Origin of the sequence: Rahnella sp. WP5 (genome assembly GCF_000745615.1) — a bacterium.
GTDB lineage: Bacteria > Pseudomonadota > Gammaproteobacteria > Enterobacterales > Enterobacteriaceae > Rahnella > Rahnella aceris.
The window spans coordinates 57672-173014 of the sequence record NZ_JQJR01000010.1 but is presented as its reverse complement, the minus strand read 5'-3'; the positions used below and the strand labels follow the sequence as shown (position 1 = coordinate 173014).

Below are 115343 nucleotides of genomic sequence, written 5' to 3'. Positions count from 1 at the left end.
TATCCTCTTAACTGTGCACAAAGTCCTTTTTCTGCGGCGTATTGTTCAGCGAACGTCAGCAGGTCAGGGTCATTTAACGGCTGGCGTGGCGCCAGATAAGGTTGCCCCAGCAGGACATATTTATTGATGCCCAGCGTGTGGTACGGCAAAAAGTGAATGGCTTCGCAGCCGGTTTCATCCGCCGCAAAATCAACGATCTGGCGGATGGATGCCCGGTCAGCATTAAAATCAGGAATTAACGGCACACGGACGATGAGCTTTTGTCCGGCCGCAGCCAGACGACGGAAATTATCCTTCACTCTTTTGGCGGAACCGCCGGTCAATCGGCGGAAAGGTTCATCGGCCACATGCTTGAGATCCGCCAGCAATAAATCCAGCGCCCCCAGCGAAGGCTCAATGTATTTCCACGGCACATGCAGACAACTTTCCACAGCGGTGTGCAGCCCTTCGTGACGGCAACGTTGCAGCAGTGTCAGCGCAATTTGTGGCTGCAGGAAAGGTTCGCCGCCGGAAAGCGTCACACCGCCGCCGGTACGGGTATAAAAAGGTTTATCCCGCAGGATTTGCTGCATCAGGGCGTCAATATCCGCGTCATTTCCACACACACTCAGCGCGCCGGAAGGGCAAACCTGTTCGATCAGACAGAGATCTTCTGCCTGAAATTGTTCATGCCGAACCCCGATGCGCTCATGTTCTATGCTGACAGCATGTGGAAAAGTCTTTGCGCAGTGCTGACATCCTGCGCTGCATAAACGTGAATCGAACAGCACGTCAGGCGCTGCCGAACGACTTTCCGGATTCTGGCACCAGGTACAGCTCAGGGAACAGCCTTTCAGAAAAACCACCGTCCGGATCCCCGGGCCATCATGTGTGGAATAACGCTGCACATTGAAAATCATCTCGACGCTCCCTGGTGCTAAGAATCTTCTTTCGCAATTTAATAACTTTCATTCGAAAGTTATTTTGATGATGATCAACAAACCTTCCGCTTGCTGACGTACACTCTCTGAACTTTGCATTCACTCACAAGTTTCAGGGAGAAAGTTATGGAGCTGTATCTCGATACTGCCGATGTCACTGCGGTAAAACGTTTGTCGCGCATCCTGCCGTTGCAGGGGGTTACTACCAATCCGAGCATCGTGGCGAAAGAAGGTAAATCGCTGTGGGAAGTGCTGCCTGCCTTGCGCGATGCGCTGGGGGGTAACGGTAAATTGTTCGCACAGGTGATTGCTGCCGACGCCGAACAAATGGTTGCAGAAGCGTTGTTGTTGACGCAGCGGGTGTCCGGTTTGGTCGTGAAAGTGCCGGTAACCCGTGAAGGTCTGGCGGCCATTAAAAAGCTGAAGGGCATGAATATCCCGACGCTGGGCACGGCGGTGTATGGCGCAGGTCAGGGATTACTGGCGGCACTGGCGGGGGCGGAATACGTTGCGCCTTATGTGAACCGTCTGGATGCACAGGGCGGTGACGGCATCGCGATGGTCAAAGAGTTGCAGACCTTGCTCAGCCTGCACGCGCCGCAATCGAAGGTGCTGGCCGCCAGTTTCCGAACCCCACGTCAGGCGATGGATTGCCTGCTGGCGGGATGTCAGTCAATCACCTTACCGGTGGATGTGGCCGAACAGTTACTCAATACACCTGCCGTCGAAGCGGCGATTGAAAAGTTTGATACTGACTGGCGTCAGGCGTTCGGCACTTTATCGCTGAGCTGACGTTTTTGCGTGATACCCGGCCCGCACAGGCAACTGTTGCGGGCTTTTTTGTTTTTGTGTGTTAAGCATTTTCGTACAAATAATTCGAAAATGTGATTTCTCTCCGAAATTAAATATTGACGGAGTAAATTATTAAAACTACCGATCTAAAAAATAGAAACATCGTTTCAATTTATGAGTTGAATCACTTTTATCACCCTGAGAAATGGATAACGTAGCGGCATCAGGTAGTCCGTGACTTTTAAATCAGGTGAAAATTATGCACATTAAACGAGCGATAGAAAAAATCCCCGGCGGGATGATGTTGGTGCCTCTCTTCATTGGTGCGCTGTGCCATACCTTCGCGCCTGATTCGGGCAAATATTTTGGTTCCTTCACCAACGGGTTGATGACCGGCACCGTACCTATTCTGGCGGTGTGGTTCTTCTGCATGGGAGCCTCCATCAAACTCAGCGCGACCGGCACGGTGTTGCGTAAATCCGGCACGTTGGTGGTCACCAAAATCGCGGTGGCGTGGATTGTGGCGGCGATAGCATCACGGTTCATGCCGGAAAATGGTGTGGAATTCGGCTTCTTCGCCGGACTTTCCGTGCTGGCACTGGTGGCTGCAATGGACATGACCAACGGCGGCCTGTATGCCTCGGTAATGCAGCAATACGGCACGAAAGAAGAAGCGGGCGCATTTGTGCTGATGTCTCTGGAATCCGGCCCGCTGATGACCATGGTGATCCTCGGCACGGCAGGTATCGCGTCTTTTGAACCGCACGTCTTCGTTGGCGCCGTGTTGCCGTTCCTGGTCGGTTTCAGCCTGGGCAATCTCGACCCGGAACTGCGCGAATTCTTCAGCAAAGCGGTACAAACCCTGATCCCGTTCTTCGCCTTCGCACTCGGTAATACCATCAACCTGAACGTCATCGCACAAACCGGTCTGTTAGGCGTGTTGCTGGGGATGTCGGTTATCGTCATCACCGGTATTCCGCTGATCCTCGCCGACAAATTCATCGGAGGCGGCGATGGTACCGCCGGTCTCGCTGCCTCCAGTTCTGCGGGGGCCGCGGTGGCAACGCCGGTCCTGATTGCTGAAATGGTGCCGCAGTTCAAACCGATTGCCCCGGCTGCAACCGCGCTGGTTGCTACCTCGGTTATCGTCACCTCAATTCTGGTGCCGATCCTGACCGCAATGTGGTCGAGAAGAGTGAAGAACAAAGCAGTGAAAGGCAAAGTGGCGATGGATCCGCCGATGGCGAGTATCAAATAACGCCAGATTTGGACTGCTTCCTCCCCTTCGCAGGGGAGGAAGCAGTCCGGAATTATCCTCACAGTCCTGGCGCTTTCCACATCGATGTTGTCAGTTGCCGGTCCACCAGCCCCAGTTGATCCGCATACACTTCCTGCCAGTTGGCTTTCTGCACCAGATATTTTGCGTGGTTCGCCACATCCGGCTGATATTCCCGTTCCCAGCGCACCAGCGCTTCACCGGTGTCTGCAAGCGACGAATACACGCCTGCCGCGACACCCGCTGCAATCGCACAGCCCAGCGCGGTGGCTTCTTTGACCACCGGCACATTGACCGGAACACCCGTCACATCACTTAAAATCTGACACCATAATTTGCCCTTCGAACCGCCGCCGGAGAACACCAGCGACCTGGCGCGTACACCGGAAAATCGGGCGATCATATCCAGATTACACGCCGATACGATGGCGGCGTTTTCTTCTAACGCGCGGAACAGCACCGGTTTGTTGCATTTTTCCGGGTCGATGGACAGATTGATGAACGACGGGGCGGCGTGATACCAGTTCTTGAAATGCATCGCATCCGAGAATACCGGCGTGACGCCCCAGGCCCCCACAGGCACGCGGGCGGCCATGTCTTCCAGCAAGCTGTAAGCATCCACGCCAAGACGCTGCGCCATGGTTTTCTCTTCGGTACAGAATGCGTCACGGAACCAGCGCATGGTCAGTCCGGTAAAGAAACTGATGGATTCGGCCTGTGCCATACCGGGGATGACGTGCGGATTGACGCGGATATTCATTTCGGGGTCGGTGACCGCTTCCGGCAGGTTGACGATTTGCTGCCAGAATGTGCCGCCAAGGACGGCGGTCTGGCCGGGACGCACCAGACCCAGGCCGAGCGTGCCAAGTTGCGCGTCGCCGCCACCCATGCCGACCAGCGTTCCGGCTTTCAGTCCACAGGCATCGGCCGCGCTGGCCGTGACATAACCGAGGCGTGTACCCGTTTCAGCCACCGGAGAAAGTATATCGGCGCGCAGCCCTGCCATATCCAGCAACTCAGGTCGCCAGTTGCGGGTGGTTAAATCCAGCATGCCGGTGGTACCGGCGTTGGACGGATCCACCGCCAGTTCGCCGCTGAGCATGTAGGCCAGCCAGTCGCTGATCATGGTAATAGTGGCAGCCTGACGGTAAATATCGGGGCGGTGATGGGCCAGCCATAACAGGCGCGGCATGGCGCTGAGGGCCAGTGTCTGACCGGAGCATTCATAGACTTCGCGTTCAAATTCGAAATCGTGGATCTCTTTTAATTCGGAAACTTCACGGCTGGCGCGGGCATCGACGTTGGCGCAGGCCCAGACAGGTTCGCCGGATTTGTCGTACAGCACGATCCCTTCGCGCATGGAACAGGCCGCCACTGCGCGGATCGCAGAAGCGGGGAGATGTGCTTCCTGCAATGCCTGACGAATACACTGACAGGCCAGTTGCCAGTTTTTTTGCAGATCAAATTCCATTGAACCGGGCACATCCGGCACCGCCAGATGGATCCATTCGGCCTGTCCGGTGGCTATCTGCTCGCCTTCGAGATTGAAAATCACCGCGCGGATACTGCCGGTACCAGCATCCAGCGCCATCAGATAGCTGCGGTCGTGGTCAGAGTTCAGGGTAGAGGTCATCGCAATGTTCTCTCGTGCCAGTTTATCGGGCACCGTATACCTGACCGCCACGCCCCTTACACCCTGCGGGTCAGTCGAGCAGCGCCAGCATGGCTCTTGCTGTGCTCTCTTCAGTTACCAGTGCATTAATTCGTTTGCCTTTCAGCGCCGCGACGATGGCTTCAGCTTTCTCGACCCCACCTGCGACGCCTAACACGGTCGGAATGCTGGCCAGTTCGTCCGGCGCGACGGCAATCAGCTCATCGTGGATTGCCATGTTTTCTGCCAGCTCGCCGTTGCGCTGCATAAAGAAACCGAGAATGTCGCCGACCGCGCCTTTGCGGCCAAACAGCAACTGCTCACCTTCGCTGATATAACCGGAGCGCAAAATAGTCGCGTCCTGTTTCTGGTTCAGCGAGCCAATGCCGACGACCGCAATATCTGCCGCGCAGGCGGCCAGCATGACATCGTGTACATTACGTTCCTGACGGAAAATAGCCGCCACGCTGGCTGATGACGCCCGCAGCGGAGCCGGAATAATGCTCACTCCGCAGGCTGCATCAAGCTGACCAATCCCGGTCATATAGGGCCCGACGCCGCCGGAAAGCGTGACCATGCGGATTTGTTGTGAGGAGATGAATCCGCTCAGATGTTGCAACGTACTCATCGCCGTTTCGCCAAAACCCACAGCCAGCAGTTGTTCCGGCCTGAGCAATGTCATCAGCATGTGTGCTGCGCCGACCCCCAGCCGTGTGCTCAGCGAGCCGTCGGCCAGCTGTGGCAGCACGCGGATCTGCTGTAAACCAAAGCGTTCGAGCAGGGTATTTTCCAGCGTCAAACAGCCCTCAAAACGCGAGTTAATTTGTACGCGGATCACTCCTGACTGCCGGCCTTTTTCCAGCAGGCGTGACACTTTCAGCCGCGTCAAACCAAGCCGTTCACCAATTTCATTCTGGGTCAGGCCGTCGTGGTAATAGAACCACGCGGTGCGCGCCAGCAGTTCCTCTTCGCCCATGCTGAATTCCGGATGGTTAGTCAAATCGGAAAGCGTTGTCTTCTCATTCATAGTGAACACTTATCAAAATGTAGATCAATTGTTCGTTAACAAAATGTTGTTAACTGTGATGTGTTTTGCAAATTTCAAATGATTACTGCCTGAATCATAACGCAGAGTATATGAGTTGAACAAACTGTGATCAGCACAAAAGTTTTCCCTGCCACCTCGGTCTAGTTTTATGAACAATGTTAAATGATAAATACATTTGTTCAATTAATGTATCAAGCCAGAGGCCGGTGTATGCAGAGCAGCAAACAGTTATCAGCAGACCTGCAAACCACGAATCTGCTGTTGCAGGTCAGCGGTGTCAGTAAAAGCTTTTCCGGCGTGGCGGTGCTGAAAGACATCGATTTCAGCCTGCAATGCGGAGAAGTCCACGCGCTGCTTGGCGGCAATGGAGCGGGTAAATCGACACTAATGAAAATCATTGCCGGTGTCGAAATAGCCGACAGCGGCACGTTACTGCTCGGCGGCGAGCCTTTACTGGCGCTGTCACCAGCAAAAGCGCATCAGGCGGGGATTTATCTGGTACCGCAGGAGCCGATGCTGTTTCCCAGCCTGACCGTGCGCGAGAACATCCTGTTCCGCCTGCCTGCACATCAGGCCGGCGAAAAAAAATTGCAGCAAACGCTGGCTGATCTGGGGTGCAATTTACCGCTGGGTGCCCTGGCCGGAACCCTTGAAGTGGCCGATCAGCAACTGGTGGAAATCCTGCGCGGGCTGATGCGCGATGCGCGGCTGTTGATCCTTGACGAACCAACTGCCTCGCTGACACCGGCGGAATCCGCCCGCCTGTTTACACAAGTCCGTCATCTCACCGGGCAGGGAGTCGGGGTGGTATTCATCTCGCACAAACTGCCGGAAATACGTGCGATTGCCGACCGGGTCAGTGTGATGCGTGATGGCAAAATTGCGCTCAGCGGCAGGCTCGCCGAACTGGATAACGATGCGCTGATCCGCGCTATCACCCCGCATTCCCAGGACACCGCGCTGCCCGCAGAGCAAAAGTTGTGGCTGGATTTACCCGGCACACGGCGTAACCCGGCAGGCGGCGAACCGGTCTTGCAGGTACAAAACCTGACCGGTGAGGGTTTTATTAATATTTCATTCAGCGCCCGCGCCGGGGAAATCGTCGGGCTGGCAGGCGTGGTGGGGGCAGGGCGCACCGAACTGGCAGAAACCCTGTATGGCCTGCGTGACGCCCGACGTGGTCAGGTGCTTTTGCAGCAACAAGACATCAGCGGCCTGACGACCTTACAGCGGCTGAAAAAAGGGCTGGTGTATTTGCCGGAAGACCGGCAGGCATCCGGCCTGTATCTCGACGCGCCGCTGAGCTGGAACACCACCTCACTCACCTTCAACCGTCAGGGCTGGTGGCTGAACATCAAACGCGAAGCGGCGGTGCTCGAACGCTATCACCGTGCGCTCGGCATTCAATACCGCGACGGGTCACAAACTGCCCGTACGCTTTCCGGCGGTAATCAGCAAAAACTGTTGATCGCCAAATGTCTTGAGGCACAGCCCGCGGTGCTGATTGTCGATGAACCTACGCGCGGCGTGGATGTGTCCGCGCGCGCTGACATTTACCAGTTGCTGCGCGAAGTGGTGCAACAGAACGTGGCGGTGATCCTGATTTCATCTGATCTGGATGAAATTGAAGGACTGGCGGATCGGGTATTCGTTATGCATCAGGGGGAAATGAGCGGCGAATTGCAGGGCAGCGACATCAACGTCAGCAACATTATGCATATCGCATTTGGTAATCATGCCAAAACCCCCGCCACCGGAGGAACCTCATGCTAAAGCGGATACAAAACAATCGTGAACTGACCGCGCTGATGGCGATTATTGCGCTGTTTGCCTTGCTCGGTGCGATGGACCGGCAGTCGTTCAGCTTTCAGACACTGAGCATGATTTTTGGCAGCGCGCAGATCCTGATGCTGCTGGCGATGGGTGCCACCGTGGTGATGCTGACCCGCAACATCGACGTGTCGGTCGGTTCCGTTACCGGCCTGTGCGCCGTGACGCTGGGGGTTTTGCTCAACGGCGGCGTGAACCTGCCGCTGGCCTGTCTGCTGACTCTCGGCACCGGTTTACTGGCCGGAATATTTAACGGTGTGCTGGTCGCCTGGCTGCGTATTCCGGCGATTGTCGCCACGCTCGGTACGCTGGGTTTATACCGCGGGCTGATGCTGCTGATGACTGGCGGCAAATGGATTGAAGGCTTACCGGCCGGGCTGAAATCTCTGTCAGAACCGGTTTTCCTCAATGTCTCCCCGCTCGGCTGGCTGGTGATCGTCTTGCTGGCTGCGATGTTCTGGATGCTGGGTCGCACGGCGTTTGGCCGCAGTTTCTACGCTGTCGGCGACAACTTACAGGGCGCCAGACAACTTGGCGTGGCCGTCAACCGCGTACGTATTCTGGCATTTGGCATTAACGGCATGATGGCCGCCATTGCCGGAATTGTCTTCGCCTCACAAATCGGCTTCGTGCCCAATCAGACCGGCAGCGGGCTGGAGATGAAAGCCATCGCCGCCTGCGTGCTGGGCGGCATCAGCCTGCTCGGCGGCACTGGCTCCATTCTCGGTGCGGTGCTCGGCGCGTATTTCCTGACCCAAATCGACAGCGTACTGGTGCTGCTACGCCTTCCGGCGTGGTGGAACGATTTTATCGCCGGGCTGGTGCTGCTGGCAGTGCTGGTATTTGACGGCAGATTGCGGCAGGCGCTGGAGAAAAACCTGCGGCGGCAGAAGTATTCACGCTTTTTGGCGGCCACGCCGCCGCCTCAGAAGAAACCCGCTGAACGCAAATCTCAGCAACCGAAAAATACAAGCCGCCGGCTAAGTACCGGCAAAAAGAGCGGGGTAGTGTGATGAACAAACTCCAACAATATGGCTGGGAAATCGCGCTGCTGGCGTTGCTGGTCATCGAAATCTTACTGTTCGGTTTCGCCAATCCGCGCATGCTGGACGCCAGTACGCTGCTGTTCAGCACCAGTGATTTCATCACCATCGGGATTGTGGCGTTGCCACTGACACTGGTGATTGTCAGCGGCGGTATCGACATTTCCTTTGGTTCCACCATCGGACTGTGCGCCATCGCGCTCGGTGTACTGTGTCAGGCCGGTGTGCCGCTGGCACTGGCCATTATGCTTACGCTGGCACTGGGCGCGGCCTGTGGTTTGCTCAATGCGGCGCTGATTCTTTATACCGGCGTGAATCCGCTGGTCATCACGCTGGGGACGCTCTACCTGTTCGGCGGCAGCGCCTTACTGCTTTCCGGACTGGCGGGCGCGACGGGTTTTGAGGGTATCGGTAATTTCCCCGATGCGTTCACCAACTTTGCCAATCAGATTGTGCTGGGCCTGCCCATGCCGCTGGTGATCTTCCTGCTGGCGACACTGTTTTTCTGGCTGCTGATGCACCGCAGTCGCACCGGTCGCAACGTCTTCCTCATCGGTCAGAATGCCCGTGTGGCGCGTTATGGTGCATTGCCGGTCAGCCGCACGGTGTTTGCGCTCTACGGCATGACCGGGCTGGCGTCGGCCGTGGCCGCCATTCTGATGACTTCGTATTTCGGCTCGGCGCGCTCTGATCTCGGTAATGCGCTGCTGATGCCCGCTATCACCGCGGTCGTGCTGGGCGGTGCCAATATCTACGGCGGTTCAGGTTCCATTCTCGGCACAGCGCTGGCGACACTGCTGATCGGGTATCTCCAGCAGGGTTTGCAGATGGTTGGCATCTCCAGTCAGGTTTCCAGTGCGCTGTCCGGCGCGCTGCTGATCCTGGTGGTGATTGGCCGCTCTGCCAGCCTCAACCGTGGTCTTATCCGCAGTGTTTTCCAGCGCTATCGCCGGCGCGGGTCTGCGCCTTCTCCTTCCTTGACGTCTTCTCAATAAGCCGGGGTTAATGATGAAAGCCAACACAATGAAAATCTTGTTAATTGCCAGTGCCGTGAGCCTCGCGTGTCTGAGCGCACAGGCGGCTGAACGTATCGCCTTTATCCCAAAACTGGTGGGCGTCGGTTATTTCACCAGCGGCGGCAACGGCGCAATGGCCGCCGGTAAAGCGCTGGGCGCGGACGTGACCTACGACGGCCCGACCGAGCCGAGCGTTTCCGGTCAGGTGCAGATGATCAACAACTTCGTCAATCAGGGATACAACGCGATTGTGGTGGCGGCGGTCTCACCCGACGGCCTGTGTCCGGCGCTTAAACGCGCCATGCAACGCGGCGTGAAAGTGCTGACCTGGGATTCCGATACCAAACCGGAATGCCGCTCGATTTACATCAATCAGGGCACACCACAACAACTGGGTTCGATGCTGGTGGAGATGACCTCCAGCCAGGTGAAAAAAGAGAAAGCGAAAGTGGCGTTCTTCTATTCCAGCCCGACAGTGACCGACCAGAATCAGTGGGTGAAAGAGGCGAAAGCCAAAATCGCCAAAGAGCATCCGGGCTGGGAAATCGTGACCACGCAATACGGTTATAACGATGCCACTAAATCCCTGCAAACCGCCGAAGGGATCCTGAAATCTTATGGCGATCTGGATGCGATTATTGCGCCTGATGCCAACGCATTACCGGCAGCGGCTCAGGCGGCGGAAAACCTCAAACGTACCAACGTGACCATCGTCGGTTTCAGTACGCCAAACGTCATGCGCCCGTATGTCGAACGCGGCACGGTGAAACAGTTCGGTCTGTGGGACGTGGTCAGCCAGGGCAAAATTTCGGTTTATGTCGCCGATCAGTTATTGAAAAAAGGCGCGCTTAACGTGGGTGACAAACTGGATGTGCCGGACGTCGGAACGGTGGAAGTGGTGCCGAACAGCGTGCAGGGCTACCAGTATGAGGCCAAAGGTAACGGCATCGTTTTACTGCCGGAACGCGTGGTCTTCACCAAAGACAACATCGGCAAATACGACTTCTGATCAGTAAGGAGAAAAGAAAATGGCAGATCTGGACGATATCAGAGACGGCAAAAATTTCGGCATCGGCACGCCGCAGGATAATCACGCGTTCTTCCTCAAGGGCAGCGGTCAGCTTGACTGGGGAATGCAGTCGCGGCTGGCGCGGATTTTCAATCCGCAGTCTGGCCGGACGGTGATGCTGGCGTTTGACCACGGTTATTTTCAGGGGCCGACGACCGGCCTTGAACGCATCGACATCAACATTGCGCCTTTGTTTTCGCATACCGACGTGCTGATGTGTACCCGTGGCGTGCTGCGCAGCGTGGTGCCTGCGGCGGTGAACAAACCGGTGGTAATGAGGGCTTCCGGTGGTAACTCGATCCTGACTGAACTCTCTAACGAAACGGTGGCGGTGGCGATTGAAGATGCGCTGCGCCTGAATGTCGCCGCGATGGCAGCGCAGGTGTATATCGGCAGTGAATACGAACATCAGTCGATCAAAAACATTATTCAACTGGTCGATCAGGGGATGCGTTACGGCATGCCGACCATGGCGGTGACAGGCGTCGGCAAAGACATGGCGCGGGATCAGCGTTACTTCTCGCTGGCAACCCGCATTGCCGCTGAAATGGGCGCGAACATTATCAAAACCTACTATGTCGATGAAGGTTTCGAACGCGTCGCGGCGGGATGTCCGGTGCCGATAGTGATTGCCGGCGGTAAAAAACTGCCGGAACGCGAGGCGCTGGAAATGTGCTTCAAAGCCATCGATCAGGGCGCATCCGGTGTGGACATGGGGCGCAACATCTTCCAGTCCGAATCGCCGGTTGCCATGCTGAAAGCGGTGAAAGCGGTGGTGCATGAAAACGCCAGCGTGGCGCATGCTTATGAACTGTTCCTGAGTGAAAAGGGGTGAATCATGGAAGTGACACTGGTCGAAATTAATGTTCAGCCGGAAAAGGTGGATGAGTTCCTGGCGGTATTTCACGCTAACCATTTGGGCGCGGTGAAGGAACCGGGAAATCTCAGATTTGATGTGTTGCAGGACGAGGCGGTACCGACGCGCTTCTTTATCTACGAAGCCTATCAGGATAACGACGCTGTGCTGGCACACAAGAAAACACCGCACTATTTGAAATGCGTCGAGGCGCTGGAGGGGATTATGTCGGAGCCGAGGAAGAAGACGGTGTTTAAAGGGGTATATCCGTAAGGTAAAAACGGGTTTGCTCCACCTTTAGTGAGGACCATAGCGGAGCATTATTAGTCTTGGCTCCTCCCCCTGCGAAGGGGGAGGCTGGGAGGGGGTTTTAGGGGCTAACACTTAGTCAAAGCTGACTTTAACTGTCTGATTTTTCTTTAATACCCCACCCCAACCCTCCCCTTCGCAGGGGAGGGAGCAGTCTTGTATTACATCAACCCCTCAAGCCTCACATATAACTCCCTGAACACTTCACGCCGCTCCGCATACGCAGTATGCCGTTCTGCGTCCGGCTGATGTACTTGATCAAGTGGCAGTTCCGGCAGGAACCGCTCCAGCGGTTGCCCCGGATTCATGGCGATTTGTGCTAAACGTGCAGCACCGAGCGCCGGGCCGACATCGCCGCCGGTGCGGTATTCCAGCGTTTTACCGCTGATGTCGGCCAGCATTTGCCGCCAGTAAGGGCTGCGGGCGCCGCCGCCAATCAGCGTGATGCTGTGCGGTTTCAGACCGGTTGCGTGCAGCACGTCCATTCCGTCTGCCAGAGCAAACCCCACACCTTCAAGTACGGCGCGGGCGATATCAGCCGGGCCATGCTGATGGGTCAGGCCGAACAACACACCTTTGGCATTCGGATTATTATGCGGGGTGCGTTCGCCGGAGAGATACGGCAGGAACCAGACCGGTGAATCTGCAGGCGGGGTCTTTTCTGCCAGACTGATCAGTTCGCCAACCGATGCGGTGCCGGTCAGTTTTGCAGCCCAGTCCAGACAAGAGGCGGCGCTGAGCATGACGGACATCAGATGCCAGGTGTCAGGCAGGGCATGGCAGAAGCTGTGTACCGCCTGTTGCGGATTACTCAGAAAACCGTCGCTTACCGCGAAATACACGCCGGACGTACCCAGAGATAGCATCGCTTGTCCGGTTTTATACAACCCGACACCGACGGCCCCGGCGGCATTATCACCGCCACCGGCAATCACCGGCACGGAATCCATGTTCCAGCGTGAGGCGAGTTCCGGCAACAGGTGTCCGGTAATCTGATTACCTTCGAAAAGCGCGGGCATCTGCTGGCGTGTCAGGCCGGTGGCATGCAGTAATTCGTCATTCCAGTCGCGCTTAGCGACATCCAGCCACAGGGTGCCAGCGGCATCAGACATATCGCTGGCGAACACGCCGGTCATCAGCCAGCGCAGATAATCTTTGGGCAGCAGAACCTTGTCTGTTTTGGCAAACACATCCGGTTCGTTTTCGCGTAGCCAGAGCAACTTCGGTGCAGTAAAACCAGGCATCATCAGGTTGCCGGTGATCTGGCGGGAATTCGGGACGTCCGTTTCCAGTTGCTGACACTGGCTGAAGCTCCGACCATCGTTCCACAAAATGGCCGGACGTAATACCTGCTGCTGTGCGTCCAGCACGGTGGCGCCATGCATCTGACCCGTCAGGCCAATCGCTTTTACGCCCTGCAGAGAGTGTTGTTGTGACAGTACGCAAACCGCACGGTCTGTTGCATCCCACCAGTCGGCAGGATTTTGCTCAGACCACAACGGATGCGGGCGGGAAAGGGTTAACGCCTCACTGTGGCTGGCGACCACCCGACCTTCTTCGCTGAGTAAAATGGCTTTCACGCCAGAGGTGCCAAGATCTATTCCGAGATACATAGTTTTCCCTTATCTGTTAACCCGAATCTGTAACGATTAACGCCCTGCAATTCCGCGCGCAGCGGGCAGGGCGTCAACTTATTTTAGCCGGTTAACCAAACAGATAGCGGTTAACCAGATTCTCCAGACGCTCCTGCTGACCGCTCTGGTGCTGAGGGGCCAGCGCGTTGTGTTGCGCATAGTTGCTCAGGGATTCCAGTGACATTTTGCCTTGCAGGATCTGCTGGCCCAATTCTGTGTTCCAGCCAGCGTAACGTTGGGCAACATGCTTATCCAGTTCACGGCTTTCAATCATACGGGCTGCCACTTTCAGCGCCAGCGCCATGGTGTCCATTCCACCGATATGGCCGTAGAACAGGTCATATTTATCGGTGCTCTGGCGACGAACTTTTGAGTCAAAGTTCAGGCCTCCGGTGGTGAAACCGCCCGCTTTGATGATTTCATACATCACCAACGCATTTTCTTCCACGCTGTTCGGGAACTGATCGGTGTCCCAGCCACACTGCGGGTCGCCACGGTTTGCATCGACGGAACCGAAGATACCCAGAGCAATTGCGTTAGCAATTTCATGGTGGAATGAGTGACCCGCCAGTGTGGCGTGGTTGGCCTCGATATTCACTTTGATCTCTTTTTCCAGGCCAAACTGTTTCAGGAAGCCATAGACGGAAGCAACATCATAATCATATTGATGCTTGGTCGGTTCCTGCGGTTTAGGTTCGATCAGCAGGGTGCCCTGGAAGCCAATTTTGTGTTTGTGCTCAACGACCATCTGCATGAAGCGACCCAGTTGTTCGCGTTCCTGACGAAGATCAGTATTGAGCAGGGTTTCGTAGCCTTCACGGCCGCCCCACAGCACGTAATTTTCGCCCCCCAGTTGTTTGGTGGCATTCATGGCGTGCACAACCTGCGTTGCGGCCCAGGTATAAATTTCTGGATTAGGATTGGTCGCCGCGCCTGCGCCGTAACGTGGATTGGTGAAGCAGTTAGCTGTACCCCACAACAATTTTACACCGCTGGCTTCCTGCTTTTGCGCCAGTACATCAGTCATGATGGCAAAATTATTGACGTATTCTTTAATTGATGTCCCTTCCGGCGATACGTCGACGTCATGGAAGCAATAGTAAGGCACGTTCAGCTTCTGGAAGAATTCGAAAGCGACATCCGCTTTACTTTTAGCCAGCTCCAGCGCGTCACCGGGATGTTGCCACGGGCGGTCAAAGGCGCCCACACCGAACATGTCATTACCATTCCAGCAGAAGGTGTGCCAGTAACAAGCCGCGAAACGCAGATGCTCAGCCATCGTTTTGCCGAGGATCACTTCTTCAGGGTTGTAATGACGGAATGCCAGCGGATTAGTGCTGTTAGCACCTTCGTAGCGAACTGCGTCGAGCTTGTCGAAATATGCGTGCATTGATAACTCCTTGAAAACGGGCCCAGCGGGACTGGGAGGCTGAGGCTCTATCTTCGGAGTTGACGTGACATCCCACAATTACGTTATTTCACACTCAATTTAATAGAATTATTAAGTGTGCGGCAGATCGCATAAATAACCTTTTTTCTTGTCGTTTTTATCCGTCTTCCACGATATCTCGATAATAAAAGTATCTGGCTTGTGCATATTACAATCAAACTATGATCCCCATCATAATTCCTAAAATAAACAAAAAATCGTAATGCAGTGATTAAAATCTGCAATTGCCGATTAATTACCCAGCGACAACAATCCTTGTGTCATTGCTGTACGCACTTCTCTGTATCTGCCTCTACTTATTCTTATAAAAGGTCTGACATGATGAAAATGAATAAAGTAATTCTTTCTGCCTGTGCCGCATTAGTGCTTTTTAGCCAGTCAGGGTTAGCGAAAGAAATTAAAATTGGTATGGCTATTGATGACTTACGTTTAGAGCGCTGGCAAAAAGACCGTGATATTTTTGTGGCTAAAGCCAAAACGCTCGGCGCGGATGTTTTTGTGCAATCCGCAAACGGCAATGAAGAAACACAAATGGCGCAGATTGAAAATATGATCAACCGTGGCGTCGATGTGCTGGTCATCATCCCGTATAACGGCGAAGTGCTCAGCAACGTGATCGCCGAAGCGAAGCAGGAAGGCATCAAGGTGCTGGCCTATGACCGCATGATTAACAACGCGGACATTGATTTTTATATCTCTTTCGACAATGAAAAGGTCGGGGAGCTGCAGGCACAAAGCCTGGTTGAGCGTGTGCCGCAGGGGAATTATTTCCTGATGGGCGGCTCGCCGGTGGATAACAACGCCAAGCTGTTCCGCGCAGGACAAATGAAAGTGCTGAACCCGCTTATCAAAGACGGGAAGATTAAAGTTGTGGGAGATCAGTGGGCCGATGGCTGGTTGCCGGAAAACGCCCTGAAAATTATGGAAAATGCCCTGACGGCCAACAACAACAAAATTGATGCCGTGGTGGCGTCTAACGATGCGACGGCCGGTGGTGCAGTACAGGCTCTGTCAGCACAAGGGCTGGCAGGGAAAGTGGCGATCTCGGGTCAGGATGCCGATCTTGCGGCGATCAAACGTATCGAAGCCGGTACTCAAACGATGACCGTTTATAAACCGATTACCAAACTGGCCAATGACGCTGCCGAAATCGCGGTGCAGTTAGGCAAAGGGGAAACCCCGAAATCCAATGCCACATTAAATAATGGCAAAAAAGACGTGCCGTCTTATTTATTAACACCGATTCCGGTGGATAAAAATAATATTGAAAGCACCGTGGTGGCCGACGGATTCCACAAAAAATCAGACCTTTAATTTTTCAATATTTTCTATAGAAACAACACTTCCCCCCGGAAGTGTTGTTTCTGCTGGAGGTGAAAGTGCCAGAACAATATGAAAAATTACCGTTGCTGGATATGCGCAATATCACCAAGCGGTTTGGTGCAGTAAAAGCCGTTGATAATATTAGTCTGACGTTATCTGCGGGTGAAGTGCTATCGCTGTGTGGCGAAAATGGATCGGGTAAATCCACGTTAATGAAAGTGTTGTGCGGTATTTATCCGCAAGGAACGTTTGAAGGTGAAATTTATTTTTCAGGAGAACGTCTTACTGCGAAAGGTATCCGTGATACCGAGCAAAAAGGGATCGCCATTATTCATCAGGAACTTGCGCTGGTTAAGCAACTGAGTGTTCTGGAAAACATGTTTCTGGGTAATGAATGGGGCAGTTATGGGCTGCTGGATACCGACAAAATGTATCTGCGTTGTCAGCGCATGCTGGCGCAGGTCAAACTCAATATTGACCCGCATACGCTGGTCGGGGAACTGGGGCTCGGGCAGCGGCAACTGGTTGAAATTGCCAAAGCGCTGAACAAGCAGGTCCGTTTGCTGGTGCTGGACGAACCGACGGCATCATTGACCGAAAGTGAAACCGCGATTTTGCTCGATATCATTCGTGACCTGCGCCATCACGACATCGCCTGTATTTATATTTCCCACAAACTCAATGAAGTCAAAGCCATATCGGACAAACTGTGCGTGATCCGCGATGGTCGTCATATCGCCACCTGCAATGCCGCCGGAACGTCGGAGAAAGAAATTATCGCCATGATGGTGGGGCGTGAACTGACGGAACTCTTTCCGCCGCGTGAACGCCAGATCGGTAAGGAAATATTAAGGGTGGAAAATCTTACTGCCTGGCATCCGGTTAACCGGCATATCAAACGGGTGGATAACGCCGGTTTTACGTTGCGTGAGGGCGAGGTGCTGGGTGTCGCCGGACTGGTGGGGGCCGGAAGAACCGAAATGATGGAGTGTTTATTTGGTGTTTATCCGGGACGCTGGTCTGGCGATATCTGGCTGCAAGGCGAGAAAGTGCAGATCACCGGTTGCCGCGATGCCATGCGGCGCGGGCTGGCGATGGTGCCTGAAGACCGTAAACGTGACGGCATCGTGCCGGTTATGGCCGTTGGCAGCAACATTACACTGGCGGCGTTAAGCCAGTTCAGCGCTGGCGGTGTTCTGCGCGAAGCCGAAGAACAGCACAGCATCAGTGAGTCAGTGAAACAACTCAAAATCAAAACCTCTTCTCCCGAACTGGCTATCGGGCGTCTCAGCGGTGGCAATCAGCAAAAAGCCATTCTGGCACGGTGCCTGCTGCTAAAACCTAAAATCCTCATTCTTGATGAACCGACGCGCGGGATCGACGTCGGGGCAAAACATGAAATCTACAAACTGATCGGCCAGCTGGCGGCGCAGGGCATGGCAATTATCGTCATCTCATCAGAGTTACCCGAAGTGCTGGGACTCAGCGACCGCGTGGTAGTCATGCATCTCGGACAGGTCAAAGCCTGTCTGGATAACAATAATTTAAGTCAGGAACAGGTCATGGAAGCCGCATTGAGGAGTGAATCTTATGTCTAAATTTCCCCAACCAGGAACCCCGTCTGCGCCTGCAACTCAGGGTGGGGCCGACGCGTTATTTTCGATGCAGAAACTGAAGAGTATTAACCTGCAGGTGTTCGTCATGCTGGCGGCCATTGCGGTGATTATTGTCTTCTTTAGCGTCACCACTGACGGCGCGTATATCAGCGCACGTAACGTGTCTAACCTGCTGCGTCAGACCGCCATCACCGGTATTCTGGCTGTAGGCATGGTCTTTGTGATCATCTCAGCGGAGATCGACTTGTCCGTCGGTTCCATGATGGGATTATTGGGTGGTGCGGCGGCGATTTTCGATGTCTGGCTCGGCTGGCCTTTGCCGCTCACCATTGTGGTGACCCTGGCATTAGGGCTGCTGTTGGGCGCATGGAATGGCTGGTGGGTAGCATATCGTAAAGTCCCGTCATTCATTGTCACACTGGCCGGAATGCTGGCGTTTCGCGGCATCCTGATTGGTATCACCAGCGGCACCACGGTGTCACCGACGACACCTGCAATGTCGTTAATAGGTCAGAGTTATCTGCCGGATTCTTTCGGTTTTGGTATTGGTGCGATTGCGCTGGCCCTGTTTATTGGCTGGCAGTGGCGCAGGCGCAAACAGCGGGCGGTGCTGGGTTTGCCGCTGACCGCGGCAAAAAGTGATGTGACCCGTCAGGCACTCACTGCGGTTATCGCGCTGGGCGCTATTTACCTGCTCAACGATTATCGCGGCGTGCCAACGCCGGTGTTGATTCTGGTGGCGCTGATGTTGGGTGGCATGTTTATGGCCTCCCGCACCGCATTTGGCCGTCGTATTTACGCTATTGGCGGCAACATTGAAGCGGCGCGGTTATCCGGTGTTAATGTCGAGCGCAGCAAGCTGGCGGTGTTTGCGATAAACGGTCTGATGGTAGCGATTGCCGGTCTGATCCTCAGTTCGCGGTTGGGGGCAGGTTCGCCTTCGGCGGGGAATATCGCGGAACTGGATGCCATTGCAGCCTGCGTTATTGGCGGAACGAGCCTGGCGGGTGGCGTCGGCAGCGTGGCCGGTGCGGTTATGGGGGCTTTCATTATGGCCTCGCTGGATAACGGCATGAGCATGCTGGATGTACCAACGTTCTGGCAGTACATCGTTAAAGGCGGGATTTTACTGCTGGCGGTCTGGATGGATTCGGCGACCAAACGACGTGCATAAAGTCAGCAGAGATGGCAGTGATGACGGGCGGTCACTTAGGAAAGTCTGAGCAACCTCACAAATTCACTAAGCTAAATCTACGTAAGCCATGGCGTTGTGCTATTGACCAACCCAATCAGCCTCATTCATGAGTACAAATGAATGAGGCTTTAGTCTATGAGAAAACCGGTGAGAGACAGGCATGTTTGAAAAACGTTATCGGATCACGTTGTTATTTAACGCCAACAAAGTCTATGACCGTCAGGTCGTCGAAGGCGTGGGTGAATACCTTCAGGCCTCACAAAGCGACTGGGATATCTTCATTGAGGAGGATTTCCGCTGTCGCATAGACAACATTAAAGACTGGCTTGGTGATGGTGTGATCGCCGATTTTGATGACCGTGAAATTGAAACGTTGCTTGAAGGCCTCAATGTGCCGATTGTCGGGGTGGGCGGGTCTTATCATCAGGAAGAAGATTATCCGCCGGTGCATTATATCGCTACCGACAACTACGCACTGGTTGAAGCGGCCTTTATGCACCTGAAAGAGAAGGGGATTAACCGCTTCGCGTTTTACGGTTTGCCTGATGCCGGGGGAAAGCGCTGGGCGCAGGAACGCGAGCACGCGTTCAGAAAACTGGTGTCTGCTGAACAGTATCAGGGTGTGGTCTATCAGGGGATGGAGACCGCACCGGAAAACTGGCAACACGCTCAGAACCGGCTGGCGGACTGGATCCAGACACTGCCGCAGCAAACTGGCATTATTGCGGTTACCGACGCCCGCGCACGTCATCTGTTGCAGGTGTGCGAGCACCTGAATATTCCTGTACCAGAAAAGCTTAGCGTCATTGGTATCGATAATGAGGAACTGACGCGCTACCTGTCGCGTGTTGCCTTGTCATCCGTGGTACAGGGCACGCGCCAGATGGGCTATCGCGCCGCGAAACTTCTGCATCAGTTGCTGGATCAGCGTGATTTACCGTTACAGCGTATTCTGGTGCCGCCGGTAAAAGTGGTAGAACGCCGCTCAACGGATTTCCGATCACTGCGTGATCCGGCCGTCATTCAGGCGATGCATTACATCCGTTACCATGCCTGCAAAGGGATTAAGGTTGAACAGGTTCTCGATGCCATCGGCATGTCGCGTTCTAATCTTGAGAAACGGTTTAAGGATGAAACCGGACAGACGATTCACGGCGTGATCCACGAAGAAAAACTCGACCGCGCCCGCAACCTGCTGGCCGCTACCTCGATTTCCATCAATGAGATCTCGCAGATGTGCGGATATCCGTCGCTGCAATATTTCTATTCGGTATTCAAAAAAGGCTATGAAATGACCCCTAAAGAGTACCGCAGCATTCATGGCGATAGCGTGTATCAGGATGTCTGAAAGCCGCATAAAAAAATGCCCCGTTCAGTGACGAACGGGGCATGAATACATTGATACCAGAGAATAAATTACAGTGTTATCACCACCGGGCCTGCACCGGCAGCCGGGGTCAGCAATATCCCCAGCGCCTCTTCTTTCTGCGCAGCACCGCTCACTTCCCTGACCGATTTCTGATTGCGCAGGCACAGTGTCCAGCCTGATGCCTGGCCTTCCCGGGTTACTGTAATTACGCCATCCCGCCGTTCGGCTTTCAGGGTGAAGACGGTTCTCCCGCTCAGATCGGTGATCACGCTTTCTGCCACCGCGCCGTCTTCCAGCTCGAACAGATGGAATTCAGGCTGCTGGCTGTAATCATAATCCGGCTTCTGATTATTACTGCCAAGCGCCAGCAAGGTATTCGGACGAACATACAACGGCAGGCTGTCGAAGCCATGCTGCTGACGATGCCAGCGCGAGCCTTCGGCCACGTCGTTGCTCAGAAGGTGCGTCCAGCGGCCTTCTGGCAGATAGAAATTGACATCGCCTTCTTCGCTGAAAACGGGGGCGACCAGCAGATCATCACCAAGCATATATTGGCGATCAAGATAATCGCATGCCGGATCGTCAGGGAACTCCAGCATCATGGCGCGCATCACCGGTGTTCCGTGGCTGGCAGCCTGGGCTGAAGCGGGGTAGAGATACGGCATCAGGCGGCATTTTAGCTGCGTGAACTGGCGCACCACATCGCAGGCTTCATCGTCATACACCCACGGCACCCGATAGGATTTGCTGCCATGCAGGCGGCTGTGGCTTGAGAGCAGGCCGAATGCGCACCAGCGTTTGTAGATGTGCGCCGGTGCAGTATTTTCGAAACCGCCAATGTCGTGGCTCCAGAAACCAAAGCCGGATAATCCGATGGATAACCCGCCACGCAGGCTTTCAGCCATCGACTCGTAAGTGGCGTAGCAGTCACCGCCCCAGTGAACCGGGAATTGCTGCGCACCTACCGAGGCGGAACGGGCGAACAGCACGGCTTCGTTTGCGCCGAGTTTATCCTGCAACGTTTCATATACCAGTTTGTTGTACACAAACGCGTAATGATTATGCATTTTTTGCGGGTCACTGCCGTCGTGCCAGACGACGTCGGTCGGGATACGTTCGCCGAAGTCGGTTTTGAAGCAATCGACGCCCATATCCACCAGACGTTTCAGATGGCCCGCGTACCATTCAGCGGCCTGCGGATGAGTGAAATCCACGATGCCCATGCCAGCCTGCCATTTATCCCACTGCCAGACACGGCCGTCAGGGCGTTTGAGCAGATAACCTTTTTCTTTACCTTCACGGAAAAGCGGCGATTTCTGGCCGATGTAGGGGTTGATCCACACACAAATTTTCAGACCGCGCGCTTTCAGGCGCTGCAACATACCCTGCGGATCAGGGAAAGTTTGCGGATCCCATTCAAAATCACACCACTGGAAAGCCTTCATCCAAAAGCAGTCGAAGTGGAAAACATGCAGTGGCAATTCACGTTCCGCCATGCCGTCAATAAAGCTGTTGACGGTCGCTTCATCATAGTTGGTGGTAAACGAGGTGGTCAGCCACAGGCCAAACGACCAGGCGGGTGGCAGTGCAGGGCGGCCGGTCAGACGGGTATAACGGTCGAGCACTTTTTTCGGCGTCGGGCCATCGATAACGAAATACTCGAGATATTCGCCTTCCACGCTGAACTGCACTTTGGAGACTTTTTCTGAGCCGACTTCAAAAGACACACATTCCGGATGATTCACCAGCACGCCGTAGCCGCGGTTCGTCAGGTAGAACGGAATGTTTTTGTAAGACTGCTCAGTGCTGGTGCCGCCATCGCGGTTCCAGGTTTCGACAGTCTGACCATTTTTGACCAGCGCGGTGAAACGCTCACCCAGACCGTAAACCGTTTCGCCAACGCCCAGATCCAGGCGTTCCATCATGTAGGTTTTATGCGAGTTTGTGTCCTGAACATAGCCGTTAGATTTCGCGACACTGCCGGTGATCCGGCGGCCATGGCGCAGGAAGTCCAGCGTCCAGTTATTACCTTTGGTGACGCGAACACTCAGATCACCGCTGTGCAGCGCGGCGAATTCATCGTTGTCTTCAAAGCGCAGTTCGGGGGTGTCGGTTTGCATTAACGGATAATGCGGGCCTTTATCCATTTCGCCATCAAAATGGGTAATACGTACACCCATCACGCCGGTCTGCGGCGAGAAGAAACGCAGCGTAAAAAGTGGCGAGTCCAGTTGGCTGGCGCGTTCCGAGGCATCTTTCGGCGCAGCATAAATCACCATCTCATTACCGGAGCGTTGTACTTCAAACACCTGAAGCGGGTGCGTGAGTGACAATCCTTCCTGGATCAACCAGTTACCATCACTGATCTTCATAATGTCTCTTCCTTTTAAACTTCATCCAATTTATTTCATAAATTCTTGCTGATTGCGGCGGATGCCTTGTGCGACTTCATCAAGAATGCGGCGCAGCAGCGGGGTGCGAAGAATGTAATAGCGTTTACAGATGATGGCGCTCAACAGGTAGCAAACTGCCGGAACCAGGGTGAACAGCGCGATAATGCTGGTCATGGTGGCTGCATTTTGGGTGGCGGCACCGGACTGATAACCGGCACCGGCCAGCATCCAGCCGATCATCGCGCCGGCCAGGGCCAGACCGAGTTTCAGAACAAACAGGGTACCGGCGAAGCTGATACCGGTCAGGCGTTTGCCGTCGTTCCATTCGCCGTAATCTACGGTGTCGGACATCATCACCCACTGAATTGGCGTGACCAACTGATGCAGAACGCCGATAACGAAGATGAAGATAAACATCAGCACGCTGCCGTTCACCGGCAGGAAGAACATGCCGAGGCTCAGAACCGCCAGAATGGCGTTGGTCCACCAGAAAACACTGACCTTACATTTCCAGTCGGTCAGCGGTTTTGCCAGCGCACTGCCTAACAGGTTACCGACGGAATAGACGCCAAGGAACCAGGCGAACAGCACCGGATTGCCGAGAATGTACGTCACGTAATACATCATGGCGCCGCCGCGAACCGCGACCGCAATGATGTTGAGGATGGTCAGGAGGCCGACAATACGCCACTGGTCGTTGTGCCAGATATCACGCAAATCTTCGCGCATGGTGCCGGTCGGTTTGCCCGGATCGATACGTTCTTTGGTGGTGGCAAAACAAATCGCCAGCATCACGGCCGCGACAATCGCCAGCACCGCAATCCCGCCCTGATAACCGAGCGCCTGATTTTCTCCGCCGATCAGTTTAACCAGCGGCATCATCAGCACGGTACTTAACATGCCGCCAGCAGTGGCCAGCACGAAGCGGTACGATTGCAGTGAAATACGTTGCGTCGGGTTAGAGGTAATCACACCGCCGAGGGCGCAGTAAGGAATGTTGACCACGGTATACATCAGCGTCAGCAGGGTATAAGTGATAGCGGCGTAAATCATTTTGCCGTTCATGCTCAGCTCTGGCGTTGTGTAAGTGAATACGCAGACGATGCCGAAAGGAATGGCGCCGAACAGCACATAAGGGCGGAATTTCCCCCAGCGCGTTCGGGTGCGGTCTGCCAGTAATCCCATGCAGGGGTCTGAGATCGCGTCCAGTGCGCGGGCCAGCAGGAACATCGTACCGACATAACCCGCAGGAATGCCGAAAATATCGGTATAGAAAAACATCATGTAGAGCATGACGTTATCGAAAATGATATGACTGGCGGCGTCGCCTAATCCGTATCCAATCTTTTCCTTGACCGAAAGGATTTCTGTACTCATTGCTTCAATGTCCATATGAAAAGGGTGAGTACGTTTTTAACGGTTGGCGGGTGCCTGAGGCTATTGAGATTTTTGTTTCTGAAATTATGTTTCTTTATTTCTGTGATCGCACAGTGCAAACGGAGGAAAGTTGAGCGGGAAAAGTGTGGGGGAAGTGCCTGATACGGGGCGGATACATGCGGAAAAAACCTCCCGTTTCCGGGAGGCTCAGATGTTTATTTTTTATATTTTGCTTCCAGCGTCGCAAACCACGGTGCGGTGAAATCTTCAGATTTACCCCAGCCAGGAATGATTTTGCTCAGACCGGTCACGTTGATGCCGTCCGGTTGGCTGAGAAGCAGAGATTGCGGAATGGTCTGTGCCGGGAATTCATAGGTTGCAGGCGTTTTCTCACCGGCAATTTTAAGCGCCACAATTCGCAGGTTAACCGCGCCAATCAGCTGTGTATCCACTGCAGCGGTCATCTGCCACGGGCTGCCTTTTTCGCGCATCAGTTGTAAATCCTGATTCGATACATCAATGCTGTAGAGTTTGATCTCGGTACGGCCATTTTCTTTCAGTGCTTTATACGCGCCCTGACTGAAGGCGTCCCATGCGCCCCAGATGGCATCAATCTGACCTTTCGGGTATTTCGCGAGGATTGCACCGACTTTGTTAGCTGTATCGCCCTGCACGTCAGAAGACACTGCGCCGATCGATTCCAGCTGATGAATGCCCGGATTCTCTTTCAAAATAGCTTCGTAGGTTTTCTGGCGGCGTTCCATTGGCGGGAAACCGGCCACCCACAGTTTGACGATATTAGCCTTACCGTTGAAGTCTTTCACCAGCTGACCGACAGACGCTTTCGCCAGTGAGGCATCGTCCTGACGGGTGACGGTCACGCCTGGAATGTTTTCCGGCACCTCGGTATCAAATGCGGAAACCGCAATACCTGCTGCCGCAATGCGTTTTGCCAGCGCTTCGGAATACGGGCCGCGTCCCTGGGACAGGATAATGCCGTCGTATTTCTGGCTGATGGCCTGATTCACGAAATCCTGAAATTTGGCGTCATCGCCATTACTCAGAAAGGTATCCACTTTAAAGCCAAGTGCGCGGCCTTGTTTAATGGCACCGGCCAGGAACTGCGTGGTGTTATCGTCGGAGCCAAGATTACGGATAACTGCGATGCGCACGGGACCGTTGTGCTGGGCGATAGCCGCCGGAACGGGCGCAGGTGTTTCACCGGCAGCGAAGGCCGGTACAGTGGAAAACAGGCTTAATGCCAGCAGGGATGCGGATATTTTTTTCATTATTGAACAGCTCCGTCGGACGCGATGTTTTTTCTGGTATTTTTTTTGGTAAATCCGGGAAGGCAATGCGGCTTTCCAGATTGAGGATGTACAGAAGTCTGTCTGTCTGGACGTCTATTCTGTCGAAGCAGTTTACCGGTATGTTACGAAAGAAGGAATGCTTTGTTGTTATTATATTTAACAGTGTTGTTATTCCTGTGGGTTATAGCGGATGCGCAGCCTCTGAGCAAAATCAGGCACATGGCCTAAACTGAATTTTTGTCTGCGATTTTTATATTGATCGTTCATTCCTCTAATACAGCCTCCGGGAGAAGCCTTATGCCATTTTCTTTCCGCGACACCTTATTGCCTGCTTTTGCGCTGGTCATGTTAACCACCAACGTCTCTGCTGCGCCGAAATCCCCCGTCCCGCCGCCACTTGTCAGTGCGCAGGTCACTGAACTGGCAAAAGGGCTGGATCACTCGTGGTCACTGGCTTTTTTGCCTGATAATCAAGGGGCGCTGATTACCGAACGCAGCGGGCAACTGCGACTTTGGAAGCAGGACGTTGGATTATCCGCACCGCTGAAAGGTGTACCGGCCGTGTGGGTCGCCGGGCAGGCCGGTTTATGGGATGTCCGTTTGTCGCCAGATTTTGCCAGTAACCGCCGGGTGTATCTCACCTTTGCGCAGCCGGGTGAAAAAGGTGAACCGCATGCTGCGCTGGGCTATGGCACGTTGACGGCGGACAATAAAACCCTGGCGAATTTTAAGGTTATTTTCGTACAGCAACCGGCGTTGCAAAGCGGCATTAATCTCGGCGGGCGCATCGCCTTCGATCAGAAGGGAAATATTTTCCTGACGACCGGTGACAATAATCAGCGCATCAACGCCCAGCATCTGAATCAGTTGCAGGGCAAGATTTTGCGTCTGACACCGGAAGGCGGCGTGCCGCAGGATAATCCATTTGTTCAGGACAAAAGTGCGAAGCCGGAAATCTGGACTTTCGGCAACCGTAATCCGCAGGGACTGGCAGTTAATCCGTGGAGCGGGGTGTTGTGGGAAACCGAACACGGTCCGCGCGGCGGCGATGAAGTGAATCTGCTGAAAGCGGGTAAAAACTACGGCTGGCCGCTGGCAACCTTCGGGATTAACTATTCCGGGCAGCCGATCCCCGAAGCCAAAGGCACCACATTAGCGGGGGCGGAAGATCCGATTTATTACTGGGAAGTTTCACCGGCATTAAGCGGCATGGCGTTCTATAACGTGCAAAAATTCCCGCAATGGAAAAACTCGCTGTTTATCGGTGCGCTGGCAGGAGAATCGCTGATCCGCCTGACGCTCGACGGCGAAAAAGTCACGCATGAAGAGCGTTTACTCAGTGACCGTAAGGAACGGATCCGCGAAGTGCAGGTGGGTGCAGACGGATTTGTGTATGTGCTGACCGACGATCGCGACGGCAAGTTGCTGAAGGTGGCACCGCAGGGTTAAGTCCTGAAGGGTTAACTCAATAAAAAGGCGGGCTATTTCAGCCCGCCTCAGTTTCACTCAGCGCAATCAGCGTTGCGTTCTTTGCGCCTTGAACAGGGCCCAGACGCTGAGCAACCCGACCATCATCAGGTAGTAGCCCGGTGCCAGACTGCTGCCGGTGGCGGAAATCAGCAATGTACAGATGAATGGCGCGAAGCCACCAAACACGGTTACGGCGACGTTGTAGCTGATCGCCATCCCGCTGGCGCGGGTGGTGATCGGGAACAGGTCAGCCATCATCGACGGCACGGTGGAGAAATACACCGATTTCAGCAGTGCCAGCCAGCTTATCAGCAACAACAAGGACATCGCTGAAGTGTGTTGCAGCATCAGCCAGAACGCCGGATACACGGTCAGCAACAGCAGAATAAGCGATCCCCACATCAGCGGCAGACGGCCAATTTTCTCCGCCCACAGGCCCATAACGGGCGTCACTACCGTCAGGATAATCCCGGCTGCCAGTGTGGCGCTGAACCCCGCCGAAGCAGGCAGATGCAGTGTTTTGGTGGCGTATGTCGGTACGTAGTTCAGCATATAGTTGATGGCAGTAGACACCACCATCAGGCCAATCGCGGTAAAGAACAGACCTTTTTGCGCACGCACGATTTCTTTCAGTGGCGACGCGGTTTTCTCGGCCTTGCTGAAACTTTCTGATTCCCGGATATGACGGCGGATGTATAAACCGACCGGCCCGATCAGCAGCCCGAAGATAAACGGAATACGCCATCCCCAGTCCTGCAGTTGTGTTTCACTCAGCACTGCCGATAAACCCAGCCCGAATGCCGATGCCAGCAGCGTACTCGCACCCTGTGTCGCGAACTGCCAGCTGGCGATAAACGCTTTGCGTTCCGGGAAGTGTTCGACCAGAAAGGCCGTCGAACTGCCGAATTCACCGCCTGCCGAGAAGCCCTGAATCAGACGAGCTGCCAGGATTAACAACGGAGCCGCCATACCGATGGTTCCGTAAGACGGCGTTATAACGATAATCAGGCCGCCGATCATCATCAGGCTGATGGACAGCAACAGTGAGGCTTTGCGTCCGTGTTTGTCTGCATACGCACCCAGCACAACCGCGCCGAGCGGGCGGATCAGGAATGACACGCCGAAACTGCCAAACGTCAGTAACAGGGAAACGGTCGGATCGGATGTCGGAAAATAGGCGTGAGCAATGTAGCTGGCGAAAAAACCGTAAATCGCGATATCAAACCATTCCAGCGCGTTACCGATACAGGTCGCAAAGAGGGTTTTCATCAGGCTTGGCTTTTCTGTCGCGTTGCCGGTTGTATGGGATGACGCCGTTAACTGGCTCATTTGGCACCTCCGGCGTGATCAATATGCTGAGCGAGCAGGGCGGTACCATGCTCGCCGAAATCCCATAACAGACGGGTCATGATCGCCAGCCCCTCACGGGCGACGGAAATCAACATGTGCTCGTTGACGCCATGCTGACCGCAGGCCGGATACGAATGCGGAACCCACAACGTCGGCAGGCCGAGAATATCGGCAAAAACGTCATTGGGCAGTGAACCGCCGAGGTTCGGTAGCAGCGCCGGTTTTTTGCCGGTAGTTTGCTGCATGATGTTCAGCGCCCAGCCGACCAGCGGGTCGGTCGGGTCGAAACGGGTGGCCGGTGAACCGCGCATAAATTCCACTTCAACCTGTGGGAAACCCTGTGCATCAAGATGGTCACGCACGTGTTTCGCCAGGTTTTGCCAGTCAGTGCCGACCACAAACCGTAGCTGACACACTGCCGTGGCGTTGCCGGGAATCGCGTTCATCGGGCGCTGCGGGTTACCGGTCAGGAATGACAGCACTTCCAGCGTATTCCAGGCATACAAACGCTCGGCTGGCGTCAGACCGGCTTCTCCCCAGTCCGGGTCGATCTGCGGATCACTTTCGCCGCCACCGACGTCAACATCACGGAGAATGTCTCGCACTGCCTCACTGATTGCAGGCGGTTTAAGCGCTTCCACTTGTAGCTGCCCCTGCTGACTGACCAGCGAGGCCAGCGCATTGGCCAGCTGAATGCCGGGATTGGTCAGCAGACCGCCCCAGTTGCCGGAGTGATAGGCGTTGTCGCGGGCATTGATGGTCAGACGGAAATTGACCGCACCCCGCGAGCCGAGGAACAGCGTCGGGCGCACAGCACTCAGGCGCGGGCCGTCGGAGGCCAGGAAAATGTCGGCGCTGAGTTGGTCGTGATAATCGCGGCACAGTTCGGCCAGCCCCGGCGAGCTGATTTCTTCACCCATTTCGAACAACAGTTTGCAGTTAAAGCCGAGACGGCCACCACGTGCTTTGAAGATTTGTTCCAGCGCCGCAATATTAACGCTGTGCTGGCCTTTGTTGTCGGCGCTGCCGCGTCCGTACCAGCGGTCACCTTCTTCTTTCAGCGTCCATGGCGACAAATCACTGCGCCAGTTTTCATCGTCGCCGAACACCACGTCGCCGTGGCCATAGCTCAATATGGTGGGCAATTCGCTGTCTTCAATGCGTGTAGCAATCAGGAAAGGACGGTTGGCAGCATGAGGATTTTCCACGCTGAGCAGGCTGAAACCCATCGCTGAAAGTGCCGGTTTAATCTCTTCATCGAGATAACGCGCCAGTTCAGCGTCGCGCTGATTGCTCTGGCTTTCGGTGGCAATAGCCACCCTGCGTGCCAGTGTTCTTTTGTATTCACCCTGATCGAACCAGGCTAATGCCTGTTCAACGATATTTTCCGCTGTCATGAATAACCTGCTTTTTAATGTTTTGAGGATTTATTGTTGGTTTTTTTAGCAGTTTCACTCTACGCGCGGCGCAAGCGTTGCCACAATAATAATAATTGCAACTTAGCGTTGCTTTTATTGTAATGCTTGTCTGCACAGTTATGAGGCAATACGGCCATGCAAAGTACGGAAATTCGCTACTTCCTGGTAGTGGCAAACACCGGTTCGCTGAGTGCGGCGAGTAAGCAATTATTTGTCGCAGTGTCTGCCATCAGTCGCCAGATCCAGCGCCTCGAAGAACGTATCGGTGCGCCGCTTTTTGAGCGTCATGCCCGCGGCATGGTGCTGAACGATGCCGGACAAATTCTGGAAAACCATGTGCGCAAAAGCATGATGGACATGGAACACGCCATTGCAGAAATCCAGGGGTTGAACGCGGTACGCCGCACGGTGATCCGCATGGCCTGCACCGACGGGCTGGCGTTTGATTTGCTGCCGCAGCTGTTTTCACAGTTCCGGCTGAACAATCCGGGTGTGATGTTTTATCTCAACGTCGGCACGGCGGTTGAAGTGTCGGAGATGATCCACAACGGCGAAGTGGAACTGGCGTTGCAGTTCAGTCTGGTGGCGGAGCGCGGTGTGGATATTCTGGCGTCTTTTCCCGCGCCGGTGCGCATGGTGATGCGTCCGGATCATCCGCTGGCGGAATCTGAGGTGCAGCTGACGGATTTGCACCCGTACCCGCTGGCGATGAACGAGCAGGGCAGCACCATCCGCCAGTTGTTTGATTTGTCCTGCCGGATGAGCGGCATTTTTCTTGAGCCTGCGGTGAGTTGTAACCGTTTCTCGACGTTGTACGATTTTATGGTGCAGACACCGGGCGCGATTGCGGCATGCAGCCATTTTTCCATTATGTACAAAGCGCGCCGCGACAATTTGCGGGTGAAACCGGTGAATATTGAACAACTGAGTCAGCGTACGTTGCAGTTGCAGTCACCGGCAGGCAAGCGGCGTCCGGCGGCACTGAGTCAGTTCATCGATTTTATTCGTGATGAACTGACGCGTGAAAACGAGAATTTTATTCGTGATTTCCGGCTGTAGCCGTCAGCATGCGTCTTGTTGCCGATGCGCATAGCGTGACCAGTGCAGGTTGTGCCAGCCTTTTGCAGCAGCGAATTTTTGCAGAGGTTCGCTGGCATTAATGACCGTAGCGACATCGGCAAACTCCAGCAAAGGCTGATCATAAAGCGTATGGCTGTAGGCGAATATTTGCTGATAGAACGTCGGCTCGCGATTCTCCAGCCACAGTTTTAAGCGCTCAAGACGCCCCTCATGAAAGGTCAGTTTACCTTCGACCCTACCGCTGAAACGCTGGTTAACGATGCCGGCTTGCAGCCCGAGTCCGGCATTCGCACCCAGGCGTCGGGCGACCGGCATGACCAGATGGTCGCCTGATGCGGAGATAATCAGGATTTCATCCCCGCGCATACGGTGCCAGTCGAGCCGTTCACGCGCCTGCGGATAAACCCGTGGCATGATATCCCGATGGATAAACCGCTGGACCCAGTTCGCCACGGTGGCACAGTTCAGGCCGCTCATGGGCTGTAACGTCTGAGAAAGATAGCGGCGGTAACGGTCGGTGGTTTGCGGGCAAATAACACCGCTGGCCGGAGTATTGTGCTGATGAACGGCATTCAGCCGGTAATGACTGAGTTCATCGCGGGGGGCGTAACCCTGCGAAACCAGCCAGTGCAACCACAGATTGTGGCTGTCATCGCAAATCAGCGTGTGGTCGAGTTCAAATATTGCGAGATCCATGGGGCGGATTCCCTCATCTGAAAGCCTTCATTCAGCGTAGCGCAATTTCAAATATTGAGTGTTTTGTGAACGATATTGTCACGCGATCTTCATCAGGCGTGAAAGCGAGTCCACAGGCTTATCAGCAGCCATGCCGCCAGTGACCAGCAGACCACGGCACCAAACAGAGCGTAGGGGAGTTTCATCGAGCCGATGAAGAAATACAGAGAAATCAGATACACCATGTAAGGGATAACGGCCCACAGTCCGAAAATAATGGTGGTGCGCAGGGCTTCAATGCTGCGTTCGGTGCCGACGATATAATGGGCAATCAGCGCAAAAGTGGGGAACAGCGGAACCAGTCCGGCAATGTAATAATTGCGGGTTTTAGACAACACGCCGATCAGAATCACAACCAGTGCGCCAATCAGCGCTTTTACCACCAGACCTGTCATTGATGCCCCTGCGCCTGTTCACCCGCATTGATTTCTGTGGTGAATAAGCCCTTTATTGTTATAGGTATTTTGTATGTGATTTACAGACAAACTGCCCCAGCCGGATGGAATGGTCAAGTGCTTACTGCTGTTTTTATCGTCAGTTGAATCTGCGCAAGCAGCGGAAAACTCTACTATTCTTAAGATCTTTACACTATTTAGGTTTATTCCCGACCCGGAAAGCAGTAGGTTTTACCTCTGACAGAGTTGCACAATCTGATTGAAAGATAAGATAAATTTCAGTTACCCGGACAAAAGCGCTGATACCTATGACAATTTCTTCCCAATTCAAACGGACTTTCATTTACGCGCTGGGCGGTGGAGTATTGCTGCTGGCGCTGCCTGCCGCTCAGGCGGATAACGCCCCGGTCGCGCCGCAGATTAACGCGAAATCCTGGGTACTTATGGATTACAACAGCGGGAAGATCCTGACGGAATCTAATCCCGATGCGCGTCTTGACCCTGCCAGCCTGAGTAAAATCATGGTCAGCTATGTGGTCGGGCAGGCGATCAAATCCGGCAAAATCAAATCAGATGATCTGGTTTCCGTCGGTAATGACGCCTGGGCGACCGGCAATCCGGTGCTGCGCGGCTCCTCGCTGATGTTCCTCAAACCGGGTGATCGCGTGCCGGTTTCTGAGCTTAACAAAGGTATTGTGATCCAGTCAGGTAACGACGCCAGTATTGCGCTGGCGGATTTTGTGGCGGGCAGCCAGGATTCATTCGTCAACCTGATGAATCGCTATGCCGAACAGCTGAAACTGCAAAACACCCATTTCAAAACCGTTCACGGGCTGGATGCTGACGGGCAATATACCTCCGCTACCGACATGGCCCTGCTGTCGCAGGCGCTGATCCGCGATACGCCGGATGAATATGCGCTGCACAAAGAAAAAGAATTCACCTTCAATCACATCAAGCAGATTAACCGCAACCGCCTGTTGTGGAGCTCTAACCTGAACGTTGACGGCATCAAAACCGGTTACACGTCGGGCGCGGGCTACAATCTGGTTTCTTCCGCCAGCGATTCCACCGGCATGCGTTTAATCGCTGTGGTGATGGGTGCGCCAAGTGACAGGATCCGTTTTAATGAAAGCGAAAGCCTGTTGACCTGGGGTTTCCGTTTCTATGAAACGCTCACGCCAATTAAGGCGGGTGATGCCTTTACCAGCCAGCGCGTCTGGTTTGGTGAGGAGAAAATGGTGCCACTCGGCGTGGCTGAAAATGCCTCGCTGACCATGCCTAAAGGCCAACTGAAGAATCTCAAGGCCAGTTTCAATCTGACCAGTCCGCAGCTTGAAGCTCCGCTGGCGAAAAATCAGGTAGTGGGTACAGTAGATTTCAGTCTGGACGGCAAGGTCATCGAACAGCGTCCTCTGGTGGCGTTGCAGGAAGTGAAAGAAACCGGTTTTATTGGCCGTATCTGGGACTTCGTGATGATGAAGATCAGTGGATTGTGGGGCAGTATTTTCGGCAAATGATAATCTGCTGACATAAAAAACGAGGCTCAGGTGGCCTCGTTTTTTTATGCTTTGAATAACGGAGCAGGGGATCAGTGCTGAACCCAACCTTTCTTGATCGGGAAAGCAAAACCGAAACGGTAAACCTTGCACATCAGGGCATTAATCGGTTCGCCGAACAAGTTCCACACCAGTTGCGCGAACAGGCACCCCAGCATACCTACCAGGAAGCCGCCCAGCATATCCAGCGGCCAGTGCACGCCAAGGTAAACGCGTGACCAGGCGATCGACAAGGCGGTTACCATCAGTAAAGCACCTGACCAGATACGGTGCCAGAACAGGAAGGCCAGCGCGAAGGTGAAACTGACTGTACCGTGATCACTCGGGAAGGAATCATCCGGTGAATGATGCAGGAAGTTATAACCAAAACCTTCCACAAAAGGACGGGCATGAGGGAACAACATGGAAAACGTTTTAGCCGTCGTCATCGCAAAAAGAAGCGCAATGGCTGTCTTACTGATCATTTCGCGTTGCTTATCGATACGCTCCTGATGGCCCCACAGCCACAGGCCGATAATCAGCAGCGGGACAATCATAATCAGGTCATTAGCCAGAAAAGTGGCCAGCTGAATCAGCGCTTTCGGCGAATCCGGTGTGGCGTTAATCCATAGAAAAATCAAATGATTTAGTTGCTCCATAATACTACCCTCATTTATACAGGCCAAAATAGCCATCAAAAGAATCCGGTAACTTGCTGACAGGATGAAAAAATTTCAGATACGTTAATTTGTGCCGCCCGGCAGGTAAAGGGGTCTGGTCTGAATATCCGCATTCATTGAATAACGGTATAGTTTCACGATGAAATAGAGTGTAAAGAGAAGAACTTAAGGAAGCCTTAAGCGGGTGGTCATACCCCCTGATCGGGGGACAGACAAAGTCTGAATACGGTAACGAGTGATTTCACAGGAGAGTGTCAGAATGGAGATTCGTGAGGCTGACATCGGCGATTTAAGCCTGTTGCAGCGCCTGGGGCGGGAGACCTATCGCCATTATTTTGGTAGTTTATGGCAAAGCGGGGACGAACTGAATGCTTTCCTGGAGGAGGATTTTGGTGATGAGGCGCTAGCCCTGAGCCTGGAAAGTCCGGATTGCTGCTGGCTGGTTGCGCAGGATAACGGTGAGGCGGTCGGTTTCGCCAGACTGAATTTTAATACGCCGCTGGACGTTGCAGAAGGTCAGGGGGCGAAGTTATGCAAACTGTACTTCACCCCGCAGAACCGTTCGCGTGGTCTGGGATCTGAAGTTTTTGCCTTCGCCGAACGTGTGGCAAGAGCGCGTAACCAGCCCGTTCTCTGGCTTGATGTGTTGCAAAGTAATTTGCCTGCCATCGGATTTTATCAGCGTCAGGGGATGCATCTGGCGGCTGAGACGACATATGTCACCGCCACCCAAACCACCCGGTTGTGGATCATGAAAAAGGATATCAATGATTAAATTACGCCTCGGCGGTCTGTTTATCACACTGGAAGCAGGGGAGGATATTCCTTATGCGCCGGAATTTTGTGAACATTATACCTACCTTCTCCACCCGGTTGACGGTGGCTATGAGATTTTGCGCTACGATGCTTATTCCGGCTGGCATAGACGTCCTGACCAGCTTTTTGAAGATGGCCATCAGGCATTTGTATTTGCCTATCAGGCGTACGAAAAGGAATGGAATCAGACCGACGGGCGTTTAGGCGGTAAAGGCCAGCGCCTCGAACGGATTATGTAATAACCTGTTCTTGCGAATAGTCATCTACAGCCCCTATTTCAGGGGCTTTTTGTTGTCCTTAATGCAACCTTATTTTCGAAAAATACAAAATATGGCAGAGAACAGGCTGAATTCAGTGAATTATGTTTTCATGCCATAGTATCGAGATGAAATTATTATAGGATTTAAATATCACTGTGAGAATGATATGAAATCACTCTTGGTCAAATAATGCCATAACTGTATGTTTTTAATTGTCTTATTATTGTGCTTCGGGTGGTTTTAAACTTAAACAAACACCAAACGAAAGGTATTTCAAAATTTTTCTGGTTGCAACGAAACTTACCCTCGTTTATTTTTACGCCCATCTGTCCGGCCCGAAGGAGAAATATAAATTCATGGTGGCGGATAATAAAATCGCCGGACGGAAATTTAAACATTTTATAAATAATCTAGGATATTGATGATGAAATTACGCGCGCTTTCTCTGGTAATTCCCGCACTGATGATGGCCGGCACTGCTGGCGCTGCCGAAATTTATAATAAAGACGGTAATAAACTCGATCTGTTCGGTAAAGTCGACGGCCTGCATTATTTCTCCAGCGATGACAGCGCTGACGGTGACCAGTCATATATGCGTTTAGGTTTCCGTGGTGAGACTCAAATCAATAATGAACTGACCGGTTACGGTGAGTGGGAATATCAGGCTTCCCTGAATACTGCAGAAAGTGAAGATGCAAACAATTTCACCCGCGTAGGTTTTGCCGGTCTGAAATTCGGTCAGTGGGGCTCACTGGATTACGGTCGTAACTACGGCGTGATGTATGACGTGGCAGCATGGACGGATGTTTTGCCTGAGTTCGGTGGCGATACCTACGGCGCGGACAACTTCATGTTCCAGCGTGCGAACGGTGTACTGACATACCGCAACAAAGATTTCTTCGGCGTGGTCGATGGCCTGGATGTGGCGGTGCAGTATCAGGGCAAAAATGGCAGTGCGACTGAATCTAACAATGGCCGCGATGTCCTGGCGCAGAATGGTGACGGCTACGGCATGTCCCTGACATATGATCTGGGCGAAGGTTTCAGCGCAGCAGCAGCGATGATGGCGTCTGACCGTACCAGCGAACAAAATGGCCGTAACAATCCGGCAATCATTGGTAACGGTGATAAGGCAACGGCTTACAGCGGCGGCCTGAAATACGACGCAAACAATATCTATCTGGCAGCGATGTACACCCAGAGCTACAACGCCAACCGTTTCGGTAAAGCGGGCAGCACGGCTTACGGTTACGCGGATAAAGCACAAAACTTTGAAGCCGTTGCACAGTACCAGTTCGATTTTGGTCTGCGTCCTTCGATTGCGTATGTGCAATCCCATGCCCGAAATGTTCCGGGTTACAGCAACCAGAACCTGACTAAATATGTTGATGTAGGCGCGTCATACTTCTTCAACAAAAACATGCTCACCTACGTTGATTATAAAATCAATCTGATGGATGACACCCGCCTGACCCGCGACGCCGGCATCAATACCGATGACATTGTAGCCGTCGGTCTGGTTTATCAGTTCTGATAAGCCGGCGCGCTCCTGTTAGTTTCAGGAACCGCGTGCCATGTGTCTGATTCCCCTGCCAGTTGGCAGGGGATGACTCACTGATTTTTCCTTCTTTCCTCATCCTTCCCACTCAGGCATCATGGCGCAACATTCAATGCATTACTGCTGATGAGGCCAGGATGACCGACTACGCCACCCCTAATCTTCCTTCCCGTAATTTCGAAGAAACCCAGTGCTTTTATGGCAGCTTTGGATTCATCACCACTTACGTTGATGACGGCTGGCTGATCATGACCCGCGGAACCCTTACGCTGGAATTCTTCCTGCACACGGATCTCGACCCGCTCACCAGTTGGTTCAGCTGCTGCCTGCGCGTCGATGACGCCGATGCACTTTTTGATGCGTTTATGGCGGCAGGAATCGGGCAGGATAAAAAATCCCATCCGTGCATTCATCTGCCAAAAATGCAGCCATTCGGGCTGAGAATGGGCGCAATGATCGATATCGACGGCACGCTGGTGCGGGTGATTGAGAATGAGAAATAAGCGCTGAAACACGTTCAGATACTCTTCAACTCACGTTAAATTTTCGCTATGTTATTGAAGTGAATATGATTGAGGAGATGAAAACGTGATAGTTAGAACATGGCACGGATGCGTACCCGTAAAACATGCAGCAGGATTTGCTGAACATCTGCAACTGACGGGCGTCCAGCATTCTCAGGGTATCGAAGGCAATTTAGGCGCTTTGGTCAAAAGCGTTTCGCAAGGGGACTGGGAGCATTTTTTCCTGGCAACCTACTGGCGGGATATCGAAGCGGTAAAAGCCTTTGCCGGTGATGACTATCATGTTGCCGTGACCTATCAGGACGATGAACAGTTTGAACTACTGTCTGATCCTTATGTGTTTCAGCATGAGGTTGAGGGTGTGGTGGGGTTGTAGAAGGTTGTTTACAAAGCAGAAAAGAAAAAACCCGGCAATCTTGAACCTAATAAGGCGGGATTGACGGGCTCTCCAAATTTGGGGACTTCAAAGAAAAGCAGTGGCACTAATTAAGACTCTGGCTAACTTTAAAAGTTCGTGCGAGGGGGCAAAAATTTAAAAAAATATTGATTTTTTTTTGCCCCATTACACTTCAATGAGTTACGTCATGCACCGGGCCAGATGATGACGATAAGCGTACCGGCGAGCGTCAGTAATACGTTAGCAATGGCATAGGTTCCTGCATAACCGAGTGCCGGAATGTTACTGCGTGCCGTGTCGCTGATGATTTCCATCGCCGGAGCGCAGGTTCGTGCACCCATGATGGCTCCGAACAGCAAAGCGCGGTTCATGCGTAAAACATATGCCCCGAAGATGAAGCAAATCACCACCGGCACCAGGCTGACAATCAGGCCGGAAAGCAGCATCTGGCCGCCTATTGCGCCGAGACCATTATTGATACCCGCACCGGCACTGAGGCCGACGCCCGCCATAAACACCATCAGGCCAAACTCTTTCACCATGTTTAGCGCGCCCTGCGGGATATAACCGAAAGTAGGGTGGTTGGCTCGCAGGAAGCCGAGCATGATCCCGGCGAACAGCAGTCCGGCGGCGTTACCGATGCCAAAACTGAAGTTTTTGAACTGGAAAGTGATGAGGCCGATCATCAGGCCGACAATAAAGAAGGCGCAGAAGGCCAGCAAATCCGTGAGCTGACTGTGTACGGAGATAAACCCGATACGCTCCGCCACGCTTTTCACCCGTTTTGCGTCGCCGCTGACCTGCAACACATCGCCTTTATTCAGCACGATACTGTCATCGATAGGCATTTCAATCTGACTGCGGATCACGCGGTTGAGGAAACAGCCCTGATCGGTGAGATTCAGTTGACTCAGACGCTTGCCGACCGCGTGGTTATTCTTGACCACCACTTCTTCGGTCACGATACGCATGTCGAGCAGGTCGCGGTCAAACACTTCCTTACCGTTACGGAAACTCGGGTCGAGGCGTGAATGTGCGTCCGGATAACCGACCAGTGAGATCTCATCGCCCACCTGCAATACGGCGTCGCCGTCCGGTGTCGCCAGGATGCCATTACGGCGGATTCGCTCTATATAGCAGCCAGTCTGACGATAGATCCCCAGTTCACGCAGGTTTTTGCCATCAGCCCAGGCCACCAGCTCCTGTCCCACGCGATAGGCGCGGATCACCGGCAGATACACTTTTCGTTTACTGTCGGTATCCAGGCCACGCTCGCGCGCGATCTGCTGGGCGCTGGTAGGCAAATCCTGATGTTGCAGCTTCGGCAGATAACGTGCGCCGAAAATCAGGCTCACCAGACCGATGAGATAGGTCAGGGCGTAGCCCAGGCTCAGGTTATCCAGTTCAGGCCCGAGCATCTTGTTACCGCCCATGGTATTACGCAGCGTGTCTCCGGCGCCGACCAGAACCGGGGTTGAGGTCATTGAACCCGCGAGCATCCCGGCGGTGAGGCCGATGTCCCAGCCGAACAAACGTCCGAGTCCGAGTGCCAGTAACATGGCGCTGCCGACCATCACCAGTGCCAGCATGAAATAATTTTTGCCGTCACGGAAGAAAATGGAAAAAAAGTTTGGCCCGGCTTCGACGCCTACACAGAAAATAAACAACATAAAGCCGAGGTTGAGCGCTTCAGTATTAATACTGAAATGCTGCTGACCCAAAAGCAGCGAAACCACTAATACGCCGATAGAATTTCCGAGCTGAACGGAACCCAGGCGAATTTTCCCCAGGCACAGACCGAGTGCCAAAACCACAAATAATAACAGGATGTAATTCCCGTTTAACAAACTAGCGACGTTTATATTCACAAGGATAACTTATTGTTTACCAACAAATTCTTGATATAGGAGAATGTAAAGGATAAATTCAGAAACAGAAAATTCCTACTCAGGATCGCGCGGTCTGTTTCAGCCCGGCGGGGTGGAAAATTGGGTTTCGGGCGTCATTTTAGTCACAGAACGCCAGTTCAGCCAGAGAAATGCCCGTATAAATCTTCTGAAAGCTTTTTTTGTGTTTCGCGGGAGTGCGGAACGCTCTGGGGAAATGAGCCAGAAGGCTCTGACAGGTAACAAAGAACGCATTTTATGCAGAGAACCTGTGAAATCTCGCCAACTTTAAGGAGGAAGTAAAATGGCAATTTGGCGAAAAGTGGTAGCCCCATTAATTTGTTGCACAATGTTCTTAATTATTTTTCTTATGTTAAAGAATGGCTGGATTATTGTTAGAAATATCGCGCCAGGCCCGGAATATGGCCTGTTATTATTTTTAATTCCCGGCGTGGTGACGTCGCTGATTTCCCGCGATTCGGCGATATTTTCGTCCTTTGTCGGCGGGCTGGTTTCCATCCCTGTGTGCTTTTTATTGCGCATGGCCTTTTATCCACGCGTTCGTCCGCTGATGCAGGAACTGGCCTATGCCACCAGTGCCATATTTTGGTGTGTTCTGGGCGCTATGCTGGTTCATTTGCTGGTCATTGCTTACCGGCAGTTCAGGCAACACTGACATGTCATGAGGTAGAAGCCATAAAAAAGGCGCTCACTGAGCGCCTTTTGGCTGTGTATATCTTTATTTTATCGCGGATCAGTTGCTGAACAGCGCCAGATGCTCTTTGGCATAGGCTTCGAAATCAGTGCAACCGCCAATGTGTTTCTGATCGAGGAAAATCTGCGGAACGGTTTCTACCGGTTTACCCACGGTTTTTTCCAGGTCGGCTTTAGTGATGCCTTCCGCGTGAATATCGATGTAGCGGAAGTTGAAATCATCACGTTCTTCAGTCAGTTTTTCAGCCAACTCTTTAGCGCGTACGCAATAAGGACAGCCAGGGCGCCCAAAAATTACTGCAAACATGGAGACTCCTTTGTTAATGCCAACAAGATAAATGAAAGGGGAATGTCTGTTTTTGTTAACCACATCACCTTTTTGATGTCGCTACTATGCCTGTTACAAACCATAAAAAAAAGCAGGAATTACCTGTCAGTCCGATACCTTTGACCTATCTGAATGAACCGGCACTCTTTTTCAGACACAGCACATTGTTACAGCTACAGGTGCCGGAATCCTTGCAAACGGTGCTCACAGCATGAATGATTGGGGCAACTTTTTTATTTATCCTTATCGCTCAGGAATTTTTTAATGACGCCGACCATCGATCTTCTGCGCTCACACCGCTCCATCCGTGCTTTTACCGATCAACCGGTCCCGGACGAGCAACGTGAAGCCATTATTGCCGCCGCTCAGGCTGCTTCGACTTCGAGCTTTCTGCAATGTTATTCGATTATCCGCGTGACCGATCCTGTGCTGCGGGAGACGCTGGTGCAGTACACCGGTGGTCAGAAATATGTCGCCAGCGCCGCTGAATTTTGGGTTTTCTGTGCTGATTTCAATCGTAATTTACAGATCAACCCTCAAGCCGAGCTGGGTCTGGCCGAGCAGTTGTTACTCGGTTGTGTGGACACCGCGCTGATGGCGCAAAATGCCATGACGGCGGCGGAGTCACTGGGGCTGGGCGGTGTGTTTATCGGCGGTATCCGTAATCAGGTGGAAGACGTAGTGAATCTGCTGAAACTGCCTAAATTTGTGATGCCTTTGTTTGGTTTATGTATCGGAACCCCCGCGCAGGATCATCAGGTCAAGCCGCGTATGCCGCAGTCTCTGCTGGTGCATGAAAACAGCTATCAGCCGTTAGATAAAGAGCAACTGGCAGAATATGACGACGCGCTATCGGCGTATTATCTGCAACGCGACAGCAATGCGCGACGCGATACCTGGAGTGATTTGATTATTCGTACCCTTAAAAAGGAACAACGTCCGTTTATGCTGGACGTATTGCACAAGCAAGGTTGGGCAACACGCTAAACGGCGACGGAGTGTTGGATGAAAATTGCAATTCTTTCCCGTGACGGGTCGTTGTATTCGTGTAAACGCCTGAAGGAAGCGGCTGAAGCACGCGGACATGAGATCGACATTATCGATCCGCTGTCCTGCTACATGAATATCAATCCTGCTGCGCCCAGCGTGCACTATCGCGGGCATCAGCTGGATAAGTACCATGCGGTGATCCCACGAATTGGCTCCGCGATTACCTTCTATGGCACAGCGGTGCTGCGTCAGTTTGAAATGCTGGGCAGTTTCCCGCTGAATGAATCGGTGGCGATCACCCGGGCGCGCGATAAATTGCGTTCCATGCAGATTCTGGCGCGTGAAGGCATTGATCTGCCGACGACCGGTTTTGCTAATGCGCCGGATGACACCGCCGATTTGATTGCGCTGGTCGGTGGTGCGCCGCTGGTGGTGAAGCTGGTTGAAGGAACACAGGGGATTGGTGTGGTGCTGGCAGAAACCCGTCAGGCGGCAGAAAGTGTCATTGACGCATTTCGCGGCCTGAACGCGCATATTCTGGTACAGGAATATATCCGCGAAGCAGAAGGGCGCGACATTCGTTGTCTGGTGGTGGGGAAAAAAGTGGTCGGAGCGATTGAGCGTCAGGCCAAACCGGGTGATTTCCGCTCGAACCTGCATCGCGGCGGGACGGCCACCAATGTCAAAATTACGCCGCAGGAGAAAGACATTGCGGTTAAAGCCGCGCAGACTCTGGGGCTGGACGTCGCCGGGGTCGATATTTTACGTTCAAACCGCGGGCCGCTGGTGATGGAAGTTAATGCCTCGCCGGGGCTCGAAGGGATTGAAGCCACCACCGGTCTGGATATCGCCGGTATGATGATTGACTATATCGAACAAAGAGCGCGGCCGGGATTCCGTCTGAAATCCGGTGGCTAATTCTTATTCCCGTGCGTTAAATGTCCATCAATCCGGTAATGATCGTAGCGCTGACCGGCAATATTCCGTAAGCTATGACCCCTTCGTAATGCCGCTGGCGTTACGAAGGGTTTGTTTTTTTCGTTGTGTTGAACTCGTGAGGCATTCTATGGATTCGCTCATCGTCCCTGATTTAGCGCTGCTGCGGCGCTGGCTGGATCAGCTGGGCATCTCTTTTTTCGAGTGTGATTCCTGTCAGGCTCTCCATTTGCCGCATATGCAGAATTTTGACGGCATTTTTGATGCCAAACTCGATATTGTAGATAATGTGATTTTGTTTTCTGCACTGGCCGAAGTCAAACCGACGGCGTTGATCCCGCTGGTGGCCGATCTGAGCTCGATTAATGCCAGTTCACTGACCATTAAAGCGTTCGTGGATATTCAGGACGACAATTTGCCGAAACTGATTGTTTGCCAGTCACTGACGATTGCAGTGGGTGTGACGGAAGAGCAGTTTGCTTTCTTCCTGCAACAGGCTGAGGAGCAGATGTCGATGATTATTCTCGAAGCGCACGCCAATGACCTGCTTTTCCTTGGCGAGGAAGAAGAAGGCATGCCGGTCACTTCTGTGAATCTGCCTTTACTGCATTAATTTTCCATTTCCGGACATTCATTTCCCCCCTCTGAAGATCCTTTCCTGCGAGCCGTGCTTATTGCGGCTCCGCTGCCTTTATCCGCTTTCGCCATAAGTTATGCTGCATTTGTGTGGTTGTTGCCAGATATTTCACTTTGTTAAAAGGCAAAATGCCAGACGGTATAGACTAAATCTGCATAATTAATCGATAAACGCCGGTTTTGTCTCAGGAGGCTGGTACACAAGGGTTGCAGGCGCTATGCTTCTGACTCTGCATCAAGCGTGATTACGTCGTAAAACCAAACGGTTAATTCGCAGGCAGCGTATGCGTCAACGTTGAATGCCTATGCATATTCCATGGGTGTCGGTTGGCAGTTGTGTGAAAGGTTTTGTATCCGTCTCAATGATACAAATTCGATTTATATTCCCTGTCTTGGAGGTAGTAACGGATGTTCACCCTGCGTAAAAAGTGGTTATCGGGTGTTGTCGCCGGCCTGGTTATGGCTGCGTCCGTCACAGCGTCTGCGGATGAAAAAACGCTGCATATCTATAACTGGTCCGATTATATCGCACCAAATACCGTGCCTGATTTCCAGAAGGAAACCGGCATTAAAGTGGTTTACGACGTGTTTGATTCCAATGAAGTGCTGGAAGGCAAACTCATGGCAGGCAGCACCGGCTTCGATCTGGTGGTACCGTCGGCCAGCTTCCTCGAACGTCAGCTGGCGGCTGGTGTGTTCCAGCCTCTGGATAAGAGCAAACTGCCAAACTACAAAAATATGGATCCTGAGCTGCTGAAGATGGTGGCGCAACATGATCCGGGCAACAAATACGCGATCCCTTATCTTTGGGCGACCACCGGTATCGGCTATAACGTCGATAAAGTGAAAGCCGTACTGGGTAAAGATGCCCCGGTAGACAGCTGGGATCTGGTGCTCAAGCCTGAAAACCTCGAGAAACTGAAAAGCTGCGGCGTTTCATTCCTCGATGCCCCTGCGGAAATCTACGCAACAGTCCTGAATTATCTGCATCTGGATCCGAACAGCACCAAAGCATCAGATTACACCGGTGCAGCCAACGATCTGCTGCTGAAACTGCGTCCGAACATCCGTTATTTCCACTCTTCTCAGTACATTAACGATCTGGCGAACGGCGACATTTGTGTGGCAATCGGCTGGGCTGGTGATGTGATGCAGGCGGGTAACCGCGCGAAAGAAGCGAAAAACGGTGTGAACGTGGCGTACAGCATTCCCAAAGAAGGGGCGCTGGCCTTCTTCGACGTGTTTGCTATCCCGGCGGATGCTAAAAATCTCGATGAAGCCTATCAGTTCCTCAATTACCTGATGGAACCAAAAGTTATCGCGCAAATCAGTAACACCGTTTACTACGCCAGCGGAAACAAAGCCGCGACACCACTGGTTAACGAAGATGTGCGTAACAACCCGGGCATTTATCCACCGGCCGATGTTCAGGCGAAACTCTTCACCCTGAAAGTTCAGGATCCGAAGATTGACCGCGTGATCACCCGTTCGTGGACCAAGGTTAAAACCGGCAAATAATACTCTTCATCCTTCAGGCTGCCTCTGCGTTGGCTGCGCGAACGCGCCCCGGTCACTGACGTGTGTCAGCTCCCGGGGACTTGCTCACTTGCCGCCTTGATGGCAACCAGAATGATTTTGAGTATCGTTGACGCGGCTCCGCTTATTGATGGCGGGGCCGCTGACGTTTTGCTTCCGGCTGTATTTTGGGCATACCGATCAGGCACTTTCCCCCCTGACTGTTATGCTTATTTGAACTGCTTTATTCTGATACCGGAGATTTCTCTGAGTGAACGACGCTATCCCCCGCCCCCAGCCTAAGACCCAGAAAGGTTTCACCCCTTTGCTGGAAATCCGCAATCTGACCAAATCTTTTGATGGCCAGGCCGCCGTCGATGATGTGAGCCTGACCATTTATAAAGGCGAGATTTTCGCACTGCTCGGCGCGTCCGGCTGTGGGAAATCAACCCTGTTGCGTATGCTGGCCGGTTTTGAGCCGCCCACGCAGGGCCAAATCGTACTGGATGGCGTAGACCTTTCGCAGGTGCCGCCGTATCAGCGTCCCATCAACATGATGTTCCAGTCTTACGCCTTGTTCCCGCACATGACCGTTGAGCAAAACATCGCGTTCGGCCTCAAGCAGGACAAGCTGCCGTCAGCGGAAATCAAAAGCCGCGTGGCGGAAATGCTGACGCTGGTGCATATGCAGGAATTCGCCAAACGTAAGCCGCACCAGCTTTCCGGCGGTCAGCGTCAGCGTGTGGCGTTAGCGCGCAGCCTGGCGAAAAGACCAAAACTGCTGCTGCTCGATGAGCCGATGGGGGCGCTGGATAAAAAGCTGCGCGACCGTATGCAACTGGAAGTGGTGGATATTCTTGAGCGCGTCGGTGCGACCTGCGTGATGGTGACACACGATCAGGAAGAGGCGATGACCATGGCGGGGCGTATTGCCATCATGAACCGCGGTAAATTCGTGCAAATCGGCGAGCCGGAAGAAATTTATGAACACCCGACCAGCCGTTTCAGCGCCGAATTTATCGGCTCCGTGAATATATTTGAAGGTGTGCTGAAAGAGCGTCTGGACGATGCGCTGCTGCTGACCTCGCCGGGTCTGAGGCATCCGCTGAAAGTCGATCCGGATGTGTCTGTGGTTGACGGCGTGCCGGTGTATGTTGCGCTGCGTCCGGAAAAAATCATGTTGTGTGAAGACGTGCCGCAGGATGGCTGCAACTTCGCGGTCGGTGAGGTGGTCAATATCGCCTATCTTGGCGACCTGTCGATTTACCACGTCAGGCTGCACAGCGGGCAGATGATTACGGCGCAGTTGCAGAACGGTCACCGTTTCCGCAAAGGTATGCCAACCTGGGGCGACGAAGTGCGCCTGTGCTGGGAAGCCGACAGCTGTGTCGTGCTGACTGTTTAAAGGGGGATGAAAATGTCTGTAATCTCCGAAACCCCGGCCAGCAAACCTCCGGGCGGATTTAAAGCCTTCACCGGTCGTCTGCAACAGCGGCATGGCCGCAAGCTGGTGATCCTGCTGCCGCTGGTCTGGTTCCTGCTGCTGTTTTTACTGCCATTTCTGATTGTTTTCAAAATCAGTTTCGCTGAAATGGCGCGGGCCATTCCGCCGTATACCGATCTGGTTACCTGGTCAGACGGCATGCTGGATATTGCACTCAACATCGCCAACTACATCGGCCTGACCCAGGATCCGCTGTATATCGATGCGTATTTGCAATCGCTACAAGTGGCGGCGATTTCCACGCTGCTTTGCCTGCTGATTGGGTATCCGCTGGCGTGGGCGGTGGCACACAGCCGCACCTCGACGCGCAACATCCTGCTGTTGCTGGTGATCCTGCCATCGTGGACGTCATTCCTGATCCGCGTTTATGCCTGGATGGGCATTCTTAAAGACAACGGTGTACTGAATAACGTACTGATCTGGCTGCATGTTATCGACCAGCCTCTGGTGATTTTGCACACCAATCTGGCCGTGTATATCGGCATCGTGTATTCGTATCTGCCGTTTATGGTGCTGCCGATTTACACCGCGCTGACCCGCATGGATTACTCACTGGTGGAAGCGGCGCAGGATCTCGGTGCGCGTCCGATGAAAACCTTCTTCAAAGTGATTATGCCGCTGACCAAGGGCGGGATTATCGCCGGTTCGATGCTGGTCTTTATCCCGGCGGTGGGGGAGTACGTGATACCGGAACTGCTCGGCGGGCCGGACAGTAATATGATTGGCCGTGTCCTGTGGCAGGAATTCTTCAATAACCGCGACTGGCCGGTAGCCTCGGCGGTGGCAGTGGTCATGTTGTTGCTGCTGATCATGCCTATCCTGTGGTTCCAGAAATACCAAAACAAAGAGCTGGGAGATAAAGAATGAATCAGTTACCGGTTGTCCGTTCGCCGTGGCGAATTCTTATTCTGGTGCTCGGCTTTACGTTTTTGTACGCCCCGATGTTGATGCTGGTTATTTACTCATTCAACAGCTCGAAGCTGGTAACGGTCTGGGCTGGCTGGTCTACCCGCTGGTATACTCAGCTTTTCCATGATTCGGCGATGATCAATGCTGTCGGCATGAGCCTGTCGATCGCTACCGCTGCCGCCACCATGGCAGTGGTGGTCGGTACACTGGCCGCCGTGGTGATGGTGCGTTTCAGGCGTTTTCGCGGTTCAACCGGTTTTGCGTTTATGCTGACTGCGCCGCTGGTCATGCCTGATGTCATCACCGGTCTGGCGTTACTGCTGCTGTTTGTGGCGATGGGGCACACTTTTGGCTGGCCGGCTGAACGTGGCATGTTCACTATCTGGCTGGCGCACGTGACGTTTTGTAGTGCGTATGTCGCGGTCGTGGTCTCGGCGCGTTTGCGTGAACTGGACCGTTCCATCGAAGAAGCGGCAATGGATTTAGGCGCACCGCCACTGAAAGTGTTCTTTATTATTACGCTGCCGATGATCTTGCCTGCGCTGATTTCGGGCTGGTTGCTGGCGTTTACGCTGTCGCTCGACGATCTGGTGATCGCCAGTTTCGTCGCCGGGCCGGGCGCGACCACGTTACCGATGCTGGTTTTTGCCAGCGTGCGTATGGGTGTCAACCCTGAAATCAACGCACTGGCGACGCTGATCCTGCTGGTGGTGGGCATCATCGGCATGATTGCCTGGTGGTTTATGTCGCGTGTCGAGAAACAACGGCGCAAAGAAATTCAGCGCGCTCAACGTGCTTAAATTTTAAGATAATTTTCAGGGCGGATGTATTCCGCCCTGAACGTAAATGGAGAGCCCAAACGGATTTATGAAACTGGCATTTATCCCTGTTCCCGTCATGATCGGTGCGTCGGCGATTGTCGCGACGCGCTTGCTCGAATTCATATTATTGTTTGATGCTATGGGCTTTTCAGGGCTGATGAGCTTTATTGAAGTCAGTGCAGAGTCCTGGCTGAACTGTTTCATCATGCTGGCCAGTTTGCTGATCGTGTTGACCGAATGCCGTGCCGCGTACGCCATGATGCGTGGCCGCCGCTGGGGGCGCCGGGCATTCATCGGTTGTCAGGTGATCGTGGTCGGTTACATGCTGCTGGCGTCATTTGACTGGTTCGGCCCGCGTATCTTTCGCTTTAACGTCGAAACACAGGGCGAATTTCTCTATGCGCTGCTGATGCAAAAAATTCCCGATATGCTGGTGCTGCTACTGTTGTATGTGCCTGCCAGCAGCCGCAGATACTTTTCCCGCCGCAAATAGCCTCGATGTAAGTGAGTCTTTCCCGCCGCGCAGTGATAAACTGCGCGCCAGTTTTTTACTGCATCTGATGACCGGAAATTTTTCATGCATTGCGCACTTTACACCGCCGGAACCTGCCGTTCCTGCCAGTGGCTCGACAAACCTTATTTACAACAGTTAGCCGACAAGCAGCGGGATCTCAGCGATTTGCTGTCAGATTTGCCGGTGGATGAATGGTGTGAACCGGTTACCGGCCCTGAAAGTGCGTTTCGTAATAAAGCCAAAATGGTGGTCAGCGGCAGCGTGGAACGCCCTTTACTTGGGATGTTGCACCGCGACGGCACGCCGGTCGATTTGTGTGAGTGCCCGTTGTATCCGGCCAGTTTCCCTGCGGTATTTTCAGTTCTCAAAATCTTTATTGCCCGCGCGGGCCTGACCCCTTACAACGTTGCGCGCAAACGCGGCGAGCTGAAATTCCTGTTACTGACTGAAAGCCAGAAAGATGGCGGCATGATGCTGCGCTTTGTGTTGCGTTCAGACGCCAAACTGGCGCAACTGCGTGCGGCACTGCCGTGGTTGCAACAGCAGTTGCCACAGTTGAAAGTGATTTCCGCCAACATCCAGCCGGTGCATATGGCGATCCTCGAAGGTGACACTGAAATTCCACTGACGGATGTTCAGCGGCTGGAAGAAGATTTTAACCATGTCCCCCTGTTTATCCGCCCGCAAAGCTTCTTCCAGACCAATCCGGTGGTGGCTGAAAAGCTTTACGCCACGGCGCGTGACTGGGTGAGGGCGCGAGGGGATATCCGAAGTATGTGGGATCTGTTCTGTGGCGTGGGCGGCTTTGGTCTGCATTGTGCAACACCGCAGATGAAACTGACCGGTATCGAAATCAGCGCGGAAGCCATTGCCTGTGCGAAAGAATCGGCGGTGCGTCTGGGGCTGCAAAACGTTGAGTTTCAGGCGCTCGATTCCACCGGTTTTGCGACCGGCAAAGGCGAGGTGCCGGATCTGGTGCTGGTGAATCCGCCGCGTCGTGGCATCGGCAAAGCGTTGTGCGAATATCTCAGCCACATGGCGCCGGATAGGATTCTCTATTCAAGCTGTAACGCCCAAACTATGGCGCAGGATCTGGCATTACTGCCGGACTATCACATTCTGCGTGTCCGGCTTTTCGACATGTTCCCGCATACCGCGCATTACGAAGTGATGGCGCTGCTGGTGCGGCGTTAAACCATTCAGTCAGCCGCCAGCTGATTCATGATCAACACAATCTTATCCAGAATTTCACTGAACAGATGCTCGCTGAACGGGGCGAGCATCGGCATCATCAGGCTGATCGCCAGAATCCCAATGCTGAGGGTCAGCGGAAAACCGATGACGAAAACGGAAAGCTGTGGCGTCACGCGGTTTAACAGGCCCAGCGCCATGTTGAGCGTCAGCAGCAATGTCACGATTGGCAGAGCCAGCATCATCCCGCCGCTGAATACAATGCTGCCCGCTTTGGCGACGGCCATAAAACCTTCGGCATTCACCGGATTATGGCTGATGGGCAGGGTATGAAAACTGTCGGCCAGCAGGGAAATCAGCCACAGATGCGCGTTGAAACTCAGGAACAACAACACCGCCAGCAGGTTTAAAAACTGTGCCAGCAGCGGGGTATTGAGACGGTTGCTTGGATCATAAAACGTCGCAAAGGAAATCCCCATCTGCAAACCCATAATTTCACCGGCCATACGGATGGCGGCAAAGGCCAGTTGCATGGTGATACCCAGCGCGGTGCCAATCATAATCTGCTGCATTGCCAGCCACAGTGCAGGCGTGGAGAAGATCGGCGTGTCCACCGGTGGCAGGGAAGGCGCAATCAGGAAGGTAATCATCATCCCAAGACCGAGTTTTACCCGGTTAGGGACTGACTTTTCACTGGTGATCGGCGCGGTGCTGATCAGCGCCAGAATTCGCAGCAGGGGCCAGAAATACATGCTCAGCCATCCGGCTAACTGGGTGCTGTCGAAGGAAACCATAGATTAACCGATGATGTAAGGCAGGTTGGTAAACAACGTGCGCATGTAATCGAGCAGCAGATTCAGCATCCACGGCCCGGCGATCACGATAGTCGCCACAACGGCCAGAATTTTAGGAATGAAGGACAGCGTTTGTTCGTTGATTTGTGTCGCCGCCTGCAACAGGCTGACGATAAGCCCGGTCACCAGCGCGGCCAGCAACAAAGGCGCAGCAACGGCCAGCGCCACTTTCATTGCCTCATTGCCCAGTGCCATTACCGATTCAGGAGTCATAAGATTCTCGTAAAAGAAGACGGGCGACTCCCTCCCCTGCGAAGGGGAGGGTTGGGGTGGGGTATGAATAGCAGCTCAGAATTTCAAGTTGCCTGTAAAACCCCCTCCCGGCCTCCCCCTTCGCAGGGGGAGGAGCAAAAAACGCCCAACAATTTTAGCGTTTTGAATTAACTGTAAAAACTCTGCGCCAGCGATCCGAGCAGCAGTTGCCAGCCATCGACCAGCACGAACAACATCAGCTTGAACGGCAGTGAGATGGTGGCGGGTGGCACCATCATCATCCCCAGCGCCATCAGTACGCTGGCGACCACCAGGTCGATAATCATGAACGGTATGAATACGGTGAAGCCAATCTGGAAAGCGGTTTTCAGTTCGCTGGTGACGTAAGCCGGTAACAAAATACGCATCGGCACGGCTTCCGGGCCTGCAAGAGGCGGGATGTTGGCCAGACGCGCATACAAAGCCAGATCGCTTTCGCGGGTCTGGCGCAGCATAAACTGGCGTAACGGCTGAGCGCCTTTGTCCATTGCTTCCTGCATGGTGATCTTGTTTTCGCTGAAGGGCTGATAAGCATCGCTGTAAATTTTGTCGAATACCGGTGCCATCACGAAGAAGGTCAGAAACAGGCCAAGGCCGAGCAGCACCTGGTTTGGCGGCGCGGAAGGTGTACCCAGTGCATTTCGCAGTAAACCCAGCACGATAATGATGCGGGTAAAACTGGTACACATCAGCAGCATCGCAGGTAACAGGGTCAGTGTGGTGATAAACACCAGCGTCTGAATCGGCAGCGACCAGTTTTGTGTCCCGTTAGACATCTGCTGGCTGATGATCCCCGGTAACTGTGCAAAAGCTGCCGGGCTGGCAAGCAATAGCAGCGGCAGACACAGGTGAGTGACCAGGCGAACAGGGCGCTGACGGGCAGCGGTAAGGGCGGATTTCAACAAGGTCATGCCTGCTTTCCCGGACGTTTCAACATTTTCTGCATCAGCTGACGGAAATCAGCGGGTGGGTGATTGGGATTGCCTGAGTCTGGCGTCTGTTCAACCGGAGGCGCGCTCAGCGTATGCAGCGGGGTGATGTTTTGCGCCGTCACGCCCAGCACCAGCCAGGTATTGTCGACTTCCACGATCACCACTTTTTCACTGCGACCGACCTGTACACTGGCGGTCACTTTCAGCAGTTTGTTATTTTTAGACTGTGGCGCGAAACCGGCACGCTTAACCACCCAGCCGATAAACAGGATCAGTAGCAGGATGCCGCCGAGTACAGTACTGACTTGTGTCAGTACAGAACTGGCAGGCATCGCCTGAGGTGATGCCTGGGTGGTGGCGTGATTGACCGGGCCGGAAATGTACGGAGAATCCGTCGCGGCATTCTGGCTCATCAGCGGCTCAGGCGACGCATACGTTCGGACGGGGTGATGATGTCAGTGATACGCACGCCGTATTTATCGGCGACCACCACCACTTCACCCTGAGCAATCAGATAACCGTTGATCAGGATATCCAGCGGTTCACCGGCCAGACCGTCGAGCGACACCACGGAACCCTGCGACAGACGCAGCAGTTCTTTGATGGTCATTTTAGTGCGACCTAATTCCACGGTCAGTTTCACCGGAATATCGAGGATCATGTCGATATCTTGCAAACTGCCTGTTCCGTCCTGGGCACCCAGCGCGGCGAAAACACCGTCAGTTGACGCTTTCGCGCCGCCCGCAGACTGTTGTTCGTTAAACGCATCAGCCCATAAATCGTCAACGTTATCCGATCCGGCGTCAGACGGTTTATTGGTGTCACTCATGGGGCTGTTCCTCATCTAGAGAATTTAAAATTGGGTTGATCAAATGTTCAACGCGCAGGGCGTATTGTTCGTTTAAGGTGCCATATTGGCTGGTCAGCACAGGCACGCCATCGACGTGAGCGATCAGGCGGTCCGGCTTCTCAATCGGCAGTACATCGCCCGGTTTCAGTTTCAGGATCTGCGACAGGCGCAGCGGGATTTCGACGAAATTCGCCACCAGTTCGAGCTCAGACTGCTGAACCTGATGCACCAGGTTTTCACGCCACTGACTTTCTTCATTACGTGAGTTTTCGACCGGCGGATTGGTCAGTAACTCGCGTAAAGGTTCGATCATGCTGAACGGAATACAGATGTTGAAATCACCGCTCAGCGCACCGATTTCCACATGGAACGGCGTGGTCACCACGATGTCGTTCGGGGAAGAGGTGATGTTAGTGAATTTGATCTGCAATTCGGCACGCACATATTCAACGCTCAGCTTGTAAACGCCGCTCCAGGCATCTTCGTAGGCATCCAGTGCCAGCCTGAGCATGCGCTTAATCACGCGCTGTTCGGTGTGAGTAAATTCGCGGCCCTCCACTTTGGTCGGGAAACGACCATCGCCCCCGAACAGGTTATCCACTGCGATAAACACCAGGCTCGGTGCGAACACAAACAGCGCCGTGCCGCGCAGAGGTTTCAGGTGGATAAGGTTCAGGTTGGTGGGCACCGGTAAGTTGCGTGCGAAATCGTGGTAGGGCTGGATTTTGATCGCCCCTACGGTGATGTCCGGGCTACGGCGCAACAGGTTGAACAAACCCATACGGAAATGACGGGCAAAACGCTCGTTAATGATTTCCAGAGCCTGCAACCGCTCGCGCACAACGCGACGCTGCGTCGTGGGGTCAAAAGGTTTTACACCGTCATCAGACGCGGCAGTCTTTGCTGCAGCCGCCGTGTTGCTTGCATTATCACTGTCACTGTCACCATTGAGCAGCGCGTCGATCTCGGCCTGTGAAAGTATGCTGTCGCCCATAATTTGTTTATCGCAGTATGAAAGCAGTGAAAAGCACGTCGTTGATCACCTGAGGAGGCTGACCTTTGACCAGTGGCGCGTCCAGAACCTGTTTGATGTCCTGAACCAGCTGTTGTTTACCCGCTTCGCTGGCTAACTCCGTCGACTTCTGACGGGAGAGCAGCAACAGCAGGCGGCTGCGAACTTCAGGCAGGTATTCATTAAGCGTAGCGCGATTTTTTTCGTCCGGCAGACGCAGGGTCAGCCCGACATACAGCACGCGGTCAGGATCGTTATCCGCCGTTTGCAGGTTAACGGTGAAGGTATCCAGTGCCAGGAAAATCGGTGCCGCAGGCGGTTCGTTCTTTTTCACTTCAGTCGTCTGTGTTCCATTTCCGGATTGTTGCTTGTGCAACATCCACCAGGCGTAACCGGCCGCACCACAGGCTCCGATGGCAATCAGTAACAGCAGAATGATCATTAACGGCCGCTTTTTTTTACGCGACGCCGAGAGAGCAGAGTCAGACATGGATGAGGCGATTTCCTGTAAGTATGAGCCGTCTGGCGCGAGAAGCACCACACTGCTGAGTCAATTCTGAAAACGATTATCCCGCTTATCCCGTTGTTCAATAGTCAGAATAGGCGGGGTAAATAAGGTCAGCTCTGCCGTTTGAATTAAGGACGAACTGACCGTCAGCAATTATCTGAAACAATTCTGCGAACTTTTACGCAAACTCCTACGCAAAAATGTCCACGCTGTTGTTGCCGCTGACCCGTGATGCGAGGGAGGCCGGAACCGGCAAGGCATCGCTGGCAGAGGTAGTGCTGCCGGAGCTGAACGCCGCCCAACTGGCGGCATTACCTTGCTGCGAACCGGACTGACTTTGCTGCTGGGCTTGCTGCCACTGCGAACTGTCACTGCCGACGCTGCTCTGACCCAGGCTGATGCCGTTGTCTGCCAGCGCGGTTTTAAGCTCCGGCATGGCGGCTTCAATTGCCGAGCGCACGCCGCTGTGACCGGACACAAAGTGGAGCTGTGCCTGATTGTTTTCAATCTTCATGCTGATCTGGATAGAACCCAGATCAGCCGGATGCAGACGAAGTTCCGCGGTCTGTTGCCCCTGACGGTTGAACATCATCACCTGCTGACCCAGCTGTTGCTGCCATTCCGGTGTACCGAGCTGTGCATTAAGCAGCGGCGTTGTTGGCGCGGTCACGGCGCTGGTCATGGTTGGCGTGCTGGAAACCGGCGCGGAAGAGACAGCAACGGCGGCGGTGTTGAGCTGATTCAGTGCCTGCGTGCCGTTATCGGCAGCGCGGCTGTCATTTTGCTGCAGAGCCGCGGCATTGCCGGCTGCTGCGCTCATTGACGCCAGCGCGCTGCTAAAATCAGGTGTGTTACTGGTGGCCGCTTTACTGCTGGCGGCATGTTGTGCGGAGCCCGACGCGGTATTGCCTGAGGCGGCTGCCGCTGCTTTCGGATCGGTGTCCGTTACTGCGGCGGTTTTGCCATCAGCCGTCAGTAAGGAAGAGGCGGTCAGACCGGCGAGCAGTGAACTCTGCTTATCGGTTGTGGTGGGCTCGCTGCTGACGGTTTGCGTGGCGACGGTGGTAGCGGTTTGAATCTGCTGAGCCGGTTGCTGCTGCGCCGCAAGTTGCGCGAGCAATGACTGAACAGAAAGGTCAGCACCGGCGTCAGTGCTGTCTTTATCTTTATCGCTCAGGGCGGCATCTTTGACCGGGACGGAGCCCGTGCCTTTCAGATTGCCGGTCGGCAATATCTGAATCGCGGCGATCATTTTGCTCAGATCACTTTCATCCAGCATCAGGCTGCCGTCTTCTTCACCAGAAGTCACTGCCTGCGTCAGGGTTGTTTTATCGACGACCACCCCTTTGGCAGAGATTTGCTGGCCGAGTTTGGCTAACGTACTGGTGATTTTCGGATCCACTTTTTCGCCGAGCTGGGCTTCAAGCTGGCTGGCGAAATCCGCCGGGCTGGTAGCGCCCGGCTCGGTGATCGCACTGACGTCCGTTGCCGGTGACGTACTAACAGAGGCACTGCCGGTCGCCGCGCTCGCGGTGGTCTTCGCCGTGGTAACGGCTGCAGGCAAAATATTCAGATTCATGGTTGTTTCTTCCTGTGTGCGCTGCGCTGGGCGAACTCATCGTTCTGCTTTTGATCAATCTTATTTTCCAGAGAACGTTGCTGCTCACTGGCGCGGGTTTGCAACGTCTGGTACGCATTGAGCCGTTGCTGCTTGTCCTGCCACTGGTTAACCGCCATATTCAGCCGCTGATCCCATTGTTGTAGCTGTTTGCGGTGCTGCTCAATCGCCACTTCCAGTGTGCCGATAAACTGTTGGTAGTTTTGCCAGGTATTCGCGGCAATCCCGTCGGTCATGGTGGAATTGAGTTTTTCCCGGTATTCACGCTGATAATTGAGCAGCATGGTGAGCTGCTCGTCAGCCTGACGTTGCGATTGTCGGATTTGGCCCAAATGACTGGTCGCCTGATCCAGCGCTTTTTGCGCCAGCGAGCAAAGTGTGATTAACGGCGATGAACTTTCCATTTATGCCTCGCTTATCTTGGTTTAGCCCGGGAACAACATGTTCAGTTCCAGACAGGCGTCTTCATATGTGCTGCGTTCCATGATGTCCTGTTGCAGGAAGTTCTCCATCTGCGGATACAGCTTGATAGCGCGATCGAGCATCGGATCGCTGCCTGCGGCGTATGCACCGACGCTGATCAGGTCACGGTTGCGCTGGTAGCTGGACAACAATTGTTTGAAATTACGAACGCGCCCGTACTGGGCGTCGTCAATAAGCGAGGTCATGGCACGGCTGATCGACGCTTCAATATCGATTGCCGGATAATGGCCGGATTCCGCCAGACGGCGCGACAGCACCACATGGCCGTCAAGAATGGCGCGGGCGGAGTCAGCAATCGGATCCTGCTGGTCATCCCCTTCGGTTAGTACGGTATAAAACGCGGTAATCGAGCCGCCGCCACTGATGCCGTTACCCGCGCGTTCAACCAGCGCAGGCAGTTTTGCAAACACGGAAGGTGGGTAGCCTTTGGTGGCCGGTGGTTCGCCGATCGCCAGGGCGATTTCACGCTGCGCCATGGCATAACGGGTCAGGGAATCCATAATCAGCAATACGTGCTGACCGCGGTCGCGGAAGTCTTCGGCGATACGCGTGGCGTAAGCGGCACCCTGCATACGTAAAAGAGGAGAGACGTCAGCCGGTGCTGCGATAACCACAGAACGGGCACGACCTTCGTCGCCCAAAATGTTCTCAATAAAGTCTTTGACTTCACGGCCACGTTCACCAATCAGTCCGACCACGATCACGTCGGCTTTGGTGTAGCGCGCCATCATGCCGAGCAGGACGGATTTCCCGACACCTGAACCGGCGAAAAGCCCCATACGCTGTCCGCGACCCACGGTCAGCAGGGCGTTAATGGCGCGGACGCCGACATCCAGCACATCGGTGATCGGGGTACGTTGCAGCGGGTTAAACGGCGGCGTGATAAGCGCCGCGCGATAGCCGGTGTCCGGCGGCGGTAATCCATCCAGTGGCTTGGCGCTGCCATCTAACACACGGCCGAGCAATTGCGTACCGAGCGGCAGTTGTTTACCTGCGGTCTGGCCGTCGGCGGCAATACGGGCATACACCCGCGCGCCCGGCAAAATGCCTTCCACTTCTTCCAGTGGCATCAGGAACAGGCTCTGACCGTTGAAGCCGACCACTTCGCTTTCGACTTCCTGCACGACCGGCCCGTCATGGCGCTCAATCAGGCAGGTTGCACCCAGCGGTAACTGCAAACCGGTGGCTTCCAGTACCAGACCGGTTGCCCGCGTCAGACGGCCATAACGACGGACTGACGGCGTGCGCGCCATGCGTTTTTCCGCGTCATCCAGCGTTTTCAGCAAACGGCTCAGTCGGGCGGTCATCAGAGATCTCCCGGTGCGGCGAGACGGCACAGTTCATGCCAGCGGGTGGCCAGCGAAGCGTCCATATCGCCATCTTCAGCACTGACTTTACAGCCGCCGCTGTGGATCTGGCTGTCGGCCAGCAGTCGCCAGCCGTTCATGCTCAGGCTGGCTCCCAGTTGCAGTTCCACACGCTCGAAATCTGCCGGGTTAACGCGCAGTTGCGGTTTGCCCTTGAACATCGGTTCCTGCTGGATAAGTTGTTGGATCTGATTAAGCAGGGCGGAACCGTCACAAATCGGCGCCTGACCAATAATCTGTTTGGCGGCAGTCAGCGCCATTTGCATCAGACGGGAAGCAATGACGCTGTCCAGCGCATCCAGTGTTTGCTGGAAGTCAGAAACCATATGCTGCCAGTGTTCAGTCAGAACCGCCTGCTGTTGCTGACCTTCCTGCAAACCCTGCTGCTGCCCGGCTTCCAGACCTTGCTGGAAACCGGCGGCGTAACCTTGTTTCTGTCCGGCTTCGAGACCCTGCTGGAAACCCTGTTGTTCGGCGTGACGCTGAAGATTGAGCAATTCATTCTGGTCTACCTGAACTTTTGGCAGACCGTCGTCTTGCTCTGGCTCGCTGCCGGCCAGCAAAGGTTCATCGGGCGTGGTAAAGACGGGCATTCTGAGGTCGCCCGGTCTCCACCGCTGCCATGGCAAAGCATTGATGCGCTCAGCATGACGTTCTTCCGCCGTTTTCTTTTCCGGTGCCGGTTTGTCAGACTCTGGTGAGTCAGTATTAGGAGCATCAGACATAAGAATCCTCGCCGCCGCCAACCATCATTTCGCCGGACTCTGCCAGGCGGCGAACCGTCTGCAGAATTGCTTTTTGTTCGTTCTCGACCAGCGACATACGCATCGGTCCGCGGTTTGCCAGATCGTCGCGCAGGATATCTGCTGCACGTTGCGACATGTTGCGCAGGAATTTGTCGCGCAATGGCTGTTCCGCCCCTTTCAGTGCAACCAGTAACGATTCGCCTTCGACTTCCTGCAACAGGCGCTGGATACTGCGGTCGTCCACATCCACCAGGTTTTCGAACAGGAACATCTCGTCGATAATTTTCTGCGCCAGTTCGCCGTCGTAACCGCGAACGGCTTCGATAACCGCTTCTTCCTGCTGAGTTTTCATCAGGTTGATAATTTCTGCCGCAGTACGAACACCGCCCATCTTCGAACGTTTGAGGTTCTGGCCGTCGAGCAGGTTGTTCAGCACTTCGGTCAGTTCCGCCAGCGCCGCTGGCTGGACACCGCCGAAGGTCGCGATACGCAGCATGACATCGTTGCGCAAACGCTCGTCGAACAGCGCCAGAATATCGGCAGCCTGACCACGTTTGAGGTGAACGAGGATGGTGGCGATAATCTGCGGATGTTCGTCGCGGATAAGATCGGCTGCCATCAGCGGTTCCATGAAGTTCAGTGTTTCCATGCCGCTGGTGGTTTCGCGCGATTCCAGAATGTCTTCCAGCAGGCTTGACGCACGCTCCTCGCCCAGCGCTTTGGTCAGTACCGCACGCAGATATTCGCTGGTATTGACGCTCAGTGCGGCGTACTGCTCGGATTCGTCCTCGAACTCGTTCAGCACTTCCGCCAGTTGCTTGTTAGAAATTTGATGGATATTCGCCATCGCGCCACTGATTTGCTGCACTTCGCGAGGGGAGAGGTGTTTGAACACCTCCACCGCGCGGTCTTCACCCAGCGTGATCATCAAAATGGCGCTTTTTTCGGTTCCGGTCATAGTCATGGTTGTTCGGTACTCATCCATTGGCGGATAACCAGGGCGACGATACGAGGATCTTTATCGGCCAGCTCCTGCACACGTTGGGTCTGAACTTCAACACTGACACGCTGTTGTGAACGTTTACGTTTTTCCAGCTCGTCATTGCTGAGTTTGACCGGTTTACTGCCTTCAGGCTGTGGCATGGTGGCGGCAAGCGCGGCTGCGGCTGCGGCATCTTTCTCTGCCTGCTGTTTGCGCAGCATCGGACGAACCATCTTGCGCCACAGCAGCCAGGCCACAATCAGCACCAGTAACCAGCGACCTGCATTGAGTAACTGATCGAAGAACGCCTGTTGTTTCCAGAACGGCAGCTCGCCGGAATCGTCAGCCGCTTCGTTGAACGGTGTATTCACCACGTTCAGCGTATCGCCACGTTCCTGAGAGAAGCCCATCGCTTCGCGTACCAGATCATCAATTTTCTTCAACTGATCGTCAGTCAGCGGCTTCGCTTTGCCATCCGGTCCGACCTGGTAGTTAACGACAACCGCCGCAGACAGACGCTGAACGGCGCCAGCGCTGTGCTGGGTATGTGTGATGGTGCGGTCAACTTCATAGTTGGTGGTTTCATCACGACGACGGTTGGACGGCACATTGGCATTCGCGGTGGTGGCTGCATTTTGCGCATTATTGCCGGTCTGATTTTGTGTGCCATTTGCATTGTTTGCCGCTGGCGGGGTCGTCACCGGTGCCGTCGCTGCCGGGGCAGGCTGGTTGCTCAGTGCACCCGGCACGCCGCCGACCGATGACGCGCCAATCTGGTCGCTGGTGCTTAACTGACGTGACCGCACAGCCGCTTTATCGGCTGAACCATTTGGCTGATAGTTTTCATCTGTCTGTTCACGGCTGGCGTAATCAATCTGTGCGGTGATTTGCGCATGCACGTTACCGTTGCCGACCACCGGTTGCAGAATGGACTCGATACGACGTTGCAGACGGCCTTCCACTTCATTGGCATATTTCAGCTGGGAAGCATTCAGGTCACGCCCGTTGTTATCAGATTGCGTCAGCAGATGACCGCTCTGATCCACCACGGTAACGTTCGCAGGCGGTAAGCCGGAAACACTGCTCGACACCATATAAACGATGGCGTTGATCTGGCCATCATCCAGCGCACGCCCCGGCTGTAAATTCAGGGTCACAGAGGCGGAAGGATTTTTTTGTTCGCGGACAAATAAGGAAGGCTTAGGAATGGCTAAATGGACGCGGGCGCTGCTGACCGGGCCCAGCGTTTCGATGGTACGTGAGAGTTCACCTTCCAGCGCACGCTGATAGTTGATCTGCTCGCTAAACTGGCTGATGCCGAATTTTTCCTGATCCATTAATTCAAAACCAACCGCGCCGCCTTTAGGTAAACCGGCAGCCGCCAGTTTCAGACGCGTTTCATACACTTTGTCGGCAGGGATCAGCAACGCACCGCCGTTATCAGAAAACTGATAAGGAATGTTCATTTGGGTCAGCTGAGTGACGATGGCGCCGCCATCCTGGTCACCGAGATTACTGAAGAGCACCTTATAAGTAGGCTGCTTAGCCCACAGCATCATGACAACAACAATAGCCACGGCTGCCGCAGCAGCGATGGCGATAGGAACTTTTGGGTTGGCGCGCAGGCGATTAAGCAACGCAGTAAAACCGCTTGGAGGGGTTTCTGCGCCGGCTATTGCGGAACTCATACAAGATCCCTATTTAGCTGTTGAATGGTGGTGTTCATGTTGTCTCTTAACAAAACAGACTCCCAAGTGCGCAATCGTTGAAGCGTGACATTTTTCAGTCCTCCATACAGGCAGGCCTATTTTCTAGGTGAGCCATTATTTGCCGCTTAACGCAAAGTTAATGGCCCGATAAGCCATGGTTTTTAGGTTCAATTACCGCGTTTAGGAAAAAACTGATGTGATAGGGTGTCATTCCATGAAAGAAGCCATTTGTTCACCGACACCCCGATAACCGGAGAAAGCATGTCAATTCAAGGCATTGAGAGCGTTTTACAGCAGATGCAGGCCACGGCTATTCAGGCCGGTGCCGCACCAAAGACCGATACCGCATCAGAGGCCGGTTTTGCCAGCGAATTAAAAGCGGCATTAGGCAAGATCAGCGAGACCCAGAACAACGCAAAACTGGAATCTGAAAAGCTGGAGATGGGGGTTCCCGGTGTCAGTCTGAACGACGTGATGGTCGATCTGCAAAAATCCTCGATTTCATTGCAGCTTGGGGTCCAGGTAAGAAATAAACTGGTAGCAGCGTATCAGGATGTGATGAACATGTCGGTGTAGGGGGGAATCTGGCAGATAAAGCGGGTGCAGGGGTGAGCAATAAGTTTGCCCTGTTATCACCTCCATTTAACACAATGAAAATATTATTTGCTAACTGGTTAATTTGTATTAATAACTGCTAATTATTTCTTCTTCCTATTTCACTTAATAAATAACATCAGAAACACATCCGTGTTTTACGCTTAAGGCGTATTTTTACCGTTGTTATTCGCATCATAGCTTTTAATTAGCTTGTTAATCATCATGCGAGTTATTTCACCCGGATTTTTACAATCTGACACCATTGATTTTAATTTGTATTAAGTTTGGTGTTCGGATATTTATTGCCCGGTAATTCTTATGAAGCCTGTAGATTCATGCGCAGGCAGGGGAAAATGATTAATAATCATTATCAGCATCCTTCGCGGCTGACCGGAGTATCAGCCAGATCAACAACCCGATGACCGCCAGAACGATGAGTACAATAAAAAGAATTTTCATCAGTACACCATGCTTAAATTTTCCGCCATGCTCTCTCAGATTGACATAAACTGACAATCTATTTCGGCGTGAAGTAAGCGTAATTATTGCTTCAAAACGTTACGTTATAAAAAGTTTAATTTAAGAGATGAAAAAGACAATGAAATTAACACCGCTCATGATTGAAAATGACCGGACGGGATGCCGCCCGGCGGGGTTGTGAATCACTCAATAATCGTTTCGGATATCATCTATTGATGAGCTGATAAAGAACCATGCCGCAATACCTGTGACCATCGCAATACTTAACATTATGTTCATGGCTCCAGTCCTTCACGTCAGTAGGGTGAGTTGCATCTTTACGGAGCATCTGATCGAATTGTTACAGGAAGTCAGTTATGGGGGAATTTTGGCCACTTTATTTACTTTCCTCCTGTTACTATTATCGACCTTAACGGGCAGTTACTTGAGGTTGCAGAGGGAATAAATCAGCGTTGTGAATGGGATAACCGGCGAGTTGTAACGGAGAACTGTAAGTTTCAGAAAAAATGTTACCGGTGTCACAAAATTGTCCTTTGCATGGGCAGGTTTATTTGCCAGAATCGCAAAAAAAAACGCTTCACCTGCATAAAGCACCTGCACAAAATGATAATCCGTCCCCCTCGTCACTGGTTCTTGCGTTTGTTCGCCTGGCATGGTTCTGTCCTGCCCAGTATTCTGTTCCGTCTGAGTCTCAATTTACTGATGTCACTTGCCGCCATTCTCACTCTTCCCTGGTATGAGACCCTTGGCGTGAAACTGACACTCGCGCCTTTCAGCCTGCTCGGTGTTTCTATTGCGATCTTCCTCGGCTTTCGTAACAGCGTCGCGTACGCACGTTATATTGAGGCGCGGCAATTATGGGGTGGTTTGCTGATTGCCTGCCGGACATTACAAAGTCAGGTGATGGCTGTGTGTCCGGGAGAGGCGCAGCGCGTGACTGCGTTGCTGCTGGCGTTCTGTTTCAGCCTCAAGCACCAGTTGCGTCACAGTGATCCGCGTCCGGATCTTCAGCGTTTGCTGGGTGACGATGCGGAAGATATTCTGTCGCGCCGTGCGCCGACAAATATGGTTCAGCTGCGGTTGTCACAATGGCTGGCTGAACGACGCCGCAGCGGTGAACTGTCGGATATTGTCTATACCCATATGGATTCCACGCTGTTACAGCTTTCACAAGTCGTCGGTGGGTGTGAACGCATCGTTAGCATGCCGATTCCGTTTGCGTACGGTCTGTTGCTGCACAGGACGGTATATCTGTTCTGTAGTTTGTTGCCGTTTGCACTGGTGGTGGATTTGCACTACATGACGTTGCTGGTGTCAGGTTTTATTTCTTATAGTTTTTTGTCGCTTGATACGCTGGCGGAAGAGCTGGAAATGCCTTTTGGTCTGGCCAATAACCATCTGCCGCTGGATGCTATGTGCACCAACGTAGAGATTAACCTGCGTGAGATGAACAACCAGACACAACTGCCGGATACCCCGATGCCGGATCCGCGCTTCCGTCTGACGTAGATGTGATCGTGCGCACGAATTGGCTAATTATTAATCAGTGCAATGGCAAAATTCTTAATGTTCATGAAGCTGTCATAATTTAGAAACAAAAGTGAAATAGGATGTAGGAGCTAAAACAATCCCTTCCGATATCACGAGGTCGTTATGTCAGTTATTCAGGCCAAATCATTGCACGAAGCTGAAGATCTGCTTAATTCCGGTATGGTGAAAAAAGTCGAGCTGGCTTTTAATATTAACAGTGATGAGTTTTTCAAACTTGCGCTGGAATGTGGTGACCGTGGTGCGAAAATTACCAAGGGTAAAAATTTCTTTATCATCACACTTAAAAAATGGGTTATCCCGTCGAATGACCAGACTGCAACAAAAAGCAACGTTCTGATGTAATTGCTTTTTGCATCTCCATAACCCTGTCATAAGACAGCGTTATGGAGGTATTTATTGCCGCTTCTGCCGTTTCCCGTGCATTACCTCATCGCTTTCACCATATAAACACTCAGCGGATCCGGGGACAACGCATAGTCGCCAAACGCTTCTGTCCGGCAATAACCCAGTTTTTCATACAGCGTGATGGCTTTTTCCTGAAACACACCCGTTTCCAGAAACAGGTCTTTGTACCCCAACGCTTTCAGTTTCTTTTCCATTGCGGCAATCAGTAATGAGGCAATGCCCTGACCGCGATACAGCGGACTCACGTAAACACGTTTCATTTCCGCGAGGCCGTGTTTTGTGATAAACAGACAGGCGCAACCGGCCCAGTCATCATCAACCCTCGCCATAAAACACGTGATCTCGCCTTCATCAAGCTCAGTGATGTTAATTCCCTGAAACGATTCCGGCGGGTAGAGCGGATATTGATAGGCATCCAGCTCAGCAATCAGTCGTGTCAGATGCGGATGAGTCGCATCGGTTTCAAAAATCTGGGCACTCACAGCGCAGGCTCTCAATGTAACAAAGTGGATTTATATTTTTAACTTAAATCACCCCGAAAACAAGGGACTGGCAGGCAGAAGTGTGGCGGAAAACCGCCTTTGCGTAAGAAGAGTGTAAAATTTAATTATGTTCCTGATACGTCTGTCAGAGTTATCCGATTTTAAGTGCCTCCGCTTCATTTTATACATGTTCTTTATTTCTTTTATGTAACATTCATCCCGAGTGATTAATGTATGCGATGAAATAACCTGGAGTGATTAATGATTTGCGTGTTATCGCGCTGGGGGAAAGGAAGTATATTATAAGAGGTTGATTGAAAGGATAAAATTATGGCTGTCTATCCTGTTGGCGTTTTTGTCACGCTTACTTTTACACCAGGTTTATTTGAAATTGTCGCTGTTCTTGATGAGGTTAAACCAGTGCAATATCAGGTCATTAACGTTGAAACGGGCAATGTGATCAGGGTGAATGAACACTTTATCCGCGGCATCGTGAAGCCTTAGTGATTTGTATTAAATGACGATGAACTCAGGAGGCCGGGCAATACTGTTTGCCCGGCCTTTCGTTTTTAGTCCGGCATCAGGTTGTTAAAATCCTCTTCATACAGGCTGCGGCATTCTTCCATAAACTCCGGGTATCCCAGTTCTGAGGTCTGAACTTCACGGCCAAGTCGCTTTTCCAAATCTTCGTGAAACCACTCAAATTCGCCATGCAGGATGCCGGTAAATCCGGTCAGTATGATGCATTGCTGTGGCGTCAGTTTTTTCACAGGGGTTCCTCATGATTTTCGGGGGGGCAAAAGACGGTTACGCCAGCTCTTGCGCAATATAAATGTTGAAAGAGAGAAGTGCTTCACGCCGGTATCCGGCAGGACGCGGCAATATATTCTATCCTCTAATTAATTCCACTGGAAAACAAGGAGTCACATATGGATCAGGATCTGTTTGAACAGGCGCCGCTGCCGCTGCTTACCCGGTTTGAGATTGGTGACAGGGTCAAGTTGCTGACGTTTCCGGTAGGCGTGCATCCGGCCAGCTATCAGCTTGATGTGGCGATCACCAGAATTCATGATGGTGAATTTGAAGGTGAAATTGTGCGCATTGCGCCACTTGGCCGTCTGGGGCATCACGAGGCGCATTTTACGGTGGGCGGGCATGTTGAATTTTTCGCCCGCAACATTCAGGGGATGGCGGCCTGAAAGTCAGGTGGCTCCTGAAAACAAAACCCCGCGTTAATGGCGGGGTTTATGGCTTTCAAAAAACAATTTTTACATCAGGGGTTTCACGTGCTTGGTGAGCGCCTGGGTGGTTAATTCGTCGGCTTTAATTTTCGAACAATTTCCACAATAGCCCACAAGATACCAGTTCCCGTCTGCGCCTTTTTCCGGATTAACTTTGTAGCGTTCGTTACGTTTACCGTAAAACTCGCGTTCCGCGTTCTGTGCTGCGTCTTCCCAAAAGCACAACGAAAACTGATGTTGTTTATCAACATGCCGTTGTCCGTTGCGGCTTCCGCCAACCAGTAAATAATGATATTCAGACATGCATCCTCCTTTTCCCAATACGGGCAATTATCCTGACAACAAGTGTAAAACTCGTTTCACCTGGAAAAGCTCATCCGAAAGACTGCAAAAACTTCAAAGGGCGTGCTGAAGACAACCCGTCGCACAATTCTTATTCCTCTAAAATTATAGAGCACGATCTTACTTGGGTATGGAAAAGCGGGAAAAATGTGACCATTATCACTTTTTATTTTTTAACGAGTGTGATGCGCCTCTTACAACAAATTCATCTGTTGTGCGTTGTCCGGTGTGTCTGAGATTTTTTTGTTAGATTTTCGTTCTTTAGCGACCGGAGCAGGGCGCTGCATTTCCTGATGAAGCCAGTGCAAAATCACCGTCACGGCATAGTGCTGCTGTGCGGGTGTCATAGCCGTATGTGCGGGGATGTGATGCCACTTTTCCAGACAGCCGCGACAGCAGGTGGCCGTTGCGTGCTGGGCAATGAATACCGGGTGACCGCGCATCGGCGTCTGTTTTCCATCCTGTTCTGGCTCTGCCGGGGCAAGGCGCTTAGCAATGAAATCCGCCGCGTGCTGGCTGACCGTCTCCGGCCCTTTATCCTGGCAATACCGGTACTCTTTGGCACCGAGATGGAAACGCTGACGGAAAGGTGAAGCGGCCAGGCGCTTAAAAACATGATCGATGGAAAACATAATCTGGATGTCCGGGTCAATTCTAGGCGCAGAAATAGCGGCGTTAATCACATCATCAGTCGCCATCAGCGGCTGCCAGACCATGTTAGTCTGGCCTGACTATTCCACTCCCGCAGGAACCTGCAATGGCAGAAAAACATGTTATAGATTTGGTCATGTCGGTCAACAAGCAAGCTGAAGAAACTGCCATGCAACAGATGATGCTGCGAAACTTTATCATTGTGATGTGTCGCAGTATGACCGACGAACAAAAGAATCAGGTGAGATGGCAGATGCGCCAGATCCACCAGGTGTCGGATGCTGAACACCGCAACGGCGATACCGACATGCTGGAAAAAACACGGCGGGATGTTGAAATTATGCTGGAGCTGATCAATTAGGTTTCATCTGATGCCCGTTTCATTTCTCATGCGCTATCGTTAACACAATGATAACCAAAGGGAGAGTAAGATGGGATTCTGGAGAGTATTGATCACAATTCTTGTGCCGCCATTGGGCGTATTGATTGGCAACGGTTTCGGCGGTGCGTTTCTGCTGAACATTATCCTGACACTTTGCGGTTACCTGCCGGGTTTAATCCACGGATTTTGGGTGCAGACTCGCAAATAACACATTGTCTTGCAATAACACCACATTGTCTTGCAATAACGCATTGTCTCGCAATAACACTGTCTTGCCGTTATCTGAACCCGGTCAGCAGGCCGGGTTCAGGATATTAAGAGGACATTCAGTGCAGGCAAACTCAGAACAGGGAGAAGAGAAGGACGACCGGCAGACTCATCGGCCAGGTAAATCCGATAATGCCGGAAGTTAACAGTCTTATTTTTATCGTATCGCGGCTCACCAGCAAAGTGAACAGCACCGCAATGCCCAATCCGCCCCAGTAAATTGTTTTAATCACTTCCCACCAAACGTGCACAACTCACTCCTGACCATGAATAAAATAACGGCGTGTATGATATTCCGTTAACATCTGGTAATCAAATATTGTGTGATGTTACTCAAGGTTTTGTATTGTGTCTGTTTGGCGCGAGTTGTTATATGTTGTCGATTGTGAGCAGCGCAGGGGTAGAAAGGGGGCGTAAATGACCACGGATGGCGGTAGGGGCGAATCCAAAACGTTTCCGGAAACGCTCGGCAAAACGCGAGCCGCTTTCATAACCTACCTGATGTGCAATATGTGAAATGGCCAGATCGGTGCATTGCAACAACCGCAGCGCGTGGGTCATGCGTACATCGATCATCAGATTTCGCAGCACACAATTTTCGCCCGCAAGACGTCTGCGCAACATCACTTCATTCATCATCAGCTTTTCTGCCACTTCGGCGGCGGTAAATGATTTATGCAGATTATTGACTAATAATTCACGTACGTTATCTGTCACGCTTTCACTGTGCTGTACGGAATACCGCACACCCAGTTGCGACAGCCAGAGTAACTGTTCGAGCATGCGGTGGCGGGTTATCGGTGCGGGCAGACCATGATGCCAGAGAATGGCTGAATGAGTGTCGGTAAAACTTTGTTTGAACGCACCGGGGATGTGCGGAATGACTTGCAGGGTATTAACAGCAAGAAGTGGCGGGCTGAAGCCGGTTGCGTGCAGGCCTGCATCACTGAGTAACTGATGATCCCATGCCATGATGGCGCAGCTGAAAGGGCCATTTCCGGATAAATGGTGAGTCATGCTCAACGTTTGTCCACTGTTAAGCACCAGCATTTCGCCTGCCTGCAGTGTGACTTGCTGTGCCTGATCCGTAATTGAGAGGCTTCCGTTCTGAATGAGAACCAATTGTGGCTTATCAATATAAACATCATGAATAAAAAGTTCACTATGCTGAATAAGCAGAGAAATGGTTCCTATCCCTGGAGTCACTTTTATTTTACGAACCATGATGATGATGCCCGAAAATGACGACGGCAACCTGTAGTGTGCTGCCTGATAAATAATTCCCGCTTTGCTAATACAAACAGGCTGCCGGTTAATATGTGTAAGTTATGGGAGCAGACAGAGAGAACTAGCCCTGGCAGCCAGGCGCTCTCTGCCTCTGAAACCTTATTTTTGCACAAGAAATATTGGAAAGAAAACAAACAAATATTTAATAATTATTGGCGATCGCCGAAGGCAATCGAACGGAGGTCAATTTTTCCGTAAGTCGTATTCACTTGTTGTTGTCGGGACGACTGACCAATCAGCTCGGTGAGTTTATTCATCCGGGCTTGTAACAATGTTTTAATCGTATTTTCGTTATCAAGAATAATGCGCAAATAGCGGCGGACATCATTCTGAATCATTACCGATGTCTGTTCAGACATCGGTAACCGGGTCGTGGCTTCGACTGCTTTGACGTAACTGACTTCGAGCTCAACCAGCTCATCCCATTTCTCTTCTCTCGCCAGCCGCAACATCTGCTCGCTTAAAGACAGGATCAGTTGATATTCATTAACCAGATACTGATGTTGATCCATTATATTGGTCCTGCGACGGGTGGTAGTTTGGGCCGATTTGCCGCCAGGCATCGGCGATATTTTCAAGCAAGGTCAGCACCTCAGCGATGGCCTCTTGATCGTTGTGTAAATTTGCATGCAATAAACGACGGACCATATAGGAATAAAGCGCTTCGAGGTTATCCACTAATTCAGGATCGCCTTTTTCACGACTTAATCCGGCTTTCAGTCCGCTGTCGATAATGTTAATTGCCATAGACAGTGATTTGCCTTTTTCGGCAATGCTGCCCTGCTGGATAAAAATACGAGCACGGATCAGGGCGCTGCGCGCCCCGTCGAATAACATCGTCACCAGCTGATACGGAGTGGCGCTCATGACGCCACTTTCAAGGCCTACCTGTGCGTAGGCCTGAGTTCCTTTTGCATTATACATATTCAGTTTCCTTACTAGCTTGAACTTGATGAGGACATAGCTTCGAACTGCTGCGTCAGATAATCCGCTGTGCTGTTGAGCTTCTGGATCGAGACATCAAGTGCCGTGAATTGCGTTTTATAACGGGCGATGGTGTCGTTAATGCTGGTGTTCACCTTGTTGTACTGCTCGGTGAGGCTTTTCAGCGTGGTGTTCACGGCTGTCTGGGCATTAGCAATCGTACCGGTGCTGGTGTTCAGGAACCCGCTGTTCAGGTTGCTGATGTTGGTCATCACGCCGGTGGTTTTGCCGTCACCTACCATCATGGTCTGCACAGCATTCGGGTTACTGGTTAACGCCGCACTCAGCTTGGTGCTGTCAACTTCCAGCTTACCGGTGTCCGGGTCAGTGGTAATACCGATACTCTGCAATGAACTTACTGAACCAGAACCCGAGACGCCGGTGATCGCTGACTTCAGACGTGTCTGGATGGTACGCAGTGCGCTGTCACCCAGTAATGCACCGTTGGTACTGTCAGCCGTATCGGTGTTCGTCGCGGTGGCTGTGAACTTGGTCAGGCTGGAGAACGTATCCTGCAACTTGTTGTACGCATCAACAAAAGTCTGGATAGCGGTGGAGGCTGTAGAGGTATCTTTCGCCACTGTCAGCGTTGCAGCAGTGGTGGTGGTACCGGTCAGATTTAACGTAATCCCGTCCTGCGCATCACTGATGGTGTTGCTTTGACGTTCCAGATCGATGCCATTAAAGGTCAGCTTGGCATTGCCTGCTGTGGCATTTTCGGTCATCGCACCGGTGCCGGTGGATGAGTTATATCCGATAATATTATTCAGCTGGTCATCACCGGTGACGCTGACGGTCATTTCTGAATTGGTACCGGTATTGTTCGCGCTCAGTACCAGCTTGTAGCTGCTGTCATCCACTTTGACGATACTGGCCGTGACACCGCCACCGGCTTTATTGATCGCATCACGAACGCCGGTCAGTGAAGTCTGATCATCGGTTAGTTTGATGCTCAGTGGTTTACTGCCGTCGCCCTGGCTGATGGTCAGGGTACGGGTATTATCAGTGGTCGTGGCGCCCAGTGCGGTTTTATTGCTCGACTGCGTGGCAGAAACCAAAGACTGCGCAGAGGCCAGCTGTGTCACGGAAACGGAATATTTACCCGCCGCGGCGCCGGTGCCGGTTGTCACACTGAACGCAGACGTGTTGCTCGACGAAGCCGTGGTCGCCCCGTAAGTATTGGTCGATGACAATGCGGTCGCAGCGTCAGAAAAAGTTTGTAATGCGCTTTGGAGCGTGCCATAGGCCGTCAGTTTGGCGCTATAGCTGGTTTGTGCCGCAGTGATCGGGGTTAAACGTTTTTTTTCTGCAGTCGTCAGGTTATCCAGCAGGTCTGAAAGTTGTAAACCTGAACCGATACCTAATGAAGAGATAGTGCCTGAAGTGGCCATAATTATCCTTTACAGTTTGATTGCCCTGAGTACGTGAATTTACAGTCGCCTTCGCTTCGTTCGTTCACCGGTTTTCCTGACGGATGTCAGGTAACGGGTTCACTCCCTCGCCGCTTACTGCAACTCCAATGACTTTAGGTATAAAAGAGTCTTTAAGCCCTATCGGCACGACGGAGAAAAAGTTTAATAGATCACAACAAAAAGTAATGGCGTGAATAGGCGGTATAAGGAAGGGTAATTCTCAAAGTAAGAAAACCGGATTTTTTGAGAAATAATTCTAAAGGTTACCGCAGTACCGCCGATACAAGTTTGGACGGTGATGAACGCCGTGGGCAATAAGCCCGAACCCTTAACCAGATTTGAAGGAATACACTCATGGCTCAAGTTATCAATACCAACACGCTGTCTCTGATGACTCAGAACAACCTGAACAAATCCCAGTCCGCTCTGAGCACCGCTATCGAGCGTCTGTCCTCCGGTCTGCGTATCAACAGCGCAAAAGACGATGCTGCTGGTCAGGCGATTGCTAACCGCTTCACTTCTAACATCAACGGTCTGACTCAGGCTTCACGTAACGCCAACGACGGTATCTCTGTTGCGCAGACCACTGAAGGTTCACTGAGCGAAATCAACAACAACTTACAACGTATTCGTGAGCTGTCTGTTCAGGCTGCTAACGGCACCAACTCCGATTCCGACCTGACCTCAATCCAGGACGAAATCACTTCCCGTCTGTCTGAAATCGACCGTGTATCTGGTCAGACTCAGTTCAACGGCGTGAACGTACTGGCCTCTAACCAGACCATGAAAATCCAGGTTGGCGCTAACGATGGTCAGACTATCGACATCGACCTGCAGAAAATCGACTCTACCACTCTGGGTCTGAACGGTTTCTCAGTAGCAAGCAACGCACTGAAAACCAGCGATGCAATCACTCAGGTTGGCGCAAGCGGCTCCCTGAAAAACGTTGACCTGTCTGCAGCGGCAACTTCTCTGGGCCTGGACGCAAGCAAACTGTCTCTGAAAAACGTTCAGACAGCAGCTGGCGCAGCGACTGCAACTTACGTTGTTTCTGATGGTACCAGCAACTACGCTGCATCTGTAGATGACGCAACTGGCGCTGTAACACTGAACACCACTGACGTTTCTTACACTGACACTGACAACGGTGTTACTGCAGGTACTCAGACTGGCAAACTGGTTAAAGTTGGCGCAGACGCCACTGGCGCAGCAGTAGGTTACGTTACCGTTCAGGGTAAAGACTACAAAACTGCAGCTGGCGCTATCGTTGACGGCGGCGCTACCGGTACTGCGAACGTTGCAAGCACCATCGGCGACATCGCCAGTGCTGCTAACACCAACGCTTACACTGGCGTTGCGACTTCTGATCCACTGAAAGCAATCGACGCTGCTATCGCTAAAGTTGACACCTTCCGTTCTTCACTGGGTGCGGTTCAGAACCGTTTCGATTCTGCCATCACCAACCTGGACAACACCACGACTAACCTGTCTTCTGCACAGAGCCGTATTCAGGATGCTGACTACGCAACAGAAGTTTCAGCAATGTCTAAAGCACAGATCCTGCAGCAGGCTGGTACTTCAGTATTGTCTAAAGCTAACCAGGTTCCTCAGTCTGTACTGTCCCTGCTGCAATAATTGTCTTAGTCGACAAATTACGCAGTTCGGTTACAAACAGAACAAACCCCGCTCCGGCGGGGTTTTTTTTAACTAAAATTTACCATTCTTAAGGATTAATGCGGGGCATTCGCTGGTATAATTTAAGATAATCTTTATGTTGTGATTGTTTTTTAGTCAATCGTTTACGGTGTTACCGGCGGACGTCTGCAAACAGAATCTGCGAGACATAATCAAAATAACCGCGTTTTTCAGGCCTTATTCAGCCGATTGATTAGCGATTATCACTGGCACAATGATACTGACCCTAAATTTGCCAGGTTACGACAGTGAGCGATCTGTATACCGCCGACGGCGTGATAGACAAAAATTCTTTGTGGCAGCGCTATGTTCCGCTTGTGCGCCATGAAGCCCTGCGTTTGCAGGTGCGGCTTCCCGCCAGCGTAGAGCTTGATGATCTACTGCAAGCGGGCGGGATCGGCCTGTTAAATGCGGTTGAGCGTTTTGATGCGATGCAGGGGACGGCGTTTACGACGTATGCCGTTCAGCGTATTCGCGGCGCCATGCTCGATGAGTTGCGTAGCCGCGACTGGGTGCCGCGTAGTGTCAGACGTAATGCGCGTGAAGTGTCCCAGGCGATGCATAGCGCAGAACAGAAATTAGGGCGACCGCCGAGTGAAGGAGAGGTGGCGCAGGTGCTGGATATTCCCATTGAGGAATACCGGCAGATATTAATGGATACGAACAGTAGCCAGTTGTTTTCTTATGACGAATGGCGCGAAGAGCACGGCGATACTGCCGAGGCATTGATGGAAGGGCACGAAGAGGCCAACCCGTTACATCATCTGTTGGAGGGTAATTTACGCCACCGGGTGATGGAAGCTATCGATGCGTTACCTGAACGGGAGAAGTTGGTACTTACGCTTTACTACCAGGAAGAGTTGAATTTAAAAGAGATCGGGGCGGTGCTGGACGTCGGGGAATCCCGTGTAAGCCAGCTCCACAGTCAGGCGATTAAGCGTTTGCGAACACGCCTGGCCAACGACCACTGATCCGCTTTTTCCTGGCCGGTTATACATTTTATATCCCTTATCAGGAATAAATTTATGCCAGCGGGAATCAAAACAAGGCCTTTAAGCCGTTATCTTAAAGATTTTAAACACAGTCAGACTCATTGCTCACAGTGTGCAAAAGAACTCGACAGGATGGCACTGGTGTTTCGCGGGCAAATCATCAATAAAGAGGCCATCGCCAAGATGGACCAGCCTATTGATGATGACGTGTGGCACAACCTGTCGCAGGAACTGACCGCACTGTGTCGTTTTTGCAGTGAGATAAGCTGTAACAGCCATTCGTCCTATTTTGACATTATGGCGTTTAAGCAATATCTGTTTGAGCAGACTGAGATGAATCACAGCACGGTGCGCGAGTATGTTGTCCGCCTCCGCCGTCTGGATGAAATCCTCTCTGCAAACAACTATCCTCTGGATAAACTTTCAGGGGACAGTATCCACCAGCGGATCATCAATGATTTGCCGGTGGCGGGTCATGACAACTACCGTATTGCCCTGCGCAAATACGACCAGTATCTGGCCTGGCAGAAATCCGCGTAATCGGATCTCAGACAGACTGACACGCAATGCACAAACAGGCTCCTCCGGGAGCCTGTTTTTTTGTCTTGAATCTGTCCGCAGTTTCTATAAATTCTTTATATACTTACTCAATAACCTGTCTCTAAACTCAAACCAACTTCGACTATAACGACTTCGTGCGGCACCGTGCTGTGCGTCAGGGGAACATCGTGCCTGCTAAAATTTCTTTGCTTAAAACCCGGCTGGAAGCCTTCGATCGGATCGATTTACTGGGCAGCGCCACGCCGCTGGAAAAACTGCATCGTCTTTCCGAATACGCCGGACGTGACATTTACATTAAACGCGATGACATCACGCCGCTGGCGATGGGCGGTAACAAGCTGCGCAAACTGGAATATCTGGCCGCTGCTGCGCTGGCAGAAGGCGCGGATACGCTGGTGACCGCTGGCGCCATTCAGTCAAACCATGTACGCCAGACCGCCGCCGTGGCCGCCAAACTGGGCCTGAAATGCGTTGCGTTGCTGGAAAACCCGATCGGCACCACAGAAGTCAATTATCTGAGCAACGGCAACCGTCTGCTGCTGGATCTGTTCAATGTGGAAGTGGTGATGTGCGATGCGCTTGATGACCCGATGGCGCAGCTTGCAGAACAAGCCGAACGTCTTGAAGCACAAGGTTTTCGTCCCTATGTCGTGCCGGTTGGCGGTTCCAATGCGCTTGGTGCACTCGGCTACGTGCAGTGCGCGCTGGAAATCGCCGAGCAGTCTTCGGCCAGTTTTGTGGATTTCAGTGCCGTGGTGGTGGCATCGGGCAGCGCCGGTACGCACGCTGGTCTGGCCGTCGCTTTGCAACATTTAATGCCAGACACGCAGCTGATTGGTGTAACAGTGTCGCGCAGTGCCGATGCCCAGCGTCCCAAAGTTGAAACCATCGCCCGGGAAGTGACAACACAATTACAACTGGGTGAGAAAACGCCGTCAATTACCTTGTGGGACGAATATTTTGCGCCACGCTACGGTGAGCCAAATGAAGCCGGAACCGCCGCCGTGAAATTGCTGGCGGAGCAGGAGGCCATGCTGCTGGATCCGGTGTATACCGGCAAAGCGATGGCCGGATTGCTCGACGGTATAGCGCGTGGTTTGTTCCCGGATGAAGGCCCGATCCTGTTCATTCACACCGGCGGTGCACCGGCACTGTTTGCGTATCATCCGCAGGTTTAATACTCTAAAATCCGCTTATGCTTTTTTGAGCTAAGATTATAGAATTATATTCCTGATAACTGACGCGGCGGGTGCTACTGTGCGCAAATTCGTAGGGGATATAGCGTTCTATAACTAACTATAACTGAGGTGAATATGGGTTTTTCTACACTGCGTCGTCGTTTACTTCTGGGTGCTGTTGCGGTCACGCTGACAGCAGGCATGGTCAGCAATACTTTTGCTGACGAAGGGTTACTGAAGAAAGTCAAAGATCGCGGCACCTTGATTGTCGGGCTGGAAGGGACTTACCCTCCGTTCAGTTTCCAGGGTGAAGACGGCAAACTGACCGGCTTTGAAGTCGAGTTCGCCGATGCACTGGCGCAGCACATGGGCGTTAAAGCGAAACTGCAACCGACCAAATGGGACGGCATGCTGGCTTCGCTGGAATCCAAACGTATTGATGTGGTGATCAATCAGGTGACCATTTCGCCTGAGCGTGAGAAAAAATATGACTTCTCTACCCCATACACCGTTTCCGGTATTCAGGCGCTGACTAAAAAAGGTCAGGAAGGCACCATCACTAAACCTGAAGATCTGAAAGGCAAAAAAGTCGGCGTAGGTCTGGGCAGTAACTACGAGCAATGGTTGCGCGAGAATGTGCAGGGCGTGGACATCCGTACTTATGATGATGACCCGACTAAATATCAGGATCTGCGCGTAGGCCGTATCAACGCCATTCTGGTTGACCGTCTGGCAGCACTGGATCTGGTGAAGAAAACCGGTGATACCTTAGCCGTTGCAGGCGCACCGTTCTCCCGTCTGGAATCTGGCGTGGCCATTCGCAAAGACAACCCGGAGCTGCTGGCTGCTATCAACAAAGCGATTGCTGAAATGCAGAAAGATGGCTCGCTCGCCAAAATCTCTGAAAAGTGGTTTGGTGCTGACGTCACAAAATAATACCCGTAAAACCGGAGCGTCAGACTGGCGCTCCGGCTCATTACGAACTGATCCATAAGGTTCTTATCGGATGCAAGAAAGTATTCAACTGGTGCTGGATTCAGCACCATTTTTATTGAAAGGAACACTGTTTACGCTCCAGCTCAGTCTGGGCGGAATGGTGTTCGGTCTTATCCTGGGCTTCGTGCTGGCGCTGATGCGCCTTTCGCATTTCTGGCCGCTGTCATGGTTATCGCGTTTTTACGTCTCCGTTTTCCGTGGCACGCCGCTGATCGCCCAATTGTTTATGATCTACTACGGACTGCCACAGTTTGGCATCGAGCTGGATCCTATCCCGGCAGCCATGATTGGCCTGTCGCTCAATACCGCAGCCTACACCTCCGAAACCCTGCGTGCGGCGATTTCGTCCATCGAAAAAGGGCAGTGGGAAGCGGCGGCCAGTATTGGTATGAATCCGTGGCAGACCATGCGCCGCGTGATTTTGCCGCAGGCCGCCCGCACTGCGCTGCCACCGCTCGGTAACAGCTTTATCGGCCTGGTAAAAGATACCTCGCTGGCTGCGACCATCCAGGTGCCGGAACTGTTCCGTCAGGCACAGCTTGTGACGTCGCGCACGCTGGAAGTGTTCACCATGTATCTGGCCGCATCGGTTATCTACTGGGTGCTGGCGACCGTTTTATCCTTCCTGCAAAACCGTCTGGAAGACCGCGTTAACCGTCAGGATCAGGAGCCTTCATGAGTACCATTGACGTAAAGCAACTGACAAAAAAATTCCACGGACAGACGGTGTTGCACGGTATCGATTTACAGGTCAACGCCGGCGAAGTGGTAGCGATTATCGGGCCAAGCGGCTCAGGTAAAACCACCTTGCTGCGCAGCATTAACCTTCTGGAAGAGCCGGACGGCGGCACCATAAAAGTCGGCAATATCGAAATTGATGCCAGTAAGCCGCTCAGTAAACAGAAGAATAACGTTCGTGAGCTGCGCAAGCAGGTGGGGTTTGTTTTCCAGAACTTCAACCTGTTCCCGCACCGTTCAGTCCTGGAAAATATCATCGAAGGACCGGTGATTGTGAAGGGCGAGTCAAAAGAAAAAGCCATCGCCACAGCACGTCAGCTCCTGGAAAAGGTCGGGTTAAGCGGCAAAGAAAATGCCTATCCGCGACGTCTCTCCGGTGGCCAGCAACAACGCGTTGCCATCGCCCGCGCACTGGCGATGAGCCCGGAAGTGATTTTGTTTGATGAACCGACCTCCGCGCTCGACCCGGAACTGGTGGGTGAAGTGCTCAACACTATCCGCGCACTGGCACTTGAGCACCGCACCATGGTGATTGTGACCCACGAAATGAGTTTCGCCCGTGACGTGGCAGACCGCGCTATTTTTATGGATCAGGGGAAAATCGTGGAGCAGGGGCCAGCGAAAGAGCTGTTTTCGAATCCGCAACATGCCAGGACGAAACAGTTCCTGGAGAAGTTCCTGGCCCACTGAAATCAAAACCGTGGGCGTCGGCCCACACCGACTTGGGGGGCGGCTTATCGCCGCCGTCCCCCAAGCCCCCCCCGGCTCTTTCACTGCGCGCTTCGCTGGAGGCTATGTTTCAGCGAACGAGGTGACAGCCGCAAAATCCCGCCGCTGCGCGGTGCCCTGCACTCGGGTTACAACCCGCGCAAAAAGACTCGCGGTTTTTCACCTCTCGTTACGGCAGGATTTTGGAACCGGCCTCCGGCTTTTAGTTCGCAACCTCACTCATTTTGATATCAAAACCGATTGGTTTTGAATTTAAGATCGTGCGGGCGATAGCGGGGAGTTTAAAACGTGGAGATTCCAAAGAGGGCTCGTCATAGCCCTCTTTGGTCGGTTTCGGCGCGAAAGGCCGCGTCATTACCGTTATTGAGAAACCGAAACTGTCTCGATCCAGCCTTCACTGCAACTGAAATCCAAAAAGTTTCCTCAGGCTTTTTAAAAGCCGCCCACTTGCAGCGGCTCTCCTGCAACACCTGCTTTATCCGATCGTCATCAGACTCGCATTTCCCCCGGCGGCTGCCGTATTCACACTCAGTGAACGTTCATGCAACAGGCGTTCCAGCAGAATATTATCCTCGCCGCGCGCAAAGCCCTGTACCGATATAATGGCGCCCGGACGCTGCGCAATGGTCTGACAAAGTTCGCGCAACTGATCCGCATCACCGTGATAAATCACTGCATCAAATACCTGCGCATCGTTCTGCCAGTCTTTGGCGAAATCGACTCGCGCCTGCACCGCTTTTGGCAGGATGTTGAACAAATCACGTTGCAATGGCGCTTCCGGCCAGAGAATGCGGCAACCTGTCGCGGTGACAGCGGCAAGCTGGGTCAGGGCATCTTCCTGATTATCCGCCAGTGCCAGAACGCGCTCACGCGGTAACAGTGCGTAAGTGTTACGCTCGCCGGTTGGTCCCGGCAGTGTGCGCAAGGTGCCGCCCTGACTGGTTTGGGCGAAACGTTCGCAAACTGCGACAAACTCCTCACGGTGTTTCTGCTCCGTTGCCCATTGTTGCAGCGCCCGGTGCGGTGCCAGCAAGGCTTCGCGCACGGAGGTATCGAGCGGCAGTTCGCGATCCTGACGTAACAGGGTTTGCTGTACGGCGTCTTGCGGACGGCTGCTCAGCAGACGATAAAGATACAGCGGGCCACCGGCTTTCGGACCGGTGCCGGACAAGCCTTCGCCGCCAAAAGGTTGCACACCCACGACAGCACCCACCATATTGCGGTTCACGTACATATTGCCGACGTGTGCCTGCTGCGTAACGCGATGGATAGTCTCATCGATGCGGGTATGAATACCCAGCGTCAGGCCATAACCGGCGGCATTAATCTGACCGATCAGCTTATCCAGATCCTGGCGGGCATAACGCACCACGTGCAGCACCGGCCCGAAGATTTCTTTCTTCATCTCATCGAAGCTTTCCAGCTCGATCAGCGTCGGTTTAACAAAGGTACCGCGGCTCCATTCCTGCTGGTCAGCCGTAAATTCCTGCGCAGCCTGATACACAGTACGGCCTTTGGTGCGCATCGCATCGATGTGTTTTTCGATACCGGCTTTGGCTTCGGCGTCGATCACCGGCCCGATATCCGTAGACAAGCGCTCCGGATTGCCCATCCGGCATTCCGCCATCGCACCGCGCAGCATTTGCAGCGTGTGGTCGGCGACGTCGTCCTGAATACACAGCACGCGCAGGGCGGAGCAGCGCTGACCGGCGCTGTCGAAAGCCGACGCGACCACATCCGTCACTACCTGTTCGGTCAGCGCGGAAGAATCGACAATCATGGCGTTCAGCCCGCCGGTTTCGGCGATAAGCGGCGTCGGACGCCCCTGCAGATCCAGACGACCGGCGATGTTGCGTTGCAGAATACCCGCGACATCCGTCGAACCGGTAAACAGCACGCCGCGTACACGTTCGTCATTGACCAGTTGCGAACCGACCGTTTCACCCCGGCCCGGCAGCAACTGTAATACGCCTGCCGGAACTCCGGCTTCATGCAGAATGCTGACGGCCAGCGCAGCGACCAGTGGCGTTTGTTCAGCGGGTTTTGCCAGCACGCTGTTCCCGGCGGCCAGCGCGGCAGCAATCTGACCGGTAAAGATCGCCAGCGGGAAGTTCCACGGGCTGATACAGACCACCGGCCCCAGCGGACGGTGCGTGTCATTGGCGAAATCTTCGCGGATCTGCCCGGCGTAGTAATGCAGGAAATCCACCGCTTCACGCACTTCGGCGATGGCGTTATTAAAGGTTTTTCCCGCCTCGCGCACCAGCACGCCAAGCAGGTTTTGCAACTGCGCTTCCATCAGTTCTGCACCCCGTTGCAGAATTGCGGCACGTTCTTCGGGAGGCGTCGCAAACCAGATTGACCCGGCAGCGGTTGAGGCATCCAGCGCGCGGCTGATTTCAGCTTCTGTCGCTTCGCGAACATACCCGACAATATCGGTATTTTCAGACGGGTTGATCACCGGCAGAAATTCGCCGTCGTCCGTTTGCGCATCAATTATCGGCTGCGCTTTGACCGGGTGGCTGGCGCTTTGCAGCAGGGCGCTGGAAAGGGAGGCCAGACGGTGCTCGCTGGACATATCCAGACCGGCAGAATTCACACGTTTGTCGCCATAAAGATTGCGCGGCAGGGCGATTCGCGGATGGGGTAACCCGACCTGACCTTCGCTGGCGGCCAGCGCTTCGACCGCCAGAACCGGATCGGCAACCAGTTCATCGATCGGTAGCGTGGCATCGGCAATACGGTTAACAAAGGAGGTATTCGCGCCGTTTTCCAGCAGACGACGTACCAGGTACGCCAACAGTGTTTCGTGTGTACCGACCGGGGCATAAATGCGGCACGGGCGGTTCAGTTTGCCGTCAGAAATTTTCCCCACCACCTGCTCGTACAGCGGTTCACCCATACCGTGCAGGCACTGGAATTCGTACTGACCGGGATAATAGTTATTACCGGCCAGTTGATAAATCGCCGCCACGGTGTGGGCGTTATGCGTCGCGAACTGCGGATAAATCAGGTTCGGCACGGCCAGCAGTTTACGGGCGCAGGCCAGATAGGAGACATCGGTGTAAACCTTGCGGGTATAAACCGGATAATCTTCCAGACCGTCCATTTGTGCGCGCTTAATTTCGCTGTCCCAGTACGCACCTTTCACCAGACGAACCATCAGACGGCGGCGGCTGCGCTGAGCCAGACTGGTCAGGTAATCAATCACCATCGGGCAGCGTTTCTGATACGCCTGAATCACGAAGCCGATGCCGTTCCAGCCCGCCAGTTCCGGTTCGAAGCAGAGTTTTTCCAGCAAATCGAGAGAGATTTCCAGGCGGTCAGCTTCTTCGGCATCGATGTTGATACCGATGTCGTAACTGCGTGCCAGCAAGGTCAGTGAAAGCAGGCGCGGATACAACTCTTCCATTACACGCTCATATTGCGCACGGCTGTAACGCGGATGCAGGGCGGAAAGCTTGATGGAAATGCCGGGGCCTTCATAAATGCCGCGACCATTGGAGGCTTTGCCGATGGCATTGATCGCCTGCTGATAGGACTGCAAATAGGCCTGCGCGTCTTTCGCGGTGAGCGCGGCTTCACCCAGCATGTCGTAGGAATAGCGGAAACCTTTTTCTTCATGTTTGCGGGCATTGGCCAGCGCTTCGGCGATGGTTTCGCCGGTCACGAATTGCTCTCCCATCAGGCGCATTGCCATGTCCACACCTTTACGGATTAGCGGTTCGCCGCTTTTGCCGATAATGCGGTTCAGCGATTTTGACAGACTCGCTTCATTATGCGTCGCCACCAGCTTGCCGGTGAACAGCAAACCCCAGGTCGCGGCGTTAACGAACAGCGACGGGCTGCGGCCCAGATGCGAATGCCAGTTACCGTTGCTGATTTTGTCGCGGATTAACGCATCGCGGGTCGGTTTGTCGGGAATACGCAGCAGCGCTTCCGCCAGACACATCAGCGCCACGCCTTCCTGAGAAGACAGAGAGAACTCCTGCAGCAGGCTTTGCACCATACCGGCGCGGCCGTTTGCACTCTTTTGGTTCCTGAGTCTGGTGGCAATGTCAGCAGCCAGTTTCAGCGCAGCATCATTGAGCGGGGCAGGCAAACGCGCCTGTTCAAGCAGCATCGACACGGCTTCAGGTTCAGGGCGGCGATAGGCGGCAGTGATGGCAGAACGGCTGACTGACTGTGGCAGGATCTGCTCGGCGAAATCTAGGAACGGCTGATGGGCTTCCTGAACCAGTTGCACAGCGACATCTTCCATACCTTCAGGCGCAGCGCCATTCAGCGCCGGAATTTCCGGCAGTGTATCGCCATTTTCCAGTCGTTCCAGATAGGAAAATATCGCTTGTTTGATCAGCCAGTGCGGCGTGCGATCAATTTTGTGAGCCGCTTCTTTCAGCCTGTCGCGTGTACCTTCATCCAGCTTCACGCCCATCGTCGTCATACCCATGCGCAAACACTCCATATAAAAAATTTCAGGTGAATTCGTTATTTTATGCTGAGCAATATCTTCTATGTTGCAACCTTGTGCAACCCTGTTAATGCATGAAGTATGCCTGTTGTGATTTGTCTGGCATTTTTAACAATAAAATAACGGCATGGATCTTGCCTGCATTCTCCTGACGGGAATGTCAAAGGTTGCATCAGGTGCAACTTTTGTCAGTGCAAAGTACAACCGGTATTGCGGATAACTGTGATGGAGCGTGAATTTTGTGTATTTGAAATGTTAAAAATATTGAAAAGTGGATCAGGCTAAACCAGTATCCGGCCCGACAGTAATTTTGAACAAAAACCACACAGAGTCAGTGACTACGTAAAAAATATGGAGAGTCTTGCTGCAACCTTACAGGGTTTCAGCCATCATCTCGCCCCGGCAGGTTTTTAGCGGCACTTCTGGTGGAGTGCTTCAGGACAGACAGCTGCCGGACAACATCGCAAAAAATAAGAAGTGGAGAATGGAATGACAATGAACACACCGATGCTGGTGACGTTTTGTGTTTATATTTTCGGGATGATTTTTATTGGGCTCATCGCGTATCTACGAACCAAAAACTTTGATGATTATATTCTGGGCGGACGCAGTTTAGGCAGCGTGGTGACGGCGCTTTCAGCCGGTGCTTCTGACATGAGCGGCTGGCTGTTAATGGGATTACCGGGGGCGATTTTTATTTCCGGGATTTCGGAAAGCTGGATCGCCATTGGCCTGACCATCGGCGCGTACCTGAACTGGAAACTGGTGGCAGGGCGGCTGCGTGTGCACACTGAAGCCAACAATAATGCGCTGACACTGCCGGATTACTTTACCCATCGTTTTGAAGATTCCAGCAAGCTGCTGCGCATTATCTCCGCGATTGTGATTTTGGTGTTCTTCACCATTTATTGTGCCTCCGGCATCGTGGCCGGTGCACGTCTGTTTGAAAGCACCTTCGGCATGACGTACCAGACTGCACTTTGGGCTGGTGCGGCGGCGACCATCATTTATACCTTTATCGGCGGTTTTCTGGCAGTCAGCTGGACTGATACCGTGCAGGCCAGCCTGATGATTTTCGCGCTGATCCTGACACCGGTTATCGTCATCCTCGCAGTTGGCGGTATTGATACCTCGATGATGGTAATCAATGCCAAAAACCCTGAATACACCGATATGTTCAAGGGCATGAATCTGGTGGCGATTTTGTCATTGCTGGGCTGGGGGCTGGGCTATTTTGGTCAGCCGCATATTCTGGCGCGCTTCATGGCGGCCGATTCTCACCGAACTATCCGCAGCGCGCGCCGTATCAGCATGACATGGATGATTTTGTGTCTGGCGGGCACCATTGCCGTAGGATTCTTCGGGATTGCTTACTTCAGCAATAATCCGGGCGAAGCGGGCAACGTGACGCAAAACGGTGAGCGCGTGTTCATCGAACTGACGAAAATTCTGTTTAATCCCTGGATTGCCGGTATTTTGCTGTCCGCTATTCTGGCGGCGGTGATGAGTACCCTGAGCTGTCAGTTGCTGGTGTGTTCAAGCGCCATTACCGAAGATTTGTATAAAGCCTTCCTGCGCAAAGACGCAAGCCAGCGCGAACTGGTGTGGGTAGGGCGTGCGATGGTGCTGGTTGTCGCGCTGGTCGCGATTGCGCTGGCCGCCAATCCGGAAAACCGTGTTCTCGGTTTAGTCAGTTATGCATGGGCCGGTTTTGGCGCAGCATTCGGCCCGGTGATCCTGATTTCCGTGATGTGGAAACGTATGACACGTAACGGTGCACTGGCAGGCATGATCGTCGGTGCCGTGACAGTGATCCTGTGGAAACAATACGGCTGGGCCGAACTGTATGAAATCATTCCCGGTTTTATTTTCGCGTCACTGGCTATCTGGATTGTCAGCCTGGCGGGGCGTAAACCTTCCGCCGCCGTGGAACAGCGCTTCACTGTTGCGGAAGCGGAATATAATACTATTTAACGGTATTTTACTTTTATGACACTCAGACCGGGGGCATTCAGCCCCCGGTTTTCAGCATTTTCCGCCGGATAAACCCCCTGACCTGATTTTTCCTGTCTATTTACCGATCACGCTTCAAAAAAAGGATCGGTTACCTCTTGTATTTCTTTTGGCAAGAATGATAATCACTATCGTTTCTTTTTACTTTTCTTTACAGAGACCTTACACATTCTGTTGTTCGTCAGAATTCAGGGCTCGGGAGCTCGTCATGTTCGTTCCGTTTCTCATTATGTTTCGCGAAGGGCTGGAAGCTGCACTGATCGTCAGCCTGATTGCCAGCTATCTCAAACGGACGCAACGCGGGCAGTGGCTCGGTGTGGTCTGGATTGGCGTTTTCATCGCTGCCGCACTCTGTCTGGCGCTCGGTCTTTTCATCAATGCCACGACCGGTGAGTTTCCACAAAAACAGCAGGAGCTGTTTGAAGGTATTGTCGCCGTCGTTGCGGTGTGCATCCTGACTTACATGGTGTTCTGGATGCGCAAAGTGTCGCGTTCTATCAAAGTGCATCTGGAAGGGGCGATTGATCATGCGCTGAATTCCGGCCGCGGTCAGGGCTGGGCACTGGTCGCGATGGTGTTTTTTGCGGTAGCGCGTGAAGGTCTGGAATCGGTGTTTTTCCTGCTGGCGGCCTTCCAGCAGGACGTCGGCATCGAAGCGCCGATCGGCGCAGTGCTCGGGCTTGGCGCGGCCATCGTGCTGGGTTTCCTGATTTACTACGGCGGGGTGAAGCTGCATCTGGCGAAGTTCTTCAAATGGACCAGCCTGTTCATTCTGTTTGTCGCCGCCGGGCTGGCTGCGGGGGCTATTCGCGCTTTCCACGAAGCCGGATTGTGGAACCGTATGCAGGATATTGCTTTTGATCTGAGCGGCACATTATCCACGCACTCTTTATTCGGCACGTTGCTGGAAGGGATGTTTGGCTATCAGGAAGCCCCGACGGTCAGTGAGGTCGCGGTGTACTTCCTGTATCTGATCCCTGCGCTGTTCCTGTTCTTTATGCCACAAGGTAAATCGCCTGTGGCCGCGCCGGCCTCTGCCGGGCAAAAAACACGACGTTGATCCTTAAACCTTTCCATCATCTTGCCTTTGTCACGGAGTTGTACATGACACATTTTCGCCGTAAAGCTTTACAGATTGCACTGTTATCCCTGCCGGCTTTTGCGCTGAGCGCCAACGTGCTGGCTGCTGATGTTCGTCAGGTCAAAATTGCTGTTAACGACAAACAATGTGAACCGATGGCGCTGACCGTGCCCGCCGGTAAAACCCAGTTTGTTATCCATAACAACAGTCAGAAAAACCTGGAATGGGAAATTTTGAAAGGCGTGATGGTGGTGGAAGAACGTGAAAACGTGGCACCGGGTTTCACGCAGAAAATGACGGCTAACCTTGAACCGGGCGAATACGACATGACCTGTGGCTTGCTGAGCAATCCGAAAGGCAAACTGACTGTCACCGCCGAGGGGACAGCCGCTTCCGGTAAGCCTGACGCCATGGCGCTGGTTGGCCCGATTGCAGAATACAAAGTCTATGTGACGCAGCAGGTCGCTGAACTGGTGGCGCATACCAAAGCCTTTACCGACGCAGTGAAGAAGGGTGATCTGGCGAAGGCACAATCCCTTTACGCGTCAACCCGTGTTTACTATGAGCGCATCGAACCGATTGCCGAACTGTTCTCTGATCTGGACGGCAGCATCGACGCCCGTGAAGATGATTTCGAGAAAAAAGCCGAAGATCCTAACTTCACCGGTTTCCACCGTCTGGAGAAAATCCTCTTCGCGGACAAAACCACCAAAGGCACCGACCCCTTTGCTGACAAGCTTTATACCGATACCGTTGATTTGCAAAAACGTATCGCAGACCTGACTTTCCCGCCTAGCAAAGTGGTCGGCGGCGCGGCGGGCCTGATTGAAGAAGTGGCCGCCAGTAAAATCAGCGGCGAAGAAGACCGTTACAGCCGCACTGACCTGTGGGATTTCCGTGCCAACCTTGATGGCGCACAAAAAATCGTCAATCTGCTGCGTCCGTTACTGGTCAAAGCCGATAAACCGTTGCTGGATAAAATCGACGCTAACTTCAAAACCGTCGATGCGCTGCTGGATAAATACAAAACCAAAGACGGTTACGAGAATTATGAAAAACTGTCTGATGCAGACCGTAACGCAATGAAAGGGCCGATCACCACGCTGGCAGAAGACTTGTCCAAACTGCGCGGTGTGCTTGGTTTAGATTAAACTCCTCCCCCTGCGAGGGGGAGGCTGGGAGGGGGTTTAGCAGACCATACACTGGCTGAAGCACGCTTCAACTTTTGTTTTTGACCGTAATACCCCACCCCAACCCTCCCCTTCGCAGGGGAGGGAGCTTTTAAATTCCCGAGGCATAGCAATGAGTCACAAAAACGATAATCAGAACGACGTTTCTTCTTCCCGCCGCAGTTTACTGAAAGGTGTGGGATTGTTAGGCGGGGCATTTGCCCTGGGCGGTGCTGTCACGGCGCAGGCTGAGAAAACACCCGGCGCAAAAAAAGAGTACACGCCAGGCACGGTTTCCCCGGACGAACGCTGGGGCAGGCAACCTTATTACGGCGAGCATCAGGCAGGGATTTTAACGCCACAACAGGCGTCGATGATGCTGGTTTCCTTTGACGTGCTGGCCACCAACAAAGCCGATCTGGAGCGTCTTTTCCGTCTCCTTGATTCACGGTTTGCCTTCCTGACCAAGGGTGGCACCGCACCTTCAATGGATCCGAAATTCCCGCCGATGGATTCCGGCGTAATGGGTGCAGAAATCTACCCGGATAACCTGACCATGACGCTGTCGGTGGGGGATTCCCTGTTCGATGAGCGCTTTGGATTAGCGCCGCATAAGCCGCTGAAATTGCAGCGCATGACGCGTTTCCCGAATGATTCACTGGATGCCACACTTTGTCACGGTGACCTGTCACTGCAAATCTGTGCCAACAACAACGATACGGTGGTGCATGCGTTGCGTGACATCATCAAGTACACACCGGATTTACTCAGCGTGCGCTGGCGTCGTGACGGCTTTATTTCGTCCCACGCAGCGCGCAGTCAGGGCAAAGAAACGCCGATTAACCTGCTGGGCTTTAAAGACGGCACGGCGAATCCTGACTCGAAAGACACACCACTGATGGATAAAACCGTCTGGGTCACCGCAGGTCAGGGCGAACCAGCGTGGACGCTTGGCGGCAGTTATCAGGCCACACGTCTGATCCCGTTCAAGGTGGAATCCTGGGACCGTACGCCGTTGCAGGAGCAGCAGTCTATTTTCGGGCGTAACAAAGCCACCGGCGCACCTTTGGGGATGGAAAAGGAGCACGATGTGCCGGATTACGAAAAAGACCCGGAAGGTAAGACCATCCGCCTTGATTCGCATATCCGTCTGGCGAATCCGCGTACCAAAGCCACCGATGAAAACCTGATGCTGCGCCGTGGCTACAGCTATTCGCTTGGCGTGACCCATTCCGGGCAACTGGAAATGGGGCTGATTTTTGTCTGTTATCAGCATGACCTGGAAAAAGGTTTCCTGACCGTGCAGAAACGCCTGAATGGCGAAGCGCTTGAAGAGTATATCCGTCCGAATGGCGGCGGCTTTTTCTTCACGCTGCCGGGGAATAAAGATGAAAGCCACTATCTCGGCCAATCGTTAATCGAAGCGTAATTTAATGCCTCCCCCTGCGAAGGGGGAGAAGCTCAATCCAGAAATCCTTTTTACGCTTCGTTACGCAATTCACCGCCTGTTAATACTCCGCTGCATCCCAAAAAATCTCAGCAATGTCATGATGATAAATCGTCAAACTGATTTATTACGATGCCTGCTCCGAGACTGTTATGACCATCAACCATGCCCGCAGAAAATTACTGATCTTTGGCATCGGACTTTCCCTGACGGCACCACGCCTGTATGCCGCCCAAAAAGCCGTGCGCATTACCATGACATCAGACGCCAGTCAGATTCACCTGGCGTTACCGGCGGCGGATAAATACAGCCGGGTGTTTATGCTCAGTGCGCCGGAAAGAGTGGTGATTGATATGCCGATGGCGTCATTTCCACCGGAACTGGAGCATGCGCTGACGGTGGTCAGGCAGAAATTTTCGTGGATAAAAGAGGGGAGGATTGCTCACTTCAGCCCGCAAGTGGCGCGCATTGTGTTGCAGGTGAACGGTAAACCGCAGATTACGCGCAGCACGGAAAACGGTGTGCTGAACGTGACGATATCCGGAGAAAGCCCTGACGCCGCGATTTTGCCCGTCACCACCGCTGCACCTCGGGCAAAGAAACCGCTGCTGGTGATGATTGATCCGGGGCATGGCGGAAAGGATCCGGGCGCGATCGGCAACGAAGGCACGTATGAAAAACACGTGGTGTTGCACATCGCCAAACGACTGCAAACCTTGCTTGATCAACAGCACGGTATTCAGGCGGTGCTGACGCGCCAGGATGACGTATTTATTCCGCTGTATCACCGCGTCAGCCTGGCGCATCAGCATGAGGCAGATCTGTTTATCTCAATTCATGCCGACGGTTTTACCAACGATCAGGTCTCCGGTGCGTCGGTTTTCGCGCTGTCTGAACACGGCGCGGGCAGTGCGATGGCGCGCTATTTGTCGCAAAGCGAAAACAGCGCAGATGTGTTGTATGACAACGATTTTAAAACCGACGATCAATACCTTAAAGAAACGCTGTTTGATCTCGACCAGCACGAAACCATTCATCGCAGCCTGAATTTTGGCCATCATCTGGCGACAACTATTAGTAAAGTGCATCACATGCACAGTCCGCATCCTGAACAGGCGGGATTTGCGGTACTGAAATCCCCGCGCATTCCTTCCGCGCTGGTGGAGACATCCTTCATCACCAATAAACAGGAAGAAAAATTACTGGGTGAGCCGGTGTTTCAGGAGAAAATGGCGCATGCGCTGGCGGAAGGCATTAACAGTTACTTCATCAATGAAAAGAAAAATAATCTGCTGGGCTGAGAGAAATTCAGCACGATTAAAGAGGATCTGAAAAAGATCCTCATGATCCTATTGACGTCAGCCACAAACTTTTTTACATTTTGGTAACGCAAATGTTTCAGCTGTCATTATACTGACATTTATAAGCGGTAGTTTTCACGAGGTGTACGGCAGGTGCCGTTAATAACACTGCGGGGAGCGCGAATGGTAAAGTCCATGTTTGGGCTGTTGATCGAAAATAACACACTTCTCTCATTCACTCGTTGTTGTCGCTTAAATGCAAACGAGGGCCAGGCTTCCGACTCTCTAATATTTCAACCTTTACTTTCAACTTTTTCCTACCGCTTGCTGCAAAAAATATCATCCACTCAACCTCAACCCTGTTCTTTAACTGACCCCGTAAATGTTTACCAAAATGATGTGAATATCACTGGCTTTTATTCTGGAATTTTCATTGTATGGGTCAGCGGTTTGTCATTATTGACACTTTTGACAATGCCTCCTCGTGAACAGAAAACAACCAAAAGACTTTCCGTTAATCCCTTTGGTTTCTTTTCCTCTTCACGTTATTCATTGGCTCCACTTGGTCTAAAAGGAGACCAAAACCTCATTTGTTAGTGAAACATAACCGTGCGGGCATTATGCCTTAGCGTTAAGTGAATCAAACTGTAAGGTGCCACTATGGGAAGACAGAAAGCAGTGATCAAAGCTCGTCGTGAAGCAAAACGTGTTATTCGTAGTGATTCACGTAGTCACCGCCAGCGCGAGGAAGAATCTGTGACGTCATTAGTACAGATGGGCGGTTTGGAATCGATCGGCATGGCTCGCGACTCCCGCGATACGTCCGTCATCGAAGCGCGTACTGAAGCTCAAGGTCATTACTTATCAGCCATAGAGAATAAGCAGTTAATTTTTGCCACCGGTGAAGCCGGTTGCGGCAAAACATTTATCAGCGCTGCGAAAGCGGCAGAGGCATTAATTCACAAAGAAATCGACAGGATTATTGTGACGCGCCCGGTATTGCAAGCCGATGAAGATCTCGGTTTCCTGCCCGGTGATATTTCTGAGAAGTTCGCGCCTTATTTCCGTCCGGTCTACGACATTCTGTTACGTCGTCTGGGTTCATCATTCCTGCAATATTGTTTGCGACCGGAAATAGGGAAGGTTGAAATTGCGCCATTCGCTTATATGCGCGGGCGTACTTTCGAAAATGCGGTGGTTATTCTGGACGAAGCGCAGAATGTCACGGCCAGCCAGATGAAAATGTTCCTGACCCGTCTCGGTGAAAATGTGACGGTGATTGTTAACGGTGATATTACCCAGTGCGATTTACCACGCGGCGTAGTATCGGGGCTCAGCGATGCAATGTCTCGCTTCGAAGAAGACGAGATGATTGGCATCATTGAATTTGGCAAAGAGGACTGCGTGCGTTCAGAGCTGTGTAAACGCACTCTCCACGCCTACTCTTAATTCTCCCATTCCTCCCATGAAAAAGGCCGCTCAGTTGAGCGGCCTTTCTTTTTATCGTTCTTCATTCAATCAAAATCATTTGGGTTGTATCAGGGCGGCAACCCGAAGGATGAAGATTTAAAGCATAATTAGCATCATGTAGGCGCAGAAGAGGGCCAGATGCGCAGTACCGTTTAATACATTGGTACGGCCGGTGGAGAATGAAATCTGGCACAAGATCAGCACCGCCAGCATCACCACAATATTCGCCGGATCCAGGCCGAAAATCAGATCCTGACCTGTCAGGGTGGCGATGACGGTCACCGCAGGAACGGTCAGTGAAATCGTCGCCAGCACGGAGCCGAAGAACAAATTCATGGCGCGCTGTACCTGATTTTTCAGTACCGCTTTCAGTGCGCCCAGACCTTCCGGTGAAAGGATCAGTAACGCGACCAGGAAGCCGGTGAACTGCGCAGGAGCATTCAGTTCGGTCAGCAGGCTTTCCAGCGGATTGGCGTTGAACTTGGTCACTGCGATAACCAGCACCAGATGGACAATCAGCCAGAGCGTATGCGTCAGGTTACTTTTCAGAGACGGTTTTCCGTGTCCGTCTTCTTCGCCTTCATCTTCATGCTCGTAGATAAACAGGCTCTGATGGGTTTTGGTCTGGATAAGCAAAAATACGCCGTACATGGCGGCTGAAATCATCGCGACAAACAACGCCTGTAGCGTCGAGAAATTGCCCGCCGGCAACGCGGCAGGCAGCACCAGCACAATCACCGCCAGCGGGAATATCGCCATCAGGTACTGTTTGATCCCACCGAGATTCACATATTGTGTCGCAAATTTGCGCCCGCCCAACAGCAGGGCAACGCCTACCAGACCGGCGGTAACAATCATGATGATCGAGAACAACGTGTCACGCATCAGCGCGGGGGCGGCGTCGCCGGTCGCCATCAGGGCCGAAATCAGGCTGACTTCGAGGATGACCACTGAAAGGCTGAGGATCAACGACCCGTAAGGTTCGCCAAGACGATGTGCCAGTACGTCGGCATGACGCACCACGCTGAAGGCGCTGGCGAGGATACCGACCAGCGCGATTAAATTGATACCGACAACCGAGGCAAAGTTACTGCTGTTGCCCCAGAGGATGAGAACGATAAGTGCAGCGATGGGAAAAACCAGGGAGTATTCCTGATGGCGGGTTTTGATTTTTGGATGTTCCTGTGAAGACACCATGATGATTATTCTCCTTATAAACGCTCACGTAATAACAACCGCCTGTCTGTCAGTTGTCAGAAAAATGCCTGGCAGCATAAAGGTCTAACCTGTTAAGTATAGTAGATAAATTAATCTATTAACAGGATAAAGTCATTGTTAATGCATAAAAAATGACATATCAATTGTTTATCAGGGAATAATCTGAATTAACCAGCAATAAACACCCTAATAATTCGTTTTGTTAAAATATTAAGTCATTTAAAAACAATGTATTATATCGCTATTGTAGTAATATGGCGATTATGCGTCAGTTTATGTAAATCATCAGGATACCCACACAATTTAATGGAGGAAATGTGCAGTCAGCGGCCCGATAACGAGAATAATCTGGCAGCGTCCTTTGAGGGTAGCAGCTAGACTTTATCCTGTGCGCAGACGCCGCACATAAAAAATATCAATGCGATGAACGCTATGAAAAAGGAGACGACTATGCCTTATCAGAACCGCTCAGCGTTGCCTGAATCCGTGCGCAATGTGCTTCCTGCCCATGCGCAGGATATCTATAAGGAAGCGTTTAACAGCGCCTGGGATGAGTATAAAAAACCTAAAGACCGGCAGGGCGATGACTCGCGTGAGGAAGCAGCGCATAAAGTTGCCTGGGCCGCTGTGAAACATGGGTATAAAAAAGGAGATGACGATAAGTGGCATCCTAAGAAGTCCTGATATGAATGGCAGGTGAGGGCGATCCCGCGCCTGCCAGAAGGTCTGCCCGGCCTCCTGGTTCCCGCTGTTTTTGTTTTATTCCCTCCCTAAATATCAACATTCATGCAATGTTCATAAAATAATCACTTTATTTTCGTTTTGTGATCGCTCTCAACCTTGATTGCAACGAAAGAAACGAATAAGGTTTCATTCAGCAGGGGTATACGAAACTTCCTAATAAATTTGCCCCGCGGCCTGAAGCTCAGGCGAAAACTGTCCGATAGCGTTATTAAATGAAACTCACGATAACGGAGAACACAGCGTTAACAGCATGGCATGTTCAAAAGTAAGTCGTACCGAAGGGGGAATGAATGTTAACTCGAGATTTCCTGCGTAACGCAGATTGCAAAACAGCATTCGGCAGCATTGATGAGTCGATGCTACTGACCCCTGAACAGCGCGCAGCCTCTCTGAGCTGCACGCTGGCGCGTCGCCCCGACAACAGCCCGGTCTGGATTTTTGGTTACGGTTCACTGATGTGGAACCCGGTTTTTGACTCGGAAGAGGCGCGACCCGCCACATTGCACGGTTATCATCGTGCCTTCTGTTTACGCCTGACCTCCGGGCGTGGCACTCATGCGCAACCTGGCCGCATGCTGGCGCTGCGGGATGGCGGAAAAACCACCGGTCTGGCGTTCCGTCTGCCGGAAGACACACTTCTCGATGAACTCGAATTGCTGTGGAAGCGTGAAATGCTGACCGGCTGTTATCGTCCGACCTGGTGCGAACTGAATCTCGACGATGGCCGCAAGGTGACGGCGCTGGTGTTCATTATGGATCCCTCGCACCCGCAATATGAGGCCGATACCGATTATCAGGTTATCGCGCCACTGATTGCGCAGGCCAGCGGCCCGCTCGGAACCAATGCACAATATCTGTTTGCCCTGGAAAAAGAGCTGAACAACTACGGCATGCGTGATGACTGCATGAGTGAACTGGTCAAACAGGTACGAATGCTGTTGTCCGTTTCTCCCGGTTTTGATGTGCCGGGGCTGAGCTAAGACCCGCATCTCCGGGCTGTGCGTGTCCTTCCGTGCAGCCCGCTTCCCTTAACACCCCCCTGGTTTACGTGCTATTCATTCCCACATCCCTTCAGCGGGTATTTCCCTGTGGTTTGTACAGTAACAATCCCCCGCCAGACCGCATTCCGACGCTTTAATAACCAATCAGATAACGTTATGCAAAATTCGCATAACGATAGTATTTATCAGACTTTCTGGTAGGTTGAAGAAACTTTACACTCAACAAAACTTTAGCAATTTCGCTACTTTGGAGAGTCTGACCTGATGAAAGCTTTATTACCGTCCGTCCTGTTTACGGCTATTGCGGCTACTTTCTCTGCGCAGGCTGCCACGCCGCCGGATACTTTGGTTATCGCGCAATCCATTGATGACACCTCCAGTTTTGATCCGGCGCAGGGCTTCGAACTGACCACGGTTCAGGCTTTCAATAATATTTATCAGCGTCTGGTGCAGTCTGACCCGAACAACCCGATCGATTTAAAACCGACGCTGGCGGCCTCCTGGGAAACAGGCAAAGATAACCGCAGCCTGACCTTCACGTTGTCTCCGAAAGCCACCTTTGCCAGCGGCAATCCGCTGACAGCCGATGATGTGATTTTCTCGTTATCGCGTGTGGTGAAGCTGAATCTCGAACCTTCGTTCATTCTGACGCAACTGGGCTGGACCGATAAAAATGTCGATACCTTCCTGACTAAAATCGATGACCAGCACGTGAAAGTCAGCTGGACCGCCGATGTCAGCCCGTCATTCGTGTTGAGCCTGCTGTCGGCGCCGGTATCTTCTATCGTTGACAGCAAACTGGTGAAAGCTAACGCCACTGCTGACGACCTGGGTCATCAGTGGCTGAGCAACCATTCTGCCGGTTCCGGCCCGTATCAGATCCGCAACTACATTCCGCATGAAGTGGTGATTTTGTCTGCGAATCCGACTTCGCCGGAAGGCGCGCCGAAGCTGAAAACCATTCTGATCAAAAACGTCCCGGATCCTGCCGCACGCCGCTTGCTGATCGAGCAGGGGGATGCCGATATGGCGCGTAATCTCGGTTCTGACCAGATGGCCGCACTCGCCGGCAAAAAAGGCGTTAAGCCTCTGGCGATCCCGTATGCCTCGCTGTACTTCATGCAGTTCAACGCCAAAGCTTCTCCGGCGTTGGGTAATCCTGCGTTCTGGGAAGCGGCCCGTTACCTGTTCGATTACAACCACATTGCGCACGACCTGATGAAAGATCAGTTCCAGGTGCATCAGGCCTTCCTGCCGGAAGGTTATCTGGGCGCGCTGAATGACACGCCATACACCTATGATCCGGCGAAAGCCAAAGCGATTCTGGCAAAAGCCGGGCTGACCAACGTCAGCTTCACGCTGTCTACCGCCAATCAGCCGCCGTATCTGGACATCGCCCAGGCGTTGCAGGCCAGCTTCGCGCAGGGCGGCGTAACGGTGAAACTGGATCCGGGTTTAAGCTCGCAGATCTCCACCAAAGTGAAATCACACAATTACGATGCGTATATGTCTTCGTGGGGACCGGATTACTTTGACCCGAACACTAACGCTTCGGCGTTTGCTTTCAACCCGGAAGATGGCAGCAAAACGCTGGCATGGCGGGCGAACTGGTCCATTCCGGCGCTCAATAAACTGACGCTGGCCGCGATTGCGGAACCGGATCAGGCCAAACGCGTGGCGGATTACCGTCAGTTGCAACTGGAAGTACAGAAAAACTCACCGTTCGTGATTGGCCTGCAAGCGAAAAGCCTGATTGCCGTACGCGACAACATCAAAGGTTACGTGCAGGGCATCAACCCTGACATGGTCTTCTACAGCAAGGTCACCAAGTAATGACAGACAGTTCAACACCCGCCGGATTCGTCCGGCAGGGTTGGCGCTGGTCAGGCCGTTTGCTGACTGGCGTGATTTCGCTGGCGCTGACATTGCTCGGCCTGCTGGCGTTTACTTTTACGCTTTCCCATCTCGCCCCGATTGACCCGACATTGCAGGTGGCGGGCGATCACGCCAGCGAAGCCACCTATGCGCAGGTGCGCCGCGATTTAGGTCTCGATCAGTCGGTGCCGGTGCAGTTTGTCCGTTATCTGGAAAGTCTGGCGCACGGCGATATGGGTATCTCCCGCATCACCGCGCAGCCGGTCGCCAGCGATTTGATGCGCACCTTCCCGGCAACGGTCGAACTGGCGACCTGTGCGATCCTGCTTGGCGGCACACTCGGCATTCTGCTGGCGCTGCTGGCGGTGTGGAAACCGGGAAGCTGGCTGGATAACGTTGCGAGAATGGTGTCGCTGCTCGGTTATTCTGTACCGATTTTCTGGCTGAGCCTGCTCGGCCTTTTGCTGTTTTACGCGGTACTGCACTGGGCGGGCGGGCCGGGACGGCTTGATGACCTGTATATGTACACCATGACGCCGCGCACCGGTTTTGTGCTGATTGATACCTGGCTTTCCGGCGACCGTGAAATGTTCTACAACGCCATCAGCCACTTATGGTTGCCGGTAACGGTGCTGGCGATGTTGTCGATGGCGGGCATTACGCGCCTTCTGCGTGCGTCGATGCTCGGCGAAATGAACAAAGAATATGTGATTCTGGCGCGCTCGAAAGGCGCGGGCAGGGTACGTGTATTGCTGTGTCACGTTTTCCCGAATGTGCTCGGCACGCTGATCACCGTGCTGACGCTTTCCTACGCCAGCCTGCTGGAAGGGGCGGTGCTGACGGAAACGGTATTTGCCTGGCCGGGCGTTGGACGTTATCTGACCACCGCGCTGTTCGCCGCGGATACCCCTGCAATTCTTGGCGCTACGCTGCTGATCGGCACCTGTTTTGTGCTGCTTAATGCGCTGGCTGACGCCCTTACTTATCTGCTCGATCCGCGAACCCGGTAGTTTCTATGACTCAAATGATCCCTGAACAACCCACGCAGGTTGAGGCCGAAGCCGAAACCTCCGTCTGGAAACCGGCCCGGCGCATCACCACGTTTTCCGTGGGGCTGGTGCTGGTCGCTATTCTGGTACTGACCGCGCTGCTCGCACCGTGGCTGGCGCCGTTTGACCCGAACATTCAACACATCGAGCTGCGTCTGCTGCCGCCATCGGAAACCCACTGGCTGGGCACCGACGGTTTTGGCCGTGATTTGCTCTCGCGTGTGGTGTATGGCGCGCGCCCGACGCTGTTGCTGGTGTCACTGATCCTGGTACTGACCATTCCGGTTGGCCTGCTGATCGGTATCAGCGCCGGTTACATCGGTGGCTGGTATGAACGCATTGTGATGCGACTGACCGATATTGTGATGTCCCTGCCCAGTCTGGTCATGGCGCTGGCGCTGGTGGCTATTCTCGGCCCCGGCCTGATGAACGGTGCACTGGCTCTGGCTTTCACCAGCTGGCCGCCGTTTGCACGACAGGCGAGGGCCGAGACACTGGCACTTCGCCGCAGCGATTATCTGGCGGCGGCACGGATGCAGGGCATCGGCGGGTTGCGACTGATGTTCGGCCACATTTTGCCGCTGTGCCTGCCCAGCGCCGTGGTGCGGGCGGCGCTCAGCCTCGGCGGCATCATTCTGGCCTCTGCCGGTCTGGGCTTTCTCGGCATGGGCATTCAGCCACCGACGGCTGAATGGGGCTCGATGGTTGCCGAAGGCAGCAAAGTCATTTTCGATCAGTGGTGGGTCGCCGCTGCACCGGGCGGGGCGATTCTTTTCGCCAGCCTGGCTTTCAATCTGCTGGGCGATGGCCTGCGTGACAAAATGGATCCACGACATGGCAACTGACTTTTTATATAAAGACAAATCAAATAGCGACCAACTGGTCGCGAAAGATATGACCATTTACCTGCCGGGTGAACGTCCGCTGGAACTGGTGAAATCCCTGTCATTCAGTGTCGGACAGGAACGTGTGGCGCTGGTCGGCGAGTCCGGATCTGGCAAATCCCTGACCGCCCGCGCGCTGATGGGGTTGCTGCCACATCCGTGCAAGCTGCGTGCGTCACAGCTGACGCTGGGTGATAACGATCTGACCACACTCAAAGAACGTGAGTGGAGCACGCTTCGCGGTAACCGCGTATCGATGGTCATGCAGGATCCGAAACATGCGCTGAATCCGACGCAAAAAATCGGCAAACAGGTGGAAGAACCGCTGCGTCTGCACACCCGTCTTGGCCGCAAGGAGCGTCAGGAAAAGGTCACCGAGATGCTGAATGCGGTCGGTCTGCCGAATCCGGCTTTCCTGCAACAACAGTATCCGCATCAACTTTCCGGCGGGATGGGGCAGCGCGTGATGCTGGCGATTGCACTGATCAACGACCCGCAATGGCTGATTGCCGACGAACCCACTTCCGCGCTGGATTTCGACATGCGTGAGCAGGTTCTGGGGCTGATTGAGCGTTTAGTCGAACAGCGAAATATGGGGCTGATCCTCATCAGCCACGACCTGCAACAGGTCGCCCGCTATTGTGAACGTGTGCTGGTGATGTACAAAGGCGAACTGCTCGATGAGCTTGCAGCCGATCAGCTGGCGAACGCTACACATCCTTATACGCATACACTCTGGTCATGCCGTCCGAGCAAATTTACCCACGGTGAACGCCTGCCGGTGCTGGATCGCGCGCTGCTGGCCTCTTTAAAACAGGAGCCGCGCCATGAGTGAGATTATCGCTGAACTGCATCAGCTGAGCGTGTCGCATCGTCAGGGTTACGAAACCCGCACGGTGGTACATAACGTCAACCTGACTATCAACAAACGCGAATGCTTCGGGCTGGTCGGGCCGTCCGGTTGCGGTAAATCCTCGCTGCTGTGGGTGCTGGCGGGCCTGAACGGACACTGGGACGGCAGCCTGACGTTGCTTGATCATCAGGTGAAACCCGGTAAACCTTTTACCGGTAGCCTGCGCCGCGACGTGCAGATGGTTTTTCAGGACCCTTATGCCTCGCTGCACCCGAAACACAAGCTGCTGCGCACGCTGGCAGAGCCGCTGAAAATCCTCAAAGAGCAGGATATTGAACAGAAAATTGCCGAAGGTTTTCGCCAGGTCGGGCTGGATCCGGCGCTGATGAACCGCTATCCGCATCAGCTTTCCGGTGGCCAGCGTCAGCGCGTGGCAATTGTCCGCGCACTCCTGCTCAAACCGAAACTGCTGCTGCTTGATGAACCGACGTCTGCCCTCGATATGTCTGTACAGGCGGAAATTCTCAATTTACTCAACGACCTGAAAGCCAGCAGCGACCTGACCATGATTCTGGTCAGCCACGATGCGGATGTGATTGACCATATGTGTGATCGTGCGGTGCATATGGCGAAGGGTTACGTCTTGATGTAGTCCTTCCCCTTCGCAGGGGAGGGAACTGGAAAATGCTTAATCTAATTTATTAAATAACAAAGCTTTATTTCATTGTTCGGGCCTTGCCGCTGCACCTCTACACTCGGAAAAACTGTCTTTTCACCTGTGGAGATCGACCTCAATGAAAGTACGTGTTCCTTCCCTGTTATTTCTGCTCATGATGGCGGCAACCCGTGTGGATGCGGCGACACCTGCGGATACGCTGGTGGTAGCCGGTTCGCTCGAAGGTATTATCAGCCTGGATCCGGCGGAGAGTTTTGAAACCGTCAGTTCCGGCAATCTGGTTAACCTGTATCAGCAACTGGTGGTTTCAAACCGTCAGCATCCCGATCAACTCGACCCGGACGCCGCCGCCAGCTGGCAGCCAGGGCCTGATGCGCACAGCCTGATTTTCACCCTTAAGCCGGGGCAGAAGTTTGCCAGCGGCAATCCGCTGACCGCTGACGACGTGATTTATTCCTTTAGTCGCGTGGTCAAACTCAATAAAAGCCCGTCGTTTATTCTCGGCGAACTGGGCTGGACACCAGAAAATGTCGACGGCAATCTGAAAAAACTGTCGGACGATAAAGTGCAACTGAGCTGGCCTGCGGATATCGGCAGTGGTCTGGTGCTGAGCATTTTATCCGCGCCGGTGGCAGGCATTGTTGACAGCAAGCTGTTGAAAGAACATGTCGATCAGAACGATTTCGGCAACAGCTGGCTGCGTTCACGTTCAGCAGGCAGCGGTGCCTTTGAAGTGCGTAACTATGTGCCTCACGAAGCGCTAATCTTCAAACGTAACCCGAATGCCAAACCGCTGGCGAAGCTGGAAAACGTCCTCTTTAAAAATGTCGGTGATCCTTCTACCCGCCGTCTGCTGGTACTTAATGGTGATGCTGACGTGGCATACGATTTAGGCGCGGATCAGTTCAGCTCGCTGCAAAAAGAAAAGGGTGTACATGTCGCCCAGTTCCCGGCGGCGAAAGTGTTCTATCTGGCGTTTAACGTCGGCGATACCACCCAACCGGCGCTGGCGAATCCCGCACTCTGGGAGGCTGCCCGCTGGCTGGTAGATTACCAGGGTATTTCAACTGATCTGCTCAAAGGCCAGTACGGCATTCATCAGACTTTCCTGCCGGACGGTTTAGCCGGAGCCATTGACGATCAGCCGTTCAAATACGACGTCGCGAAAGCCAAAGCCATTCTCAGCAAAGGCGGCATTGCACCGGGGACTAAAATCGATTTAATCGTGATTAACCAGCCACCTTATTCCGATATCGCGCAGGCGTTGCAGGCCAGCTTTGCCAAAGCCGATATCAATTTAGTGGTGCATCCGCTGGTGGAAAGCGATGTGCTGACCCGCATGCGCGCGCATAAATTCCAGTCGATCTTCACTTACTGGGGTGCGGATTACCTCGACCCGAACACCAACGCCAGTACCTTTGCCTATAACGTGCCGAACGGCCCGAAAACACTGGCGCAGCGTATTCAGTGGGTGATCCCGGAAATCAGCAAACAAACCCGCGCAGCGGCGGCGGAATCTGACCCGACCAAACGCAAGGCGCTGTATGCAGATTTGCAGCGTGAATTGCAGAAAAACTCACCCTTTGTGGTGGCGTTGCAAAGCAAGTTGCTGGTGGCCATCCGCGATAACGTGAAAGGTGCGAGCCAGAATGTGGCGGGGAGCCAGTTGTATCTGGATACCGTGAGTAAGGAATAAGAGGGGCTTTATCATCCCTTCTTCTCAAGTCATGACCCCGGGCCACCGGACTCGGGGTCGCTCCTGTCAGCAGGGTCTTGATTGCGCCATTGAGGCTTGTCTGCTGCAGGATTTTCATGACTTTTTCATAAAATCTTTCAGATGGGCGACTTTGTTAATGTCATCCATCAGGCGCGGGTTATTGCGCACTTCCCAAATATCGACATTGGTTTGCAGGTTTAACCAAAACTCGACAGAGGTCTCAAATGTCTTTGCCAGCCGGAAGGCAATATCAACGGTCAGTTTGCGGTTGTTATTCACCAGCGCGCTGATGGTATTGCGGTGAACATTCAGCATGTCGGCGAGATCGTTGATCCGCAGGCCTGCAGGCTCGAGAAATTCGTAAAGTAAAATATCACCAACAGTAGCGGGTTTACGTGTGGTCACAGCCATACGATGTTCCTTCTGGTATGTCTTCATTAACATCAAAGCGAATATGCTCATAATTACCGGTAACTCCTGTAACCGTGGGGATCTAAATACAGGCCATGTGCTTTTCCTTCCCGCCAGTAAAAAATCAGACGGTACTGCTCATTCACCCTGATCGATGAAAATCCCTTTAACGGGGGGGCCAGATCTTCATAGCGATTGCCCGGGGGCCAGAGTAAATCGCGATAATCCATTGCGGCATTGATCATATCCAGCTTCCTTTCCAGAGCAGTTGCCAGCGTCCAGGGTATTTTGCGATGGGGAGTGGCGAAGTGGAAAAAGTCTTCCAGCCATTGATCGCGGAAACTGCTTATCCTGAGCATATCGTTCATGAGATGAACCCATCCTGATTTTTAAGGTGGGGCACCGAAGCCTTGTTGCACTGTGCTTCGGTGCATAAATTAACAGAGTCTTTTGCCGTTGTATAGGGGTTGTTCTCCCGGGAACGAACGTGACTTTAATGCTTCATGCATTTAGCGAAAGCGGTTGTTTAGGATTTTGCAGGATGTTTTCCAGAGAATTTGCATCGTCCGACAGAGGGGACTGAATAAGTGCGGCAAAGCGCGCAGAATGTTTACGCTGCATTGGCAGCGTAGTGACCGCGCTTTTTCACCGTGGCGGCGGCACAGGCGGGGGACAACAATTTTCGATTTTAAGCCACGTCCCGGGTTGCGTCGGGCTGATGAGCATGATAATGATTTCCATCGGTATTCTGCCTGTCACTGTTTTCGACCACTGAGATCTTATGAGCCTGAAAGCTTTCAACCCTGACGTCCTGCAAAAGAGTGATCTGATTAACCTGCTGATCGCCATTCCCGCCGGGATTATTGCCGCGCTGGTGACAATCGCTTTTCGCGGGGCGATTTCGGGTATTAACGGCCTGATGTTCACCGATGGCAGCGACATCACCAAAGCTTTCAATGAATATCCCAAAATTGTCTGGCCGCTGATCACCACAGCCGGCGGCGTCATTGCCGGTTTTATCCTGATCCTGGCGCTGCGCTACGAAAACAAGCACGGCAAAATGCCGGATTATCTGGATGTTATCGATCAGCGTCTGCCGGGCATTCCGGTGGTCAGTACCGTGCTGCGCGGCCTGTCGTCGCTTGCCAGTATTGCCAGCGGTGGTTCAATCGGTCGCGAAGGGGCAATGGTGCAGTTATCCGCACTGAGCGGCAGTCTGCTCGGGCGTTTTTCGCGTTTCAAAGGTGTACATCAGTCAGATATTATCGCCATGGCCGCCGCGGGCGGACTGGCGGCGGTGTATCATGCCCCGTTTGCCGGCGCGCTGTTTGTGGCGGAAATCGCCTTTGGTGTGACCGCAGTTCAGCGCCTGATCCCGTTGTTTATCTCGGCGTCGGTCGCGGTGCTTACTGTCCGTTCTCTGACCGATTACGCGCCACTGTATCTGTATTCTTCCGCCTCTTTCAGCCCGTCTTTCGGCGCGATTTTCACCGTGCTGATTATCGGCATGGCGACGGGGATTCTCGGGCCGCTATTCATCTCATCAATCGATAAAGTCCGTCAGTGGATGAAACCCATCTCGCATCCCGCGCTGCGCCTGGGGCTCGGCGGGCTGGGCGTCGGACTGGTGGCAATGATTTCGCCGCTGGTGCTGGGTAACGGTTTTGAGGTGATTGATTTAATCCTCAATAACGGCGATTTACAGACGTCGTTACTGGTGCTGCTGATCCTGAAAATTGTCGCCACAGCGATCACCATCGGGTCCGGTGCGGTCGGCGGGTTGTTTACGCCGTCGTTACTGATTGGTGCGGCGGGCGGGGCGCTGGTGTGTACTTTCCTGCAATGGCTGGGGTTCGATCCCGGTCCGGTCGGTTTATATGCCGCGATCGGCATGAGCGCATTGCTGGCGGCGACCAGTCATGCGCCGCTGATGTCGATCATGATGGCGTTTGAAATGACCCTCAACAGTTCGCTGCTGTTCCCGCTGATGCTGGCGACGGCGATTTCTTATGTCGTGGCCTCACGCCTGAAAGTCGGTGGCACGTATCCGGTGCTGACACGTCATAATGCCCGGTTCGCGGCGAAAAATGCCTTTGAATACAGTACGGTGGCGTCACTGATTTCGCCATGTTCGAAAATGTATGTTGATGCCTCGCTGTCTGAAGTGGTCAGCGAAGGGCTGAAACAGCGCACGCGATATGTGTACGTGGTGGACAGGGAGGAACGTTTTCTCGGCGTGGTGCCGACCAATGTGGTGGCAGCAGGGCTTATCGATGGCAGCGTGAAATCCGGCAGCCCGATTGGCCCGTTTATCGAGCAGGAATTCACGACGATTTTCCAGCAGGCCAGTTACGAACAGGCGTGGGCGATGTTCAGCAATTCGCCGCTTGAACGTTTACCGGTGCTGGAAAACGCTGAATCCCGCCGTCTGCTGGGGGTGATCACCAAAGCCTCGCTGCTGAATAAAGCCAAAGATTTCCTGTAGTTGTTGTGCGGGTAGCGGCCATCAGCCGTCGTCGCGATGCCTTAATGCATACCAGCCCGCCAGCAGGGTAAACACGCCGACAATCATCACCAGCAAAATAAAACCGTGATGGTTGCTGGCGAGCGGAATGCCCCCGACGTTCATGCCAAAGAAACCGGCCACAATATTGATCGGCAGCGCCAGCACGGTGATCACGGTCAGCACATACAGCGTGCGGTTGCTTTGCTCCATCTGGCGTGAGGTGATTTCTTCCTGCAATAACCGGATGCGTTCGGTCAGCGCGATAAGGTCATTGAGCACCACAGAAAATTCCTCGGCAAACTGCCGTAAATCCTGGACCACAGCGGGAGCTATCCAGGTAGGAGGGCGGTTCAGCAGGCGGAAAAGCGCAGTCGGTTCCGGTGCCAGTAAACGCTGAAACCGCAGCAGCATCCGGCGCAGACGCCCCAGATCGGCGCGGTTCTTTTTCACGTGATGGCTCAGGAGTCGCTCTTCGATGGTGTCCACGTACTGATTGGCCCGACGCACAATGTGTTCCAGTAAATCTTCCTGTTCTTCTAAAAGATGCACCAGCAGCGCGGTGGGCGTGCTGATGTTCAGGTGCTCCAGTCGTTTGAATAATTGCTCGATCAGCCTGACCGGTTTATGGCGTGCCGTGACCACCAGTTGCTGATGGCAACTGAGCCACAGCGTCGAAGCTTCATCACTGGTTTCATCCGGGCGAAAAATCACATCGTTGAGCACCGCCAGCAGCGTGTCATCGAGCCGTTCAATGCGCGTGCTGCGCGAGCCTTCGCGGATTTCCTCGAAAAACACCTCGCCGACGCCAAAATGCTTTTTCAGCCATTTTTCTGACATGGCATGATTGAGATTGACGTGGATCCAGACGAATCCTTTGTCGTGGCAAATCTGCTGCCAGGCTTCCTGAACCTGTTGTGAAGAAACACGCTCGGCAGGGCGGTTTGGACGAAAAACGAAGCCGTAAATCATTCCGGTGACTTCATCGTTGAAATTGAGTACGGCGGGTTTTTCTGTCGGCATGTCGGATTTCTGGTGACCAAAGCAGGTGGCACCATTACGCCAGACATCGGCGTAAATACAATAACCTCCCGTCTAATTTCACAATACTGTCACATTCAAACAGCCTTACCCCCAATTTTCCGTCAGATGACGTCACTCCCTCCTTTTTGTTTTATTTACGAAATTATGGCCAATAAATCATAAGCTTAACTCCGTTTAAATTTGTACCTCTTTGGGAGTATCTGGCGTTATGTAAATAAATACATGACGCAAAGGCGTTGATCGCAATCAAGTAGAAGGCTCCCGCGCGTGCATACCCTGAGCCCATATTGAGCAATGTAGTTGTATTCCCCGCCATTCACATAATGACAAAGCGCAAATAAGCCTTTGCACAGGAGAGTTCCGGATGAGCAAGTTTCTTGACCGGTTTCGCTATTTCAAACAGCTAGCTGAACCTTTTGCTGACGGCCACGGCCAGACGCTGAATACCAATCGCGACTGGGAAGATGGTTACCGCAGCCGCTGGCAGCATGACAAAGTGGTCCGTTCCACGCATGGTGTGAACTGCACCGGTTCATGTAGCTGGAAGATTTACGTCAAAAACGGTCTGGTGACCTGGGAAACTCAGCAAACTGATTATCCGCGCACCCGTCCGGACTTGCCAAACCACGAACCGCGCGGCTGTCCGCGTGGTGCCAGTTATTCCTGGTATCTCTACAGTGCTAACCGCCTGAAATATCCGCTGATGCGCAAAAAGCTGATCCAGTTATGGCGCGAGGCCAAACTGAATTACAGCGATCCGGTCGATGCCTGGGGCTCGATTGTGAATCAACCGGAAAAAGCCAAAGAATACAAAGCGGCACGCGGTCGCGGTGGTTTTGTGCGTTCAAGCTGGCAGGAAGTGAATGAGCTGATCGCCGCCTCCAACGTGTATACCGCCAAAACCTTCGGCCCGGACCGTATTATCGGTTTCTCGCCAATTCCGGCGATGTCGATGGTGTCTTACGCTTCCGGCGCGCGTTATCTTTCTTTGATCGGCGGCGTTTGTCTGAGTTTCTACGACTGGTATTGCGATTTGCCACCGGCTTCTCCGCAGACGTGGGGCGAGCAGACGGATGTCCCTGAATCCGCTGACTGGTACAACTCTTCATATATTATCGCCTGGGGCTCTAACGTTCCGCAGACCCGTACGCCGGATGCCCACTTCTTTACCGAAGTGCGTTACAAAGGCACCAAAACCGTCGCGATTACGCCGGATTACGCTGAAATCGCCAAGATTTGTGACCAGTGGCTGGCACCGAAACAAGGTACCGACAGCGCGCTGGCGCTGGCAATGGGCCATGTGATCCTCAAATCCTTCCACATCGACAATCCAAGTCAGTATTTCACTGACTACGTGCGCCGTTACACCGATATGCCGATGCTGGTGATGCTTGAACCGCGTGAAGACGGTTCTTATGCGGCAGGGCGTATGTTGCGTGCCTCTGATCTGGTGGACAATCTTGGTCAGGAAAATAACCCGCAGTGGAAAACCATCGCCTTCGACGAAAACACCGGCGAACTGGTCTCGCCGTTGGGTTCGATCGGTTACCGCTGGGGTGAAAAAGGCAAGTGGAATCTGGAATCCCGCGAGGGGCAAGACGGTAAAGACGTCAGCCTGAAGCTGAGCCTGCTTGATGATCATGATGAGGTCGTGAATGTTGGCTATCCGTATTTTGGCGGCGCGGTCAGTGAGCATTTCAACAGCGTGGCGCTGGATGAAATTCTGATGCACAAATTGCCGGTCAAACGCCTGCAACTGGCAGATGGCAGTACCGGTCTGGTGGCCAGTGTTTACGACCTGACACTGGCGAACTACGGCATTGAGCGCGGTCTGAATGACGAAAACTGCGCGCAAGGCTATGACGAAATCAAAGCCTACACGCCAGCCTGGGCGGAAAAAATCACGGGTGTTTCTCAGCAAAACATCGGGCGCATCGCGCACGAATTTGCCGATAACGCCAACAAAACCCATGGCCGTTCGATGATTATCGTCGGTGCCGGGATGAACCACTGGTATCACCTCGACATGAACTACCGCGGCCTGATCAACATGCTGATCTTCTGCGGTTGCGTCGGTCAGAGTGGTGGTGGCTGGGCACACTATGTCGGGCAGGAAAAACTGCGTCCGCAAACCGGCTGGCAGCCGCTGGCGTTTGGTCTGGACTGGCAGCGTCCACCCCGCCAGATGAACAGCACCTCGTTCTTCTATAACCATTCCAGCCAGTGGCGTTACGAAACCGTCGCGCCGCAGGAGTTGTTGTCGCCGCTGGCGGATAAATCCAAATTCACCGGCAGCATGATCGACTACAACGTGCGCGCCGAGCGTATGGGCTGGCTGCCGTCTGCGCCGCAGCTCAACGTTAACCCGCTGCACATTGCACAACAGGCAAAGGCCGCCGGTTTATCGCCGGCAGATTTCACCGTGGCAGCCCTGAAAGACGGCAGCGTGCGTTTCGCGGCTGAACAGCCGGACAATCCGCAAAACTTCCCGCGCAACCTGTTCATCTGGCGCTCCAATCTGCTGGGTTCTTCCGGTAAAGGCCACGAGTACATGCTGAAGTATCTGCTGGGCACTGAACACGGTATTCAGGGTGATGATTTAGGCATTCAGGGCGGCGTGATGCCGGAAGAAGTCGAATGGCAGGCGCAGGGCGGCGAAGGCAAACTGGATCTGGTGGTGACGCTTGATTTCCGTATGTCCAGCACCTGTCTGTATTCCGACATCGTGCTGCCAACCGCCACCTGGTACGAAAAAGACGACATGAATACCTCGGATATGCATCCGTTTATTCATCCGCTGTCCGCGGCTGTTGATCCGGCCTGGGATTCAAAAAGTGACTGGGAAATCTACAAAGGTATCGCCAAAGAATTCTCCCGCGTATGCGTCGGCCATCTGGGTGTCGAAACCGATATGGTGACGTTGCCTATCCAGCATGATTCCGCCGCTGAACTGGCGCAGCCGTTTGGTGTGGAAGACTGGAAAAAAGGTGAATGTGAGCTGATCCCGGGGCGCACCGCCCCGCATCTGATGGCCGTTGAACGCGATTATCCGAACACCTATGAGCGTTTCACTTCCGTCGGTCCGTTGCTGGAAAAACTCGGTAACGGCGGTAAAGGCATTAGCTGGAATACCGACAGCGAAGTCGATTTGCTGAAAAAACTGAACTACACCAAAGCGGATGGCGCGGCGAAAGGCCAGCCGATGATCAACACCGCGATTGATGCGGCAGAAGTCATCCTGACGCTGGCGCCGGAAACCAACGGTCAGGTGGCGGTGAAAGCCTGGGCTGCGCTGAGCCAGAATACCGGCCGCGACCACACGCATCTGGCGCTGAATAAAGAAGACGAGAAAATCCGCTTCCGCGATATTCAGGCGCAGCCGCGCAAAATTATCTCCAGCCCGACATGGTCTGGTCTGGAAGATGAACACGTTTCTTACAACGCCTGTTACACCAACGTGCACGAGTTGATTCCATGGCGCACGCTGTCCGGCCGTCAGCAGATTTATCAGGATCACGCGTGGATGCGCGCCTTCGGTGAAAGCCTGCTGGTGTACCGTCCGCCAATCGACACCCGCGCGGCGCAACCGTTGCTGAATGCGAAGCCGAACGGTAATCCGGAAATGGCACTGAACTTCCTGACGCCGCACCAGAAATGGGGTATTCACTCCACCTACAGCGACAACCTGCTGATGCTGACCTTAGGTCGCGGCGGTCCGATTGTCTGGCTGAGTGAAGACGATGCGACAAAACTGGGTATCGAGGACAACGACTGGATCGAAGCGTTTAACGCCAACGGCTCACTGAGCGCCCGTGCGGTGGTCAGCCAGCGTGTACCGGCGGGGATGACCATGATGTATCACGCACAGGAACGCATCGTGAATATTCCGGGATCCGAAATCAGCCAGCAGCGCGGTGGTATTCACAACTCCGTCACCCGTGTTTGCCCGAAACCGACTCACATGATCGGCGGTTACGCGCAACTGGCCTACGGCTTCAACTACTACGGCACGGTCGGTTCTAACCGCGATGAATTTGTGATTGTGCGCAAAATGAACCGCATCGACTGGTTAGACGATGAAGGCAATGACTACGTGCAGGACGCCGTGCAACAGGAGAAAGCCAAATGAAAATTCGTTCACAAGTCGGCATGGTGCTGAATCTCGACAAATGCATTGGCTGCCACACCTGTTCCGTAACCTGTAAAAACGTCTGGACCAGCCGCGAAGGGATGGAATACGCGTGGTTCAATAACGTGGAAACCAAACCGGGTCTGGGTTATCCGCACGACTGGGAAAACCAGGAAAAATGGAAGGGCGGCTGGATCCGCAAAATCAACGGCAAACTGCAGCCGCGTATGGGCAACAAAGCCAACCTGCTGCATAAAATCTTCGCCAACCCGCACATGCCGGAAATCGATGATTATTACGAACCGTTTGATTTTGATTATCAGCATCTGCACACCGCGAAAGACGGTAAACATCAGCCAGTGGCGCGTCCGCGCTCGCTGCTGACCGGCAAACGCATGAAGAAAATTACCGGCGGCCCGAACTGGGAAGACGATCTGGGCACTGAGTTCAGCAAACGTTCTGCCGATCAGAACTTCGCCAACATGCAGAAAGAAATGTACGGCGAATTCGAAAACACCTTTATGGCCTACCTGCCACGTCTGTGCGAACACTGCCTGAACCCGGCGTGTGTGGCGACCTGTCCGAGCGGGGCGATCTACAAACGTGGCGAAGACGGCATCGTACTGATCGACCAGGACAAATGCCGTGGTTGGCGCATGTGCCTGACCGGCTGCCCGTACAAAAAAATCTACTTCAACTGGAAAAGCGGCAAGTCAGAAAAATGTATTTTCTGTTATCCGCGCATCGAAGCGGGCCAGCCAACGGTGTGTTCCGAAACCTGCGTCGGCCGCATCCGCTATCTCGGCGTGGTGTTGTATGACGCCGACCGTATCGGCGAAGCCGCGTCGGTTGAAAACGAGAAAGACCTGTACGAAAGCCAGATGAGTATCTTCCTCGATCCGAACGATCCTGAAGTGATGGCGCAGGCCGAAAAAGACGGTATTCCGCTGTCGGTAATGGACGCCGCGCGTCAGTCGCCGGTCTACAAAATGGCGATCGAATGGAAGCTGGCGCTGCCGCTGCATCCTGAATATCGCACGTTGCCGATGGTCTGGTACGTGCCGCCGCTGTCTCCGATTCAGTCTGCCGCCGATGCCGGTGCGTTACCGCACAGCGGCGTGCTGCCGGACGTCGAAAGCCTGCGTATTCCGGTGGAATATCTGGCGAACCTGCTGACCGCAGGGGACACCGCACCGGTGCTGCGCGCCCTGAAACGTATGCTGGCGATGCGTCATTTCAAACGTGCTGAAACGGTTGATGGCGTAACGGACACCAGCGCGCTGGAACAGGTCGGATTGTCTGCGGCACAGGCCGAAGAAATGTACCGCTATCTGGCGATTGCCAACTACGAAGATCGTTTCGTGGTGCCATCCAGCCATCGTGAACAGGCGCGTGAAGCCTTCCCGGAAGCCAAAGGTTGTGGTTTCAGCTTCGGCGACGGCTGCCACGGCAGCGACAGCAAATTCAACCTGTTCAACAGTAAGCGCATCGATGCCATCGACATCGGCGCGAAAACCGAAAGGAACCGCTGATGAACAGTTTACGACTGACAGGCTTACTGCTTGATTACCCGTCCGAAGAATTGTGGCAACACCAGCCGGAACTGCTGGAAGCGGTGGCAGAGTCTCCGGAACTGACTCAGGCGCAGCGCCTTGATCTGGCGCTGTATATCACGGCGTTCTGTAAGCAGGATTTGCTGGATGCACAATCGGCGTATACCGGTTTGTTCGATCGTGGTCGCGCCACCTCGCTGCTGTTGTTTGAACATGTGCACGGCGAATCCCGTGACCGTGGTCAGGCGATGGTCGATCTGATGGGGCAATACCGTGAAGCCGGGCTGGAAATCGACAGCCGCGAGCTGCCGGATTACCTGCCACTGTATCTGGAATACCTGACCACGCGTGATGAAAATCAGGTGCGGGAAGGGCTGCGTGATATCGCACCGATTCTGGCGTTACTCAGCGCCCGTATGCAGGAGCGGGACAGTCATTACGCTGAATTGTTTGATCTGCTGCTGGCGCTGTCCGGCAGTGATATCGCGACCGAAACGGTGCGCGAAGGCATCAGACAGGAAGCCCGTGATGACACACCCGCCGCGCTGGATGCGGTATGGGAAGAGGAGCAAATCAAGTTCCTCGGCGAGCAAAGTTGTGCGTCGGGCGATGAGACTGCGCACCAGAAACGTTTCGCTGGTGCGGTCGCACCACAGTATCTGAACCTTGATGAAATGCCTGCGGGGGAACCACGCAAATGACCGACTTCCTCAACACCTTCTTTTTCAATATCTATCCCTACCTGTGCGGCACGGTATTTCTGGTCGGCAGCTGGTTGCGTTACGACTATGGCCAGTACAGCTGGCGCGCCGGTTCCAGCCAGTTGCTGGAGAAAAAAACGCTGCGTATCGCCTCGCCTTTGTTCCACGTCGGTATTCTCGGTATTTTCGCAGGACATGCCTTCGGTATGCTGACGCCGCACTGGATGTATGAATCCTTTCTGCCGGTGCCGGTGAAACAGCAGATGGCAATGTGGGCGGGTGGTGCCTGTGGCCTGATGACCCTGATCGGCGGCGGCATGCTGGTGTGGCGTCGTCTGAGCAACGAGCGCGTGCGGGCGACCTCCAGTTTTGGTGACATCATGATCATCATTCTGCTGGTGGTTCAATGTGCCCTCGGGCTGAGTACCATCCCGTTCTCCGCGCAGCATATGGACGGCAGTGAAATGATGAAACTGGTTGGCTGGGCGCAATCGGTGGTGACCTTCCGTGGCGGTGCGGCAGCGCATCTGGATGGCGTGGCGTTTATCTTCCGTGTGCATCTGGTGCTGGGGATGACGCTATTCCTGCTGTTCCCGTTCTGCCGCCTGGTGCATATCTGGAGCGCGCCAGTGGAATATCTCACCCGCCATTATCAGCTGGTGCGTAATCGTCGCTGATTGACCTGCATGATTGTGATCTGGCAATTTTGACATAAAAACGAAGGGCGCTATTATGCGCCCTTATCTTTATTTTATTGCTCAAGGACGCATCTGATGGCCACCCCAAGACAACCTATGACCGTAGCCCGCCGTTTACTTCGCAACAGCCTGATCTTGCTGGTTATCGGCATTGTTGCCACCATCCACGGTTTAGTGGTCGGCAGCCCTGAAACTCCGCCAGGAGAAATGGCACCGCAACTGATGCTCGGCATCTGGTTTATCTTTATCGGCTGCGTGATGGCGCTGATCAGCTGGTTAGTTATCCGTAACAAAAAGAAAAAAGGCGAACTCTGATCTTTCGCTCCATACCGCATCAGCGCTCATCAGGGCGCTTTTTTTATGTCTGGTGTGCCGGAAACCTGCGTTGCATCAACATCTGCTGCTCAGTTTTCACGCAATTTATGCTTTCAGTCGTCTTACAGCTAATAAAAATCCTAATCAACGTTGGCCAGGAAAAATAACATGACCAGAACGGTATACCTTAACGGGGAGTTTGTTGCCGAGCATGACGCGAAGGTGTCGGTATTTGATCGCGGTTTCTTATTTGCTGATGCCGTCTATGAAGTCAGCGCCGTACTGAACGGCCGTCTGCTCGACAACGCGGCACATCTGGCGCGGCTTGCACGTTCCTGTCAGGCGCTGAATCTGCGTCTGCCTTGCGCGCTCAGCGATATTGAGCCCCTGCAAAAGCGTCTGATTGCTGAAAACCATCTGGTGGAAGGGGCGGTATATCTGCAAATCAGCCGCGGCAACAGCGGTGACCGTGATTTTGATTTCCCCGGCGAAAGCGTAACGCCAACTTTTCTGATGTTTACCCAGGCGCGGCCGCTGATAGATCACCCCAAATCGAAAAGCGGTATTCGCATGGTCTCCGTTGAGGATATCCGCTGGCAGCGTCGTGACATCAAAACCGTGGGTCTGCTGGCTCCGTGTCTGGCGAAAGAGTATGCCCATCAGCATAATGCCGATGACGCCTTACTGATCGAAAACGGCCTGATCACCGAAGCCAGTTCCAGCAATGCCTGGATCGTAGATGCTGATGGCACGCTGATCACCCGCCCGCTGAGCACGCACATTCTGCATGGCATCACCCGTCAGGCGCTGCTGGAACTGGCGAAGCATCATGATATTCGCTTCGAGGAACGCCCGTTCACGCTCGATGAAGCACAAAATGCGCGGGAGATCTTTATCAGCTCGGCAACGACCTTTATCTGGCCGGTGATCGCACTGGACGGTAAGCCGGTCGGGGACGGAAAACCAGGTGCCGTCGCCGCAAAATTGCGGGCGATTTATGTGCAAATGGCGGTGGAAGCGACGAGCCGGTAATTAACGTCAACGGAAGACGGCTCCTCCCCCTGCGAAGGGGGAGGATGGGAGGGAGCGTTACGGTTGTCGCTGTGTACAGACGCGAACGTTTTTAACCTGGAAAATAATCTCTCATCGCTTATTTATTTTAATGATAAAAATGACGCCATCATTTATTGAAAATGATTTACCGGTTGATTGCGCCGTTTCTCTCTTGTGACTAATTTTTTGAAGGCAGGGGCAATGGAATAATGCCCACCTTCGGAATTCATCACAGGAGAGGCATTTTGAAATCAATCATTAAATTCAGCGTCGCGATGTTTATTGTCGTGATGACAATGACCGCGTGTTCCACACATCAGTACGACCTGACGTTAGATAATCAAATTACCGAGTTCGAAATTAAAGCTGACCGGCAATTTGTGACCTGGACTGCGCAGGCAATGGCTGACAATACACAACCCGCCGTGCCGGTGGTTGCCTGCCAGGCTGCGCCCGTGGCGGCAGGGCAAACACTTTCACTGATTTCTCCCCTTTCTGAACCCGACAGTCAGTTCTTCAATTCCGCGGAAACCGATCTGGCGTTGATTGAATCCCGCACCAAAGCCTTAAATAACAATCCTGCGATTGATCAGCAGATATTCGGCCTGAGAAATATCTTCTATCAGATCAAATATAAAAAGCAGCATTGTTCGCAACAGGATTCTCCGGCGTATATCGCTATTCAGCGTAAACAGGTTTCCGTGATTATGCAGTCAATGCTGACGTATGAGCGGGTATTAAAAAATGGCTCAGGCACATCGCAAAAATAATAAAGGTGAACAGGATGAGTGATATTTTTGATTTAAGAGACCGCGCAATCAATGCGGCAAAAGCTTCACTGGGCGCAAACTGGAATACGGTGGCAAGCAGTGCCGTCCCGCAGATTGAAGCCTTACTTCAGCTGACATGGGAGATTGAAAAGGGCAAAGGCAGTTTCCGTTCGGGGGAGTATGAATCTTTGCTGGCGACTCAAAAATCCACTTTCGTGGCAGTGCTGACCACCTATGAAGCGATCAGCGCAGAGATAGCCTGGCAGGCGCTGAATGCGGTCTTTGACGTGATTTTGAGCGGCGTGCGCAACGTCCTGTAAAAACGATCTTGCGGCGGGCGAGTCTAAAATTATCTTTATCGATAACCATTTTCATTTAGACTGACGGACTTGCCCGCCGCCGGGCCGTTTCTATGAGGATGTCTGATGCTCCGCCGTTTCTTCTCTTATTACGCGCCCTATAAAAAACTGTTCTTCCTCGACTTCGGGTGCGCCATTCTGGCCGGATTGCTGGAACTGGGCTTTCCGATGGCGATCAAAACCTTCATCGATAAGTTGCTGCCCGCACACGACTGGGTGCTGATTATCGGCGCGACGGTCGGTCTGTTGCTGATTTATCTGTTCAATACTGCGCTGATGGCGATCGTCAACTACTGGGGACACGCGCTGGGCGTCGGGATTGAAACCGACATGCGTCGCGAAGCGTTCAGCCATCTGCAGAAACTGTCATTCCGTTATTACGACAATACCAAAACCGGTCACATCATTACCCATGTCACCAAGGATCTGGAGGAAGTGGGCGAAGTGGCACACCACGGGCCGGAGGATGTATTTATCGCGGTGATGACCTTTATCGGCGCGTTCATTCTGATGGCGACAGTGCATGTCCAGCTGGCGCTGATGACCATCATTATTGTGCCTGCGATGACCTGGATGGTCAGCCGCTATGGTGCGCAGATGACTGAAACCTGGCGGCGCCTGTTCGGCCAGGTGGGTAATTTTAACGCACGTATAGAAGAAAGCATCGGCGGCATTCGTGTGGTGAAAGCCTTCGCTAACGAAGCGCATGAGCAAAAACTGTTTGCTTCTGACAACGATAATTACCGCACGACGAAACTGAAAGCCTATCAGATCATGACTGCCAGCCTGACGCTGAGCTATCTGAGTACGCGTCTGGTTCAGTTGATCGTGATGGTCGCCGGAACCTGGTACGTGATTAATGGTCAGCTGACTTACGGCGGATTCGTGGGGTTCCTGCTGCTGGTGGAAGTGT

The 115343-nt window shown here is 53.2% G+C and carries 112 protein-coding genes (2 of these 112 cut by a window edge); 69 read left to right on the top strand and 43 right to left on the bottom strand.

The features are described from left to right. On the bottom strand, nucleotides 1-899 hold the 5' portion of the coding sequence (locus tag EX31_RS09825) for a glycyl-radical enzyme activating protein (RefSeq protein WP_037034460.1). It extends 1 nt beyond the left edge of the window; the window shows 899 of its 900 coding nt (coding positions 1-899); it begins with the start codon at nucleotides 897-899; the stop codon is cut by the window's left edge — 2 of its three bases fall inside, at nucleotides 1-2. Nucleotides 900-1046: 147 nt separating this feature from the next. Here EX31_RS09825 and fsa point away from each other — a divergent pair, with 147 nt between their 5' ends. Continuing rightward, complete coding sequence (gene fsa / locus EX31_RS09820; protein ID WP_037034458.1) at nucleotides 1047-1712, top strand: fructose-6-phosphate aldolase; 666 nt, start codon at nucleotides 1047-1049, stop codon at nucleotides 1710-1712. Between the two features lie 259 nt (nucleotides 1713-1971). Then, on the top strand, nucleotides 1972-2970 hold the full coding sequence (kdgT, locus tag EX31_RS09815; RefSeq protein WP_013575896.1) for a 2-keto-3-deoxygluconate transporter: 999 nt from the start codon (nucleotides 1972-1974) through the stop codon (nucleotides 2968-2970). Between the two features lie 58 nt (nucleotides 2971-3028). Here the strand turns inward: kdgT and lsrK are convergent, their stop codons facing one another. Further along, nucleotides 3029-4621 carry an autoinducer-2 kinase gene (lsrK, locus tag EX31_RS09810; RefSeq protein ID WP_037034616.1) on the bottom strand — a complete coding sequence of 531 codons (1593 nt, stop codon included), beginning with the start codon at nucleotides 4619-4621 and terminating at the stop codon, nucleotides 3029-3031. Nucleotides 4622-4691: 70 nt separating this feature from the next. Beyond that, complete coding sequence (gene lsrR, locus EX31_RS09805) at nucleotides 4692-5666, bottom strand: transcriptional regulator LsrR (RefSeq protein WP_037034457.1); 975 nt, start codon at nucleotides 5664-5666, stop codon at nucleotides 4692-4694. Nucleotides 5667-5897: 231 nt separating this feature from the next. On the opposite strand from lsrR, the gene lsrA reads away from it, so the two are divergent. From lsrA to lsrG, 6 genes are read left to right on the top strand one after another with little or no spacing between them, the layout of a single operon-like run. Beyond that, nucleotides 5898-7460 (top strand): autoinducer 2 ABC transporter ATP-binding protein LsrA, encoded by a 1563-nt coding sequence (lsrA, locus tag EX31_RS09800; protein ID WP_037034455.1) that lies wholly within the window; start codon nucleotides 5898-5900, stop codon nucleotides 7458-7460. Beyond that, nucleotides 7454-8530, top strand: a complete 1077-nt coding sequence (lsrC, locus tag EX31_RS09795; protein WP_013575892.1) for an autoinducer 2 ABC transporter permease LsrC — start codon at nucleotides 7454-7456, stop codon at nucleotides 8528-8530. The genes lsrA and lsrC overlap by 7 nt, the downstream gene beginning before the upstream one ends. Further along, nucleotides 8530-9555 carry an autoinducer 2 ABC transporter permease LsrD gene (gene lsrD / locus EX31_RS09790; protein WP_037034454.1) on the top strand — a complete coding sequence of 342 codons (1026 nt, stop codon included), beginning with the start codon at nucleotides 8530-8532 and terminating at the stop codon, nucleotides 9553-9555. Before lsrC ends, lsrD begins: the two co-directional genes overlap by 1 nt. Nucleotides 9556-9583: 28 nt before the next feature. Next, the gene (gene lsrB, locus EX31_RS09785) at nucleotides 9584-10585 is read left to right on the top strand and encodes an autoinducer 2 ABC transporter substrate-binding protein LsrB (RefSeq protein ID WP_369794782.1); all 1002 of its coding nucleotides are present in this window, start codon (nucleotides 9584-9586) and stop codon (nucleotides 10583-10585) included. 19 nt (nucleotides 10586-10604) lie between these two features. Then, nucleotides 10605-11480, top strand: coding sequence for a 3-hydroxy-5-phosphonooxypentane-2,4-dione thiolase (gene lsrF / locus EX31_RS09780; RefSeq protein ID WP_013575889.1), 876 nt, complete (start codon nucleotides 10605-10607; stop codon nucleotides 11478-11480). Between the two features lie 3 nt (nucleotides 11481-11483). Then, nucleotides 11484-11774 (top strand): (4S)-4-hydroxy-5-phosphonooxypentane-2,3-dione isomerase, encoded by a 291-nt coding sequence (gene lsrG / locus EX31_RS09775; RefSeq protein ID WP_037034453.1) that lies wholly within the window; start codon nucleotides 11484-11486, stop codon nucleotides 11772-11774. A 197-nt stretch (nucleotides 11775-11971) separates the two neighbouring features. Here the strand turns inward: lsrG and xylB are convergent, their stop codons facing one another. Both xylB and xylA read right to left on the bottom strand, forming a co-directional pair. After that, nucleotides 11972-13423, bottom strand: coding sequence for a xylulokinase (xylB, locus tag EX31_RS09770; protein ID WP_037034452.1), 1452 nt, complete (start codon nucleotides 13421-13423; stop codon nucleotides 11972-11974). Between the two features lie 91 nt (nucleotides 13424-13514). After that, nucleotides 13515-14834 (bottom strand): xylose isomerase, encoded by a 1320-nt coding sequence (gene xylA / locus EX31_RS09765; protein ID WP_037034451.1) that lies wholly within the window; start codon nucleotides 14832-14834, stop codon nucleotides 13515-13517. 381 nt (nucleotides 14835-15215) lie between these two features. Here xylA and xylF point away from each other — a divergent pair, with 381 nt between their 5' ends. The 4 genes from xylF (at nucleotide 15216) to xylR (ending at nucleotide 20376) form a co-directional block, all read left to right on the top strand. Further along, nucleotides 15216-16208, top strand: coding sequence for a D-xylose ABC transporter substrate-binding protein (gene xylF / locus EX31_RS09760; RefSeq protein ID WP_015690054.1), 993 nt, complete (start codon nucleotides 15216-15218; stop codon nucleotides 16206-16208). A gap of 101 nt (nucleotides 16209-16309) precedes the next feature. Then, nucleotides 16310-17815, top strand: a complete 1506-nt coding sequence (locus tag EX31_RS09755) for a xylose ABC transporter ATP-binding protein (RefSeq protein WP_037034615.1) — start codon at nucleotides 16310-16312, stop codon at nucleotides 17813-17815. Then, nucleotides 17808-19007, top strand: a complete 1200-nt coding sequence (gene xylH / locus EX31_RS09750; protein WP_013575883.1) for a xylose ABC transporter permease XylH — start codon at nucleotides 17808-17810, stop codon at nucleotides 19005-19007. Before EX31_RS09755 ends, xylH begins: the two co-directional genes overlap by 8 nt. Nucleotides 19008-19188: 181 nt before the next feature. Then, nucleotides 19189-20376: a D-xylose utilization transcriptional activator XylR gene (gene xylR, locus EX31_RS09745; RefSeq protein WP_013575882.1), complete on the top strand. Its 1188-nt coding sequence runs from the start codon at nucleotides 19189-19191 to the stop codon at nucleotides 20374-20376. A 68-nt stretch (nucleotides 20377-20444) separates the two neighbouring features. On the opposite strand, the gene yicI is transcribed toward xylR, so the two are convergent. The 3 genes from yicI to EX31_RS09730 form a co-directional block, all read right to left on the bottom strand. Next, entirely contained in the window at nucleotides 20445-22769 is a 2325-nt protein-coding gene (yicI, locus tag EX31_RS09740) for an alpha-xylosidase (RefSeq protein WP_037034450.1), read from the bottom strand. Between the two features lie 30 nt (nucleotides 22770-22799). Next, the gene (locus EX31_RS09735) at nucleotides 22800-24167 is read right to left on the bottom strand and encodes a glycoside-pentoside-hexuronide family transporter (RefSeq protein ID WP_037034449.1); all 1368 of its coding nucleotides are present in this window, start codon (nucleotides 24165-24167) and stop codon (nucleotides 22800-22802) included. A 215-nt stretch (nucleotides 24168-24382) separates the two neighbouring features. Further along, nucleotides 24383-25456 (bottom strand): sugar ABC transporter substrate-binding protein, encoded by a 1074-nt coding sequence (locus EX31_RS09730; protein WP_013575879.1) that lies wholly within the window; start codon nucleotides 25454-25456, stop codon nucleotides 24383-24385. A 318-nt stretch (nucleotides 25457-25774) separates the two neighbouring features. Between EX31_RS09730 and EX31_RS09725 the strand changes: the two genes are divergently transcribed. After that, nucleotides 25775-26926: a PQQ-dependent sugar dehydrogenase gene (locus EX31_RS09725; protein WP_037034448.1), complete on the top strand. Its 1152-nt coding sequence runs from the start codon at nucleotides 25775-25777 to the stop codon at nucleotides 26924-26926. Between the two features lie 66 nt (nucleotides 26927-26992). On the opposite strand, the gene EX31_RS09720 is transcribed toward EX31_RS09725, so the two are convergent. Both EX31_RS09720 and EX31_RS09715 read right to left on the bottom strand, forming a co-directional pair. After that, a complete protein-coding gene (locus EX31_RS09720; protein WP_037034447.1) occupies nucleotides 26993-28276 on the bottom strand; it encodes an MFS transporter in 1284 nt (427 codons plus the stop codon). After that, nucleotides 28273-29694 carry a M20 family metallopeptidase gene (locus EX31_RS09715; RefSeq protein WP_037034445.1) on the bottom strand — a complete coding sequence of 474 codons (1422 nt, stop codon included), beginning with the start codon at nucleotides 29692-29694 and terminating at the stop codon, nucleotides 28273-28275. The genes EX31_RS09720 and EX31_RS09715 overlap by 4 nt, the downstream gene beginning before the upstream one ends. A 156-nt stretch (nucleotides 29695-29850) precedes the next feature. Here EX31_RS09715 and EX31_RS09710 point away from each other — a divergent pair, with 156 nt between their 5' ends. Then, on the top strand, nucleotides 29851-30774 hold the full coding sequence (locus tag EX31_RS09710) for a LysR family transcriptional regulator (RefSeq protein WP_037034444.1): 924 nt from the start codon (nucleotides 29851-29853) through the stop codon (nucleotides 30772-30774). 3 nt (nucleotides 30775-30777) lie between these two features. Here the strand turns inward: EX31_RS09710 and EX31_RS09705 are convergent, their stop codons facing one another. Both EX31_RS09705 and EX31_RS09700 read right to left on the bottom strand, forming a co-directional pair. Beyond that, nucleotides 30778-31491 carry an HAD family hydrolase gene (locus tag EX31_RS09705; RefSeq protein ID WP_037034443.1) on the bottom strand — a complete coding sequence of 238 codons (714 nt, stop codon included), beginning with the start codon at nucleotides 31489-31491 and terminating at the stop codon, nucleotides 30778-30780. A 92-nt stretch (nucleotides 31492-31583) separates the two neighbouring features. Further along, nucleotides 31584-31925, bottom strand: coding sequence for a GlpM family protein (locus EX31_RS09700; RefSeq protein WP_013575873.1), 342 nt, complete (start codon nucleotides 31923-31925; stop codon nucleotides 31584-31586). Between the two features lie 308 nt (nucleotides 31926-32233). On the opposite strand from EX31_RS09700, the gene EX31_RS09695 reads away from it, so the two are divergent. After that, complete coding sequence (locus tag EX31_RS09695) at nucleotides 32234-33445, top strand: serine hydrolase (protein ID WP_013575872.1); 1212 nt, start codon at nucleotides 32234-32236, stop codon at nucleotides 33443-33445. A gap of 71 nt (nucleotides 33446-33516) precedes the next feature. Here the strand turns inward: EX31_RS09695 and ybjG are convergent, their stop codons facing one another. Then, the gene (ybjG, locus tag EX31_RS09690) at nucleotides 33517-34122 is read right to left on the bottom strand and encodes an undecaprenyl-diphosphate phosphatase (protein ID WP_013575871.1); all 606 of its coding nucleotides are present in this window, start codon (nucleotides 34120-34122) and stop codon (nucleotides 33517-33519) included. Between the two features lie 280 nt (nucleotides 34123-34402). Between ybjG and EX31_RS09685 the strand changes: the two genes are divergently transcribed. From EX31_RS09685 to EX31_RS09665, 5 genes are all read left to right on the top strand, one after another. Beyond that, entirely contained in the window at nucleotides 34403-34918 is a 516-nt protein-coding gene (locus tag EX31_RS09685) for a GNAT family N-acetyltransferase (protein ID WP_037034442.1), read from the top strand. Further along, on the top strand, nucleotides 34911-35198 hold the full coding sequence (locus EX31_RS09680; protein ID WP_013575869.1) for a hypothetical protein: 288 nt from the start codon (nucleotides 34911-34913) through the stop codon (nucleotides 35196-35198). The genes EX31_RS09685 and EX31_RS09680 overlap by 8 nt, the downstream gene beginning before the upstream one ends. A 445-nt stretch (nucleotides 35199-35643) precedes the next feature. Next, nucleotides 35644-36753 (top strand): porin OmpC, encoded by a 1110-nt coding sequence (gene ompC, locus EX31_RS09675; RefSeq protein WP_037034613.1) that lies wholly within the window; start codon nucleotides 35644-35646, stop codon nucleotides 36751-36753. 161 nt (nucleotides 36754-36914) lie between these two features. Next, nucleotides 36915-37280 (top strand): bleomycin resistance protein, encoded by a 366-nt coding sequence (locus EX31_RS09670; protein ID WP_013575867.1) that lies wholly within the window; start codon nucleotides 36915-36917, stop codon nucleotides 37278-37280. Between the two features lie 85 nt (nucleotides 37281-37365). Further along, nucleotides 37366-37677, top strand: a complete 312-nt coding sequence (locus EX31_RS09665) for a hypothetical protein (protein ID WP_037034440.1) — start codon at nucleotides 37366-37368, stop codon at nucleotides 37675-37677. A gap of 206 nt (nucleotides 37678-37883) precedes the next feature. On the opposite strand, the gene EX31_RS09660 is transcribed toward EX31_RS09665, so the two are convergent. After that, on the bottom strand, nucleotides 37884-39566 hold the full coding sequence (locus EX31_RS09660) for an aspartate:alanine antiporter (RefSeq protein WP_013575820.1): 1683 nt from the start codon (nucleotides 39564-39566) through the stop codon (nucleotides 37884-37886). Nucleotides 39567-39888: 322 nt separating this feature from the next. On the opposite strand from EX31_RS09660, the gene ybjM reads away from it, so the two are divergent. Further along, a complete protein-coding gene (gene ybjM, locus EX31_RS09655) occupies nucleotides 39889-40260 on the top strand; it encodes an inner membrane protein YbjM (protein WP_013575819.1) in 372 nt (123 codons plus the stop codon). 78 nt (nucleotides 40261-40338) lie between these two features. Here the strand turns inward: ybjM and EX31_RS09650 are convergent, their stop codons facing one another. Further along, nucleotides 40339-40605 carry a GrxA family glutaredoxin gene (locus tag EX31_RS09650; RefSeq protein WP_013575818.1) on the bottom strand — a complete coding sequence of 89 codons (267 nt, stop codon included), beginning with the start codon at nucleotides 40603-40605 and terminating at the stop codon, nucleotides 40339-40341. Nucleotides 40606-40890: 285 nt separating this feature from the next. Between EX31_RS09650 and nfsA the strand changes: the two genes are divergently transcribed. From nfsA to rlmC, 9 genes are all read left to right on the top strand, one after another. Then, on the top strand, nucleotides 40891-41613 hold the full coding sequence (gene nfsA, locus EX31_RS09645; protein ID WP_037034439.1) for an oxygen-insensitive NADPH nitroreductase: 723 nt from the start codon (nucleotides 40891-40893) through the stop codon (nucleotides 41611-41613). Between the two features lie 18 nt (nucleotides 41614-41631). Next, nucleotides 41632-42534 (top strand): 30S ribosomal protein S6--L-glutamate ligase, encoded by a 903-nt coding sequence (gene rimK, locus EX31_RS09640; RefSeq protein ID WP_013575816.1) that lies wholly within the window; start codon nucleotides 41632-41634, stop codon nucleotides 42532-42534. Between the two features lie 148 nt (nucleotides 42535-42682). Then, the gene (locus EX31_RS09635) at nucleotides 42683-43165 is read left to right on the top strand and encodes a type III secretion system chaperone family protein (protein WP_013575815.1); all 483 of its coding nucleotides are present in this window, start codon (nucleotides 42683-42685) and stop codon (nucleotides 43163-43165) included. A 431-nt stretch (nucleotides 43166-43596) separates the two neighbouring features. Beyond that, nucleotides 43597-44706, top strand: coding sequence for a spermidine/putrescine ABC transporter substrate-binding protein PotF (gene potF / locus EX31_RS09630; protein ID WP_013575814.1), 1110 nt, complete (start codon nucleotides 43597-43599; stop codon nucleotides 44704-44706). Between the two features lie 268 nt (nucleotides 44707-44974). Next, nucleotides 44975-46108 (top strand): putrescine ABC transporter ATP-binding subunit PotG, encoded by a 1134-nt coding sequence (gene potG, locus EX31_RS09625; RefSeq protein ID WP_013575813.1) that lies wholly within the window; start codon nucleotides 44975-44977, stop codon nucleotides 46106-46108. Nucleotides 46109-46120: 12 nt separating this feature from the next. Further along, nucleotides 46121-47074, top strand: a complete 954-nt coding sequence (potH, locus tag EX31_RS09620; RefSeq protein WP_013575812.1) for a putrescine ABC transporter permease PotH — start codon at nucleotides 46121-46123, stop codon at nucleotides 47072-47074. Next, complete coding sequence (gene potI, locus EX31_RS09615; protein WP_037034438.1) at nucleotides 47071-47916, top strand: putrescine ABC transporter permease PotI; 846 nt, start codon at nucleotides 47071-47073, stop codon at nucleotides 47914-47916. Before potH ends, potI begins: the two co-directional genes overlap by 4 nt. 67 nt (nucleotides 47917-47983) lie before the next feature. Continuing rightward, complete coding sequence (locus EX31_RS09610) at nucleotides 47984-48430, top strand: YbjO family protein (protein ID WP_013575810.1); 447 nt, start codon at nucleotides 47984-47986, stop codon at nucleotides 48428-48430. 84 nt (nucleotides 48431-48514) lie between these two features. After that, nucleotides 48515-49645 (top strand): 23S rRNA (uracil(747)-C(5))-methyltransferase RlmC, encoded by a 1131-nt coding sequence (gene rlmC, locus EX31_RS09605; protein WP_037034436.1) that lies wholly within the window; start codon nucleotides 48515-48517, stop codon nucleotides 49643-49645. Between the two features lie 5 nt (nucleotides 49646-49650). Here the strand turns inward: rlmC and fliR are convergent, their stop codons facing one another. The 13 genes from fliR to fliF form a co-directional block, all read right to left on the bottom strand. After that, nucleotides 49651-50436: a flagellar biosynthetic protein FliR gene (gene fliR, locus EX31_RS09600; protein WP_013575808.1), complete on the bottom strand. Its 786-nt coding sequence runs from the start codon at nucleotides 50434-50436 to the stop codon at nucleotides 49651-49653. Between the two features lie 3 nt (nucleotides 50437-50439). Next, nucleotides 50440-50709, bottom strand: coding sequence for a flagellar biosynthesis protein FliQ (fliQ, locus tag EX31_RS09595; protein ID WP_013575807.1), 270 nt, complete (start codon nucleotides 50707-50709; stop codon nucleotides 50440-50442). Between the two features lie 167 nt (nucleotides 50710-50876). Beyond that, complete coding sequence (fliP, locus tag EX31_RS09590; RefSeq protein WP_013575806.1) at nucleotides 50877-51659, bottom strand: flagellar type III secretion system pore protein FliP; 783 nt, start codon at nucleotides 51657-51659, stop codon at nucleotides 50877-50879. Then, complete coding sequence (gene fliO / locus EX31_RS09585; protein ID WP_013575805.1) at nucleotides 51656-52093, bottom strand: flagellar biosynthetic protein FliO; 438 nt, start codon at nucleotides 52091-52093, stop codon at nucleotides 51656-51658. Before fliO ends, fliP begins: the two co-directional genes overlap by 4 nt. Then, nucleotides 52093-52509 (bottom strand): flagellar motor switch protein FliN, encoded by a 417-nt coding sequence (gene fliN / locus EX31_RS09580; RefSeq protein WP_013575804.1) that lies wholly within the window; start codon nucleotides 52507-52509, stop codon nucleotides 52093-52095. Before fliN ends, fliO begins: the two co-directional genes overlap by 1 nt. Continuing rightward, entirely contained in the window at nucleotides 52502-53524 is a 1023-nt protein-coding gene (fliM, locus tag EX31_RS09575) for a flagellar motor switch protein FliM (protein WP_013575803.1), read from the bottom strand. The genes fliN and fliM overlap by 8 nt, the downstream gene beginning before the upstream one ends. A 7-nt stretch (nucleotides 53525-53531) precedes the next feature. Continuing rightward, nucleotides 53532-54032, bottom strand: coding sequence for a flagellar basal body-associated protein FliL (fliL, locus tag EX31_RS09570; RefSeq protein ID WP_037034434.1), 501 nt, complete (start codon nucleotides 54030-54032; stop codon nucleotides 53532-53534). A 208-nt stretch (nucleotides 54033-54240) separates the two neighbouring features. Then, nucleotides 54241-55629, bottom strand: coding sequence for a flagellar hook-length control protein FliK (locus tag EX31_RS09565; protein ID WP_037034432.1), 1389 nt, complete (start codon nucleotides 55627-55629; stop codon nucleotides 54241-54243). After that, entirely contained in the window at nucleotides 55626-56072 is a 447-nt protein-coding gene (gene fliJ / locus EX31_RS09560) for a flagellar export protein FliJ (protein ID WP_013575800.1), read from the bottom strand. The genes EX31_RS09565 and fliJ overlap by 4 nt, the downstream gene beginning before the upstream one ends. A gap of 21 nt (nucleotides 56073-56093) precedes the next feature. Then, nucleotides 56094-57458 carry a flagellar protein export ATPase FliI gene (gene fliI / locus EX31_RS09555; protein ID WP_013575799.1) on the bottom strand — a complete coding sequence of 455 codons (1365 nt, stop codon included), beginning with the start codon at nucleotides 57456-57458 and terminating at the stop codon, nucleotides 56094-56096. Beyond that, nucleotides 57458-58111 (bottom strand): flagellar assembly protein FliH, encoded by a 654-nt coding sequence (gene fliH / locus EX31_RS09550; RefSeq protein WP_369794788.1) that lies wholly within the window; start codon nucleotides 58109-58111, stop codon nucleotides 57458-57460. The genes fliI and fliH overlap by 1 nt, the downstream gene beginning before the upstream one ends. 124 nt (nucleotides 58112-58235) lie before the next feature. Further along, the gene (gene fliG, locus EX31_RS09545) at nucleotides 58236-59228 is read right to left on the bottom strand and encodes a flagellar motor switch protein FliG (RefSeq protein WP_013575797.1); all 993 of its coding nucleotides are present in this window, start codon (nucleotides 59226-59228) and stop codon (nucleotides 58236-58238) included. Further along, a complete protein-coding gene (gene fliF / locus EX31_RS09540) occupies nucleotides 59225-60934 on the bottom strand; it encodes a flagellar basal-body MS-ring/collar protein FliF (protein ID WP_015690044.1) in 1710 nt (569 codons plus the stop codon). Before fliF ends, fliG begins: the two co-directional genes overlap by 4 nt. 282 nt (nucleotides 60935-61216) lie before the next feature. On the opposite strand from fliF, the gene fliE reads away from it, so the two are divergent. Then, nucleotides 61217-61531: a flagellar hook-basal body complex protein FliE gene (fliE, locus tag EX31_RS09535; protein WP_013575795.1), complete on the top strand. Its 315-nt coding sequence runs from the start codon at nucleotides 61217-61219 to the stop codon at nucleotides 61529-61531. A gap of 921 nt (nucleotides 61532-62452) precedes the next feature. Here the strand turns inward: fliE and EX31_RS09530 are convergent. Beyond that, nucleotides 62453-62686: a hypothetical protein gene (locus EX31_RS09530; RefSeq protein WP_231576046.1), complete on the bottom strand. Its 234-nt coding sequence runs from the start codon at nucleotides 62684-62686 to the stop codon at nucleotides 62453-62455. Here EX31_RS09530 and EX31_RS09525 point away from each other — a divergent pair. Together EX31_RS09525 and EX31_RS09520 are read left to right on the top strand one after the other, a co-directional pair. Then, nucleotides 62636-63541, top strand: a complete 906-nt coding sequence (locus tag EX31_RS09525) for a bestrophin family protein (RefSeq protein ID WP_037034430.1) — start codon at nucleotides 62636-62638, stop codon at nucleotides 63539-63541. The two genes, EX31_RS09530 and EX31_RS09525, sit on opposite strands and share 51 nt — an antisense overlap. 144 nt (nucleotides 63542-63685) lie before the next feature. Continuing rightward, entirely contained in the window at nucleotides 63686-63925 is a 240-nt protein-coding gene (locus tag EX31_RS09520; protein ID WP_013575792.1) for a hypothetical protein, read from the top strand. 80 nt (nucleotides 63926-64005) lie between these two features. Here EX31_RS09520 and EX31_RS09515 read toward each other — a convergent pair whose 3' ends face one another. Beyond that, nucleotides 64006-64470 (bottom strand): GNAT family N-acetyltransferase, encoded by a 465-nt coding sequence (locus EX31_RS09515; RefSeq protein WP_037034428.1) that lies wholly within the window; start codon nucleotides 64468-64470, stop codon nucleotides 64006-64008. Between the two features lie 330 nt (nucleotides 64471-64800). On the opposite strand from EX31_RS09515, the gene EX31_RS26160 reads away from it, so the two are divergent. Beyond that, nucleotides 64801-64974, top strand: a complete 174-nt coding sequence (locus EX31_RS26160) for a hypothetical protein (RefSeq protein WP_013575790.1) — start codon at nucleotides 64801-64803, stop codon at nucleotides 64972-64974. A 65-nt stretch (nucleotides 64975-65039) separates the two neighbouring features. Here the strand turns inward: EX31_RS26160 and EX31_RS09510 are convergent, their stop codons facing one another. Beyond that, nucleotides 65040-65240 carry a DUF7736 domain-containing protein gene (locus tag EX31_RS09510; RefSeq protein ID WP_013575789.1) on the bottom strand — a complete coding sequence of 67 codons (201 nt, stop codon included), beginning with the start codon at nucleotides 65238-65240 and terminating at the stop codon, nucleotides 65040-65042. Nucleotides 65241-65399: 159 nt separating this feature from the next. Here EX31_RS09510 and EX31_RS09505 point away from each other — a divergent pair, with 159 nt between their 5' ends. After that, nucleotides 65400-65669 (top strand): hypothetical protein, encoded by a 270-nt coding sequence (locus EX31_RS09505; RefSeq protein ID WP_013575788.1) that lies wholly within the window; start codon nucleotides 65400-65402, stop codon nucleotides 65667-65669. A gap of 69 nt (nucleotides 65670-65738) precedes the next feature. Here EX31_RS09505 and EX31_RS09500 read toward each other — a convergent pair whose 3' ends face one another. Together EX31_RS09500 and EX31_RS09495 are read right to left on the bottom strand one after the other, a co-directional pair. Next, complete coding sequence (locus tag EX31_RS09500) at nucleotides 65739-66014, bottom strand: hypothetical protein (protein WP_013575787.1); 276 nt, start codon at nucleotides 66012-66014, stop codon at nucleotides 65739-65741. A 233-nt stretch (nucleotides 66015-66247) separates the two neighbouring features. Next, nucleotides 66248-66769, bottom strand: a complete 522-nt coding sequence (locus tag EX31_RS09495; protein ID WP_013575786.1) for a DUF4186 domain-containing protein — start codon at nucleotides 66767-66769, stop codon at nucleotides 66248-66250. Nucleotides 66770-66810: 41 nt separating this feature from the next. Here EX31_RS09495 and EX31_RS09490 point away from each other — a divergent pair, with 41 nt between their 5' ends. Together EX31_RS09490 and EX31_RS25300 are read left to right on the top strand one after the other, a co-directional pair. Further along, on the top strand, nucleotides 66811-67065 hold the full coding sequence (locus EX31_RS09490) for a hypothetical protein (protein WP_037034427.1): 255 nt from the start codon (nucleotides 66811-66813) through the stop codon (nucleotides 67063-67065). 70 nt (nucleotides 67066-67135) lie between these two features. Further along, nucleotides 67136-67294: a YqaE/Pmp3 family membrane protein gene (locus EX31_RS25300; RefSeq protein ID WP_015690040.1), complete on the top strand. Its 159-nt coding sequence runs from the start codon at nucleotides 67136-67138 to the stop codon at nucleotides 67292-67294. 133 nt (nucleotides 67295-67427) lie between these two features. Here the strand turns inward: EX31_RS25300 and EX31_RS25295 are convergent, their stop codons facing one another. From EX31_RS25295 to fliD, 5 genes are all read right to left on the bottom strand, one after another. Then, nucleotides 67428-67604 carry a GhoT/OrtT family toxin gene (locus EX31_RS25295; protein ID WP_013575783.1) on the bottom strand — a complete coding sequence of 59 codons (177 nt, stop codon included), beginning with the start codon at nucleotides 67602-67604 and terminating at the stop codon, nucleotides 67428-67430. A gap of 118 nt (nucleotides 67605-67722) precedes the next feature. Beyond that, the gene (locus EX31_RS09475; protein WP_231576043.1) at nucleotides 67723-68403 is read right to left on the bottom strand and encodes a helix-turn-helix transcriptional regulator; all 681 of its coding nucleotides are present in this window, start codon (nucleotides 68401-68403) and stop codon (nucleotides 67723-67725) included. Nucleotides 68404-68789: 386 nt separating this feature from the next. Next, complete coding sequence (gene fliT, locus EX31_RS09470; protein WP_013575781.1) at nucleotides 68790-69152, bottom strand: flagella biosynthesis regulatory protein FliT; 363 nt, start codon at nucleotides 69150-69152, stop codon at nucleotides 68790-68792. Next, complete coding sequence (gene fliS, locus EX31_RS09465) at nucleotides 69127-69564, bottom strand: flagellar export chaperone FliS (RefSeq protein ID WP_013575780.1); 438 nt, start codon at nucleotides 69562-69564, stop codon at nucleotides 69127-69129. Before fliS ends, fliT begins: the two co-directional genes overlap by 26 nt. Before the next feature lie 14 nt (nucleotides 69565-69578). Further along, a complete protein-coding gene (gene fliD, locus EX31_RS09460) occupies nucleotides 69579-71015 on the bottom strand; it encodes a flagellar filament capping protein FliD (RefSeq protein ID WP_013575779.1) in 1437 nt (478 codons plus the stop codon). Nucleotides 71016-71390: 375 nt separating this feature from the next. Between fliD and EX31_RS09455 the strand changes: the two genes are divergently transcribed. The 7 genes from EX31_RS09455 (at nucleotide 71391) to tcyN (ending at nucleotide 77886) form a co-directional block, all read left to right on the top strand. Further along, nucleotides 71391-72671, top strand: a complete 1281-nt coding sequence (locus EX31_RS09455) for a FliC/FljB family flagellin (RefSeq protein ID WP_013575778.1) — start codon at nucleotides 71391-71393, stop codon at nucleotides 72669-72671. Between the two features lie 308 nt (nucleotides 72672-72979). After that, nucleotides 72980-73702, top strand: coding sequence for an RNA polymerase sigma factor FliA (locus EX31_RS09450; RefSeq protein ID WP_013575777.1), 723 nt, complete (start codon nucleotides 72980-72982; stop codon nucleotides 73700-73702). A gap of 54 nt (nucleotides 73703-73756) precedes the next feature. Further along, on the top strand, nucleotides 73757-74263 hold the full coding sequence (fliZ, locus tag EX31_RS09445; RefSeq protein ID WP_013575776.1) for a flagella biosynthesis regulatory protein FliZ: 507 nt from the start codon (nucleotides 73757-73759) through the stop codon (nucleotides 74261-74263). A gap of 188 nt (nucleotides 74264-74451) precedes the next feature. Beyond that, nucleotides 74452-75462 (top strand): D-cysteine desulfhydrase, encoded by a 1011-nt coding sequence (locus tag EX31_RS09440; RefSeq protein ID WP_037034426.1) that lies wholly within the window; start codon nucleotides 74452-74454, stop codon nucleotides 75460-75462. 135 nt (nucleotides 75463-75597) lie between these two features. Continuing rightward, nucleotides 75598-76398, top strand: coding sequence for a cystine ABC transporter substrate-binding protein (tcyJ, locus tag EX31_RS09435; RefSeq protein WP_015690037.1), 801 nt, complete (start codon nucleotides 75598-75600; stop codon nucleotides 76396-76398). A 70-nt stretch (nucleotides 76399-76468) separates the two neighbouring features. Next, nucleotides 76469-77137, top strand: a complete 669-nt coding sequence (tcyL, locus tag EX31_RS09430; protein ID WP_013575773.1) for a cystine ABC transporter permease — start codon at nucleotides 76469-76471, stop codon at nucleotides 77135-77137. Next, entirely contained in the window at nucleotides 77134-77886 is a 753-nt protein-coding gene (gene tcyN / locus EX31_RS09425) for an L-cystine ABC transporter ATP-binding protein TcyN (RefSeq protein ID WP_013575772.1), read from the top strand. Before tcyL ends, tcyN begins: the two co-directional genes overlap by 4 nt. A 514-nt stretch (nucleotides 77887-78400) precedes the next feature. Here tcyN and putA read toward each other — a convergent pair. Continuing rightward, nucleotides 78401-82375: a trifunctional transcriptional regulator/proline dehydrogenase/L-glutamate gamma-semialdehyde dehydrogenase gene (gene putA / locus EX31_RS09420; protein WP_037034425.1), complete on the bottom strand. Its 3975-nt coding sequence runs from the start codon at nucleotides 82373-82375 to the stop codon at nucleotides 78401-78403. A 510-nt stretch (nucleotides 82376-82885) separates the two neighbouring features. Between putA and putP the strand changes: the two genes are divergently transcribed. From putP to phoH, 7 genes are all read left to right on the top strand, one after another. Beyond that, nucleotides 82886-84370: a sodium/proline symporter PutP gene (gene putP, locus EX31_RS09415; RefSeq protein WP_037034424.1), complete on the top strand. Its 1485-nt coding sequence runs from the start codon at nucleotides 82886-82888 to the stop codon at nucleotides 84368-84370. 247 nt (nucleotides 84371-84617) lie between these two features. After that, nucleotides 84618-85469 (top strand): iron uptake transporter permease EfeU, encoded by an 852-nt coding sequence (gene efeU, locus EX31_RS09410; protein WP_037034423.1) that lies wholly within the window; start codon nucleotides 84618-84620, stop codon nucleotides 85467-85469. Nucleotides 85470-85513: 44 nt separating this feature from the next. Further along, nucleotides 85514-86641, top strand: coding sequence for an iron uptake system protein EfeO (gene efeO / locus EX31_RS09405; RefSeq protein WP_037034422.1), 1128 nt, complete (start codon nucleotides 85514-85516; stop codon nucleotides 86639-86641). A gap of 151 nt (nucleotides 86642-86792) precedes the next feature. Beyond that, nucleotides 86793-88088, top strand: coding sequence for an iron uptake transporter deferrochelatase/peroxidase subunit (gene efeB, locus EX31_RS09400; protein WP_037034421.1), 1296 nt, complete (start codon nucleotides 86793-86795; stop codon nucleotides 88086-88088). 170 nt (nucleotides 88089-88258) lie between these two features. After that, on the top strand, nucleotides 88259-89407 hold the full coding sequence (locus tag EX31_RS09395; RefSeq protein WP_037034420.1) for an N-acetylmuramoyl-L-alanine amidase: 1149 nt from the start codon (nucleotides 88259-88261) through the stop codon (nucleotides 89405-89407). A gap of 183 nt (nucleotides 89408-89590) precedes the next feature. Continuing rightward, nucleotides 89591-90004: a hypothetical protein gene (locus tag EX31_RS25290; RefSeq protein ID WP_072012271.1), complete on the top strand. Its 414-nt coding sequence runs from the start codon at nucleotides 89591-89593 to the stop codon at nucleotides 90002-90004. A gap of 63 nt (nucleotides 90005-90067) precedes the next feature. After that, nucleotides 90068-90856, top strand: a complete 789-nt coding sequence (phoH, locus tag EX31_RS09390) for a phosphate starvation-inducible protein PhoH (protein ID WP_013575764.1) — start codon at nucleotides 90068-90070, stop codon at nucleotides 90854-90856. A gap of 117 nt (nucleotides 90857-90973) precedes the next feature. Here phoH and chaA read toward each other — a convergent pair whose 3' ends face one another. Continuing rightward, nucleotides 90974-92074, bottom strand: a complete 1101-nt coding sequence (gene chaA / locus EX31_RS09385) for a sodium-potassium/proton antiporter ChaA (protein WP_037034419.1) — start codon at nucleotides 92072-92074, stop codon at nucleotides 90974-90976. A gap of 471 nt (nucleotides 92075-92545) precedes the next feature. On the opposite strand from chaA, the gene chaB reads away from it, so the two are divergent. From chaB to EX31_RS09345, 8 genes are all read left to right on the top strand, one after another. Continuing rightward, the gene (gene chaB / locus EX31_RS09380; protein WP_037034418.1) at nucleotides 92546-92779 is read left to right on the top strand and encodes a putative cation transport regulator ChaB; all 234 of its coding nucleotides are present in this window, start codon (nucleotides 92546-92548) and stop codon (nucleotides 92777-92779) included. Nucleotides 92780-93129: 350 nt separating this feature from the next. Next, nucleotides 93130-93819 (top strand): gamma-glutamylcyclotransferase, encoded by a 690-nt coding sequence (locus EX31_RS09375; RefSeq protein WP_013575761.1) that lies wholly within the window; start codon nucleotides 93130-93132, stop codon nucleotides 93817-93819. Between the two features lie 285 nt (nucleotides 93820-94104). After that, nucleotides 94105-95673 (top strand): ABC transporter substrate-binding protein, encoded by a 1569-nt coding sequence (locus EX31_RS09370; RefSeq protein ID WP_013575760.1) that lies wholly within the window; start codon nucleotides 94105-94107, stop codon nucleotides 95671-95673. Continuing rightward, complete coding sequence (locus EX31_RS09365) at nucleotides 95673-96725, top strand: ABC transporter permease (protein WP_037034417.1); 1053 nt, start codon at nucleotides 95673-95675, stop codon at nucleotides 96723-96725. The genes EX31_RS09370 and EX31_RS09365 overlap by 1 nt, the downstream gene beginning before the upstream one ends. A gap of 5 nt (nucleotides 96726-96730) precedes the next feature. After that, nucleotides 96731-97609, top strand: coding sequence for an ABC transporter permease (locus EX31_RS09360; protein ID WP_013575758.1), 879 nt, complete (start codon nucleotides 96731-96733; stop codon nucleotides 97607-97609). 49 nt (nucleotides 97610-97658) lie between these two features. After that, nucleotides 97659-98483: an ABC transporter ATP-binding protein gene (locus EX31_RS09355; RefSeq protein ID WP_223509804.1), complete on the top strand. Its 825-nt coding sequence runs from the start codon at nucleotides 97659-97661 to the stop codon at nucleotides 98481-98483. After that, the gene (locus EX31_RS09350; RefSeq protein WP_037034415.1) at nucleotides 98476-99153 is read left to right on the top strand and encodes an ABC transporter ATP-binding protein; all 678 of its coding nucleotides are present in this window, start codon (nucleotides 98476-98478) and stop codon (nucleotides 99151-99153) included. The genes EX31_RS09355 and EX31_RS09350 overlap by 8 nt, the downstream gene beginning before the upstream one ends. A gap of 142 nt (nucleotides 99154-99295) precedes the next feature. Then, nucleotides 99296-100873 (top strand): ABC transporter substrate-binding protein, encoded by a 1578-nt coding sequence (locus EX31_RS09345; RefSeq protein WP_037034414.1) that lies wholly within the window; start codon nucleotides 99296-99298, stop codon nucleotides 100871-100873. A gap of 114 nt (nucleotides 100874-100987) precedes the next feature. On the opposite strand, the gene EX31_RS09340 is transcribed toward EX31_RS09345, so the two are convergent. Further along, complete coding sequence (locus tag EX31_RS09340) at nucleotides 100988-101305, bottom strand: HigA family addiction module antitoxin (protein ID WP_015690029.1); 318 nt, start codon at nucleotides 101303-101305, stop codon at nucleotides 100988-100990. A gap of 53 nt (nucleotides 101306-101358) precedes the next feature. After that, nucleotides 101359-101673 carry a type II toxin-antitoxin system RelE/ParE family toxin gene (locus EX31_RS09335; RefSeq protein ID WP_013575753.1) on the bottom strand — a complete coding sequence of 105 codons (315 nt, stop codon included), beginning with the start codon at nucleotides 101671-101673 and terminating at the stop codon, nucleotides 101359-101361. Nucleotides 101674-102086: 413 nt separating this feature from the next. On the opposite strand from EX31_RS09335, the gene EX31_RS09330 reads away from it, so the two are divergent. Beyond that, nucleotides 102087-103790 (top strand): chloride channel protein, encoded by a 1704-nt coding sequence (locus EX31_RS09330; protein WP_037034413.1) that lies wholly within the window; start codon nucleotides 102087-102089, stop codon nucleotides 103788-103790. 21 nt (nucleotides 103791-103811) lie between these two features. Here EX31_RS09330 and EX31_RS09325 read toward each other — a convergent pair whose 3' ends face one another. Further along, entirely contained in the window at nucleotides 103812-104831 is a 1020-nt protein-coding gene (locus tag EX31_RS09325) for a transporter (protein WP_013575750.1), read from the bottom strand. Between the two features lie 385 nt (nucleotides 104832-105216). On the opposite strand from EX31_RS09325, the gene EX31_RS09320 reads away from it, so the two are divergent. From EX31_RS09320 to EX31_RS09280, 9 genes are all read left to right on the top strand, one after another. Further along, nucleotides 105217-108981: a nitrate reductase subunit alpha gene (locus EX31_RS09320; RefSeq protein WP_037034412.1), complete on the top strand. Its 3765-nt coding sequence runs from the start codon at nucleotides 105217-105219 to the stop codon at nucleotides 108979-108981. Beyond that, nucleotides 108978-110513: a nitrate reductase subunit beta gene (gene narH / locus EX31_RS09315; RefSeq protein ID WP_037034411.1), complete on the top strand. Its 1536-nt coding sequence runs from the start codon at nucleotides 108978-108980 to the stop codon at nucleotides 110511-110513. The genes EX31_RS09320 and narH overlap by 4 nt, the downstream gene beginning before the upstream one ends. Further along, nucleotides 110513-111235, top strand: a complete 723-nt coding sequence (narJ, locus tag EX31_RS09310) for a nitrate reductase molybdenum cofactor assembly chaperone (protein WP_037034410.1) — start codon at nucleotides 110513-110515, stop codon at nucleotides 111233-111235. Before narH ends, narJ begins: the two co-directional genes overlap by 1 nt. Beyond that, nucleotides 111232-111912, top strand: coding sequence for a respiratory nitrate reductase subunit gamma (narI, locus tag EX31_RS09305; protein WP_037034408.1), 681 nt, complete (start codon nucleotides 111232-111234; stop codon nucleotides 111910-111912). Before narJ ends, narI begins: the two co-directional genes overlap by 4 nt. Before the next feature lie 96 nt (nucleotides 111913-112008). Continuing rightward, a complete protein-coding gene (locus EX31_RS09300) occupies nucleotides 112009-112248 on the top strand; it encodes a hypothetical protein (RefSeq protein WP_013575745.1) in 240 nt (79 codons plus the stop codon). Nucleotides 112249-112416: 168 nt separating this feature from the next. After that, nucleotides 112417-113280, top strand: coding sequence for a D-amino-acid transaminase (locus EX31_RS09295; RefSeq protein WP_037034407.1), 864 nt, complete (start codon nucleotides 112417-112419; stop codon nucleotides 113278-113280). Between the two features lie 266 nt (nucleotides 113281-113546). Next, complete coding sequence (locus tag EX31_RS09290) at nucleotides 113547-114071, top strand: hypothetical protein (protein ID WP_015690027.1); 525 nt, start codon at nucleotides 113547-113549, stop codon at nucleotides 114069-114071. Between the two features lie 14 nt (nucleotides 114072-114085). Beyond that, nucleotides 114086-114391 carry a hypothetical protein gene (locus EX31_RS09285; RefSeq protein WP_013575742.1) on the top strand — a complete coding sequence of 102 codons (306 nt, stop codon included), beginning with the start codon at nucleotides 114086-114088 and terminating at the stop codon, nucleotides 114389-114391. Between the two features lie 105 nt (nucleotides 114392-114496). Then, nucleotides 114497-115343, top strand: partial view of an ABC transporter ATP-binding protein gene (locus EX31_RS09280; protein ID WP_037034406.1) — the beginning only. Its footprint extends 866 nt past the window's final position; the window shows 847 of its 1713 coding nt (coding positions 1-847); the start codon lies at nucleotides 114497-114499; the stop codon falls past the right edge of the window.

Coding starts and splice junctions, on each gene's coding strand:
- EX31_RS09335 (WP_013575753.1), bottom strand. CDS start 101,673: ATGAACGATATGCTCAGGATAAGCAGTTTCCGCGATCAATGGCTGGAA.
- EX31_RS09340 (WP_015690029.1), bottom strand. CDS start 101,305: ATGGCTGTGACCACACGTAAACCCGCTACTGTTGGTGATATTTTACTT.
- lsrK (WP_037034616.1), bottom strand. CDS start 4,621: ATGACCTCTACCCTGAACTCTGACCACGACCGCAGCTATCTGATGGCG.
- xylH (WP_013575883.1), top strand. CDS start 17,808: ATGTCTAAATTTCCCCAACCAGGAACCCCGTCTGCGCCTGCAACTCAG.
- EX31_RS09330 (WP_037034413.1), top strand. CDS start 102,087: ATGAGCCTGAAAGCTTTCAACCCTGACGTCCTGCAAAAGAGTGATCTG.
- lsrF (WP_013575889.1), top strand. CDS start 10,605: ATGGCAGATCTGGACGATATCAGAGACGGCAAAAATTTCGGCATCGGC.
- EX31_RS09500 (WP_013575787.1), bottom strand. CDS start 66,014: ATGTCTGAATATCATTATTTACTGGTTGGCGGAAGCCGCAACGGACAA.
- EX31_RS09360 (WP_013575758.1), top strand. CDS start 96,731: ATGACTCAAATGATCCCTGAACAACCCACGCAGGTTGAGGCCGAAGCC.
- EX31_RS09370 (WP_013575760.1), top strand. CDS start 94,105: ATGAAAGCTTTATTACCGTCCGTCCTGTTTACGGCTATTGCGGCTACT.
- EX31_RS09475 (WP_231576043.1), bottom strand. CDS start 68,403: ATGCTGGTGCTTAACAGTGGACAAACGTTGAGCATGACTCACCATTTA.
- fliE (WP_013575795.1), top strand. CDS start 61,217: ATGTCAATTCAAGGCATTGAGAGCGTTTTACAGCAGATGCAGGCCACG.
- EX31_RS09495 (WP_013575786.1), bottom strand. CDS start 66,769: ATGGTCTGGCAGCCGCTGATGGCGACTGATGATGTGATTAACGCCGCT.
- lsrA (WP_037034455.1), top strand. CDS start 5,898: ATGCAGAGCAGCAAACAGTTATCAGCAGACCTGCAAACCACGAATCTG.
- EX31_RS09525 (WP_037034430.1), top strand. CDS start 62,636: ATGATAATCCGTCCCCCTCGTCACTGGTTCTTGCGTTTGTTCGCCTGG.
- EX31_RS09670 (WP_013575867.1), top strand. CDS start 36,915: ATGACCGACTACGCCACCCCTAATCTTCCTTCCCGTAATTTCGAAGAA.
- EX31_RS09725 (WP_037034448.1), top strand. CDS start 25,775: ATGCCATTTTCTTTCCGCGACACCTTATTGCCTGCTTTTGCGCTGGTC.
- EX31_RS09635 (WP_013575815.1), top strand. CDS start 42,683: ATGGATTCGCTCATCGTCCCTGATTTAGCGCTGCTGCGGCGCTGGCTG.
- rimK (WP_013575816.1), top strand. CDS start 41,632: ATGAAAATTGCAATTCTTTCCCGTGACGGGTCGTTGTATTCGTGTAAA.
- xylF (WP_015690054.1), top strand. CDS start 15,216: ATGAAAATGAATAAAGTAATTCTTTCTGCCTGTGCCGCATTAGTGCTT.
- EX31_RS09325 (WP_013575750.1), bottom strand. CDS start 104,831: ATGCCGACAGAAAAACCCGCCGTACTCAATTTCAACGATGAAGTCACC.
- lsrR (WP_037034457.1), bottom strand. CDS start 5,666: ATGAATGAGAAGACAACGCTTTCCGATTTGACTAACCATCCGGAATTC.
- lsrG (WP_037034453.1), top strand. CDS start 11,484: ATGGAAGTGACACTGGTCGAAATTAATGTTCAGCCGGAAAAGGTGGAT.
- EX31_RS09520 (WP_013575792.1), top strand. CDS start 63,686: ATGTCAGTTATTCAGGCCAAATCATTGCACGAAGCTGAAGATCTGCTT.
- ybjM (WP_013575819.1), top strand. CDS start 39,889: ATGGCAATTTGGCGAAAAGTGGTAGCCCCATTAATTTGTTGCACAATG.
- EX31_RS09685 (WP_037034442.1), top strand. CDS start 34,403: ATGGAGATTCGTGAGGCTGACATCGGCGATTTAAGCCTGTTGCAGCGC.
- kdgT (WP_013575896.1), top strand. CDS start 1,972: ATGCACATTAAACGAGCGATAGAAAAAATCCCCGGCGGGATGATGTTG.
- EX31_RS26160 (WP_013575790.1), top strand. CDS start 64,801: ATGGCTGTCTATCCTGTTGGCGTTTTTGTCACGCTTACTTTTACACCA.
- narH (WP_037034411.1), top strand. CDS start 108,978: ATGAAAATTCGTTCACAAGTCGGCATGGTGCTGAATCTCGACAAATGC.
- lsrB (WP_369794782.1), top strand. CDS start 9,584: ATGAAAATCTTGTTAATTGCCAGTGCCGTGAGCCTCGCGTGTCTGAGC.
- fliP (WP_013575806.1), bottom strand. CDS start 51,659: ATGACCTTGTTGAAATCCGCCCTTACCGCTGCCCGTCAGCGCCCTGTT.
- EX31_RS09345 (WP_037034414.1), top strand. CDS start 99,296: ATGAAAGTACGTGTTCCTTCCCTGTTATTTCTGCTCATGATGGCGGCA.
- EX31_RS09565 (WP_037034432.1), bottom strand. CDS start 55,629: ATGAATCTGAATATTTTGCCTGCAGCCGTTACCACGGCGAAGACCACC.
- fliN (WP_013575804.1), bottom strand. CDS start 52,509: ATGAGTGACACCAATAAACCGTCTGACGCCGGATCGGATAACGTTGAC.
- EX31_RS09505 (WP_013575788.1), top strand. CDS start 65,400: ATGGATCAGGATCTGTTTGAACAGGCGCCGCTGCCGCTGCTTACCCGG.
- EX31_RS09355 (WP_223509804.1), top strand. CDS start 97,659: ATGACCATTTACCTGCCGGGTGAACGTCCGCTGGAACTGGTGAAATCC.
- fliG (WP_013575797.1), bottom strand. CDS start 59,228: ATGACTATGACCGGAACCGAAAAAAGCGCCATTTTGATGATCACGCTG.
- EX31_RS09710 (WP_037034444.1), top strand. CDS start 29,851: ATGCAAAGTACGGAAATTCGCTACTTCCTGGTAGTGGCAAACACCGGT.
- EX31_RS09715 (WP_037034445.1), bottom strand. CDS start 29,694: ATGACAGCGGAAAATATCGTTGAACAGGCATTAGCCTGGTTCGATCAG.
- EX31_RS09610 (WP_013575810.1), top strand. CDS start 47,984: ATGAAACTGGCATTTATCCCTGTTCCCGTCATGATCGGTGCGTCGGCG.
- fliM (WP_013575803.1), bottom strand. CDS start 53,524: ATGGGCGACAGCATACTTTCACAGGCCGAGATCGACGCGCTGCTCAAT.
- fsa (WP_037034458.1), top strand. CDS start 1,047: ATGGAGCTGTATCTCGATACTGCCGATGTCACTGCGGTAAAACGTTTG.
- EX31_RS09680 (WP_013575869.1), top strand. CDS start 34,911: ATGATTAAATTACGCCTCGGCGGTCTGTTTATCACACTGGAAGCAGGG.
- EX31_RS09730 (WP_013575879.1), bottom strand. CDS start 25,456: ATGAAAAAAATATCCGCATCCCTGCTGGCATTAAGCCTGTTTTCCACT.
- tcyJ (WP_015690037.1), top strand. CDS start 75,598: ATGGGTTTTTCTACACTGCGTCGTCGTTTACTTCTGGGTGCTGTTGCG.
- EX31_RS09285 (WP_013575742.1), top strand. CDS start 114,086: ATGAGTGATATTTTTGATTTAAGAGACCGCGCAATCAATGCGGCAAAA.
- fliQ (WP_013575807.1), bottom strand. CDS start 50,709: ATGACTCCTGAATCGGTAATGGCACTGGGCAATGAGGCAATGAAAGTG.
- fliS (WP_013575780.1), bottom strand. CDS start 69,564: ATGTATAATGCAAAAGGAACTCAGGCCTACGCACAGGTAGGCCTTGAA.
- fliO (WP_013575805.1), bottom strand. CDS start 52,093: ATGAGCCAGAATGCCGCGACGGATTCTCCGTACATTTCCGGCCCGGTC.
- fliR (WP_013575808.1), bottom strand. CDS start 50,436: ATGGTTTCCTTCGACAGCACCCAGTTAGCCGGATGGCTGAGCATGTAT.
- fliD (WP_013575779.1), bottom strand. CDS start 71,015: ATGGCCACTTCAGGCACTATCTCTTCATTAGGTATCGGTTCAGGTTTA.
- narJ (WP_037034410.1), top strand. CDS start 110,513: ATGAACAGTTTACGACTGACAGGCTTACTGCTTGATTACCCGTCCGAA.
- tcyL (WP_013575773.1), top strand. CDS start 76,469: ATGCAAGAAAGTATTCAACTGGTGCTGGATTCAGCACCATTTTTATTG.
- potH (WP_013575812.1), top strand. CDS start 46,121: ATGTCTGTAATCTCCGAAACCCCGGCCAGCAAACCTCCGGGCGGATTT.
- chaB (WP_037034418.1), top strand. CDS start 92,546: ATGCCTTATCAGAACCGCTCAGCGTTGCCTGAATCCGTGCGCAATGTG.
- xylR (WP_013575882.1), top strand. CDS start 19,189: ATGTTTGAAAAACGTTATCGGATCACGTTGTTATTTAACGCCAACAAA.
- putA (WP_037034425.1), bottom strand. CDS start 82,375: ATGGGTATGACGACGATGGGCGTGAAGCTGGATGAAGGTACACGCGAC.
- fliF (WP_015690044.1), bottom strand. CDS start 60,934: ATGAGTTCCGCAATAGCCGGCGCAGAAACCCCTCCAAGCGGTTTTACT.
- EX31_RS09705 (WP_037034443.1), bottom strand. CDS start 31,491: ATGGATCTCGCAATATTTGAACTCGACCACACGCTGATTTGCGATGAC.
- chaA (WP_037034419.1), bottom strand. CDS start 92,074: ATGGTGTCTTCACAGGAACATCCAAAAATCAAAACCCGCCATCAGGAA.
- ompC (WP_037034613.1), top strand. CDS start 35,644: ATGAAATTACGCGCGCTTTCTCTGGTAATTCCCGCACTGATGATGGCC.
- rlmC (WP_037034436.1), top strand. CDS start 48,515: ATGCATTGCGCACTTTACACCGCCGGAACCTGCCGTTCCTGCCAGTGG.
- putP (WP_037034424.1), top strand. CDS start 82,886: ATGACAATGAACACACCGATGCTGGTGACGTTTTGTGTTTATATTTTC.
- efeU (WP_037034423.1), top strand. CDS start 84,618: ATGTTCGTTCCGTTTCTCATTATGTTTCGCGAAGGGCTGGAAGCTGCA.
- xylA (WP_037034451.1), bottom strand. CDS start 14,834: ATGCACGCATATTTCGACAAGCTCGACGCAGTTCGCTACGAAGGTGCT.
- EX31_RS09350 (WP_037034415.1), top strand. CDS start 98,476: ATGAGTGAGATTATCGCTGAACTGCATCAGCTGAGCGTGTCGCATCGT.
- EX31_RS09365 (WP_037034417.1), top strand. CDS start 95,673: ATGACAGACAGTTCAACACCCGCCGGATTCGTCCGGCAGGGTTGGCGC.
- yicI (WP_037034450.1), bottom strand. CDS start 22,769: ATGAAGATCAGTGATGGTAACTGGTTGATCCAGGAAGGATTGTCACTC.
- EX31_RS09735 (WP_037034449.1), bottom strand. CDS start 24,167: ATGAGTACAGAAATCCTTTCGGTCAAGGAAAAGATTGGATACGGATTA.
- EX31_RS25290 (WP_072012271.1), top strand. CDS start 89,591: ATGGTAAAGTCCATGTTTGGGCTGTTGATCGAAAATAACACACTTCTC.
- EX31_RS25300 (WP_015690040.1), top strand. CDS start 67,136: ATGGGATTCTGGAGAGTATTGATCACAATTCTTGTGCCGCCATTGGGC.
- potF (WP_013575814.1), top strand. CDS start 43,597: ATGTTCACCCTGCGTAAAAAGTGGTTATCGGGTGTTGTCGCCGGCCTG.
- EX31_RS09700 (WP_013575873.1), bottom strand. CDS start 31,925: ATGACAGGTCTGGTGGTAAAAGCGCTGATTGGCGCACTGGTTGTGATT.
- nfsA (WP_037034439.1), top strand. CDS start 40,891: ATGACGCCGACCATCGATCTTCTGCGCTCACACCGCTCCATCCGTGCT.
- EX31_RS09395 (WP_037034420.1), top strand. CDS start 88,259: ATGACCATCAACCATGCCCGCAGAAAATTACTGATCTTTGGCATCGGA.
- ybjG (WP_013575871.1), bottom strand. CDS start 34,122: ATGGAGCAACTAAATCATTTGATTTTTCTATGGATTAACGCCACACCG.
- lsrC (WP_013575892.1), top strand. CDS start 7,454: ATGCTAAAGCGGATACAAAACAATCGTGAACTGACCGCGCTGATGGCG.
- EX31_RS09650 (WP_013575818.1), bottom strand. CDS start 40,605: ATGTTTGCAGTAATTTTTGGGCGCCCTGGCTGTCCTTATTGCGTACGC.
- phoH (WP_013575764.1), top strand. CDS start 90,068: ATGGGAAGACAGAAAGCAGTGATCAAAGCTCGTCGTGAAGCAAAACGT.
- fliT (WP_013575781.1), bottom strand. CDS start 69,152: ATGGATCAACATCAGTATCTGGTTAATGAATATCAACTGATCCTGTCT.
- EX31_RS09320 (WP_037034412.1), top strand. CDS start 105,217: ATGAGCAAGTTTCTTGACCGGTTTCGCTATTTCAAACAGCTAGCTGAA.
- EX31_RS09300 (WP_013575745.1), top strand. CDS start 112,009: ATGGCCACCCCAAGACAACCTATGACCGTAGCCCGCCGTTTACTTCGC.
- EX31_RS09455 (WP_013575778.1), top strand. CDS start 71,391: ATGGCTCAAGTTATCAATACCAACACGCTGTCTCTGATGACTCAGAAC.
- tcyN (WP_013575772.1), top strand. CDS start 77,134: ATGAGTACCATTGACGTAAAGCAACTGACAAAAAAATTCCACGGACAG.
- narI (WP_037034408.1), top strand. CDS start 111,232: ATGACCGACTTCCTCAACACCTTCTTTTTCAATATCTATCCCTACCTG.
- fliZ (WP_013575776.1), top strand. CDS start 73,757: ATGCCAGCGGGAATCAAAACAAGGCCTTTAAGCCGTTATCTTAAAGAT.
- EX31_RS09695 (WP_013575872.1), top strand. CDS start 32,234: ATGACAATTTCTTCCCAATTCAAACGGACTTTCATTTACGCGCTGGGC.
- EX31_RS09375 (WP_013575761.1), top strand. CDS start 93,130: ATGTTAACTCGAGATTTCCTGCGTAACGCAGATTGCAAAACAGCATTC.
- fliL (WP_037034434.1), bottom strand. CDS start 54,032: ATGTCTGACTCTGCTCTCTCGGCGTCGCGTAAAAAAAAGCGGCCGTTA.
- EX31_RS09720 (WP_037034447.1), bottom strand. CDS start 28,276: ATGAGCCAGTTAACGGCGTCATCCCATACAACCGGCAACGCGACAGAA.
- potI (WP_037034438.1), top strand. CDS start 47,071: ATGAATCAGTTACCGGTTGTCCGTTCGCCGTGGCGAATTCTTATTCTG.
- fliI (WP_013575799.1), bottom strand. CDS start 57,458: ATGACCGCCCGACTGAGCCGTTTGCTGAAAACGCTGGATGACGCGGAA.
- fliJ (WP_013575800.1), bottom strand. CDS start 56,072: ATGGAAAGTTCATCGCCGTTAATCACACTTTGCTCGCTGGCGCAAAAA.
- fliH (WP_369794788.1), bottom strand. CDS start 58,111: ATGCCCGTCTTTACCACGCCCGATGAACCTTTGCTGGCCGGCAGCGAG.
- xylB (WP_037034452.1), bottom strand. CDS start 13,423: ATGTATCTCGGAATAGATCTTGGCACCTCTGGCGTGAAAGCCATTTTA.
- EX31_RS09755 (WP_037034615.1), top strand. CDS start 16,310: ATGCGCAATATCACCAAGCGGTTTGGTGCAGTAAAAGCCGTTGATAAT.
- EX31_RS09530 (WP_231576046.1), bottom strand. CDS start 62,686: ATGCCAGGCGAACAAACGCAAGAACCAGTGACGAGGGGGACGGATTAT.
- efeO (WP_037034422.1), top strand. CDS start 85,514: ATGACACATTTTCGCCGTAAAGCTTTACAGATTGCACTGTTATCCCTG.
- lsrD (WP_037034454.1), top strand. CDS start 8,530: ATGAACAAACTCCAACAATATGGCTGGGAAATCGCGCTGCTGGCGTTG.
- EX31_RS09295 (WP_037034407.1), top strand. CDS start 112,417: ATGACCAGAACGGTATACCTTAACGGGGAGTTTGTTGCCGAGCATGAC.
- efeB (WP_037034421.1), top strand. CDS start 86,793: ATGAGTCACAAAAACGATAATCAGAACGACGTTTCTTCTTCCCGCCGC.
- EX31_RS09490 (WP_037034427.1), top strand. CDS start 66,811: ATGGCAGAAAAACATGTTATAGATTTGGTCATGTCGGTCAACAAGCAA.